Origin of the sequence: Maribacter sp. 4G9 (genome assembly GCF_002742265.1) — a bacterium.
GTDB lineage: Bacteria > Bacteroidota > Bacteroidia > Flavobacteriales > Flavobacteriaceae > Maribacter.
The window spans coordinates 1-115,343 of sequence record NZ_MDGL01000194.1; the positions used below are offsets into that span (position 1 = coordinate 1).

100 protein-coding genes and 1 pseudogene (1 of these 101 running past the window's edge) are annotated in these 115,343 nt (G+C 39.9%); 50 read left to right on the plus strand and 51 right to left on the minus strand.

Annotated elements, in window-relative coordinates:
• The first annotated feature begins 657 nt into the window (after positions 1–657).
• The 5 genes from BFP75_RS20630 to BFP75_RS20650 all read left to right on the plus strand — a co-directional run bounded on the left by BFP75_RS20630 (position 658) and on the right by BFP75_RS20650 (position 6,028).
• Positions 658–1,665, plus strand: coding sequence for a glycosyltransferase family 2 protein (locus tag BFP75_RS20630; RefSeq protein WP_099547212.1), 1,008 nt, complete (start codon positions 658–660; stop codon positions 1,663–1,665).
• 182 nt (positions 1,666–1,847) lie between these two features.
• Positions 1,848–3,767, plus strand: a complete 1,920-nt coding sequence (locus BFP75_RS20635; RefSeq protein WP_099547213.1) for a BatA domain-containing protein — start codon at positions 1,848–1,850, stop codon at positions 3,765–3,767.
• 7 nt (positions 3,768–3,774) lie between these two features.
• Positions 3,775–5,034, plus strand: a complete 1,260-nt coding sequence (locus BFP75_RS20640) for a dihydroorotase (RefSeq protein WP_099547214.1) — start codon at positions 3,775–3,777, stop codon at positions 5,032–5,034.
• A gap of 4 nt (positions 5,035–5,038) precedes the next feature.
• The gene (locus BFP75_RS20645) at positions 5,039–5,365 is read left to right on the plus strand and encodes a hypothetical protein (RefSeq protein WP_099547215.1); all 327 of its coding nucleotides are present in this window, start codon (positions 5,039–5,041) and stop codon (positions 5,363–5,365) included.
• A 3-nt stretch (positions 5,366–5,368) separates the two neighbouring features.
• Positions 5,369–6,028, plus strand: coding sequence for an alpha/beta hydrolase (locus tag BFP75_RS20650; RefSeq protein ID WP_099547216.1), 660 nt, complete (start codon positions 5,369–5,371; stop codon positions 6,026–6,028).
• Here BFP75_RS20650 and BFP75_RS20655 read toward each other — a convergent pair.
• Entirely contained in the window at positions 6,025–6,519 is a 495-nt protein-coding gene (locus BFP75_RS20655) for a hydrolase (protein WP_099547217.1), read from the minus strand. The genes BFP75_RS20650 and BFP75_RS20655 overlap by 4 nt on opposite strands.
• 3 nt (positions 6,520–6,522) lie before the next feature.
• Positions 6,523–7,299 carry an MBL fold metallo-hydrolase gene (locus BFP75_RS20660; protein ID WP_099547218.1) on the minus strand — a complete coding sequence of 259 codons (777 nt, stop codon included), beginning with the start codon at positions 7,297–7,299 and terminating at the stop codon, positions 6,523–6,525.
• 166 nt (positions 7,300–7,465) lie between these two features.
• On the opposite strand from BFP75_RS20660, the gene BFP75_RS20665 reads away from it, so the two are divergent.
• Positions 7,466–8,944, plus strand: a complete 1,479-nt coding sequence (locus tag BFP75_RS20665; RefSeq protein ID WP_099547219.1) for a nicotinate-nucleotide adenylyltransferase — start codon at positions 7,466–7,468, stop codon at positions 8,942–8,944.
• 265 nt (positions 8,945–9,209) lie between these two features.
• Here BFP75_RS20665 and bcp read toward each other — a convergent pair whose 3' ends face one another.
• The gene (gene bcp, locus BFP75_RS20670) at positions 9,210–9,662 is read right to left on the minus strand and encodes a thioredoxin-dependent thiol peroxidase (RefSeq protein ID WP_099547309.1); all 453 of its coding nucleotides are present in this window, start codon (positions 9,660–9,662) and stop codon (positions 9,210–9,212) included.
• 53 nt (positions 9,663–9,715) lie between these two features.
• Between bcp and BFP75_RS20675 the strand changes: the two genes are divergently transcribed.
• Positions 9,716–10,378 carry an endonuclease III domain-containing protein gene (locus BFP75_RS20675; RefSeq protein ID WP_099547220.1) on the plus strand — a complete coding sequence of 221 codons (663 nt, stop codon included), beginning with the start codon at positions 9,716–9,718 and terminating at the stop codon, positions 10,376–10,378.
• A gap of 13 nt (positions 10,379–10,391) precedes the next feature.
• Here BFP75_RS20675 and BFP75_RS22025 read toward each other — a convergent pair whose 3' ends face one another.
• The 4 genes from BFP75_RS22025 to BFP75_RS20685 form a co-directional block, all read right to left on the minus strand.
• Positions 10,392–10,535 carry a hypothetical protein gene (locus tag BFP75_RS22025; protein WP_165776651.1) on the minus strand — a complete coding sequence of 48 codons (144 nt, stop codon included), beginning with the start codon at positions 10,533–10,535 and terminating at the stop codon, positions 10,392–10,394.
• 71 nt (positions 10,536–10,606) lie between these two features.
• Complete coding sequence (locus BFP75_RS20680; RefSeq protein WP_099547310.1) at positions 10,607–11,188, minus strand: RNA polymerase sigma factor; 582 nt, start codon at positions 11,186–11,188, stop codon at positions 10,607–10,609.
• A gap of 324 nt (positions 11,189–11,512) precedes the next feature.
• Positions 11,513–11,656: a hypothetical protein gene (locus BFP75_RS22030; RefSeq protein WP_165776652.1), complete on the minus strand. Its 144-nt coding sequence runs from the start codon at positions 11,654–11,656 to the stop codon at positions 11,513–11,515.
• A 74-nt stretch (positions 11,657–11,730) separates the two neighbouring features.
• Positions 11,731–12,312: a sigma-70 family RNA polymerase sigma factor gene (locus BFP75_RS20685; protein WP_099547221.1), complete on the minus strand. Its 582-nt coding sequence runs from the start codon at positions 12,310–12,312 to the stop codon at positions 11,731–11,733.
• Positions 12,313–12,554: 242 nt separating this feature from the next.
• Here BFP75_RS20685 and uvrA point away from each other — a divergent pair, with 242 nt between their 5' ends.
• The 3 genes from uvrA (at position 12,555) to BFP75_RS20700 (ending at position 17,958) form a co-directional block, all read left to right on the plus strand.
• Positions 12,555–15,335: an excinuclease ABC subunit UvrA gene (uvrA, locus tag BFP75_RS20690; protein ID WP_099547222.1), complete on the plus strand. Its 2,781-nt coding sequence runs from the start codon at positions 12,555–12,557 to the stop codon at positions 15,333–15,335.
• Positions 15,336–15,480: 145 nt separating this feature from the next.
• A complete protein-coding gene (locus tag BFP75_RS20695) occupies positions 15,481–16,680 on the plus strand; it encodes a hypothetical protein (protein ID WP_099547223.1) in 1,200 nt (399 codons plus the stop codon).
• 246 nt (positions 16,681–16,926) lie between these two features.
• Positions 16,927–17,958, plus strand: coding sequence for an AI-2E family transporter (locus BFP75_RS20700; RefSeq protein WP_099547311.1), 1,032 nt, complete (start codon positions 16,927–16,929; stop codon positions 17,956–17,958).
• A gap of 1 nt (position 17,959) precedes the next feature.
• Here the strand turns inward: BFP75_RS20700 and BFP75_RS20705 are convergent, their stop codons facing one another.
• From BFP75_RS20705 to BFP75_RS20720, 4 genes are all read right to left on the minus strand, one after another.
• Positions 17,960–19,417, minus strand: a complete 1,458-nt coding sequence (locus tag BFP75_RS20705) for a polysaccharide biosynthesis C-terminal domain-containing protein (RefSeq protein WP_099547224.1) — start codon at positions 19,415–19,417, stop codon at positions 17,960–17,962.
• A 1-nt stretch (position 19,418) separates the two neighbouring features.
• Positions 19,419–20,690, minus strand: a complete 1,272-nt coding sequence (locus tag BFP75_RS20710; RefSeq protein WP_099547225.1) for a glycosyltransferase family 4 protein — start codon at positions 20,688–20,690, stop codon at positions 19,419–19,421.
• A 125-nt stretch (positions 20,691–20,815) separates the two neighbouring features.
• On the minus strand, positions 20,816–23,275 hold the full coding sequence (locus tag BFP75_RS20715) for a YfhO family protein (RefSeq protein ID WP_099547226.1): 2,460 nt from the start codon (positions 23,273–23,275) through the stop codon (positions 20,816–20,818).
• 28 nt (positions 23,276–23,303) lie between these two features.
• Entirely contained in the window at positions 23,304–23,567 is a 264-nt protein-coding gene (locus BFP75_RS20720) for a DUF4834 family protein (protein ID WP_099547227.1), read from the minus strand.
• A gap of 86 nt (positions 23,568–23,653) precedes the next feature.
• Here BFP75_RS20720 and BFP75_RS20725 point away from each other — a divergent pair, with 86 nt between their 5' ends.
• Both BFP75_RS20725 and BFP75_RS20730 read left to right on the plus strand, forming a co-directional pair.
• The gene (locus BFP75_RS20725; RefSeq protein ID WP_099547228.1) at positions 23,654–24,739 is read left to right on the plus strand and encodes a transporter; all 1,086 of its coding nucleotides are present in this window, start codon (positions 23,654–23,656) and stop codon (positions 24,737–24,739) included.
• A gap of 88 nt (positions 24,740–24,827) precedes the next feature.
• Complete coding sequence (locus BFP75_RS20730) at positions 24,828–25,946, plus strand: GTP cyclohydrolase (protein ID WP_099547229.1); 1,119 nt, start codon at positions 24,828–24,830, stop codon at positions 25,944–25,946.
• 58 nt (positions 25,947–26,004) lie between these two features.
• Here the strand turns inward: BFP75_RS20730 and BFP75_RS20735 are convergent, their stop codons facing one another.
• The 3 genes from BFP75_RS20735 to BFP75_RS20745 all read right to left on the minus strand — a co-directional run bounded on the left by BFP75_RS20735 (position 26,005) and on the right by BFP75_RS20745 (position 30,558).
• Positions 26,005–27,264, minus strand: a complete 1,260-nt coding sequence (locus BFP75_RS20735; protein ID WP_099547312.1) for an aminotransferase class I/II-fold pyridoxal phosphate-dependent enzyme — start codon at positions 27,262–27,264, stop codon at positions 26,005–26,007.
• 117 nt (positions 27,265–27,381) lie between these two features.
• Complete coding sequence (locus BFP75_RS20740) at positions 27,382–28,422, minus strand: PLP-dependent cysteine synthase family protein (RefSeq protein WP_099547230.1); 1,041 nt, start codon at positions 28,420–28,422, stop codon at positions 27,382–27,384.
• 75 nt (positions 28,423–28,497) lie between these two features.
• Positions 28,498–30,558: a S9 family peptidase gene (locus BFP75_RS20745; RefSeq protein ID WP_099547231.1), complete on the minus strand. Its 2,061-nt coding sequence runs from the start codon at positions 30,556–30,558 to the stop codon at positions 28,498–28,500.
• A 141-nt stretch (positions 30,559–30,699) separates the two neighbouring features.
• Here BFP75_RS20745 and BFP75_RS20750 point away from each other — a divergent pair, with 141 nt between their 5' ends.
• Both BFP75_RS20750 and BFP75_RS20755 read left to right on the plus strand, forming a co-directional pair.
• A complete protein-coding gene (locus BFP75_RS20750; protein ID WP_099547232.1) occupies positions 30,700–31,026 on the plus strand; it encodes a YbaB/EbfC family nucleoid-associated protein in 327 nt (108 codons plus the stop codon).
• Positions 31,027–31,175: 149 nt separating this feature from the next.
• Complete coding sequence (locus BFP75_RS20755) at positions 31,176–31,478, plus strand: YegP family protein (protein WP_099547233.1); 303 nt, start codon at positions 31,176–31,178, stop codon at positions 31,476–31,478.
• Positions 31,479–31,498: 20 nt separating this feature from the next.
• Here the strand turns inward: BFP75_RS20755 and BFP75_RS20760 are convergent, their stop codons facing one another.
• Both BFP75_RS20760 and BFP75_RS20765 read right to left on the minus strand, forming a co-directional pair.
• A complete protein-coding gene (locus BFP75_RS20760; RefSeq protein ID WP_099547234.1) occupies positions 31,499–32,521 on the minus strand; it encodes a threonine aldolase family protein in 1,023 nt (340 codons plus the stop codon).
• A 19-nt stretch (positions 32,522–32,540) separates the two neighbouring features.
• On the minus strand, positions 32,541–34,940 hold the full coding sequence (locus tag BFP75_RS20765) for a zinc-dependent metalloprotease (protein WP_099547235.1): 2,400 nt from the start codon (positions 34,938–34,940) through the stop codon (positions 32,541–32,543).
• 198 nt (positions 34,941–35,138) lie between these two features.
• Between BFP75_RS20765 and BFP75_RS20770 the strand changes: the two genes are divergently transcribed.
• The 8 genes from BFP75_RS20770 to fumC all read left to right on the plus strand — a co-directional run bounded on the left by BFP75_RS20770 (position 35,139) and on the right by fumC (position 44,839).
• Entirely contained in the window at positions 35,139–36,602 is a 1,464-nt protein-coding gene (locus BFP75_RS20770) for a circularly permuted type 2 ATP-grasp protein (RefSeq protein WP_099547236.1), read from the plus strand.
• A gap of 7 nt (positions 36,603–36,609) precedes the next feature.
• Positions 36,610–37,557: an alpha-E domain-containing protein gene (locus tag BFP75_RS20775; protein WP_099547237.1), complete on the plus strand. Its 948-nt coding sequence runs from the start codon at positions 36,610–36,612 to the stop codon at positions 37,555–37,557.
• 31 nt (positions 37,558–37,588) lie between these two features.
• Positions 37,589–38,455, plus strand: a complete 867-nt coding sequence (locus BFP75_RS20780; protein WP_099547238.1) for a transglutaminase-like domain-containing protein — start codon at positions 37,589–37,591, stop codon at positions 38,453–38,455.
• Positions 38,456–38,520: 65 nt separating this feature from the next.
• Positions 38,521–39,619, plus strand: a protein-coding gene (prfB, locus tag BFP75_RS20785; protein WP_123803522.1) for a peptide chain release factor 2 whose coding sequence is annotated in 2 segments (ribosomal slippage) — positions 38,521–38,583 and positions 38,585–39,619 — 1,098 coding nt in all. Because the reading frame shifts where the segments join, the coding sequence is not laid out codon by codon here.
• A gap of 18 nt (positions 39,620–39,637) precedes the next feature.
• Positions 39,638–39,982, plus strand: coding sequence for an arsenate reductase (glutaredoxin) (gene arsC / locus BFP75_RS20790; RefSeq protein WP_099547240.1), 345 nt, complete (start codon positions 39,638–39,640; stop codon positions 39,980–39,982).
• 84 nt (positions 39,983–40,066) lie between these two features.
• Entirely contained in the window at positions 40,067–40,567 is a 501-nt protein-coding gene (locus BFP75_RS20795; protein WP_099547241.1) for a hypothetical protein, read from the plus strand.
• A gap of 10 nt (positions 40,568–40,577) precedes the next feature.
• Entirely contained in the window at positions 40,578–43,067 is a 2,490-nt protein-coding gene (locus tag BFP75_RS20800) for a TonB-dependent receptor domain-containing protein (protein WP_099547242.1), read from the plus strand.
• A 374-nt stretch (positions 43,068–43,441) separates the two neighbouring features.
• The gene (gene fumC / locus BFP75_RS20810) at positions 43,442–44,839 is read left to right on the plus strand and encodes a class II fumarate hydratase (protein WP_099547243.1); all 1,398 of its coding nucleotides are present in this window, start codon (positions 43,442–43,444) and stop codon (positions 44,837–44,839) included.
• A 70-nt stretch (positions 44,840–44,909) separates the two neighbouring features.
• Here the strand turns inward: fumC and BFP75_RS20815 are convergent, their stop codons facing one another.
• Complete coding sequence (locus BFP75_RS20815) at positions 44,910–45,797, minus strand: hypothetical protein (protein WP_099547244.1); 888 nt, start codon at positions 45,795–45,797, stop codon at positions 44,910–44,912.
• 168 nt (positions 45,798–45,965) lie between these two features.
• Here BFP75_RS20815 and BFP75_RS20820 point away from each other — a divergent pair, with 168 nt between their 5' ends.
• The 5 genes and pseudogenes from BFP75_RS20820 (at position 45,966) to BFP75_RS20835 (ending at position 50,103) form a co-directional block, all read left to right on the plus strand.
• Entirely contained in the window at positions 45,966–46,424 is a 459-nt protein-coding gene (locus BFP75_RS20820) for a GNAT family N-acetyltransferase (protein ID WP_099547245.1), read from the plus strand.
• Positions 46,425–46,438: 14 nt separating this feature from the next.
• Positions 46,439–47,248, plus strand: coding sequence for an MBL fold metallo-hydrolase (locus BFP75_RS20825; protein ID WP_099547246.1), 810 nt, complete (start codon positions 46,439–46,441; stop codon positions 47,246–47,248).
• Positions 47,249–47,320: 72 nt separating this feature from the next.
• Positions 47,321–47,884: a M16 family metallopeptidase gene (locus tag BFP75_RS22500; RefSeq protein WP_240531860.1), complete on the plus strand. Its 564-nt coding sequence runs from the start codon at positions 47,321–47,323 to the stop codon at positions 47,882–47,884.
• Between the two features lie 36 nt (positions 47,885–47,920).
• Positions 47,921–48,718: a M16 family metallopeptidase gene (locus tag BFP75_RS22505; protein WP_240531861.1), complete on the plus strand. Its 798-nt coding sequence runs from the start codon at positions 47,921–47,923 to the stop codon at positions 48,716–48,718.
• A pseudogene (locus tag BFP75_RS20835) lies at positions 48,718–50,103 on the plus strand (M16 family metallopeptidase). The gene BFP75_RS22505 and the pseudogene BFP75_RS20835 overlap by 1 nt, the downstream one beginning before the upstream one ends.
• Before the next feature lie 125 nt (positions 50,104–50,228).
• On the opposite strand, the gene ettA reads toward BFP75_RS20835, so the two are convergent.
• From ettA to BFP75_RS20855, 3 genes are all read right to left on the minus strand, one after another.
• Positions 50,229–51,920 carry an energy-dependent translational throttle protein EttA gene (gene ettA, locus BFP75_RS20840; RefSeq protein WP_099547247.1) on the minus strand — a complete coding sequence of 564 codons (1,692 nt, stop codon included), beginning with the start codon at positions 51,918–51,920 and terminating at the stop codon, positions 50,229–50,231.
• Between the two features lie 230 nt (positions 51,921–52,150).
• Complete coding sequence (locus BFP75_RS20850) at positions 52,151–52,333, minus strand: CAL67264 family membrane protein (protein ID WP_099547249.1); 183 nt, start codon at positions 52,331–52,333, stop codon at positions 52,151–52,153.
• Positions 52,334–52,405: 72 nt separating this feature from the next.
• The gene (locus BFP75_RS20855; RefSeq protein WP_099547250.1) at positions 52,406–53,380 is read right to left on the minus strand and encodes a Gfo/Idh/MocA family protein; all 975 of its coding nucleotides are present in this window, start codon (positions 53,378–53,380) and stop codon (positions 52,406–52,408) included.
• A gap of 73 nt (positions 53,381–53,453) precedes the next feature.
• Here BFP75_RS20855 and BFP75_RS20860 point away from each other — a divergent pair, with 73 nt between their 5' ends.
• A complete protein-coding gene (locus BFP75_RS20860) occupies positions 53,454–55,082 on the plus strand; it encodes an acyl-CoA carboxylase subunit beta (protein WP_099547313.1) in 1,629 nt (542 codons plus the stop codon).
• Between the two features lie 70 nt (positions 55,083–55,152).
• Here BFP75_RS20860 and BFP75_RS20865 read toward each other — a convergent pair whose 3' ends face one another.
• The 7 genes from BFP75_RS20865 to BFP75_RS20895 form a co-directional block, all read right to left on the minus strand.
• Entirely contained in the window at positions 55,153–56,916 is a 1,764-nt protein-coding gene (locus BFP75_RS20865) for a TonB-dependent receptor plug domain-containing protein (RefSeq protein ID WP_099547251.1), read from the minus strand.
• A gap of 72 nt (positions 56,917–56,988) precedes the next feature.
• Positions 56,989–57,390: a hypothetical protein gene (locus BFP75_RS20870; RefSeq protein WP_099547252.1), complete on the minus strand. Its 402-nt coding sequence runs from the start codon at positions 57,388–57,390 to the stop codon at positions 56,989–56,991.
• A 458-nt stretch (positions 57,391–57,848) separates the two neighbouring features.
• Positions 57,849–59,492, minus strand: coding sequence for a carboxypeptidase-like regulatory domain-containing protein (locus BFP75_RS20875; RefSeq protein WP_099547253.1), 1,644 nt, complete (start codon positions 59,490–59,492; stop codon positions 57,849–57,851).
• A 162-nt stretch (positions 59,493–59,654) separates the two neighbouring features.
• Entirely contained in the window at positions 59,655–61,004 is a 1,350-nt protein-coding gene (locus BFP75_RS20880) for a M24 family metallopeptidase (protein WP_099547254.1), read from the minus strand.
• Positions 61,005–61,014: 10 nt separating this feature from the next.
• A complete protein-coding gene (locus BFP75_RS20885; RefSeq protein ID WP_099547255.1) occupies positions 61,015–62,091 on the minus strand; it encodes an AMP-binding protein in 1,077 nt (358 codons plus the stop codon).
• A gap of 6 nt (positions 62,092–62,097) precedes the next feature.
• A complete protein-coding gene (locus BFP75_RS20890) occupies positions 62,098–63,045 on the minus strand; it encodes a CPBP family intramembrane glutamic endopeptidase (RefSeq protein WP_099547256.1) in 948 nt (315 codons plus the stop codon).
• The gene (locus BFP75_RS20895; protein ID WP_099547257.1) at positions 63,036–64,088 is read right to left on the minus strand and encodes an o-succinylbenzoate synthase; all 1,053 of its coding nucleotides are present in this window, start codon (positions 64,086–64,088) and stop codon (positions 63,036–63,038) included. Before BFP75_RS20895 ends, BFP75_RS20890 begins: the two co-directional genes overlap by 10 nt.
• Positions 64,089–64,186: 98 nt before the next feature.
• On the opposite strand from BFP75_RS20895, the gene BFP75_RS20900 reads away from it, so the two are divergent.
• A complete protein-coding gene (locus tag BFP75_RS20900) occupies positions 64,187–64,981 on the plus strand; it encodes an SDR family oxidoreductase (RefSeq protein WP_099547258.1) in 795 nt (264 codons plus the stop codon).
• 2 nt (positions 64,982–64,983) lie between these two features.
• Here BFP75_RS20900 and BFP75_RS20905 read toward each other — a convergent pair whose 3' ends face one another.
• From BFP75_RS20905 to BFP75_RS20945, 9 genes are all read right to left on the minus strand, one after another.
• Positions 64,984–66,951, minus strand: coding sequence for a sensor histidine kinase (locus BFP75_RS20905; protein WP_099547259.1), 1,968 nt, complete (start codon positions 66,949–66,951; stop codon positions 64,984–64,986).
• A gap of 411 nt (positions 66,952–67,362) precedes the next feature.
• Positions 67,363–68,127, minus strand: coding sequence for a LytR/AlgR family response regulator transcription factor (locus BFP75_RS20910; protein ID WP_099547260.1), 765 nt, complete (start codon positions 68,125–68,127; stop codon positions 67,363–67,365).
• A gap of 34 nt (positions 68,128–68,161) precedes the next feature.
• Positions 68,162–69,070 carry a 1,4-dihydroxy-2-naphthoate octaprenyltransferase gene (gene menA, locus BFP75_RS20915; protein WP_099547261.1) on the minus strand — a complete coding sequence of 303 codons (909 nt, stop codon included), beginning with the start codon at positions 69,068–69,070 and terminating at the stop codon, positions 68,162–68,164.
• Positions 69,070–69,672, minus strand: coding sequence for an SPOR domain-containing protein (locus BFP75_RS20920; protein WP_099547262.1), 603 nt, complete (start codon positions 69,670–69,672; stop codon positions 69,070–69,072). The genes menA and BFP75_RS20920 overlap by 1 nt, the downstream gene beginning before the upstream one ends.
• Before the next feature lie 183 nt (positions 69,673–69,855).
• Complete coding sequence (locus tag BFP75_RS20925; RefSeq protein WP_099547263.1) at positions 69,856–70,689, minus strand: S1 RNA-binding domain-containing protein; 834 nt, start codon at positions 70,687–70,689, stop codon at positions 69,856–69,858.
• Positions 70,690–70,790: 101 nt separating this feature from the next.
• Positions 70,791–71,129, minus strand: a complete 339-nt coding sequence (locus BFP75_RS20930) for a DUF2853 family protein (RefSeq protein WP_099547264.1) — start codon at positions 71,127–71,129, stop codon at positions 70,791–70,793.
• Positions 71,130–71,170: 41 nt separating this feature from the next.
• On the minus strand, positions 71,171–72,919 hold the full coding sequence (menD, locus tag BFP75_RS20935) for a 2-succinyl-5-enolpyruvyl-6-hydroxy-3-cyclohexene-1-carboxylic-acid synthase (protein ID WP_099547265.1): 1,749 nt from the start codon (positions 72,917–72,919) through the stop codon (positions 71,171–71,173).
• Positions 72,920–72,968: 49 nt separating this feature from the next.
• Positions 72,969–74,075 (minus strand): chorismate-binding protein, encoded by a 1,107-nt coding sequence (locus BFP75_RS20940; protein WP_099547266.1) that lies wholly within the window; start codon positions 74,073–74,075, stop codon positions 72,969–72,971.
• A gap of 1 nt (position 74,076) precedes the next feature.
• Positions 74,077–74,499, minus strand: a complete 423-nt coding sequence (locus BFP75_RS20945; protein WP_099547314.1) for a PaaI family thioesterase — start codon at positions 74,497–74,499, stop codon at positions 74,077–74,079.
• 65 nt (positions 74,500–74,564) lie between these two features.
• Here BFP75_RS20945 and BFP75_RS20950 point away from each other — a divergent pair, with 65 nt between their 5' ends.
• Together BFP75_RS20950 and BFP75_RS20955 are read left to right on the plus strand one after the other, a co-directional pair.
• Positions 74,565–75,212, plus strand: coding sequence for an alpha/beta hydrolase (locus BFP75_RS20950; protein WP_099547267.1), 648 nt, complete (start codon positions 74,565–74,567; stop codon positions 75,210–75,212).
• A 1-nt stretch (position 75,213) separates the two neighbouring features.
• Positions 75,214–75,765, plus strand: a complete 552-nt coding sequence (locus BFP75_RS20955) for a GNAT family N-acetyltransferase (protein WP_099547268.1) — start codon at positions 75,214–75,216, stop codon at positions 75,763–75,765.
• Position 75,766: 1 nt separating this feature from the next.
• Here the strand turns inward: BFP75_RS20955 and BFP75_RS20960 are convergent, their stop codons facing one another.
• Both BFP75_RS20960 and dnaK read right to left on the minus strand, forming a co-directional pair.
• Positions 75,767–76,684 (minus strand): hypothetical protein, encoded by a 918-nt coding sequence (locus tag BFP75_RS20960; RefSeq protein ID WP_099547269.1) that lies wholly within the window; start codon positions 76,682–76,684, stop codon positions 75,767–75,769.
• 156 nt (positions 76,685–76,840) lie between these two features.
• On the minus strand, positions 76,841–78,751 hold the full coding sequence (dnaK, locus tag BFP75_RS20965; RefSeq protein WP_099547270.1) for a molecular chaperone DnaK: 1,911 nt from the start codon (positions 78,749–78,751) through the stop codon (positions 76,841–76,843).
• A 200-nt stretch (positions 78,752–78,951) separates the two neighbouring features.
• Between dnaK and BFP75_RS20970 the strand changes: the two genes are divergently transcribed.
• The 3 genes from BFP75_RS20970 to BFP75_RS20980 are packed head-to-tail and all read left to right on the plus strand — an operon-like array spanning position 78,952 to position 82,975.
• Positions 78,952–80,385, plus strand: a complete 1,434-nt coding sequence (locus tag BFP75_RS20970) for an L-serine ammonia-lyase (protein WP_240531862.1) — start codon at positions 78,952–78,954, stop codon at positions 80,383–80,385.
• 20 nt (positions 80,386–80,405) lie between these two features.
• A complete protein-coding gene (locus BFP75_RS20975) occupies positions 80,406–82,325 on the plus strand; it encodes a DUF294 nucleotidyltransferase-like domain-containing protein (protein WP_099547316.1) in 1,920 nt (639 codons plus the stop codon).
• Entirely contained in the window at positions 82,325–82,975 is a 651-nt protein-coding gene (locus tag BFP75_RS20980) for a PolC-type DNA polymerase III (RefSeq protein ID WP_099547271.1), read from the plus strand. Before BFP75_RS20975 ends, BFP75_RS20980 begins: the two co-directional genes overlap by 1 nt.
• Here the strand turns inward: BFP75_RS20980 and BFP75_RS20985 are convergent, their stop codons facing one another.
• Complete coding sequence (locus BFP75_RS20985; RefSeq protein ID WP_099547272.1) at positions 82,976–83,929, minus strand: phosphoribosylaminoimidazolesuccinocarboxamide synthase; 954 nt, start codon at positions 83,927–83,929, stop codon at positions 82,976–82,978.
• A 5-nt stretch (positions 83,930–83,934) separates the two neighbouring features.
• Positions 83,935–84,888, minus strand: coding sequence for a PhoH family protein (locus tag BFP75_RS20990; protein ID WP_099547317.1), 954 nt, complete (start codon positions 84,886–84,888; stop codon positions 83,935–83,937).
• A gap of 129 nt (positions 84,889–85,017) precedes the next feature.
• On the opposite strand from BFP75_RS20990, the gene BFP75_RS20995 reads away from it, so the two are divergent.
• Positions 85,018–85,848, plus strand: coding sequence for an S-adenosyl-l-methionine hydroxide adenosyltransferase family protein (locus tag BFP75_RS20995; RefSeq protein WP_099547273.1), 831 nt, complete (start codon positions 85,018–85,020; stop codon positions 85,846–85,848).
• 305 nt (positions 85,849–86,153) lie between these two features.
• Complete coding sequence (gene dnaN / locus BFP75_RS21000) at positions 86,154–87,272, plus strand: DNA polymerase III subunit beta (RefSeq protein WP_099547318.1); 1,119 nt, start codon at positions 86,154–86,156, stop codon at positions 87,270–87,272.
• A 65-nt stretch (positions 87,273–87,337) separates the two neighbouring features.
• Here the strand turns inward: dnaN and BFP75_RS21005 are convergent, their stop codons facing one another.
• Both BFP75_RS21005 and BFP75_RS21010 read right to left on the minus strand, forming a co-directional pair.
• A complete protein-coding gene (locus tag BFP75_RS21005) occupies positions 87,338–87,703 on the minus strand; it encodes a DUF4870 domain-containing protein (RefSeq protein ID WP_099547274.1) in 366 nt (121 codons plus the stop codon).
• A gap of 72 nt (positions 87,704–87,775) precedes the next feature.
• Positions 87,776–88,186 carry a hypothetical protein gene (locus tag BFP75_RS21010; RefSeq protein WP_123803519.1) on the minus strand — a complete coding sequence of 137 codons (411 nt, stop codon included), beginning with the start codon at positions 88,184–88,186 and terminating at the stop codon, positions 87,776–87,778.
• A 97-nt stretch (positions 88,187–88,283) separates the two neighbouring features.
• Here BFP75_RS21010 and mnmE point away from each other — a divergent pair, with 97 nt between their 5' ends.
• Positions 88,284–89,690: a tRNA uridine-5-carboxymethylaminomethyl(34) synthesis GTPase MnmE gene (gene mnmE / locus BFP75_RS21015; RefSeq protein ID WP_099547276.1), complete on the plus strand. Its 1,407-nt coding sequence runs from the start codon at positions 88,284–88,286 to the stop codon at positions 89,688–89,690.
• A gap of 19 nt (positions 89,691–89,709) precedes the next feature.
• On the opposite strand, the gene BFP75_RS21020 is transcribed toward mnmE, so the two are convergent.
• The 4 genes from BFP75_RS21020 to BFP75_RS21035 all read right to left on the minus strand — a co-directional run bounded on the left by BFP75_RS21020 (position 89,710) and on the right by BFP75_RS21035 (position 92,515).
• On the minus strand, positions 89,710–89,919 hold the full coding sequence (locus BFP75_RS21020; protein ID WP_240531863.1) for a hypothetical protein: 210 nt from the start codon (positions 89,917–89,919) through the stop codon (positions 89,710–89,712).
• A 150-nt stretch (positions 89,920–90,069) separates the two neighbouring features.
• Positions 90,070–90,573: a peptide-methionine (S)-S-oxide reductase MsrA gene (gene msrA, locus BFP75_RS21025; protein WP_099547278.1), complete on the minus strand. Its 504-nt coding sequence runs from the start codon at positions 90,571–90,573 to the stop codon at positions 90,070–90,072.
• 108 nt (positions 90,574–90,681) lie between these two features.
• On the minus strand, positions 90,682–90,933 hold the full coding sequence (locus BFP75_RS21030) for a peptide methionine sulfoxide reductase (RefSeq protein WP_099547279.1): 252 nt from the start codon (positions 90,931–90,933) through the stop codon (positions 90,682–90,684).
• Between the two features lie 10 nt (positions 90,934–90,943).
• Positions 90,944–92,515: a protein adenylyltransferase SelO gene (locus tag BFP75_RS21035; RefSeq protein ID WP_206073588.1), complete on the minus strand. Its 1,572-nt coding sequence runs from the start codon at positions 92,513–92,515 to the stop codon at positions 90,944–90,946.
• 474 nt (positions 92,516–92,989) lie between these two features.
• Here BFP75_RS21035 and BFP75_RS21040 point away from each other — a divergent pair, with 474 nt between their 5' ends.
• Positions 92,990–93,733, plus strand: coding sequence for a tyrosine-protein phosphatase (locus tag BFP75_RS21040; RefSeq protein WP_099547280.1), 744 nt, complete (start codon positions 92,990–92,992; stop codon positions 93,731–93,733).
• 202 nt (positions 93,734–93,935) lie between these two features.
• On the opposite strand, the gene BFP75_RS21045 is transcribed toward BFP75_RS21040, so the two are convergent.
• From BFP75_RS21045 to BFP75_RS21060, 4 genes are read right to left on the minus strand one after another with little or no spacing between them, the layout of a single operon-like run.
• Positions 93,936–96,299, minus strand: coding sequence for a GumC family protein (locus BFP75_RS21045; protein ID WP_099547281.1), 2,364 nt, complete (start codon positions 96,297–96,299; stop codon positions 93,936–93,938).
• A 50-nt stretch (positions 96,300–96,349) separates the two neighbouring features.
• Positions 96,350–97,126 carry a polysaccharide biosynthesis/export family protein gene (locus BFP75_RS21050; RefSeq protein WP_099547282.1) on the minus strand — a complete coding sequence of 259 codons (777 nt, stop codon included), beginning with the start codon at positions 97,124–97,126 and terminating at the stop codon, positions 96,350–96,352.
• A gap of 53 nt (positions 97,127–97,179) precedes the next feature.
• Positions 97,180–99,114, minus strand: coding sequence for a polysaccharide biosynthesis protein (locus BFP75_RS21055; RefSeq protein WP_099547283.1), 1,935 nt, complete (start codon positions 99,112–99,114; stop codon positions 97,180–97,182).
• Complete coding sequence (locus tag BFP75_RS21060) at positions 99,111–100,199, minus strand: DegT/DnrJ/EryC1/StrS family aminotransferase (protein ID WP_099547284.1); 1,089 nt, start codon at positions 100,197–100,199, stop codon at positions 99,111–99,113. Before BFP75_RS21060 ends, BFP75_RS21055 begins: the two co-directional genes overlap by 4 nt.
• A 368-nt stretch (positions 100,200–100,567) precedes the next feature.
• On the opposite strand from BFP75_RS21060, the gene BFP75_RS21065 reads away from it, so the two are divergent.
• From BFP75_RS21065 to BFP75_RS21115, 11 genes are all read left to right on the plus strand, one after another.
• Entirely contained in the window at positions 100,568–101,965 is a 1,398-nt protein-coding gene (locus BFP75_RS21065) for a nucleotide sugar dehydrogenase (protein ID WP_099547285.1), read from the plus strand.
• Positions 101,962–102,981 (plus strand): NAD-dependent epimerase/dehydratase family protein, encoded by a 1,020-nt coding sequence (locus BFP75_RS21070; protein ID WP_099547286.1) that lies wholly within the window; start codon positions 101,962–101,964, stop codon positions 102,979–102,981. Before BFP75_RS21065 ends, BFP75_RS21070 begins: the two co-directional genes overlap by 4 nt.
• 38 nt (positions 102,982–103,019) lie before the next feature.
• A complete protein-coding gene (locus BFP75_RS21075; protein ID WP_099547287.1) occupies positions 103,020–104,294 on the plus strand; it encodes a nucleotide sugar dehydrogenase in 1,275 nt (424 codons plus the stop codon).
• 274 nt (positions 104,295–104,568) lie between these two features.
• A complete protein-coding gene (locus BFP75_RS21080; protein WP_099547288.1) occupies positions 104,569–105,750 on the plus strand; it encodes an acyl-CoA dehydrogenase family protein in 1,182 nt (393 codons plus the stop codon).
• Positions 105,751–105,817: 67 nt separating this feature from the next.
• Positions 105,818–106,879, plus strand: coding sequence for a peptidoglycan bridge formation glycyltransferase FemA/FemB family protein (locus tag BFP75_RS21085; protein ID WP_165776653.1), 1,062 nt, complete (start codon positions 105,818–105,820; stop codon positions 106,877–106,879).
• Between the two features lie 296 nt (positions 106,880–107,175).
• The gene (cysQ, locus tag BFP75_RS21090; RefSeq protein WP_099547290.1) at positions 107,176–107,994 is read left to right on the plus strand and encodes a 3'(2'),5'-bisphosphate nucleotidase CysQ; all 819 of its coding nucleotides are present in this window, start codon (positions 107,176–107,178) and stop codon (positions 107,992–107,994) included.
• A 4-nt stretch (positions 107,995–107,998) separates the two neighbouring features.
• A complete protein-coding gene (locus BFP75_RS21095; protein ID WP_240531864.1) occupies positions 107,999–108,448 on the plus strand; it encodes a DUF2061 domain-containing protein in 450 nt (149 codons plus the stop codon).
• Positions 108,433–109,023 carry an adenylyl-sulfate kinase gene (gene cysC / locus BFP75_RS21100; protein ID WP_099547291.1) on the plus strand — a complete coding sequence of 197 codons (591 nt, stop codon included), beginning with the start codon at positions 108,433–108,435 and terminating at the stop codon, positions 109,021–109,023. The genes BFP75_RS21095 and cysC overlap by 16 nt, the downstream gene beginning before the upstream one ends.
• 1 nt (position 109,024) lies before the next feature.
• A complete protein-coding gene (cysD, locus tag BFP75_RS21105) occupies positions 109,025–109,930 on the plus strand; it encodes a sulfate adenylyltransferase subunit CysD (RefSeq protein ID WP_099547292.1) in 906 nt (301 codons plus the stop codon).
• Positions 109,931–109,940: 10 nt separating this feature from the next.
• A complete protein-coding gene (locus tag BFP75_RS21110) occupies positions 109,941–111,197 on the plus strand; it encodes a sulfate adenylyltransferase subunit 1 (RefSeq protein ID WP_099547321.1) in 1,257 nt (418 codons plus the stop codon).
• 270 nt (positions 111,198–111,467) lie between these two features.
• The gene (locus tag BFP75_RS21115) at positions 111,468–112,376 is read left to right on the plus strand and encodes a sulfotransferase (RefSeq protein WP_099547293.1); all 909 of its coding nucleotides are present in this window, start codon (positions 111,468–111,470) and stop codon (positions 112,374–112,376) included.
• A 304-nt stretch (positions 112,377–112,680) separates the two neighbouring features.
• Here the strand turns inward: BFP75_RS21115 and BFP75_RS21120 are convergent, their stop codons facing one another.
• Positions 112,681–113,832, minus strand: a complete 1,152-nt coding sequence (locus tag BFP75_RS21120; protein ID WP_099547294.1) for a heparin lyase I family protein — start codon at positions 113,830–113,832, stop codon at positions 112,681–112,683.
• A 596-nt stretch (positions 113,833–114,428) separates the two neighbouring features.
• Here BFP75_RS21120 and BFP75_RS21125 point away from each other — a divergent pair.
• Positions 114,429–115,343 carry the 5' portion of a glycosyltransferase family 4 protein gene (locus tag BFP75_RS21125; protein ID WP_165776655.1) on the plus strand. It continues 156 nt past the right edge of the window, so the window shows 915 of its 1,071 coding nt (coding positions 1–915); its start codon is at positions 114,429–114,431; its stop codon lies beyond the right edge, outside the window.

A 115,343-nucleotide genomic window follows, 5' to 3' on the forward strand; every position in this document is an offset into this window, starting at 1 on the left:
GGCCATGGGTACCGTAACGTTAAAGCCACGACTAGGTGAAGGAAGGTATGCGACTATTGATTCTTCTATCATATCTTTGTCAAGAATAAAGTACATAAAGGGTTGTTTTGGTTTGACTTATGTTTCACAACACAAATCTCTGCAACCCTGTCTTTCGATCCAAAAAAAGTTTAAACCACTTCATATTTTATATCTCATTGTACACATTTGGTATTCTAAAAGCGTATAATTGTTAAATTATTGTTAAAAAGGTGTCCCTTTCGGTGTCAGTACAAATTCCTTACCCCTTACACCCCCTAAAAACAGTGGTTTTTTAAATTTAAAGAAGACCCTCTTCCTCCGCAAAAGAAACCCGCAACTTTCGTTGCGGGTTTTGTGTTTTAAGAAGTATCAAAAGTATGCTTTTGAAACCGGACTAAAATACAAAACCCAACAAACGCAGTTTGTGAAGGGTTTTATGATTGCCCGGGACTACCATTTGGGATACACGGAGTGAATCCTATGTCGTTGAAATTCTGCTATCGTAAACGATTACCGACGAACGTTGATTATTGAAGCAAACTTATTTTAAACGCATCTCGACTTCGCTCGATGTGACACATATATTTGATTCTTACTTTTAGACAGCTTTTTTTTAATTTTCCTAACTTACCTCCCATGGTACACCCGTTGGTTAGCATCATCATCCCCTTTAAGAATACGTCCGCCTATCTGGAGGAATGCCTGAATTCCGTTCTGGCCCAAAGCTATTCCCATTGGGAAATAATTGCGGTGGACGATCACTCTACGGATGCAAGCCTTAATTTGGTGCAAGATTTCGCCCAAAGGGATACGAGAATCGACGTATATCCAAATACCGGCAAGGGCGTCATACAGGCCTTACAAACGGCCTATGCCCATTGCCGCGGCTCCTTTGTTACCCGAATGGATTCCGACGATATCATGACCCCGGACCGACTGCAGGTCATGACAAATTTGTTGCTGGAACATGGTGAGGGACATGTTGCCGTAGGACAGGTGAAGTATTTTTCTGACCGAGGCATCAGCGATGGCTATGACCGGTACGAAAAATGGCTGAACGTTTTAACCGAAAAAGGAAGGAATTTTACCGAAATCTACAAGGAATGTGTCATCCCCTCCCCTTGCTGGATGGTCTACCGTACCGATTTTGAGGCCTGTGACGGTTTTAACCCATATCGATATCCAGAGGATTACGACCTTACCTTTCGCTTCTATGAAGCCGGACTCAAAATAATTCCCTGCGATAAAACCTTGCTGTATTGGAGGGACTATGACCACAGAACCTCCCGTACCAGCGAACATTACGCCCAAAACTATTTTTTGGGCATAAAACTTCATTACTTCTTAAAGCTAGATCATGATCCAAACCGACCACTTGTTGTCTGGGGTGCCGGATTCAAGGGGAAAAAAATTGCCCAATCGCTCATGGAAAAGAATGTTGAATTCTCATGGATCTGCGATAATCCCAAAAAAATTGGAAAGGAAATCTATGGCCATACCCTGCTTCCCTTCCAGGAGCTTGACCACATTGAACACCCCCAAAGCATTGTTACCGTTGCCAATGAGGAGGCACAAAAGGAAATCAGGGCATTTTTTAAGCACAGGACGATGCGCAATATGTTAGATTACTTCTTTTTTTGCTGATACAGAGAGATTCCGGGCATTGCTCAATGCATCCGGATTTTGCATTTACAAACCGTACGCCCACCGAAAAATTCCAAGGGAAAATCAATTACACCCCACCCTGATGATTTGAACCTTTACGGGGAACATAAAATGGGGAATATCAAGTCAAAATAAGTATCTTTGACCAATCACTTAAAGGAATGCAGTTTAAATATCCAGAACTTGTTTGGGCCCTTTTGTTACTGGCCATTCCCATAATCATTCACCTTTTTCAGCTTCGCCGTTTTAAGAAAACCCCCTTTACCAATGTAAAATTGCTCAAAAAGGTCGTATCCGAATCCAGAAAGAGCAGTGTTCTGAAAAAGTGGCTTATCCTTCTGACAAGAATGGGCATTTTTACAGGTTTGATCCTAGCTTTTGCCCAGCCCTTTAGTGCCAATGAGAATGCCCTTAAACATCAGGAAACGGTCATTTATCTGGACAATTCCTTTAGCATGCAGGCAAAATTGGATAACGGTACCCTATTGCAAAATATGGTGCAGGAACTTATTAGGACCGTACCCAAAAACAGCCCGTTTAGCCTATTCACCAATGATAAGGTTTTTGAGGACGTTGAAATTGCGGATATACAGAACGAGTTGATCGACCTCTCCCCTAGTATGAACCAATTGTCGCTGGACCAGGTACTTTTAAGAAGCACTTCCATGTACGATACCGATCCGGCCTCCCTAAAAAGAACGGTACTTATTTCGGATTTTCAGGAACGGATGGGACCCTTGCCAAAATTGGATGAAAACCCCAACGTCTATCTAATTCAACAGGTCCCTGAGGATTTGGTGAACGTTTCCATAGATTCCGTTTACATTTCGGATTCGGACACTGAGGTCATTGAACTCACCACCTTACTATCTTCCAACACAAGCCTTGAAACGCACGCTGTTTCCCTTTATAACGGCGATGATCTAATCGCGAAAACATCGGCTGCATTTAACGATTCAAGAAATGCATCTGTGACCTTTTCCGTTCCTGCGAACGAACCTATCGCCGGAAGGATCGTGATTTCGGATACGGGACTCCCCTACGATAACGAATTCTTTTTTAATTTGGAACGTCCAAAAAAAATCAAGGTGCTGGCCATTTCCAATGGGGATATCGACTTTTTAACAAGGATATACAATGCAACCGAATTCGATTTGACTTCCACCCCATTGGGCCAGGTAAACTATGGGGCCATAGAAGATTATGACCTGATAGTTTTAAACGAATTGGAAGAAATACCCACGGGTCTGGAAAATACGCTACGCACGTTCGTTGCCCAAGGCGGAACTTTTGTGGTAATCCCGGCGACTGTTATTGACCTTGCATCCTATAATAGGTTCGCTACCTCTTTTGCCAACACCAACTATGGGGCGTATGTAGTACAGAAAGCGGCCATTTCCACTATTGCTTTTGAGCACCCAATCTTTAGGAATGTCTTCAATAAACGGGTAACCAATTTTCAATATCCAGAGGTCAACAGTTATTTCGGCCTACGTTCAGAGGGGCAAAACGTCCTGACTTTTCAAGACGGGAACCCATTTCTAATAGGCGGTGAGAATTCCTATTTCTTCTCGGCCGCATTGGATGGGGAAAATTCAAATTTCAAGAATTCCCCCCTCATTGTGCCTACCTTTTATAACATGGCCCGCAACAGTCTAAAATTGCCCAAGCTATATCACACCTTGGACAGGTACGAAGAACTGGAAATTCCTGTTTCCTTGCCCAAGGACCATATCCTAAAAATTGCGACCAATGCCTATGAATTCATCCCGCAGCAAATTTCCCTACCCAAAAAAGTTCAATTGACCTTTGATGAAAACCCAACGGAGGATGGTATTTTTCAAATTATGAACGGGGATGAAGTGTTGGGAAAAATCAGTTTTAACTATGATCGCAAGGAGAGTGGGCTTAGGTATCAGGATATTGGCAATATGGAAAGTGACAGGGTTTTTGATTCAATTTTCAAATTTTTCGACGAGGTCCAAAAAACCAACAGCGTCAACGAATTTTGGAAATGGTTTGCTATTTTAGCACTGGTTTTTGTACTAACGGAATCCGCACTTCAAAGGTTCTTAAAATAACTCTTAGATGAACATACTTCTAAAATCAGTAAAGATCATACATGGAAAATCCAAGGAATTCCACCTTAAGAAAAGAGATATTTTAATCAAGAACGGCATCATAGTAATAATTGGGACCGATATTGATGCACCGTCCAAAACAAAAATAATCGACCATAAAAATCTACATGTCTCCCTAGGATGGATAGATACCGGGGCAAGTTTTGGCGAACCGGGGTATGAGGAAAGGGAAACTATTACAAATGGTCTAGATACGGCAGCGAGGAGCGGGTTTACGGATGTAATTTTGAATCCCAACAGTTTTCCCCTCCCCGATAGTAGTTCAGATATTGTTTTCCTGAAAAATGCCGGAAAAGGCCATCTCACCACAATACACCCCTTGGGCAACCTTACGGTAAACGGCAACGGGGAAACCCTGGCGGAACTGTTTGACATGAAAAATGCCGGGGCCGTGGGGTTCTATGACTTCAAACATGCCGTCTCCAACCCCAACCTACTGAAAATCGCCCTGCAATACGCACAAAATTTTAACGGCATGGTGCTATCCTTTCCTATGGACACCCATATAGCCGGTAAGGGAAACGTGAACGAAGGGGCCGTTAGCACCAAACTTGGGTTAAAGGGAATTCCGGCAATGGCCGAAGAGCTTCAGGTTTCCAGGGACCTGTTCATTCTGGAATATACAGGAGGGAAACTGCATATCCCCACCATCAGTACCGCAGACTCCGTAAAACTAATAGCAGCAGCGAAGAAAAAGGGACTCCAGGTTACCTGCAGCGTGGCCGTTCACAACCTATTCCAAACGGACGAAGTGCTGGAGGATTTTGAGAGCAACTACAAGGTCTTGCCTCCTTTACGGACTTCCAAGGATTGCAAAGAACTCATAAAAGCCGTCAAAAATGGCACCATCGATTTTGTGACCGCTGACCATACCCCCCTGAACATTGAGTTGAAAAAGGTGGAATTTGATAATGCCGATTATGGCACCATAGGCCTGGAAAGTAGTTTTGGGGCCTTGAACCAGCTATTTACCTTGGAGGAAACGATTGATATACTCACCCGGGGCAGGGAACTATTCGGGATTGCAATTCCCGAATTTAAAGAAGGTGCCAAAGCAACCTTGACCCTATTCGACCCAGACCCGGAATATACCTTTACCGAAGCCCACATTGCCAGTAGTTCAAAAAACAGTCTATTCTTGGGCCATACACTAAAGGGAACGGTACTAGGAACAATTGCCAACGACCAAATCCACATAAATATCTAGAAGTATGGCAGAAAATGTAGTTGAAGGTAAAAATACGGCCATTATTTCCTATTTGACCCTCATTGGGGCCCTCATAGCCATTACCATGAATATGGAGCCCAAACATGACTTTGCAAGATTTCATATTAGGCAGGCCTTTGGCATCCACCTTTTGTTCCACGCTTTTGCCCTTTTTTCTAGTGTTTGGTACAATCAGTATGGGTTATACGGACTTTACATCTGCTATTTGGCACTTTGGTTTTATGGGTTTCTGGGCGCCCTCAACAATAAAAAGCAAGATGTACCTTTGTTAGGAACCTATTTTCAAAAATGGTTTACCTTTATTCAGTAGCACATGACCACAGCTCCCTTATCTTTAGAACACATCATTAAACCTTCCTCCATAAAACAGGGCAAGGCTCCCGTATTGTTTATGTTACATGGGTACGGAAGCAATGAAGAAGACCTGTTTTCCTTTGCCGAGGAATTGCCCGGCGAGTATTGCATTATTTCCATTAGGGCACCGTATACATTACAACCCTTTGGATACGCCTGGTATGCCATTCATTTTGATAATGAGCAAGGTAAATGGAGCGACGATGCACAAGCCATAGCATCCAGGGATAAAATTGTCGCCTTTATCGAAGAGGCCTGTAATGCCTATCAGCTGGATCAAGAGGATGTTACCTTACTTGGTTTTAGCCAAGGGACCATTCTCAGTTATGCAGTTGCACTCTCCTACCCTGAAAAAATAAAAAGGGTCGTAGCCCTAAGCGGCTATATAAACGAGCGGATTCTTAAAGAAGGTTATGCCGAAAAGGATTTTCAATCGTTAAAAATCTATGCCTCCCACGGGCAGGTAGACCAAGTGATTCCTATAGCTTGGGCCCAAAAGGCTCCTGAACTTCTGAAAGAGCTTGGTATCGCCCATGTATTTGAAGAATTTCCGGTGGGACACGGAGTGGCACCTCAAAATTTTTATTCCCTTAAAAAGTGGTTGGAAGAAAACCGCTAGTTGCTCCTGGTATACAAAAGATGGTCCATTAGGGTGAAATCAACGCCCAAATCATCCTTTAGTTCATACCTGATAAGGATTTCGCCCCAGTATTTTCCATCTGAAAAATCGGCCAAAATCCATTTGTGGTTCAGCACCTTGATCTTATTGATCTTAAAATCGTTCTGCATGCCCTCATAGGGTACCAACGGGTTATCCCCCTTGGACTCATTGGTTTCCAATAATTTATCGGAAATATATCGGGTAGGGTTTTCCAGTTCCAAATGGTCATAGTACGCCAAGGCATCATCGTTATTTTCCAACGAGAAGTACTGCAGCTCCAGAGCTCGCAGTTCCTTTTCCTGCAAGGAATCTTTCAAAGCGTCCACCTTGGTCTCCAAAGTTTGAATCCTATTCGTGTTCACTTTGGACATTTTACTACCACTGACCGCTAGATAAAGGCAAATTAATGCGGCAAAAAGAAATAGGTATAAATAAATATTCTTCTTCATATTTTATATCTCAATAGTAAGATTGTCATAGGCCAAATGTACATTTTCTGGAAGACTCTTTTCAACTTCGGCATGAAAACCCAACAAATGGCTTATATGCGTAAAATATGCCTTCTGTGGCCTCACTTTCTCCACAAAGGCCAGTGCCTCCTCCAAATTAAAATGGGAATGATGGGGTTCTATACGCAAGGCGTTCACGACCAATACCTTGGTGCCGAGAATCTTTTCGAATTCTTCCTTTTCCACTGATTTTACATCGGTCAAATACGTAAAACCACCAATGCGATAGCCAAAAACCTTTAGCCTGTTGTGCATTACCTGAATGGGAGTTACCAACCGGTCGCCCACCTCAAATTCCTCGTCCTTTTGAATATAATTGATTTCCACCGATGGTGCCCCCGGATATCTATCCTTGTCCTGAAATATATAATCGAATCGCTTTTTTAAGGATTTCACGACGCGCTTATGGGCGAAAATGGGAATATCCCCTTGTCTAAAAAAATAAGGCCGAATATCATCGATACCCGCCGTATGGTCCGAATGTTCATGGGTGAAAAGAATCCCGTCCAATCTATTTACTTGATTGACCAACATCTGCTGTCTAAAATCCGGACCACAATCAATCACATAGTTATAGTCACCCCACGAAAGCAAAACCGAAACCCTGAGCCTCTTGTCCCTGGTATCCTTACTCAAACAAACAGGGTGTGCACTACCTATGACAGGAACACCTTGCGAAGTACCCGTTCCAAGAAAAGTAACCTTTAAGCCTTCTTTCATATTCTCCAAATTTAGTCCTTATTTAAGAAAAGAGAGGCCCAAATTGGATTAAGCTTGTGCCAAAATGTATCGCCCATGGGTAATTTAATAATAAGCGGTATTTTTTTGATTGGTTTGGCCATTAGGTTGCCCATTCTTTATAACTTTGTTGAAACAAATTAAAAGAATGGCCTCAGTTTTAAAGAGAGAAAGTGTTTTCGAGAATATACCCTCGATCAAAGCCAAAACTTTAAGAATAAACCTTAATCTGGATATCTACGGAACCTTTGCCGAGATTGGGGCCGGACAGGAAACAGCCCGCCATTTCTTTAGGTCGGGAGGTGCATCGGGTACCATAGCAAAGGCCATGAGTGCCTATGACAAGGACTTTAGTGATGCCATTTATGGCATAGAGGAAGACGGCCGGTATGTGACACAGGCCCGATTGAAGACCATGCTCCAATACGAAATGCAGTTGATGGAGGAAAGGATCAGCCGGGAGAAACACCCCAACAGGGTTTTCTTTTCCTATGCCAACACGGTTGCCACCATTGACTTTTCCAAACGCTATAAAGGCCATGGTTGGGTAGGTATCCGATATCAATTGGATCCAACGCAGAAGGAATACGACGAAATAGTATTGCACGTTCGTTTTAAGCAAAACGAGGCCAGACTTCAACAAGAGACACTTGGTATTTTGGGCGTAAACTTGATTTATGGTGCCTTTTATAAGTACCACAAGCCCAAAAAAATGCTGAAATATCTATACGATCATATAGATAAGGATACCTTGGAAATAGACATGATCAATTTTTCAGGTCCCAATTTCAAGGAAGTGGACAACCGTTTGATGAGCCTTCAATTGATCCGAAACGACATGACCGATGCCGTAATGTTCGGTCCGGACGGAAACAATCTATTACCGGCGGCCGTACTTTACAAAAAAAATATTTTGGCGTTGCGGGGGAGTTTTAGACCCGTTACCAAGGTGAATATGGACATGTTCCAAAAATCCTATGATATTTTTGTACGCGATCCACAGGTAGATCCAGAGAATAGTATCGTAATCTTTGAAATTACCCTTTCAAACTTAAAGGCATCAGGGGAAATTGACGAGGAGGATTTTATGGACCGTGCGGAATTACTATGTTCCCTGGGGCACTGCGTAATGATTTCCAAATTTCAGGAATATTACAAACTGGTGGAATATTTCAACAATTACACCAAAAACAGGATAGGTCTTACCATGGGGGTCAATAACCTAGTAGATATTTTTGATGAAAAATACTATCGCCATTTAAGCGGTGGCATTTTGGAGGCCTTTGGAAAACTGTTCTTCAAGGATTTACAGGTCTATCTCTATCCCATGAAGAACCCGGATACCGGCCAAGTGATGACCAGTAACAACGTGAAGGTACATCCAAGGATGAAGGAGCTCTACAAGTTCTTCAAATACAATGGCAAGGTCATGGACATAATAGACTATGAACCGGATATCATGGATATTTTCTCCAGGGATGTACTGAGAAAAATTATGAACGGGGAAGATGGATGGGAAGAAATGCTTCCAGAAGGTATTGCCGAAATCATCAAGGAAAAAAACCTGTTCAATAAAAAGGAACTTTCCAAACCGGAAGAAATTGAGAAGGAGATAGAAAAAAAGTAGCCCCATAGAAAGGCGGATATTTTAAATAGTTTCGGGGACATGGAAGGACTTGTAATAGTTCCATTTTAATACCTCACAAGTAGCAAATCCCAAAATGATAACTTTGTAAAACGCCTACTTCTTACATCATCCAAGTTTTCAATAAATACCCAAAAAAAGAACCCCGTTTTTAGGAAAAAAGCCTTAAAAACGAGGTACTTATTTTAGAACCGGAATGTTGGCCCCGATTTATTTTGGGTTGGACCTATTTTTGAAAGCCCCAATTCTAATACAATAATTGGGCGGCGTGGTCCTTGGTCTTTACTTTGTCTATGACCTTGGAAACTTTACCTTCCTCATTTATAACAAAGGTCATTCTATGGATTCCATCGTATTCCCTTCCCATGAACTTTTTTGGTCCCCAAACACCAAAAACATTAAGGACGGTATGGTCCTCATCTGCCAGTAAAGGAAATGGAAAGTCATATTTGCTTTTGAAATTCGATTGTTGCTTTTGTGAATCGGCACTCACACCAAGAAGCTCATAGCCAGCATCTTGCAAGGATTTATAGTTATCCCTTAAGTTACAAGCCTCTGCGGTACAACCAGGAGTATTTGCCTTTGGATAGAAAAAAACGATCAATTTCTTTCCACTATAATCGGATAAATTAATAGTATTGCCATCCTGATCTTTGGCTGAAAATTCTGGGACCTTATCCCCTTCCTTTAGTGTTTTCATAGTCAATTTTCTTATTATTTTGTTCACTATTATTTTTATAAAATTAAACAAAAATGACGAAGACAGAAAAGGTATCGTTCACAATTTCCACATTACGGGAACTTTATCCCACCATCCCTATTCCCCTAGAACATAAGGATCCGTACACCCTATTGATTGCTGTGCTGATGTCCGCCCAAAGTACGGATGTGAGGGTCAATCAAATAACCCCCCTACTCTTTGAAAAAGCTGACAATCCCTTTGACATGGTAAAAATGAGCATTGCCGAAATTAGGGAGATCATAAAGCCAGTAGGGTTATCACCCATGAAATCCAAAGGAATTCACGGACTTTCAGAAATTTTAATCAAAAAATATAATGGTGAGGTTCCCCAGGAAATCGAGCTACTGAAAGAACTACCCGCCGTTGGCCACAAGACCGCCAGTGTGGTGGTTTCACAGGCATTTGGGATTCCCGCATTCCCTGTGGATACGCATATCCATAGATTAATGTACCGGTGGGGGTTTTCAAACGGAAAAAACGTGGTTCAAACTGAAAAAGATGCCAAAAGACTATTTCCCAAAGAGTTATGGAACGATTTGCATCTACAGATAATATGGTATGGCAGGGATTATTCGCCTGCCAGAGGTTGGGATTTGGACAAGGACATTATCACCAGGACCATTGGAAGAAAATCGGTCATCGATGAATACCTAAGAAAAAAAAAGACCCGCTAGGCGGGTCAGTATTTTAGTTTAAATAGGTTTCGAACTCCATGTCCTTGTACTTTACATCGTACAGTGCCTTTGAAAAACTTAAGAGAAAGTTGATTGTTTTTGGGCAAACTTTTTTAAACTCAGTTCTTTCCTGATAATTAGAGTAAATTTTTTCCATATTTCCATTGTTGTTACATTAAATTAACGCAACTAAAATGGAAATATTGTTTATCTATTTATTCTGACGTATCAATTCGTTAAAACGATATTGTGTTTTTCAATTATTTTTCTTAGGTTGATAAGCGCATATCGCATTCTTCCAAGGGCGGTATTGATACTTACACCGGTATTTTCAGAAATTTCCTTGAAGCTCATATCCTTATAGATGCGCATGATCAAGACTTCCTTTTGGTCATCGGGCAATTCTTCGATCAATTCCCTTAAATCCGTATCAATCTGATCTTTGATCAATTGTTTTTCGGCATTCAATTTGTCATCACCAATTACAGAAAAAATATTAAAGTCATCGCTCCCCTCGAACATTGGCATCCTTTTGTTCTTCCTAAAGTGGTCAATGATCAGGTTGTGCGCAATTCGCATTACCCATGGCAAAAACTTGCCTTCTTCACTATAGTTACCTTTCTTCAGGGTTTTAATAACCTTAATAAAGGTATCCTGAAAAATATCCTCGGTGACATCCCTATCCAAAACTTTGGAATAGATAAAGCTCGTAATACGTTGATTATGTCTATGGATAAGAATCTCCAATGCTTTCTCATCTCCGCTGATGTAATCTCTTACTAGTTCTGAATCTTCAATCTGTAATTCCATATTAGTTACTTTCATTAGGTGACAGGGTGGGGATCCTGATTTTGGTTATTGATTAATTGTAATTAGTTGTTCAATTCTGATATAAAACTAGATAAATCGCACCCTGTAGGAAAAAGTATGTTGTAAAACCGCCCTTTTATGATGTGAAAGTCTAAAAACCTATTTTCTGTACAATAAATGCACATTTTTTTAGTTCGCCGGTACCTTTAAAAACGGTCTTGAGAAAATGAAGATGGTTCGAACACCAGCGCTCTGGAAGGTTATCGATAAAAAAACCCCGGAGAAAATTTCCCCGGGGTTCTTATTGTATGATAGAAAACACGCTTAGTTCAAGATATTTTCAAATTTGATGCCTTTGGCTTCGGTTATATTGAGAGATTTGGAGTAATCCAATAAAAACTTGATTGTTTCTGGTTTTGCGGATACTACTTTAGAGTTGTTTACTTTAGTTTGGTAAATTTTTTCCATATTACTTCCGTTTTGGTTTCGGTTAAAGAACGCCAACGGAACCAATATAGTAGATCCACTCGACCTGTTACCAATTAATTCGTTAAAACTATACTATTCGCCTCAACAAGCTTTCTTAGGTTTATCAAGGCGTAACGCATTCTTCCTAAAGCCGTATTGATACTTACGCCCGTGTTTTCAGAAATTTCCTTAAAGCTCATATCCTTGTAAAGGCGCATTTCCAAAACCTCTTGCTGGTCTTCTGGAAGTTCCTTTATCATCCTTGCCAAATCCGTATCAATTTGTTCCTTGATCAATTGTTTTTCCGCGTTTAGCTTTTCGTCCCCCATTAAGGAAAAAATACTGAAGGAATCCGTACCGTCGCACATGGGCATTCGATTGCTTTTTCTAAAGTGATCTATAATAAGGTTGTGTGCAATGCGCATCACCCAAGGCAAAAATTTACCTTCTTCATTATAGGCACCTCGTTTGAGTGTACGTATAACCTTCATAAAGGTATCCTGAAAAATGTCTTCTGTCAATTCACGGTCTCCTACCTTGGAGTAGATGAAGCCCGTTAAACGTGCATTGTGACGGTTGATAAGAACCTCAATGGCCCTTTCGTTACCGTTCATGTAGTATTTTACTAGCTGGGAATCTTCAAGTTCCTGTATCATAAGCCTTACTTTTGTGGGTTAAATTGGGGGTCCAAGTACCAAAATGGTCATAGGACATTTAAAACTTTTTTAACTTCAAAAGTAATTTTAGGCTATAGGCTCTTGTTTTTATTGAAGCTCAAAGATATAAAAAAATAAATACTCCAAAAAAAATGTGAAAAAGTACTCGACGAAATGAGATTTGGGGCAAATGGATTTTAACCTAACGGTCAAGTCGTATCTTTGCAACTTTAATAACTCATATGATTACGATATCCCAAGTTGACCCCAAAAAAAACATCATTATCAAGGGCGCAAAGTTGCACAACCTAAAAAATATTGATGTTGTCATTCCTAGAAACAAGTTGGTGGTCATTACGGGACTTTCCGGATCTGGAAAGTCAAGTTTGGCTTTCGATACGCTTTTTGCCGAAGGACAAAGAAGGTATGTAGAAAGTCTTTCTTCCTATGCCAGACAATTCCTTGGAAAATTGGACAAACCAAAAGTCGATTATATAAAAGGTATTGCCCCTGCCATTGCCATTGAGCAAAAAGTAAATTCGACCAATCCAAGATCTACGGTTGGCACTACTACTGAGATCTATGATTATATAAAGCTACTTTACGCCCGCATTGGGAGAACATTCTCTCCCATAACAGGTAATGAGGTAAAAAAAAATACCGTATCCGATGTCATTGAACACGTAAGGCAATTTGATACGGATACCAAATTATTGCTACTCGCCCCCGTTACCATTCGCGATGACCGCGATGCTTTAAAATCGCTTCAGTTATTTTCAAAACAAGGCTATGCTAGGATAAAATACCAGGGGAAAGTTATCAGAATAGACCAGGCCCCAGAAGATATAGGCAAAGAATTTGAACTTGTGGTGGATAGGATTATCACCAAGGACGATGAAGATTTTTACAATCGATTAGCGAATGCCGTGGACAATGCCTTTTTTGAAGGCAAAGGGCAATGTATCATCGAAGAGCTCCCTACATCCAACCAACGAATTTTCAGCAACAGATTTGATTTGGACGGAATGACATTTTTAGAACCTAACGTGCATCTCTTCAGTTTTAACAATCCGTACGGGGCCTGTCCCAAATGTGAAGGATACGGGGATGTAATTGGTATCGACGAGGATCTGGTAATCCCCAACACGACACTATCCATTTTTGAAAATGCCGTTTTTCCATGGAGGGGCGAAAGTATGGGGTGTTACCGCGACCAATTGGTCAATAGTGCCTATAAATTTGATTTTCCCATTCATAAACCCTGGTTTGAACTGTCTGAAGAACAAAAAAAATTGGTCTGGGACGGAAACAAACACTTCATCGGCCTGCATAAATTTTTTGAAACGCTAGAGGAAAAAAGCTATAAAATTCAAAATAGGGTAATGCTTTCCCGTTACAGAGGAAAGACAAAATGTAACATTTGTAATGGAAAAAGACTAAGACCGGAGACGGAATATGTAAAAATTGGCGGGAAATCCATTTCTGATTTAGTGGGTATTCCCATTGAGCGCCTGATTCCTTTTTTCAACGATTTGGAACTGACCAAGCACGATGCAAAAATAGCGGACAGACTTTTAAAGGAAATCAATTCCCGTTTGGGTTTCTTGGACAAAGTGGGGCTCAGTTACCTAACCCTGAACAGAAAGTCCAATACCTTATCCGGAGGAGAAAGCCAGCGAATTAACCTGGCCACCTCTTTGGGGAGTAGCCTGGTAGGTTCCATGTACATTCTGGATGAACCAAGTATAGGACTTCACCCAAAGGATACCGAAAACTTGATCGAAGTATTGCTTTCCCTAAGGGATTTGGGCAATACGGTCATTGTGGTGGAACATGACGAGGATATTATGAAAGCTGCGGACGAGGTTATCGATATTGGTCCGGAAGCCGGTACCCATGGAGGAAATATTGTTGCCCAGGGTACTCTGGAGGAAATCTTGAAATCCTCTTCACTTACAGCAAGCTATCTTAACGGAACCATGAATATTGAGATTCCCAAAGAGCGGCGTACTTCAAAGAATCATATAGAAATAATAGGTTGTAGGGCAAACAACCTCAAAAATATCAATGTTACTTTTCCATTGGATATGCTAACCGTGGTAACGGGCGTATCGGGAAGTGGTAAAAGTACCTTGGTCAAAAAATTGTTATATCCCATAATTCTTAAGGAAACCGGGGGTTATGGGGAAAAAGCAGGGCAGTTTAGTTCGGTCAACGGAAAATACAAGCATATAAAACATGTAGAATTTGTGGATCAAAATCCCATAGGTCGCTCATCCCGTTCCAACCCCGTTACCTATATAAAGGCCTATGACGATATACGGAATCTTTTCGCAAGTCAAAAGTTGAGTAAAATAAGGAATTATCAGGCCAAACACTTTTCATTCAATGTAGACGGAGGTAGGTGTGAGAAATGCAAGGGCGAAGGAGAAATTACGGTAGAAATGCAGTTTATGGCCGATGTGCATCTGGAATGCGATACCTGTGGTGGAAAGCGATTTAAAAAGGATGTATTGGAAGTTGCTTTCAACCATAAGAACATCGATGATATCTTGAACATGACCATTGATGATGCCATATCCTTCTTTGAATCTGGTGAGCAGCTAAAAATTGTAAGTAAATTAAAGCCCTTACAGGATGTTGGATTGGGGTACGTAACGCTAGGGCAGTCTTCCTCTACCTTATCCGGCGGCGAGGCACAGCGCATAAAACTGGCATCCTTCCTGGTAAAAGGAGCTACTAAGGACAAGGCCCTTTTTATATTTGACGAGCCCACAACTGGACTTCATTTTCATGACATCCAAAAATTATTAAAATCCTTTAATGCCTTGATAAAAAAAGGACACTCCATAGTAGTTATTGAGCACAACATTGAGCTCATCAAGTGTGCCGATTATATCATCGATCTGGGACCGGGCGGTGGCGAAAACGGGGGACAATTATTAGCCGAGGGCACCCCTGAGGAAGTGGCAAAAAACAAAAAATCGTACACTGCAAACTACCTAAAAGAAAAATTGGTCTAATTTAAAATTTTATTTTCTTTAGAAATATATTTTATTAAATAATTGTTTTTCAATTACTTAAATATATTATTTCATTTCTGGCACGCTCTTTGTTTTATGTAAGTCGAGTGTAAATAGTTGCACTTGGAATTTAAAACCTTATATCATGAAAAATTTAGTACTCCTTTTTACGGCGATGATTTTAGGCACTACAGGTGTCTTGGCCAACGGTACAGTAGAAGATAAGGTTGCAACGCGCAATGCTTATAGGTACAACAACTCCTTTATTTTTGTTGAGAATGGCATTACGTTTTCAGTATACCCAGATGGGGAGTTCGACTTTTACATTGAGGATTATGTAACTGGAAGAAGAAACGGAATTACCTTCAACTCAGGATATGACTACAGTCCATATGCACAGTATGATGATTACGGCGCGGTGATTCAAGTAGAGAACGTTCCTATTTATTACGACTTCTATGGAAGGGTTACCCAAATAGGTGATGTGGACATCAGATACAGAAACAATAGGGTTCGTAGCGTAGGTGGCATGTATGTGTTCTATAACAATAGAGGTTTCTATGATTACCATACAGGTTTCATAAACATTTATAACAGACATTATGTATATCGCCCATTTCACGGGTTTTTCGTAAGACCCGCCATAGGATTCGCATTGGTTTTCAATAGACCTTACAGAAGGTTTTACACGCCAATAAGGTACACCTATTACACACCTTATAGATTCAATACCCGTAGGGCGTATGTAAACATTGGAAGAGAACATAGATACAATCAAGTGCGACGTGAAAGGGCGAGTATCTATAGAAATGATAATCGGGTAGCCGTAAGGGAGAATTCCTATAGAGGTAACAAAAGTACGGCTTACAGAAACAATGACGGTGTTCGTTCCAACAATAACACGGCGAGAAGAAGTGATGATTTTAAGTCTGGAAGAAGTGTGGCCTCAAGCAACAATGGACGAAAAACGGATAATTCCGTAAGAAGATCGTCAACTGTGAACAGAAGCAGTTCAACAACGGTAAGGCGCGGTAGTGATAATAATACAGTTAGAAGTAACGAAAAAAGAAATGTGGTATCTACAAGGGAGGTAACCAAAACTCCAAGAAGTACTACGGTAAAAAGAAGTACTACTACGTATTCATCACCTACTAACAGAAGTACGGCAAGCCGTAGTAACGATAGTAGGACCGTCACCCAAAGAAGCGTAAAAAGGACCGTTACACCTTCCAACAATAGAAGTACTACGGTCAGTAAATCGACAAGATCGGTCAGTAAAGCTCCATCTAGAGGTACTACCCGAAGCAGTAATACAAGATCCGCTTCTAGAAGGAATTATGAATAATTAAGATAGTTTTTAGGTTGGTTAGTTGTTTAGCCCTGTAGCAGATACGTTTGCTACAGGGCTTTTTTTTGAGGGTCTTATTGTAGGAATTTTAAAAACTCCCTTTTGTTGAATGGAATTGAGCCATCCTTATTTACATAGTGTCCATTAGGATACTTATTGCAATTCGATTACATTTTTATTCGTGTGGATCAATCCATCTGCAGGAAACCTAGTAGATTTCCAAACATCCAATTTACAGGCAAATTGAAAAAAATACATCCAAAATTAATCAAACAATTATTACTATTAATATTGATACTATTTTTTGGCGGATTGATATTCGACTCCATGTTACCCTATATTTCCGGGGTTTTGGGGGCGCTTACGCTATATGTCATCCTTAAAAAATGGATGAAAAAACTACATAAAACAGGGTTGGGAAAAAGGTGGTCCGCGATTACACTAATACTATTGGCTACCATTAGTATATGCATTCCCTTGTCCGGTGCCGTATACATGTTGGGATTCAAGATAGGAAACTTGGCCGATAAGTCAGAACAGGTAATCAGCGCATTCAAGGAACAGGTCTTTGTATTGGAAAAGCATTTGGATTATGACGTTTCCAACGCCATAGACCCCCAACAGGCATCAGGTTGGGTGACCGAAAACCTTTCTGGATTTGCAAGTAGTACCTTGAACGTAGTTATTTCTCTAGGGGTCCTCCTAATAATCCTTTATTACATGTTAATAAGCCCAAAGGAAATGAGGGATTCCTTGATGGAATATATTCCGCTAAGTAACAAAACCCTGGTTACCTTGGGCAATGAAATCGACAAGGTAGTACGCTCCAATGCCATTGCGATACCCCTAGTAGCCCTGGCACAGGGAATCATCGCGCTTATTGGGTTTTATATATTTGATATAGATAACCCTTGGTTTTGGTTCGTGATAGTTACCATTGGTTCCATGATTCCCTTTATTGGAACGTTTATAGGTATATTTCCCGTTTTTGTTTTAAGTCTTGCCAGCGGAAACGATTTTCAGGCATGGGGTATACTCATCTATGGGTTGGTCGTAGTTGGCTCTACGGACAATCTTATTAGACTATTGCTACTTCAAAAACTGGATAGTATTCATCCGTTGATAACATTGATCGGGGTGCTATTGGGTATACCCCTATTTGGATTTGTAGGATTAATATTCGGACCCTTGATCGTAAACCTTTTCTTGATTTTGTTGAAAGTCTATAAAGGACAATACGGCGTACAAAAAGCTGAAAAAGCTCGGCAAATATGAATTATTTTCTGCCTAGGTATTTATCAAGTATTGAATGAATATCCTCTGAAATCCGGAACTTATAAAGTACCATAAAATAAACCACAGTAATTAAAATACTCTTGACCCCAATTTTTACGATGGGGTGAAATGAAAACGGTATTGAAGAAAAGACAATCGCCAAACCTAGTACCAACAAAAAGACTTTTAAGGTCTCCATTGTAAACGGTTGTAGACCAAACTTGGATTTCACGTAATACAACTTTAAGGAATTGTAGATGAAAAATGCCGAAAAGCTGGCTATTGCAGCTCCCTGTAGCCCAAATTTTGGAATCAACCATAGATTGAAACCAACGGCCAATAGGGCCAACATAACGCCAAAGAACAAAACCGATGTGTAGTATTTTGAATTGAACAAAATCGAATTGTTGTTGCCCAATAAGGAGTCATATACCTTTACTAGGCCAATCCAAAACACAATGATATAACCTTCACTATAATCCGATGGTAAAAGTCGATACAAGTCGTGCAAATTAAGCAGTATCAAAACCAATAACAGGGCCGAAACGATAAACAGGGTCAAAGAGCTTTTCCGATACAATCCGCCCAAAGACTTCAAATCATTTTTATTGATATACTCCGCCGTCATGGGATAGGTTATCTGATGCATCGCCCTACTGGGCACGGCAATCACCGTGGCCATAAATCCTGCAACGGCATAAAAGGCAACGTTTTCTATGGGCAAATAATTATTGAGCATCACCTTGTCCACCTCCATAAGTACAATGGCGGTAGAGCCACCCAAGATAATCAAGGCACTATATTGAAGGATTTCCCTCCAATTAGGGGGTAGTACGGTCGTCAATTTTGGAAAACGAAGACGATAGGCATACAGTTTCATGATACCCACCCTAAGGATATAAAAACCCACCAGGGCATTGATGAATTGGGGAACATCCAGAACCTTCAACCACAACAGAATCAATAATATGCTCTGCCCCACCCTACAGAAAATCTCTTTCATGAAATTTCCAAAGACCGATTTCATCCTGATTCTGGCCCAGGCATAGAATACCTCAAAATATGCCATGGAAATCCCGATCAGGAATATTTGCCATAAATAATCCCGTACTATGGGGTTTTCCCTGGAAAGCAACCCCCCAATGGTCTCATTGGCCAAAAAACTGATGAAACCTATGGGTATGATGAACAGCAGCGGTAAAAAGAGCATCATCCCCAAAAAGCGGTCCTGTTCCCGTTCCGTTTTAAAACTGCTATAAAACTTGACCAAACTGTTGGGGACACCAAAGGCTAGAATGGGCATGAGAACACCGGAAACGGATAGAATCAATTGTACCAGCCCATAATGGTCCGGTTGCATAAAATTTGTATAGAGAAATAGCGTATTTAGCGCGCCAATGGCAAAACCAACGTAGGTTACGATGGTATTGTTCAAGGACTGTTTTAGTACGATACCCATCTTATATGTAATCCGCGAATTGCCTTGTTAGTTCCTGCCTACTGTAACGTTCAATGTTGATCGCCGAAACCTTTAAGGAATTATTTTTATAGCGTTGAAACCAGTTCAAAAGTACACTTTTAAGCTCGTATTCATTGGCATAATCAAAAAACTGTCCTGATGCCGTTTCGGAAATCATTTCGGCTACTTCCCAATGGGCCGGACCAATCCCCAGAATAGGTCTTTTGGCCCTCAAATATTCAAAAAACTTACCCGGAATGATTCCAATGGTCTCCTTTGAATCGATTTCCACCAACAATAAAACCTGTGATCTATGTTGAAAGGAAACCGCTTCTTCATGTGGTACGTACCCAAGGATACGTGCATATTCGCGTATCCCGAATTCGGTCAGGGAATCCAAGATATCCTGACCCACGACCCCCACAAAATTAAGCTGTAAGGAGTCTTTAAAGTCGGCATGTTCCTGAACCAATTCGCCCAATACCTTCCATAAATTAAGTGGGTTTCGTTTGGTAAGCATGGAGCCAATATGGGCGATGGTGAACTTTTCATCCAAGGTAACAGGCTTTCTTTCCCCCATTTCAAAACCATTGGTGATTACTTTGATGGGTTTTGAGGTTAGGCTCTGGAATTCTTGTTTTGTGGTCTTGCTCGTGACCACGATTTTATCGGCGGTATTCAATACCTTTTGCTCGAGTTGCTTATGCTTTTTTTTTGCCGATGCCGTTAACTTCAACTTTTTGTGATAGCCAATGGAAGTCCACGGATCCCTAAAATCAGCTATCCACTGAAGGCCCGATCGTTCTTTCAATTTTAGACCGATTAAATGCACGCTATGCGGGGGGCCCGTGGTAATTATGGTTTCTATAGCTTCCTTCTTCAAAAGGGGAGCTAAAAATTCCACCGATGGATTCACCCAAAATTTACGGGCATCGGGGATAAAAAAATTGCCCCGTACCCAAAGCATGATACGTTCCAATACAGACTGATTTTTTTCTGTAATGACGCCAGAACTAATACGTTCGGTCTTCTTCCCCGATACCCATTTTGATAGGCCATAGGGTTCAAAAATTATATGTTCCAGTATCTTTACATCCTTGGATACGTCCTTGAACAAGGAAGCATCCTTTAAAGGATAATGGGGATTTTTTGGAATATACACGATAGGCTCCACACCAAAACCCCTAAAATATTTTACAAATTTCAGCCATCGTTGTACTCCAGGACCCCCTGCCGGAGGCCAGTAATACGTAATGACCAAAACCTTCTTCATCTACTTAATGTTTTTCGTTCAAATGAAAATCTGGGGAATAAATGGTTCTAGCATGGATCGAACGCCGTGCATTCGCGTACTCCTGATAACTATCGGGATAATTATGTTGGTGGGTATGCGAGAACTTAATTTGATGTATGTACATTTTCTTCGGTCCCTGCTTCTTTTTTTGTTCGCCAAAAAGAGTACCCAATGCCTCCCAAAAGTACCAAGCCCAACATAATTGTACTTGCTAAGCTAATCGTGCTTCCCTGCTTAACGACTTCGGGTTCAAACTTGAACTCGACGGTATGGCCTCCTTGGGGCACTCGCATGGCCCTTAACACGTAGTTTACCTTAAAATGATCCGTACGTTCGCCATCCAAATAGGCATTCCAACCATGAGGATAATACATCTCACTGAACACCGCGATACCGGCATTTGGGTTGCTCGATGTATAGGTCAGATGATTGGGTTCATAATCCGTTAATTGAATCGTGGCGGTAGAATCCACTTGATAATCAAATCTATTGATATTGCTAAGTTTTTCCGCATTGAAGACGGCCACATGCTTGGTGTCCAAACTGTCCAAGGCAAGAATTTCCTCATTGGCGGACTTCACAGGCCTCAATTCCTTTACGAACCAAGCGTTTCCGTTGGCATCAGGGTTTTGAATGGGAAAAATAGTTCCGTCCTGATCTTGCCGAATCACATATTTTATGTTCAACATATTGAATACGGAAAGGTTACCCTTGTATATATGGAACTCATAAAGGTCACGCATCCCGGCGGGTTTGGCGGCATGATACCCGGTGATACTTTGATGGAAATAAGCTGTTTTAGCCGAGTCAAAACCATCGGTCTGGTCAAAAACCCTATACACCCCATCGTCTTCCATGATGAGTTTGTCCGCTTCCGAAGCTTGAAAAGGTTCCAGCATTCTTCGCTTCGAAACAAAATTATCGGCATTCACATATCTAAGGTTCACTCCTACCAAATCGAAAACCACAAGGAGCCCAACTCCCAAAATAACCAGGTTTTCCTTGAGTTTACCCTTAAGGTAAAACCAGATCAATCCCACCGTTATCAATACATACAACATGGATCTAATAAGATCGTTCGTATACACGGCCTTACGGTCCAGACGCAACATTTCCGGGAGTTCCTCCAATCCGGTCATTCGCAAACGCTCATCTGAGGGCCCTGTAAAATCAAACATTCCCTTTATCATAAACAATAAAATTCCTAGACCCAACACCACCGCTCCGGCGTATTTTAGGGAATTCAACTTATCCAATGGAGGGACTTTAGGTGAGAATATCTTTTTTAATGCCAAGATGGCCAAGATCGGCGCACACAATTCCAACACGACCTGTATGGAAGAAACCGCCCTGAATTTATCGTACAACGGAAAATAATCGATCATAAAATCCGTGAGACCACTAAAATTCTTTCCCCATGAAAGTAAAAGTGACAACAGTACGCCAAACAGCAACCACCATTTATGTTTGCCCTTTACCAAGAACAATCCCAGTACGAACAAGAAAAATATGATGGCACCAATATAAGCAGGACCGGATGTGCCGGGTTGTTGACCCCAATAAAGCGGAATTCCGCTCACAAAATCCAGGGCACTGGACCGTGGCAAGCCTTTGTCTATTAAGTAGTTGAAGGATTTAGAGTCTTCACCCAGATTTTCTTGGCTAGCCCCGCCAAAAAGTCTGGGAACGAATAAATTTAGGGATTCCGCGATCCCATAACTCCATTGGGTTATATACTCTTTACTTAAGCCGTTAGTACTTTCCTTTGGGGAACCATCTGGGTTGATGGTCAATTCACTTTTGCCGCGGGTACTCCAATCCGCATATTCCTTCGTGGCCAAAAGACTGGTAGCATTCGCCGCAATGCCAAGGGCTACCGCAGCGACCAAAATTCCAACAGAGATAAAATAGTGTTTTATTTCCTTTCGCTTTATGGCATCGACCAAATAAGCTATGCCCAAAACCAACACCAACAGCATAAAGTAATAGGTCATTTGGTAGTGGTTGGCCACTATTTCCAGGGCCATTCCCAATGCCGCCACCAAAAACCCGGATAGATATTTTTTTCTGAACACCAATATAATACCGGCCAAAAGGATGGGCAAGTATGCCAATGCATGGGCCTTTGCGTTATGACCCGCTCCAATGATAATGATTAAATATGTGGAAAAACCAAAGGCCAATGCACCTAAGATCGCGAGTTTATAATCGACCTTTAAACAACAGAGCAGGATATAGAAACCTATAAAGTAAAGAAATAAATAATCCGCGGGCCTAGGCAAAAATCGAATAAGCCTATCCAATTTCTTGACGTAGTTGTGTGGATAATTTGCCCCTAATTGATAGGTGGGCATGCCACCAAAAGCACTATTGGTCCAATAAGGCTCCGTATCATTTCTTTTTCTAAAGTCATTTTGCTCTTTGGCCATGCCCGTATATTGGGCAATATCATTTTGAAAAATAACCTTTCCTTGAAGTACAGGGTGGAAGTAAGCTAGGGCTATTACTGTAAAAAATACGGTTACAAAAAAATGGGTGAAAAAGAATTTTAGACCTTTCTTCATGTTCCGGTGGTTGGTTAAACAAAGATAGCTAGTCTATTTCTTCAAAATCGATATATTCCCCAACTTTTTCGGAATTGTTATTTTTCTTGGTCGATTTCTTATTGATAATAACATCACCTACCTTTTCCTCCTTTTGATTGGAATCCATAGGGAATCCCTCAAACGTCTTTCGAAAATGTGATTCCGTCTTTTTGGCCGCGTAATTCAATATTTGTGGCGCAAACATCCTTACCAAAATTTTTAGCAGGTAGTACACCAAAAGAATTACCAATATTGCCTTTAAAAATGCCATTTATTTGGATTACGATATATCAAAAATACAATTCTCACGTTGTATAACTAGATTCAAAGTATTAAAATAATTATAAAGTCGTTTCCATGGGTAAGCCCTTTATTACCAAAAGAATCCTATTTCAATTTATAATTCTGTTGATCGCACCACTATCGGTCATGTCTCAATATACGGATGTAATCAATTCCAACAGGCCAGGACTCTCCGTTAGTGCCTATGCCGTTGGTAAAAATGTGGTGCAAGTGGAAATGGGTCTTTTTTACGAACAGAGCGACCATACCCTTTTGAATACACAATCCGATCTTTGGGGAACCAACTTTTCGTTACGATACGGGCTTCTTTTTGAACGATTGGAGCTCAATTATGAAGGTACTTTTCAAGATCAGGATATTATCTATGATTTCTTTGACCTAAAGGCCAAAAGGAGGGATTTCTCCAGAAACAGATTGGGATTGAAATATTTACTCTACGACCCTTATAAAAATCCAGAGCGCAATAAACCCAATCTTTATAGTTGGCGCGCCAACCACAAATTTCAATTAAAGAACCTTTTGCCCGCGGTCTCCCTGTATGCCGGTGCCAATTTCGTTTTGGGAGACAATCCATATTATCCGGGTGAACCAACGATTTCACCTAGGGTTATGTTGGCCACTCAAAGTAGGATGACCCCAAGAATGGTAATGATTACAAATACAGCTTATGACAGAATTGGTACGGATGATCCCGAGCTGAGTTACATAATATCCGTTTCCCATGCCTTTAGAAATCCCAAATGGAGTGCTTTTTTAGAGCATCAAGGGATACAAAGCGATAGATATTCCGATTTATTGTTAAGGGGAGGTGTTGCGTACTTGTTGAATGAGCGAATGCAAGTGGACCTTGGACTTGGCGCTAGTTTTAAAAATACACCATCCAGGGTTTTTGTAAGTGCCGGCGGATCCTATAGATTCGATTTTCACAAAGACACCCTTGTTCCCATAGATGATCAAAAAGCAAATGAAAATGGCGGTGCAATTAAGAAAAACTCCATGAATAAAGAGCAGCGTAAAAATAGAAAGACCAAGGGAAGGGGTGCGGAAGATATAGATTTAGGCCCTTCCAAAAAGCAATTGAGAAAACTCAAAAAGGCCCAAAAACAAGGAAATGGGAATTACAGTGAAATAGACTTCTAAGGAAAAATCCTCACGGTTCACTTTTAACTGCTCCCTATTTTTCGGTATTGATTAATATTCCTAATATTGATGGTTCTAAGAAGCATCAATGATCACACTAAAAGAGGTTGCCAATACGAAGGAGCTCAAGCAATTCGTTACCTTTCCTTTTTCACTTTATAAGGATTCGAAATATTGGGTACCCCCCATAATCAAAGACGAACTTGACTCGTTCAACAAGGATATAAATCCGGTGTTTATAGATGCGGATGCCCGTTTTTTTCTGGCCTACAAGGAACAAACCTTGGTGGGCAGGGTGGCCGCAATTATCAACAGATTGGAAATTGGCCAGCAAAACATCAAGAAAATGCGATTTGGCTGGTTCGATTTTATTGATGACCCCAATGTTTCAAAAGTTTTATTGGATAAAGTAGCGGAAATAGGAAGGGAAAATGACCTAGAATTCATGGAAGGCCCAGTAGGCTTTTCCAATCTGGACAAAGTAGGCGTGCTAGTAGATGGTTTTGACCATATAGGCTCCATGGTTACTTGGTATAACCATCCATATTATGAAAAGCACTATACCGATTTTGGATTTGTTAAGGAGAAAGAATACCTGGAAAATAAGTTTCCTGCAAGTAACGCAGACCCTTCCCTTTTTACCAAACTAAACGATATTGTCAAAAGAAGGTATGGCTTAAGGGAAAAGAACTTTACCAATACCAAGGAGGTAATGCCCTATGTGGACGAGATGTTCGACCTTTTTAATGCAACCTATGCCAAACTTTCGTCTTTTGTCCCCATTACCGAAATACAAAAGGCCTATTTCAAAAAAAAATATATCAGCTTTATAAATCCTGAGTATATAAAATTTATCCTGGACAAAAACGACAAACTAATTTCCTTTGCGATCGTAATGCCTTCCTATTCAAAAGCGTTACAAAAGGCAAAAGGCAAATTGTTCCCACTAGGTATTTTTTATCTATTGTCTGCAAAAAGGAATAACAAAGATGCCATCTTTTATTTAATAGGAATCCATCCTGAATTTCAAAACAAAGGCGTTACGGCCATTATATTCAATGAATACTATAAGATATTTAAGAAAAAAGGTGTGCAAATGTGCTATAGGACCCCAGAATTGGAGAATAATCTCGCCATAAAACAAATGTGGAAACATTTCAGCCCAACGGTCTACAAGAGAAGAAGGACTTATAGGAAAAATCTATAAAAAAAGGCTCAAACGATACGTTTGAGCCTTTTTTTATATAGTAAAAGAAAATCCTAAATTATTCTCCCATGGCAGCAGCAACGGCGGCCGATAATCTTTTATAGGTCCCATTTTCCAATCGATCCCTAATAGCCGAAAAAGCGTCCAAAGTCTCGTTAATATCCTCTATGGTATGGGTAGCAGTTGGAATCAATCGCAACAAAATCAAGCCCTTAGGAATAACCGGATATACCACGATAGAACAAAAAATTCCGTAATTCTCCCTCAAATCCTTTACAAGTGCCATGGCTTCAGGAATACTACCGTTTAAGTACACAGGGGTCACACAACTGGTGGTCGTTCCAATATCAAAACCTCTCTCCTTAAGTCCATTTTGAAGTGCATTGACATTTTCCCAAAGCTTTGCTTTAAGTTCAGGCATGGTTCGCAGCATATCCAAACGTTTCAAAGCTCCTTTCACATACACCATGGGGAGTGATTTTGCAAACATCTGGGAACGCAAGTTGTATTTTAAGTAATCTATGATTTCCTGATCGGCCGCTACGAAAGCCCCTATACTGGCCATTGACTTGGCAAACGTGGCCAAATACACATCGATATCATCCTGAATACCCTGTTCTTCACCGGCTCCAGCTCCAGTTTTACCCAGAGTCCCAAAACCATGGGCATCATCTACCAACAACCTAAAATTGAATTTCTTCTTTAATGCAACTATTTCTCTTAAAATACCTTGCTCTCCACGCATACCAAAAACACCTTCGGAAATCACCAAAATACCGCCCCCAGTCTGCTCTGCCAATTTGGTGGCACGCTCAAGGTTCTTTTCCAGACTCTCGGCGTTGTTATGGGTAAACGTAAATCTTTTGCCCATATGCAACCTAACCCCATCAATAATACATGCATGGCAGTCCACATCATATACAATGATATCGTCTTTGGTCACCAATGCATCAACAACGGACATAAATCCTTGGTACCCAAAATTAAGCAGGTAAGAAGCCTCTTTATTGACAAATGCGGCCAACTCCTTTTCCAATTGTTCATGGTAATCTGTATGCCCGCTCATCATTCTTGCTCCCATGGGATATGCAGCTCCGTGTTCGGCCGCAGCTTCACCATCCACCTTTTTTATTTCGGGCAAATTGGCAAGACCTAAATAATCGTTTATACTCCAAGTGATAACATCCTTCCCTTGGAACTTCATCCTATTGGAAATGGGACCTTCCAACTTTGGAAATACAAAATATCCTTCTGCCTGTGAAGCCCATTTTCCCAAAGGGCCTTTATTCTCTATGATTCTTTCAAATAAGTCTCTCATTGCCAAATTTTGATTCTGCCTGCAAAAGTAAAAATTTTTGGACAGCATTCATAAATTATTTATAGACACAAAAAAGCGGGCTTAAAGCCCGCTTCTATATTTTCCTTAAAGGTATTTCTATTTTATAAATTGAATCTCCTGTTTTGCCTCAACGGGATTCGTTTCCAAAAATCCTTGATCGTCCATCCATTGATCACTATATATTTTGCTCATATATCTTGAACCATGGTCTGGGAATATGACTACTACTTTACTATCCTTGTCAAACTTACCCAATTCATCCAACTGTTTCACTGCCTGCATGGCGGCTCCACTGGTGTAGCCTACAAAAATGCCTTCTGTCCTTGAAATTTCCCTTGCAGTATGAGCACTTTCGGCATCGGTTACTTTGATAAACTCATCGATAATTTGAAAGTCGGTCGCAGATGGTATCAAATTTTTACCCAATCCTTCAATTCGGTATGGGTAGATTTCATTGGTATCCAAGTTACCTGTTTCATGATATTTTTTCAATACAGAGCCATAGGCATCCACACCGATAATCTTAATATTCGGATTTTGCTCCTTTAAGAAACGTGCGGTTCCGGATATGGTTCCACCCGTTCCGCTACAAGCCACCAAATGGGTAATCTGCCCAGCGGTCTGCTCCCAAATTTCTGGACCTGTGGACCTGTAATGCGCATCCATATTCAGTTCATTGAAGTACTGATTTATATAGATAGAATTTTTAGTTTCATTATGCAATCGCTTGGCAACCTGATAATAGGATCTTGGGTCATCCGCACTTACATGGGCCGGACATACATAAACCTCAGCACCCATGGAACGAAGCATATCTATTTTATCTGCGGAGGATTTTGAACTGACCGCCAATATGCACTTGTAACCTTTTATGATACTTACCATAGCAATACTAAAACCTGTATTACCTGAGGTAGTTTCAATGATGGTACTGCCTTCCTTTAAGAGACCCTTTTTCTCGGCTTCTTCTATAATGTGTATCGCGATACGGTCTTTGGAGGAATGTCCCGGATTAAATGCCTCTACTTTGGCATAAAAGTCACCTGTAAAGTTTTCGGTAATCTTGTTAAGTTTTACCAGCGGTGTTTTCCCAATTAATTCTAAGATATTGTTGTTAGCCTTTATCTTATTTTCCATAGGGGGGATAAGTTTTGTTTATTTTTAGCAAATCATGGATTTGTTAAAATTTGCTACAAATCTACTATTTTTTTTCTACAGTACTATTTTTCCTTCCAAATCCAACAAAAAAGCATACTCCTTCACGGCTTCCCTTAGTGCCTCAAACCTTCCGGAAGCCCCGCCATGACCTGCTTCCATGTTTATATCAAAGTAAAGTAGTTTGTCATTTTTTTTCAGTTCCCTTAATTTTGCCACCCATTTTGCAGGTTCAAAATATTGAACTTGCGAATCGTGCAATCCCGTCGTAATATATAAATTGGGGTAATCCTGTGCCTTTACATTATCATAGGGAGAATAGGACTTCATGTAATTGTAATATTCCAATTCATTTGGATTGCCCCATTCGTCGTATTCCCCTGTGGTAAGAGGAATGGAATCATCCAGCATTGTGGTCACCACATCCACAAAAGGAACAGAGGCTATGACCCCATTATACAATTCCGGGGCCATATTGATAACGACTCCCATCAAAAGCCCACCTGCGGAACCTCCCATGGCATACAAATGTTCCGCACTGGTCAAATGCTGGTCAATAAGGTATTTGGAACAATCGATAAAGTCCGTGAACGTGTTCATCTTGCTTAAAAGCTTACCATCCTCATACCATTGTCTGCCCAAATATTCACCTCCCCGAATATGGGCAATAGCATAGGCAAACCCTCTATCCAAGAGGCTCAACCGTACCGTTGAAAAATAGGGGTCGATGGTGTACCCATAAGAACCATAGGCATATTGTAACAACGGAGTGTTCTTGGAAAGATTCGTATCCTTGTGATGAACCAAGGAAATGGGAATTTTTGATCCGTCCCTCGCCGGCGCACAAAGGCGCATTTCAACATACTTATCCTTGTCAAAATTGCCCCCCAATACCTCTTGCACCTTCATGACGGTTTCTTCCTTGGTCGCCATATTAAAATCGATCACAGAACTTGGAGTGGTCAATGAATTGTAAGAATATCTGAGAATATGCGTGTCAAAATCCCGATTGTTCCCCACGTGGGCCGTGTAGGTTTCGCTCGAAAAAGGTAGGTAATACGCATCCGAACCATCCCATCTTACAATCTTGATTTGGTTAAGTCCGTTTTCCCGTTCGGAAAGCACGTAGTATTCCTTAAAAATATCCACATCCTCCAACAACACATCCTCCCGGTGGGGAATGAATTCTTCCCAATAGGCGGCATGTGTAAGGTTCTCCCCTACCTTCATCAACTTAAAATTGGTAGCTCCATCCTTATTGGTGAGAATATAAAACGAGTCATCAAAATGGAAAATAGAATACTCCACCCCTCTTTCCCTTGGAGAAAACATTTTAAAGCCCTCTCCTGGGCTTTCAAGAGATAGCATCTGAAACTCGGAGGTCATGGTACTATGGGACCCAATTACAATGTACTTTTTAGACTTGGTCTTGTAGACGAAGGTGCTAAATGTATCGTCCTCCTCATGAAACACCAGGATATCATCCGTCACTGGGGTTCCCAAAATATGTTTATAAATTTTATCGGAACGTAAGGTTACAGGGTCTTTCTTGGTGTAATAAAAGGTTTTATTGTCGTTGGACCAAACACCGCCTCCTGTGGTGTTCTCTATTTTCTCCGGATATATTTCACCCGTCCCCAAGTTTTTAACCTGAAGTGTGTATTGTCTCCTGGAAACCGTATCCACGCCAAATATGGCCAACGAATTATCCGGACTAACGGCAATTCCGCCCAAACTAAAATAATCGGTTCCCTTGGCCATCTCATTTCCATCGAACATAATTTCCTCTTCGGAATCCAAGGTTTCCCTAAAACGAGAATAAATTGGGTACTCGCTTCCTATTTCATACCTAGTTTTGTACCAATAGCCATCCAATTTATAGGGAACCGAAGCGTCATCTTCCTTTATCCTTGATTTCATTTCCTTGAAAAGTTCCTCTTGAAAAGCCTTGGTGTGCTCGGTGCCTTTATCGTAAAAGTCATTTTCACTTTGTAGATAGGCCAGGACCTCTTGATTTTCCCTTTGATTGAGCCAATAGTAATTATCGATTCTAACATCGTTATGGGCAATCAATTCCTTTGGTTCTTTTCTAGCTTTAGGGGCTTTCCATGTTGTCATGCGTTCCACTTTTCCAATTTCAGATGGTCGCAAAAATAAACTTATTCTTTGGAGCAACGAATGATAGTTTTACTGAAATTGTTACAAGCAGGAATGTGAACATTTCATTAACTTTGAAATGTAAACAAAAAACAGTCGGCTATGTTTGGAGATATGATGGGCATGATGGGAAAACTCAAAGAGACCCAGAAAAAAGTGGAAGAAACCAAAAAAAGAATGGACACGGTCCTGATCGATGAAAAATCTGCGGACGGTTCCCTTTCGGTTACCTTAACCGCCAATAGGGAAATCAAAAAAATCGATATTTCCAATGAACTACTATCGGACAAGGAACAGTTGGAAGATTATCTTATCCTAACATTGAACAAGGCCATACAAAGGGCGACCAGCGTACAGGAAACGGAATTGGCAGCCGTTGCCAAGGAAGGAATGCCCAATATTCCCGGTATGGATTCCCTGTTCAAATAATAAAAATGCAGCGCAAGCCCTTGGGGTATCCCAAAGAAATTAAATTTTGATTTTAAAGGAAGCATCGGGGTATTTCCTAACCCGACTATCAAATCAACTATTCCAATAGCATACGTTCAAATTACCTATCTTTAAAGGAAAGAATTGGTATGATCGAGGTAAAAAACAAGGAGGATAAATATTATCAGTTCGTGGTAAAATCGGCCACCGGAAAGATATTGTTGGAAAGTGTGGAATTCGCAGATTCCCAATCCTTGGAGAACGCCCTTAACGAACTCAAGGACACCAATCTTCCCATCAAGCGATTTGAGCGAAAAACAAACTTTGAAGGGAAATTTCTTTTTCACCTTAAAAACGGGCAAGGCACGGTAGTAGGTAACAGTGGTCTTTATAATTCCGAGGCCGGTATGGAAAATGGAATAAAAAACCTGAAGAATATCTTGATCCAGTGAAGGTCACCTAGCGTCCTTAATTATAATCGTTTTAATGTCCCCAAAAAATAAGCGTGCATTTCATCCGTATAGTCCATGTGGGTTACCATACGCAGTTTTCCTTGACCCATGCTAATGATATGGATATCCTTCTCTACCAATCTTGAATTAAAGTCGGCACTGGACATATAGTCCTCGTCTATTTCAAAAATGACGATGTTGGTTTCAATGGGCTCCACTTTTTTTATAAAAGACAAGGTGTTGAGTTCCCTACCAATTTCAGTGGCTTTTGAATGGTCTTCCGCCAATCTTTCAATATGATGGTCCAGGGCATAAATCCCCGCAGCCGCCAAGAACCCAGATTGTCGCATGCCCCCACCCAAAATTTTTCGTATCCTTAATGCATTATGAATGTGCTCCTTACGGCCCAAGAGTATGGAACCTACCGGGCAGCCCAAACCCTTGCTCAAGCAAACACTGATGGTTTCAAAGAGTTTACCGTATTGTTCAGGAGTTTCATTTTTTGTCACCAAGGCATTCCACAATCTAGCGCCGTCCAAATGATAGTGCAGCCCATGCTTTTCACAGACCCCTTTGATCCGTTGCAGCTCCTCAATATCCCAACAGGCCCCTCCCCCTTTGTTCGTGGTATTTTCAATACATACCAAGGAGGTCAAAGGGCTGTGATAAAAATCGGGCGGATTGATAGCCTCCTCCACCTGTTTGGCCGTTACCATACCGCGATGGCCATCCAAAAGCCTGCAGGAAACTCCACTGTTAAAGCTTACGCCACCACCCTCATAGTTGAAAACATGGGCATACTTATCGCATATCAATTGTTCTCCAGGCTGGGTATGCAGTTTAATGGCGGTTTGATTGGTCATCGTCCCGCTTGGAAAAAAAAGTGCTGCCTCCATCCCGAACATCTGTGCAACTTTTTCCTCCAAAGCATTCACTGAGGGGTCATTTTTAAATACGTCGTCACCAACATTGGCGGACATCATCGCATCCAACATTCCTGGGGTGGGTTTTGTGACCGTATCACTTATCAAATTAATTTTCATGAAATGCTAATGCTGATGATTAATGAAAACAATCCATTCCTATGGGCGAACCATCAGGAAGCTTGGGTGCGGGAACCACCTTGAAATTACTGGGATGCTCATAATAATTTGTAATCCTACGGTTTATTTCACCTTTGATCGCCGCATTCTCCATATTTACCGAATTTAAACTTTTAAGTTGCATATTGGCTATCGCATTTACTTGAGGATGGACGGCATCACTGGCCGCCAAGTTCATCAGATGAAAAAGTACCCTAAAATTTATGTTTTGCTGCACTTCATGTAGATAGGAATCTTTTTGATTCTTTCCGAAGGTATTGGAAACCACTTCGGCCATTACCTCTTCCAACCCAATATTGTTGGGGTCTAAAGCTTTTTGTTGTATTAACCTAGAGGCCCTTTCCGGATGCAGTAATAATCCAAGGGTCATATCTGCCGCGGTTTCCGGAGCGGATAGCGCATCAAATGAGACACCAGTCTTTCCGTTAAAGGATTCCCTTGTACTTCCAAAACCTATCGCCCGTGGAGGAAAAAGAGTCAATTTGTCCTTTGGTATTGCAATTTCATCAGCGTCCAAAGTCCTTAAAACTGCCTTTAAAGTTTGCTCCTGAATTTTCTTGTCTATGGGTGCCACGGTTAATTGGCCATCCCCCTTGACCGTATAGTTATAATCCAAACCTCCTATAATCTTTGTAGCTGCCTCGGTTTGATACCGATGGAAAAAGTACAACGGAGCAAAAACGTCCTCCAAAACGGAATTTGCCTCATTGGTACGGATATTATCGATAGAGAAGTTGGATATGGCCGTCTCCCTGATCTTTAACATATCCAGTAATTCATCCCCAATGGATTTTCCATTGTCCCAAAGGTGGGCATATAAGTGGGCGCCGCCCTGTGGTCGTGCATCTTGATCGGATATGTAACGTAAGCCATCTGAAGTGGCCTTTTCCAAAATTTGGTTCAATGCCTTCCTTTCATCGGTACCATCAGGAAAATCGCTGTAGGCATAGGCTACGATCACTTTATCCCATTCCCCTATACCCGTATCATAGGCATTTGAAAAATCGACCTGGCCATTTTTAACGGAAAATTGCGGGTGTGGATAATCCATAACCGAAGCCCTGCCATTGGTGCTGGCTGCAAAGTTGTGTGAAAAGCCCAATGTATGTCCTATTTCATGGGCCGATAATTGACGGATTCTGGCCAAGGCCAAATCCAACATGGGCCGGTAATTGTCATCCCTTTCTTCAAAGGGCTTGTTCATAAGGGCCTGGGCGATCAAGAAATCCTGACGGATACGTAAACTTCCCAAACTCACATGCCCCTTGATGATTTCCCCGGTTCTTGGGTCGGATACACTGGAACCATAGCTCCACCCCCTTGTGGATCGGTGTACCCATTGTATCACATTGTACCGTACATCCAAGGGATCTGCATCGTCCGGCAACATTTTTACCTGAAAGGCATCCTTATAGCCAATGGCCTCAAAGGCCTGGTTCCACCATTTCCCGCCTTCCAAAAGGGCACTTCGCACGGGTTCCGGTGTACCGTTATCCAAATAATAAATGATGGGCTCGACAGCTTCACTAATTTCGGCATCGGGGTTTTTCTTTTTCAATCGGTGTCTGGGTATAAACCTTTTGACCAGGGATTCCTCCACTGGAGTTGCATAATCGTAGTAAGCAAAGGGATAGGCCCCGGACCGTGGGTCGAAATCCCTTTTTTCAAAACCATCGTCCGGAAGTTCCACAAAGGAATGATGTTGGGCCACGGTGATAAGCTCTGGGTTTGGCACCACACTTCGTACATAACTTCCTTTTGGACTTCCCTTAAAAGTCAATGTTACGTCAAATTCTATATTCTTGGGAAAAGCTTTGGTCCTATCCATGGCCATGGCACTCTTTTCCTTGTCCAAACTATAGTTTCCCTGATCGGTTCTTTGCAGTCTTTGAATTACACCATGGGTATCCTGCATTAAAAATCCGGATATATCTATAACATACGTTCCATTTTTTTCCTCTTCTATAGGAAAACCATATAATATGGATTTGGCGAATGCCTGCTCTACGGATTTCTTTTCGAGGGCATTATCCGTCAGGGCCCTAAACTTTAAATTAGGCTGAACCAACATAAGTTTGTTCCCCGCTTTTCTAAAGAAAACTACCTGCTCATTTCCCAATTGACCCCTATCCAAGCCAATATCATTACTTCCTATACCACTGCTCAGGGAAGAAACATAGAGAAATTCCTTTTCCAAATCAGAAACCTCTAGATAGATTTTGTCCGTCTTGGAATCATAGTAAAAATCAAAAAGACCTTCGAACTTTTCATAATTCTTTTTATTCTCTGAAAACTGACCATAAGCTTGTGAGAAACAGCAAAGGAGCAATAATAACCAAAATGGGCTTGAATTTTTCATTTTCTAAATTAGTTTGGAGTTAAAAATAGATAATTTAAAACTAAAATATGAACTGGTAATGGCATAAACGGAGAAACATAGAGTTATCTAAAAAAGACACTGGATTTTTGTTGAAAAGAAAATTATTACACCCAATTAATATTGAAATGCCAAGGGGACTTTCTGTAAAATTTTATACCTTTTAACAAAACATAATGTATGTCTAACATTGAGAATCAAATTTTTTCTTCATATCAGAGAAACCCCGATTTATTTGATGAAATCTACGATAGCAACGGAAACATAAAGGACGTATACCAAAAACTTTTTGATATTTATGGAGGTCATTCCATCCAAGATTATATCAATCTTAATTCCAAGGCGAAAGCCTCCTTTTTCAATCAAGGCATCACCTTTCAAGTATATGGGGAAGATAATGTACAAGAAAAGATTTTTCCCTTTGATTTATTTCCAAGAATCATCGACCAGGATGAATGGGATGTGATCGAAAGGGGGTCCATTCAACGGGCCAAGGCTTTGAACCTATTTTTATGGGATATTTATCACGATAAAAAAATACTTAAGGACAAGGTAGTACCTTTGGAACTGATTACCTCCTCGGCCAACTATTTAGATCAGATGAACGGATTGAATCCGCCTGGCGGCATTTACAATCACATATCTGGAACGGACATTATAAAACACAAGGACGGTCAATACTATGTTTTGGAGGACAATATTAGATGTCCGTCCGGTGTAAGTTATGTAATTTGTAACAGGACGGCTTTAAAAAGGGCCTTATTTGGTGTTTTTAACCATTATCAGACCTATACCGTTACGGATTATGCGGAAAACCTTTTGGAGCAGTTGGAATCTGTTAAACCCAAGGGTGTGGATATTCCAAACTGCGTGGTAATTACACCGGGCATGTATAATTCCGCTTTTTATGAGCATTCCTATTTGGCCAAGACCATGGGCGTTGAACTGGTAGAAGGTAGGGATTTGTTCGTAGAGAACGATTTTGTATATATGAAAACGATAAAAGGACCGGAAAAGGTAGATGTGATCTATCGAAGAATAGACGATGCCTTCTTGGATCCCTTGGAGTTTAGGCCGGATTCCGCTTTGGGTGTTCCCGGATTATTTGCTGCCTACAAAAAAGGCAATGTCACCCTGGCCAATGCCCCTGGTACCGGCGTAGCCGATGACAAGGCCGTTTACACCTATATGCCTGAAATCATAAAATACTATTTAAAAGAAGAACCCATCCTTAATAATGTACACACCTATCATTGCAGTAGACCGGACGAATTGAACTATGTATTGGAAAACATATCGGAATTGGTCGTAAAACCCGTGGACGAAGCGGGCGGTTATGGTATCTCCATAGGAAATCGCCTAACTCCAAAAGAAATTGAGGAAGTACGCAAACAAGTGAAGGAAAATCCCAGAAAATATGTCGCACAGCCCATCATGTCACTATCGGTGCATCCTACCTATATAGATGATACCGAATCCTTTGAACAGCGCCATGTAGATTTAAGAACTTTTACCATATTGGGCAAGGACAAGGAATTTGTATTAAAAGGCGGTTTAACGCGAGTAGCCCTTAAAAAAGGGAATTTAATTGTCAACTCCTCCCAAGGTGGTGGTTCCAAAGATACCTGGGTTCTAAAAAAATAAATTACACATGCTAGCAAGAGTAGCCAACAATCTTTTTTGGATGGGACGATACATAGAGCGTTCTGAACATATTGCACGTTACATGAACGTGAACTATTTTTCTTCTTTGGATGCACCCAACCATATTTCACAGGACAGACAATTTGTACTTAGATCCATGTTATTCATGGTTGGGGAACCCGTAAAAGACTCCCATATTATCCTCAATGAGGAAAATGTCCTGTTTAAGATAGGAGTAGACACCAATTTTGTTACCTCTATTCTGAACAACGTTAGATATGCAAGGGAAAATGCCAATAGTGCCCGGGATTTAATATCTACGGAACTCTATGAATCCATCAATAAATTCTACCACTTTGTGCTCAATTACCCAAAGGAAGTCTTCGTTAAAAGTGGACTCCATGATTTTACAACCAACGTTACGGAAATGAGCGCCATTCTAAGGGGAAAGATAAGGGGAACCCTATTGCACGACTCTGTTTATGCCATAATTATGATGGGCGTAAATATCGAAAGGGCCACACAGATTACTAGAATGATAAACTCCAAATATAATGATGCCATTTTGGCCCAGGGAAGTTATGAGGACGCATTTACAAAAAGTTTTGAGTGGACTACGCTGCTAAAATGTGCGGAATCCTACGATATGATGCGGAGGTATTACAAAAAAACGCCTACCAGCATTTCCACCTTGGAATTTTTGATACTAAACCCCAATTGTCCAAGATCGGTCATGAATTCCTTGAATCAATTTTATGAACATGTAAAAATCCTAAACCCGGAGAGACGCTATAATAAGGAATCCACGGCCTTCCTTATTGGAAGGGTACGGGCCGAGTATGAGTACAAGTATATTGAAGAAATTGAACAGGATATTAAATCCTTTATCGAAAATATCCTTAGCAGTCTTGACAAAATTAGCAATAAGGTAGACGAGGAGTTTTTTAGCTACTAGTGTTTACAAATAAGCTACTTTTACATTCCAGATGCGCAAAGAATATACGGTTACCTACAAATCTGAAAATATCTATGATAATTGGGTCCATGACGCGTATTGGCAATTTTTAATCATTCCCCTTGAAAATAAAACCCAAAAATTAAAGGAATTCGATTTTTCCAATTCCTTACATTGTATCAACCAATTTTCGATTAATGGATTTGGCTTCAATACCATTAAGATACATCCCCAAAATAAGTTCAAGCATATTTGCTTTGAAGCCACGTTTAAAGTACTTAAATCAAAGAAAAACCTACCGGAACAAACTAGTTTTGCCCAGGTTGAATCTTCATGGAAGGAAATTGGTTCGCTTGAATTCAAAATCGATTTTGAGCAGTATTTAAAAGTAACTTCCTTGACCAAGATACCCAAAGAAAAGCAGGGCCTTTTCCAATTTGGAAGCAACAGGGGAATTTTTGAGAACCTAAAAGATTTAAACCATTGGACACATTCCCATATTGCGTATAGGTCTGGGGTAACGGACACAACCTCCACATTGGAGACCATCTTGAAACAGCGAACAGGGGTGTGTCAGGACTTTGCCCATCTATTTTGCGCCATTTGCCGTCAAAATAATATACCGTGTAGATACGTTGCAGGTTATCTTAACCATGAAAGTGGGTATTTGGGAGATTCACAAATGCATGCATGGGTAGAGGCTTATGTACCCAGTTACGGTTGGCTAGGCCTTGATCCTACCAACGATGTACTTGCCAATATGGACCACATTAAAGTCTGCCATGGCAAGGATTATAATGATTGTTCCCCTCTAAAGGGCATCGTTCATTCCTTGGGCAACCATACAACGACACATTCCGTTGTGGTAAAAAATCATCAAAGGCAAATACAGCAATAATCCCAACAAACTAATTCAAAATTGGTCAAAAAGAATAGTACTTTTACCAAAAAATATCACAGATGATAATTACTACGGACCACTATAAAGGTCTTATTGATCGCCTTGGTGCGTTAAGGAGGTATCTTTGACATTGATGCCAAACTTATTGAAATAGAGAACGAGCAGGAAAAGACCTTGGCACCCAATTTTTGGGACAACCCACAGGAAGCTCAGGCTCATATGAAATACATCCAATCCAAAAAGCAATGGGTTGACGACTTCAATGCTGCCAAGACGCTGGTAACCGACTTGGAAGTCCTTATCGAGTTTCTACAGGAAGGTGAAGTTTCCGAAGAAGAAGTAGAAGCCCAATATGAAAGGGCCTTGAATTCCTTAGAAAAAATGGAATTCAAGAATATGCTTTCCGAAGAAGGGGATGAACTGCCTGCCGTTCTTCAGATTACTGCAGGAGCCGGAGGTACGGAGAGTTGCGACTGGGCCTCCATGTTAATGCGGATGTACATGATGTGGGCCGAAAAAAACGGCTATAAAGTAAAAGAGCTTAACTTTCAAGAGGGCGATGTTGCCGGCATAAAAACCGTCACATTAGAGATTGATGGAGAATATGCCTTTGGTTGGTTGAAAGGTGAGAACGGTGTGCATAGATTGGTACGGATTTCCCCTTTTGACAGTAATGCCAAAAGGCATACATCTTTTGTTTCTGTTTATGTATACCCTTTGGTCGACGACAGTATTGAGATAGATGTTAATCCAGCTGATATTACCATTACCACGGCCAGGTCAAGCGGCGCGGGAGGTCAGAACGTGAACAAAGTGGAAACCAAAGTGCAGTTGGTACACCATCCAACGGGTATACAAATATCGTGTTCAGATTCCAGAAGTCAGCATGACAACAGGGCCACTGCTATGAAGATGTTGAAATCGCAACTTTATGAAATAGAGCTGCGTAAAAAAATGGAAGCACGCCAAGAAATAGAGTCCTCCAAAATGAAGATAGAATGGGGTTCCCAAATAAGGAATTATGTCATGCACCCATATAAGCTCGTAAAGGACGTGCGTACGAGTGAGGAAACGGGGAATGTAGATGCGGTCATGGACGGGGAGATAGATGCTTTTTTAAAGGCTTACCTCATGGTGATGGGACAGAAAGAGGAAGAGTAATATAAATATGATTAAACAATGATTAAAATTTACCACAACCCTAGATGTAGAAAATCGAGGGAGGGTCTGGAAATTTTGGAAAAATCTGGCAAGGAGTTTGAAGTACGGAAATATTTGGAAGATGTTCCCACTAAAGATGAGTTACGGGATATACTGAGGTACTTGGGGATATCAGCTGAAAATTTAGTCCGAAAAAATGAGTCGGTCTGGAAGGAAAAGTATAAAAGCCGCAAATTGACCCATGAGGAAATTTTGGATGCCTTGGTCGAAAACCCTAAACTAATTGAGAGACCGATAGTTATAAAAAATCAATTGGCGGTAATAGGTAGACCACCGGAAAACATTAAGAAACTTATTTACTAAAGTTATCCTAATAGAAGGCCCAACCATTAACAAATAATTAACCAAAGCCGCTTAAACCTTAGTCAAATTAAACAATCTAACGTTATGAAAAGTACAATAAAATTGAATTGTTTTAGTGTAACAATAATCGCCTTATTGCTCTTCGTGGGAGCTGAAGCTTATAGCCAATATGGTTACGGGTATGGGGGTTATGGGGGTGCTTATGGCTACGGAAGACAGCGTAGTGCCATACCTCAAGCCCAAGAAGCACCAGAGGAAGTGAAACCTAAAACAGCCGAAGAATTGGTAGATGGTGAGATGCCTTCAATCAAGGAAGCATTGCAACTCAACGATTTTGAAACTGCGATTTTAAGTTCAATATTAAAGAAGTACGTTCAGGAGAGAATAGAGGCTCAAATCTTAAAACTTCCGCCAGAAAAAATGCGCGAGGTATATGATAAGATTACGCTTAGGCAGGATGAGGAGCTAAAGGCTAGCCTCCCTATGGAAAAATACGAGGCGTTTGTGGAACTTCAAAAAAATGGAGTTGAAAAAACTATAAAAAAGAATAAAAAACAAAAAAAGAAACAAAAAAAGAAGAACTAAAACTAGACCTATGAGAAGACTTTTTCCTTTGCTCCTACTATTATTTACTTTACAACCTATTTTAAGTCAAAGACCAGAAGGAGGCCCAGGGAACGGTCAACCTCCTGTAACCATTACAGGAACAGTTTTGGATCAAGAAAACAACCAACCCCTTGAATATGCGACCTTGGTACTGCAAAGTATCGATAATCCAGAAAAGGTAACTGGCGGAATTACAGATATCAAGGGTAAATTTTCCGTTGAGGTAAGCCCTGGAAGATATAACGCCAGAATCGAGTATATTTCCTATAAAACAAAACAATTCCCCAATCAAAACTTCACCCAATCCACTAATTTGGGTACAATAAAACTTGCACTTGATGTTGCACAGTTGAATGAAGTGGACGTTGTTGGCGAACGTACTACCGTAGAAGTACGATTGGATAAAAAAGTCTATAACGTTGGAAAAGATCTAACCAATAGTGGCGCAACAATTAGTGATGCCTTGGATAATATCCCGTCCGTTACGGTGGATGTTGATGGAGCTATAGCGCTGCGAGGCAATGGTAACGTAAGGATTTTGATAAATGGAAGACCATCCGCTCTGGCAGGTTTTGGTTCTACCGATGCCTTGAGACAATTGCCTGCCGATGCCATTGAAAAAGTAGAGGTAATCACGAGTCCATCAGCTAGATACGATGCGGAAGGAACGGCGGGTATTTTGAACATCGTACTAAAGAAAGAAAAAACAAGGGGGTTTAATGGTACAATTAATACCACGGTGGGTTATCCCGGAGCTTTTTCAATTACCCCTAACCTTAACCTTCGTACGGACAACTTTAACATTTTTACTACAATAGGTTACCGATATAGGGAAGGCCCGGGAAATGGATTTTTCGATAATACCTACTTTAACGGGGCATTTGATAGAATCATTGAGGATAGGGATATCAATAGAAACAATAGCGGATTCAATGCCAATTTTGGAATCGAATATTTCCTAACTGAAAGTTCATCACTTACAGCAAGTGCGTTTGGTCGTTTAAACGACGGGGAAGATATAACGGATAACAATACCACGCGTTTTATTTCTACAAATGTTGATAGCAGGACGCTAAGACGTGAAATTGAGATAGAGGATGAAAAAAGTTATCAATTGGCCCTTAATTACAATAATGATTTCAATGATGAAGGTCACAAACTGACGGCAGATTTCCAATATTCCTACGATGAAGAAATAAAACCTATACAAATTGAGGAAAACGAGACTTTTCCAAGTACTACCATATTGGATGCACAAAATATTGACCAGATAGAATTACAGAACGAAGTATTGTTACAGGTGGATTATGTTTTGCCTATGGGAGATGCTCAATTTGAAGCAGGTTATAGGGGTAATTTTGAAGAAAATGATAATGACTTCGCCTTAGAACAAATAAATTTGGCAACGGGACAGTTTGAACCCAATGCAGGACTTACCAATCGTTTTGTCTTTAACCAAAACGTAAATGCCCTTTATACCCAATATGGCAACAAATACGGTAAATTCTCATTTCTTGCCGGTCTTCGATTGGAAAACACCCAATTAAAAGGCGAAGTAACTGGTGTTGATATTCAAACACTACAGGATATCTTGGGTCCGGAAATCGATTTGGATTTCAACAAGAATTATTTGGGTCTCTTCCCTACGTTAAACCTAATTTATGAACTGGCGGAAAACGAAAATATTTCCTTAGGATATAATAGGCGTATCAATAGACCCCGTGGATTCTTTATAAACCCTTTTCCATCCTTTTCAAGTAGAACCAATGTTTTTCAGGGAAATCCAGATTTAGATCCTGCCTTTGCGAATGCATATGACGTGGGTTATCTTAAAAGATGGGAAAAATTGACCCTTACATCCTCCGTATATTATCAAAAAGAAACAAACTCTTTTGAACGTATACAGGAAGAGACAGGGGAATTGACAACTGACGGAATTGCCATCATACGGTCCCTACCCATCAACCTTTCAACAAATGAACGCGTTGGAGCGGAAGTGGGCATACTTTATAATCCGTTCAAATGGTGGAGAATCAATGGTAGCTTCAACTTTTTTCAATTTAATTCAAGTGGCTTTTTTAACGGTGTAGATTTTGGCGCCAAGAACACAAGTTGGTTTTCAAGGTTCAGTTCCAAGGTTACCCTACCAGGAAAAATTGATTGGCAGACCAATGCTTTTTATAGAGGTCCCACCCAAAATGCACAAACGGAAAACAAAGGTATTTTCTCCATAAATCTAGCATTTAGTAAAGATATCCTTAAAGATAATGGTACCATTGCCTTTAATGTTAGCGATTTATTGAACTCAAGAAAGAGATTATCCTTCACACAAACCCCTACGTTTACATCGGATAGTGAATTCCAATGGCGCGTAAGACAGTTCAATCTTTCATTCGTATATCGTATTAACCAAAAGAAACAGCGAGAAAGAAGACAAGAAAGGGACGACTCTGGCGACGATGAAGAGTTTAGTGGTTAGAAAACGGGAAACCAAAACAATAAAAAAGGGAAGCTAAACGCTTCCCTTTTTTATCAATTATATTTTAAGCCTGTCTCGCAGCTCTTTTCTTTTCTCGCCTTTCCTTTAAAAGTTCTCTAATGTTTCCAAACAACCAATAGGGGACAACGAAAGTCAATAAGAAAATCATTAACCAAAAGCCTATTGTAAGAATGGTCAAAAAAGCTAAAAATCCAAGATATTGGTCGAATTCAAACATACTCTACATTTTACTTTCCAAAGATACTTTGAAAATGATACAATTTGCAAGTCAAAATTAAAAAAATATTTAATTAGCATTGAAGTCCAAATAATTGGGCAAACCCCTAAATTTGTTATCCTAAATATTTAACATCATGAGTTACAGAATAGAAAAAGACACCATGGGCGAGGTAAAGGTGCCCAAGGAGAAGTATTGGGGTGCCCAAACGGAACGCTCCAGAAACAATTTTAAAATTGGTCCTTCGGCATCCATGCCGTTAGATATAGTTTATGGATTTGCCTATTTAAAGAAGTCGGCCGCCTATGCAAATTGTGAGCTTGGGGTTCTATCGGAAGAAAAAAGAGACCTTATTTCCCAAGTCTGTGATGAAATTCTGACAGGAAAACATGACAATCAATTTCCTTTGGTCATTTGGCAAACAGGTTCTGGAACCCAAAGTAACATGAATGTTAATGAAGTGATTGCCAACAGGGCCCATGAAATTGCCGGAAAGGTAATTGGCGAAGGAGAAAAAACGATTCAACCGAATGACGATGTGAACAAATCCCAATCTTCGAACGATACGTTTCCAACGGGCATGCATATTGCCGCATATAAAAAAATTGTAGAAACGACCATCCCAGGCGTTAAGCAACTTAGGGATACCTTGGATAAAAAAGCAAAGGCGTTTAAAGATGTGGTTAAAATAGGTAGAACCCATCTGATGGATGCCACTCCCCTGACCCTTGGCCAAGAATTTTCAGGATATGTTTCCCAATTAAATCACGGGATAAAAGCGTTGCAAAATACCTTGGACCATTTGAGTGAATTGGCATTGGGCGGAACTGCTGTGGGAACCGGACTGAACACACCAGAAGGTTATGATGTGCTAGTAGCCAAATACATTGCAGATTTTACCGGATTGCCCTTTAAAACGGCCGAAAACAAATTTGAGGCCCTTGCCGCCCATGATGCTATAGTAGAAAGCCACGGGGCATTGAAACAATTGGCCGTTTCCTTGAATAAAATTGCCAATGACATTCGTATGATGGCCTCGGGGCCACGTTCCGGTATCGGCGAAATCATTATTCCGGCCAATGAGCCAGGAAGTTCGATCATGCCCGGCAAAGTAAACCCTACACAATGTGAGGCCTTGACCATGGTCTGCGCACAAGTGATGGGCAACGATGTTGCCATTACCGTGGGGGGTACCCAAGGACATTATGAATTGAACGTATTCAAACCCATGATGGCGGCGAATATTCTACAGTCGGCCCAACTATTGGGGGATGCATGTGCCAGTTTTGACGAGCACTGTGCCGTTGGTATTGAACCAAACCATGGGGTTATCAAACAACTCTTGAACAACTCCCTAATGTTGGTAACGGCCCTAAACACAAAGATAGGATACTATAAAGCGGCAGAAATTGCGAACACAGCGCATAAAAACGGAACAACACTAAAAGAGGAAGCCGTTAATCTAGGCTACGTAACCGCTGAAGAATATGACGAATGGGTCAAGCCAGAAAATATGGTTGGCAGCTTAAAATAAAAAATGGGGACATAAATAAAAAGGGCGGTCTCAATTGGACCGCCCTTTTTGTGCTTAATGGATAGTGTTCTTATTTCAAAGTGAACTTGGAAGTTCCCAATAATTTAAGTTTGTCATCATATACATTTACCATGTAATTACCATCTTGGAAATCACTTGCTGGTTTGTTGATGTAATCACAAACATCCAAAGCCTTGTTTTCATAATAGAATTCCGTGGCCTTGCTGTAGGTAATAGAAGCACCCTCATCATTGGATTTAGAAAAACTTTCGCCCATTACATTCCCTTGTGGGTCCAATACTTCCAAATAAAACTCCCTGTCACCGGCTTGAGCGATTACGTTGTCAGCTACCGTAAAACAGATTTTAAATTTATCCGTAGCTCTTGCTCTTTGGGTGGAAACCAATTTTCCACTATTACGCTCCCTTACGGCATCAACATTGAATTTAGACAAATTCAAGGCAGAACCTTTTGCAACGGCATCGGCCAATTGAGTGTTTTGAACAACCAATGAATCGTTGAAAACTGTTTGTTTTTCCAACTCAACATACGTGCTGTCCCTTTGCATGGCTATCATGGTGTTGGAACGTGTCAAGGAATCCACTTGTTTCAACAACTGCTCTCTTTCGGCCTTAAGTACATCGACTTGTCTTCTGTATCTTGACAAGGCGGAAATATCGGCCTTCATCGTTTTTACGGAATCGATATATTTTGCAATATTGTCCCTTGCCGATACCAATTCCTCATTGGTAGCATTGCTCTCTAAAATAGCTTTGTCGTATTCAGATTTTAAGCTATTCAAATCTTCAACAACCAATTCCTTTTCTTTTGTAAGAACGGTTTCCGTCTTTTTCTTATCCTGATAAAGACTAACAGTGTAGATAATAGTACCCAATAGCACCACGCCAAGTAACGCTGCTAGGACCTTCAAACCATTGTTATTTTTTGTTTCGGTCATAATGTAATAATTAATTAATCTTGTTGATTTTCAACTAAAGTGTTTGTTTGTATCACTCTATATACGTAGGGAAGTTGTTTTTAGATTTTTTAATGTTAAATAATTTTAAATCCGTTTTCAAAGCCTAACTTGTATTAATAATTTTAAAAGCCGACAAACTTTCCTTACATGCTAAAGATTGTGCCATTTGAAGAAGAATACAAGAATGTATTTAGGGACTTGAACTTACTATGGTTAGAACGCTTTTTTTATGTGGAAGAAAAAGATCATGAACTTCTAAACGATTGCCAGAAACATGTCCTTACCCGCGGGGGGCTCATTTTTATAGGACTATTGAACCAAATACCTGTGGGCTGTTATTCCCTGTTGAAAAAGTCCGATGGAATCTTTGAGTTGGGAAAAATGGCCGTGGATGAAAATTTCCAAGGCTTAAAAATCGGTCAACAAATGCTTGCCCATGCTATTGATTTTGGCAAAAGAAATCAATGGGAAAAAATCGAATTGTACTCAAGCACCAAATTAAATACGGCTTTGCACATTTACAGAAAATTTGGATTTAAGGAAGTTGTTCTAGAAGACAGTGCGCCTTATGCCCGATCTGATATTAAAATGGAATTAATACTCTAAACTATACTTTAAAAATGAGAAATTTACTTTTGATACTTTTTACAACAATACTTTTCTATTCCTGCAAAAACGGAGAGAAAAAGACCAATGACAAGGAAGCCGTTGAAATGGAAACGGCCGAATTCAATGATTTAGGGACCACTACGATTTCCAATTCCATTGAGGTGATTCCCATTGAGCACGCCACAACCGTTTTAAAATGGAACGATGTCACCATTTATATTGACCCTACGGGAGGTGCCAAAGCCTTTGAAGGTCAAAATGAACCGGATTTAATACTTATAACAGATATACACGGAGACCACCTCAATGTGGAAACCCTTCAAGAGCTTACTACCTCCAATATTTCCTTTGTTGTTCCCCAAGCGGTCGCAGATCAACTTCCTGAGGAATTCAATTCGCAAATAGAAGTTTTGAACAACGGGGAAAATATTGAAATCAAGGGCATAAGGATAGAAGCGATTCCTATGTACAACTTACGAGAGGAAGCTAAGGATTTTCATGTAAAGGGAAGAGGAAATGGATACGTGCTTAACTTGGGAGACCAACGGATTTATTTCTCCGGTGACACCGAAGACATTCCAGAAATGCGGAACTTGGAGAACATAGACAAAGCCTTTGTGTGCATGAATCTGCCATATACCATGACCGTTGAAAGTGCGGCATCGGCCGTTTTGGATTTTAAACCCGCCCAAGTGTATCCCTATCACTACAGAGGCAGACCGGATGTTGGTGATGTTTCAAAATTCAAGGAACTGGTCAACGCCGGTAACCCAAAAATTGAGGTAATCCAATTGGATTGGTACCCAAATGAAGAATACTAGAAATTATGTAACATTACCTTTAAAATGTAGTCTTACAGCATAGAAACATTTAATCACTTAAAAAAATACTACATGAAATTAATGTCTTTACTTCCATTATTATTTCTATTCATATTTGGTTGTCAAAACCAAAATGAAAAAAAGAATACCAATTCTAAGGAAGTAGCGCAGTTCAAGGTACCTGTGGAATATTATACCTTGGACAATGGACTCAAGGTAATCCTTTCGCAGGATAAAACTTCCCCAACGGCCATCGTTGCCGTATACTATAATATAGGTTTTAGAATTGAGCCTAAGGATAGAACTGGTTTTGCACACCTTTTTGAACATATGATGTTCCAGGGATCCAAGAACTTGGGCAAGATGGAGTTCATTAAACTCGTACAGGAAAATGGAGGTGTCCTCAATGGTTCAACCAGGTTTGATTTTACGAATTATTTTGAAATTGTACCCTCCCATAAATTAGAAACCATGCTCTGGGCAGAAGCGGACCGTATGCGAGGTTTGGACATCACCCAGGAAAACCTGACCAACCAACAGGGTGTGGTAAAAAACGAGGTGAAGGTGAACGTTCTCAATCAGCCGTATGGCGGATTCCCATGGTTGGACATGCCACAGTATGCGAATACAAATTGATATAACGCCCACAACTTTTATGGTGACCTAGAAGATTTGGATGCGGCAAATCTGGAAGATGTTTCGAGCTTCTTTAAAACCTATTATGCCCCAAATAATGCCGCACTTTCTATTGTAGGGGATTTTGAAATGGAGGAGACCAAGGCGTGGATCCAAAAATATTTTGGAGATATTCCTGCGTCGGATTTACCAGCAAAACCGGACATTTCGGAGCCAAAACAAACCGAGGAAAAAACCTTTGTAAAAGACGACGCACTCGCCAATAAACCGGCCATTGCCCTCGCATATCATATGCCGCAAAGAAATTCCCCAGAATACTTTGCCATGGGCCTTTTGGATCAAATTTTGGTGCAGGGGGACAATAGCCTTTTGGCCCAAAAACTGGAAAAGGAAAAAGGATTTACTTCCAACGTAAGTGGAGGAATCAACTATTTGGGCAATATGTTCAATTACCAAGGCCCCATGCTATGGATGTACGATTTGACCTATGATAACGACACTTCCAAAGAAGATATTCTTACAGCTATTGACGAGGTGATGAACGGCCTAAAGGATTCGATAGACCAAGCTATGATCGATCAGGCTATTATAAAAATCAGGTCACAATTGTACGATGATATCGGCGGAACCTTTGGCTTGGGCAGGGCAGATTTACTATGTGCGTTTGCCCTGTTCGATAACAATCCAGAAAGAATCAATACCCTGGAGGATTCCTTTAAGGAGATAACCCCAAAAGTTGTCAAAAAAACTATCGACACGTACTTAATAAAAACAAACAGAACCGTTTTAACGGTGAATCCACTTTTGGCAGAAAACGATAAAACCCAATCCTAATGAAGCATTCCATTCTATATATCATTGCCCTAGCTTTTTCCATTGGAACAGTTGCCCAAGAAAAAGAAGTGCCTCCTAAAGGAGGAGCACCAAAGAACTTCACCCTGCCAAAGAAGGAAATCGTTTCCTTTGACAATGGATTAGATTTGGTCCTAATTCCTTATGGATCAATTCCAAAAGCGACGATTCGTTTCAGCATAAAGACAGGGAATATCGACGAAAACGAGAACCAAGTCTGGTTAAGCGATCTTCTGGCCGATTTGTTGGAGGAAGGAAGTACTACGAAAACGAGCAAACAAATTGCAGATGAGATGGCCGGTATGGGTGGAAACCTGAACATTGGCGTTGGTCTTCACACCTCCTCCATTAGCAGTTCAGTACTATATGAATTCGCTCCGGAGGCTATTAAGGTAATGGCCGATGTCCTTAAAAACCCAAAATTCCCTGAAAGTGAATTGTCTAGATTGAAGGATAATATGAAGCGGGACCTTTCAGTACAATTATCACGCCCGCAAGCTCAGGCCAGCAGGGATTTTTATGCAACCATTTATCCGGACCATCCCTATGGAAGGGTCTATCCTACGGATGAGATGATAGATTCCTATACCGTTGCCGATATAAAATCCTTTTATGAAAATCACTTTGGTGCTTTAAGAACCACGGTATACATAGCGGGAAATTTTAATGCCGATGAAGTCAAGGCGGCGGTTAAAAGTGCTTTGGGCGATTGGAAAAAAGGTACTGAAGCAACCTATAATGTAGCTGAGCCCGTAACTTCCAATGAAATAAAGATCATCGATAGGCCCGATGCTCCCCAATCTACCATATACTACGGACTCCCCACAGTGGGTCCTGAAGATGAGGATTTTATAGCACTTGATGTTACCAACTCTATTCTTGGTGGTTCCTTTGCATCGCGGATTACCAGTAATATCTGAGAGGACAAAGGGTATACCTATTCACCCTACAGTAGTTTGGATACAAATTACAAAAGCGAGGTTTGGTATGAATCCGCAGATGTTACCACGGAACACACGGGTGCATCCTTGGCCGAAATCCAAAAGGAAATCAATCGCTTACAGGAAGAACCTCCTACCCAAGAGGAATTGGATGGTATCATTAATTATGAATCGGGAATATACGTGCTACAAAACTCAACCCCAAATGGCATCATAGGTCAATTGGTATTTTTGGACACCCACGATTTGGATGAGTCCTTCTTAACCAATAAGGTGCAGAAAATGCATGCCATTACCCCTGAAAAAGTCCAGGAAATGACACGAAAGTATATCAAGCCGGAAAACATGACCTTAATTGTCGTGGGAGATAAGGCCAAGATACAGGACCAAGTCATGGAAACGGTTCAAAAACCTTTGAAACAGTAAAAAGACAATTAAAAAAGGGGCGAAAAATTTCGCCCCTTTTTTAATCACAATGTTTAGTTGAAGTAGTTATTTCCAAATATTGCACAGCCAATTAGGCGGCCCTTCAAATTCCCCTGAGGAGGGTTTTATCGGATCAACTTCTTATACTTGATTCGTTTCGGCATCAAATCGCCTCCTAAGCGTTTCTTTTTGTTTTCCTCGTAATCCGAGAAAGAACCTTCAAAGAAATATACCTGTGAGTTTCCTTCAAAAGCCAAGATGTGTGTACAGATACGGTCCAAGAACCATCTATCGTGTGAAATCACAACGGCACAACCGGCAAAATTCTCCAAACCTTCCTCCAAGGCCCGGAGTGTATTTACATCTAAATCGTTCGTTGGCTCATCCAACAACAACACGTTTCCTTCCTCTTTGAGGGTCATCGCCAAATGGAGTCGGTTTCGTTCCCCACCGGACAACATGCTAACCTTTTTGTTCTGCTCACTTCCGGAAAAGTTGAACCGACTTAAATAGGCCCTCGAATTCACCTGCCTTCCCCCCATCATGATCAATTCCTGCTCGTCACTGAAATTTTGCCAAATGGACTTTTCCGGATCTATATTGGAATGGCTCTGATCCACATAGGCAATCTTTGCCGTGTCGCCTACTACAAATTCCCCCTTATCGGGATTTTCCTCACCCATGATCATCCTAAAGATGGTTGTTTTACCTGCTCCGTTTGGACCAATAATACCAACAATACCCGCTTGTGGCAGCTTAAAGTTTAAATCTTCATACAACAGTTTGTCTCCATATGCTTTGCTTACCCCTTTTGCCTCGATGACATTGGTTCCCAAACGTGGTCCGTTGGGAATATAGATTTCCAGCTTTTCGTCCAATTGCTTTTGGTCCTGGCTCATCAACTTGTCGTAATTATTAAGACGGGCCTTTTGTTTGGTCTGTCTTCCCTTAACGCCTTGTCTCACCCACTCCAACTCTCGTTCCAAGGTCTTTTGACGCTTGGATGCCGTTTTGCTTTCCTGGGCCAGTCGTTTTGATTTTTGATCCAACCATGAAGAATAATTTCCCTTCCAAGGAATACCTTCCCCCCTGTCCAATTCCAAGATCCAACCTGCAACATTGTCCAAGAAATAGCGATCGTGCGTAACCGCTATAACCGTACCCTTGTACTGTGCCAAATGATGTTCCAACCAGTGTACGGATTCCGCATCTAGGTGGTTTGTTGGCTCATCCAGCAAAAGGATTTCAGGCTCCTGCAATAATAAGCGACATAGGGCCACTCTTCGTCTTTCTCCTCCTGATAATACAGAGATCTTTTTATCACCTTCCGGAGTTCTTAAGGCATCCATGGCGATTTCCAGTTTGGTATCCAATTCCCAAGCGTTGGAAGCATCGATTTTATCCTGAAGCGCGGCCTGCTTGTCCATCAACTTCTGCATCTTGTCCGCATCCTCATAAATTTCTGGCAGCCCGAACATATCGTTGATTTTATTATACTCGTCCAGAATCGCCACAGTTTCGGCAACCCCTTCCTTTACAACTTCCAGAACGGTTTTGTTCTCGTCCAATTCAGGTTCCTGTTCCAAATACCCAACATTATATCCCGGGGAAAAAACAACGTCCCCTTGAAAATTCTTGTCCTTGCCCGCTATAATTTTGAGCAAAGTGGATTTTCCAGAACCATTTAGCCCTAAAATACCAATTTTAGCACCATAAAAGAAACTGAGGTAAATATCCTTTAAAACAGGGGTGTTTGCCGTTTTAAATGTTTTGGTAACACCGGACATTGAAAAAATGACCTTCTTATCGTCAGACATAGAAAATAGTAATTAGTAGTTAGTATAAAGTGGTTGTTGGTTGTTGGTTGTTGGTTGTTGGTTGTTGGTTGTTGGTTGTTGGTTGTTGGTTGTTGGTTGTTGGTTGTTGGTTGTTGGTTGTTGGTTGTTGGTTGTTGGTTGTTGGTTGTTAAAGAAAAAAATCAGTTCTACATTTTAGCAAAAAAACTTGAAATTTTTCACTTTGAACTCTTAACTCTTAACTGGTAAAGCTACACCCTGCCTTTTAGCGCATTGAACACCCAGGCTATAGCGAAAAAACCGATACCTACCGAGGCAAATCCCCATCCGGCTACATCGTCATATCGAAATGCTCCCAAGGCAATAAGAATTAACCCAACCAAAATCATTATAAATGTGGCCCAAGCCAAAACAGTGTTCTTATTCATTCCCATCTTTCCTGAAGTTTTAAGCGAACTTCAAATATCGTAATTTTTAAAATGTCCTTACAATTTTACCTCAGGTTATTATTGCTCAAATGGAAATTTTATACCTGTTTTTGATCGGACTGTATCCAATAGATAAATTAAATCCAAACTATTTTGGTGACTCCATAGGTCGCTTTCCAATTTACCCGATTTCAAACAATGATGTACCTCCTCAATTTCATGGGCATATCCCTTTCCTGTTTTGGACAATTCAATAGTTTTTGTTTCCCCTTCCTTGACCAATGTGTAACTTGTGGCCTCATGCCACCTAGGGTTAATAAAGATACTTCCAGCACTTCCTGAAATCTCACTGCGCATATCCGTATTCGATGTAAGTCCGCTGTACAGCAGTGCTTGTGCTTTTGGATAATCAAAGATCATACTGCACTGTTTCTCCACCCCGGTCCGATGGAAATGTACTTTGGCAATCAAATCCGTAGGCATTCCTAAAATCAAATAAGAAAGAAAAATTGGGTAAATCCCAATATCCAAAAGCGATCCCCCTGCAAGTTCCGAATTTAAAATTCGGCCCTCCTCCGCCCTATCCATTGCGTAAAAGGCAAAATCGGAATACAAGTGTCCCACTTCTCCAATTTCACCAGAATCTATGATTTTTTTTACTTCTCTTATTGTCGGGTTGAATCGTGACCAAAGGGCTTCCATCAAAAAAACCTTGTTCCTACTTGCCGCTGCCAGCATGCGTTCCACCTCGCCTTTATTGACACCTAAAGGCTTTTCGCACAATACGTGCTTCCCGGCCTCCAAGGCCATAATCGTCAATTCCGCATGCCGTGTATGTGGAGTGGCAATATACACGACATCTACGGTATCACTCTTGAACAAATCCCCATAACTTCCAAAAGCATGAGGAGCCCCATAAACATCAGCAAATTCCCTGGCCTTATCTATATTCCTAGAACCAACCGCCATTAGTTTTCCACTTGAAACCAATGCTAAATCCTTTGAAAAAGCGTGTGCTATTTTACCAGCTCCTACTATGCCCCATCTAATCATACTTTTATATATTGTTTACAATTTACCCAAATTTAACTCCTTATCTTTAGCATAGGAAATGAAACCGGACAGAATGGACTTAAAATTCAACCAGAACGAAGACAAAAACAAACTACTTTTATCCGAATTACGCAGAAAACTCGCGCATGTACATCTTGGTGGAGGTAAGGAAAAAATTGCCAAACAGCACCATCAGGGAAAATTGACGGCCAGGGAACGTATAGATTATCTTCTGGATCCAAAATCTGAACACATTGAAATAGGAGCTTTTGTGGGCGAGGGAATGTACGAGGAACACGGTGGTTGCCCGTCAGGTGGGGTGGTCGTTAAAATAGGGTATGTCAAAAAAAGGCTTTGTATCGTCGTAGTCAATGACGCCACTGTAAAAGCAGGCGCATGGTTTCCCATAACGGCTAAAAAGAATTTAAGGGCACAGGAGATCGCCATTGAAAATAAACTTCCAATTATCTACTTGGTGGATAGCGCAGGTGTCTATCTACCCATGCAGGATGAAATTTTCCCGGACAAGGAGCATTTTGGCCGAATTTTTAGGAACAATGCCATCATGAGCAGTATGGGCATTACCCAAATCGCCGCCGTCATGGGAAGCTGTGTGGCCGGTGGGGCCTATTTGCCCATCATGAGCGATGAGGCACTGATCGTTGATAAAACCGGAAGTATTTTTTTGGCGGGAAGCTATCTTGTCAAAGCCGCCATTGGGGAAAGTATCGATAATGAAACCTTGGGAGGCGCTACAACGCATTGTGAAATCAGCGGGGTAACCGATTATAAATCGAAGGATGACAAAGATGCTCTTGATACCATCAAGAATATTATGGATAAAATAGGGGAATTTCCAGTTGCCGGATTCAACCGTTCCAAAGCCATAAAACCAAAAGAGAATCCTGAAGATATTTATGGAATACTACCCGGTTCCAGAACCGAGCAATATGATATGATGGAAATCATCAAAAGGATGGTGGACGATTCTGAATTTGAACCTTACAAGGATGGTTACGGACAGACCATTATTACGGGCTATGCCCGAATTGACGGGTGGGCCGTAGGTATTGTTGCCAACCAACGAAAAGTGGTAAAGACCAAAAAAGGTGAAATGCAATTTGGTGGTGTTATTTATTCCGATTCGGCGGATAAGGCCACCCGATTCATTGCCAATTGTAATCAGAAAAAAATCCCTTTGGTCTTCCTACAGGATGTTACAGGATTTATGGTGGGTAGTAAAAGCGAACATGGAGGGATTATTAAAGATGGGGCCAAAATGGTAAATGCCGTTAGTAATTCCGTCGTTCCCAAATTCACGGTGGTTATTGGAAATAGTTACGGTGCCGGTAATTACGCTATGTGCGGCAAGGCCTATGACCCCAGATTGATTGTTGCTTGGCCCAGTGCAGAACTGGCCGTAATGAGTGGTAACTCGGCGGCCAAGGTACTGTTACAAATTGAGACGGCGTCCTTAAAAAAGAAAGGCGAAACCATCACCGATAAAAAGGAGAAAGCGCTCTTTGATAAAATAAAACAGCGATATGACAATCAGGTTTCACCATACTATGCAGCCTCCCGTCTCTGGACGGATGCCGTCATTGACCCAATGGATACAAGAAAATGGATTTCCATGGGTATTGAGGCAGCTAATCATGCGCCCATTGAAAAACCTTTTAATATGGGGGTGTTGCAGGTTTAATCTTCTTTGTTTAGTCAGCTGGATGAATTTTCATCTCATTTCTATCTGTCGTCAGACTTGATTTTATCAGCTAATTGACCTGTAAGGTCTTAAACATACGCTTTTCACCGTTTTTGTTAAAATGCAATAAAATCTCCTCTTTCTGCTGGCTGGGATAACCAAAATCAGTATAGATTGTGCATTTCAAAAGCAGGGGAACCGTTGATTTATCTGAAAGGTCCTCTAAGGATTGTGCGTTAAAAACCCATTTTCCAAGGACATCGCCAGCGAATTCAAATTCCTCTATCCTATAATTATCTTGGATTTCACTTCCTATTCTTTCGCCAAGATCGTTTGTAGTATGGCGCCATTTGAAAAATCTATTCTGAGGATTCACGAATTGAAGCTCGAACTCCGCTCCGGGGCGGTTCCATTCAAAAACCAGTCTCGCTTTGTATTTTATGTTTCCATGGAACTTAGAATCGACATTCGATATGTTCACTTTACCTGCGTGCCTGTATAGCAGGTTTTTTATTTCACGATTCAAGGTTTTTGAAATTCCTGAAGTGCTCAGGGAAGCATTTTTAGTACCTTTTTCCATGGCAATAAGTGCATCCAGTCCTTTTTGCGGACCACCGGATTCAACTAGCGCGAGTGCATTGTTCAAATGTGCGTTGACCTCATTGGGAACATTGGATAATAGCTGCTGGTTTACCTTAATTTCGGAATCATAATCGTTTACAGTGGCCAAAGCCATGGCTACCGTTCGTAACACTTCGATTGAATCTGGGTTCGACTCCAAAAGGTTCGAAATGATTCGGGAAGCAAGCTTTTTGTCCCTGTTCTGAAAGTATGAAAAAGCATCCAGATAGAAAGTGGGGTCTTCAGAATTATAGTTACGAAGTGTCAAGTAGGTATCATAGGCCTCTTCAATTGCAGTAGTAGAAGACAAGGCTTTTAAAATAGGTGAATCGTTTTCCCCGTTCCATTCCTCGCTTTCCTCATAAATATTGTTTTTGAGCCGGGCCCTATCTACTTTTTTATTACCTCCCGTATTTCCCGAAGTTCCTCCACCTGTCTTGGTGGTGATCAAAATCACCCCGTTTGCTCCCTCACTACCCCATTGATTGGTAGCTGCGAGTCCTTTTAGTACCGTTACATTTTTAATATTTCCTGGGTCAATCATACTAAAGTTTTCAATAGTTGATGATGTCGCTCCTGTAGTCATATTGGTTTCCGTACTACTTCTTTTCAATGGAATCCCATCTACGACTATCAAAGCATTTGAATCCATGTTAATGGAATTTCGCCCTCTAATCTCCGTTTTGGCCAAGCCCCCAGGAGCACCCGTATAACCCTGTCTGTCCACATTTACACCAGCTACTTTATTGCGAATAGCGTCGCCACCAGTAGTTTCTATGGCAGAGACATCATCATCGGATATCGTAGCCACTGCATAACCTAGTCTATTCCTATCATAACTTGCATAACCTGTATTGACCAGTTCCAAAGCTTCCTCCTGTCTTTTCTCCACTAAAATCACCTCATCCAATTCGACTATGTTCCCTTCTAAAAGAACAGTGGTATACGATATCCTTTCTACGGGAACCATTTTCATGGTACGGCTTTCTACATTGGTCACCAACAACGTATCGCCCACCTCGGCTTTGATGGAGAATACACCATTGGAATCGGTAAGGAAACTATCCGAAATTCCTTTCACCGCTATTTTGGTCCCAGGTGCAGGTTTGTTGTCAATAAATACCGTTCCTTTCAAAAGTCCTTGAGCCTGATTTTGGGAGGTTTTGGAAATACTGTCACTGTTATTTTTTTGGGATGAATTCGATATATCCATCAAAGTTGCCCGGTTGAGCAATGTAGTACGCTCCAAGAATGTTCTGTTTCCCTCTGGGCTACTGTTTATAACCTAACTATCATTGGGGAGGATCAAATTATCCCGTTCCAATAACTTTATACCATCTGTAAAGACATATACATTGGGATGTTTTATCATTTCCGTGAACTTTCCATAAAAGGTGGCCCCATCATAATCAGTGGCTATCAAATCACTTTTCAATTCATTCCAGTCACCATTGGATATCACATAGTCCTTTTGGGTTATATCAATGTTGAAATAAATAAGTTGTACCTTAACATTTCGATTTTCTTCAAAATAGTCGTCCAGTACCAAAAGGTCCTTTTCCAAATCCCGCTGGGCCATAGAAAGGGAATTGTCCCAACAAATGGTCAAATCACCATTAGTGGAAACTTGGGCGAAGCCTTTTAGGGAAAACAATATTGTTATCAATGCCAAAAGGTGCTTTATCATTATTATCAGTTTAAAATTTATAAATCCTTATGCTTCCCAAAACACTTATTCCATTTTAAAAAGAATATTTGAATCATGCAATATCTCAAACAAGCTGAGTGGATACTTCACCATGCCCTAAAAGTTGAATTTGGACAGCTTGTTCCATTAAAAATAAGGATTTTTTTAAGTTTGAAAATAAACTATTCCTGAGGTCGCATCAAAGCATTAGCAAATTGCTGGTCGCTTACCTCCAGAATCATATTTTTTTATAGCATTCTATGGAAAACAAAATACAAATCAAAAATGGTTTTTCTACTAGTGATCACCTCTTTGAATTGAACTATTAAAATTATCATTCCTCATTATTATGACCTACTAAAACCTCATCTGGATGCAATCCGAGAAGCAATACTCAAGGAGAACAGTTCCTGGTTCACGTCCCTTGTCGACAATTTAAACACCTTTGTTTCCATACGCTAGGAGGCGCTACCGTAATTATGGTATACCGTCGCCTTCATATAGGTAGGAGTCAGGCTCTTGTTGCCCAGATAGTTCAGGTTCACCCTCCAGGTGCCGGGCAACGAATCATCTATCAAATATTCCGTAACTGAGTAGCCTACCTTCTTTTCGTCCCTTATGCGATCGGCATCGTCCTTAAGACTATGTTGCCACTTGAAATATTGGTTCTCAGGGTTCACGAACTGAAGGTCGAACTCCGCTTCGCTATCAGCCCATTCAAAGACCAACCGCGTTCCCTTGAAATCGTCATCCAGGGCATACTTCCTTAAGTTTTTCTTGGACATCAAATCTCCGCCCTTAAGGGCGATGAGGTTGTTGAGCTCCCTGTCCATAAGACCCATAAATTCTCCACGCTCGTCGCTTATGAAGCCATTCTCAAGAAGATATGCATAGCGCGTGTGCAGACCTACCGACTTTTGGTAGTCCCCGACCCGCCTGTAGCTATTAGCAAGATCTAGGTAGGACTGGGCATAATGGGGCCTTAGGATGAAAACCTCCTTGTACAACTCATTGGCCTTCCCATATTCCTCGAAACTATCATAGACATAGGCTAGGGATTTTAGTGCCATGGGATTATCGTTGAAACGACCAAAATTCTCCCGGATTAAGGCTTCCGCAAAGTTTCCGTTACCACGTTCCGTGAAGAATCGGTAACTATCCACCAAAAAATAGTACGACCCGGAATATTTGGACAGGTAGTTCCCAAAAACCGTTTCCGCTGCATCATCCGTCGTACTGGCATGGAGTTCCTTAAGGTATTCCGGTGCGTTTTTCATAAGACTCTGCTGGCTAACCGCTCCGTTGTCATAGAAGTTGTTGCGCAGCCTGGCCTGGTCTACTAGGGTTTTGGGATACTGTGTCCCGGAGACCGTGTTAATGACCACCACCCCGCCTGAGGCAAGTCCGCCATATTTTGTGGCCGTGGCGAAATTGTTGAGGATTGCTAGCCTTTTTATGTTGTTCACGTCCACCCAAATTGGGGTGTTGGTGAAAATTTGCCCATCTATATCATAGATTGCCGCCGCATCAAATGATATAGATCCCACACCCCGAATTATAATGTTCCCTCCATTAAAACAGTCTCCATCTACAAGTACGCTAGGAAATTCATTTCTAACAACATCCAAAATACAGATCCCAATGGGCATGATATCCTCTTCATTAAGCATCATGACACGCCCTGGGGCCCTATCCGCGTCCAGGATTCCATAAGCTGTCTTAATCAAGCGTTTGTTCGTAGCATATTCCTTTTGTAGGTCTTCTTGTGATTTCCGACTGCTTTTTGTGACGGTAACCTCCTCCAACTGTTCTATTTTGGGATACATGGTTATGTTCAGAATTCGCGTTACGTCCTCGACCATAATTTCAACAGGTTCCATGCCCGTGTAAGAAAAAGTTAATGTTTCACCCGAAACCGCCTGTATACTGTACTTACCTTCATTATCCGTGTAAACCGAGTTTTTACTAGCAGATGTGGTTATGGCAACGTTTGCCATTTGAGCGGAATTATCTTTTACAATTCCCTTAATAATTTTAGAATCGACTTGTTGCGTAAAAGACATCAATGGAATAAGGCAGAAAAAAAGAAGCAATTTTTTCATAACGTATTGATTTAGTGAATAAAAGTTACTTAATAAATCAATAAGCCTAGAGAAAAAGTTTAACAATTAACAGTAGTAATCCCAATATTAATAGTATTACTATCAAATCAAACAATATTCTACCTTTTATATATGTTGTCCTTTGAAAACAGTAATGTAGCATCAATTTCCCTGATGCCCTTTCACCCTGGGAATCAATAACAATTCGGTTTGCCTACCATTCACATACCTGAACCCTTTTTCACCATAAAAGCCAGCTTCCTCCAACATGATACGAATATCCCGGTTCCATTCTGGAATCGTAATAGTAGTATTCAATTCAATCGCATATACGGTATTGGGGTTTAAGGCATAATTTTCACCATCGTCCTTCATAACTCCTCCTTGACTATCCCACATTCCTATGGTCGTACCGGCAGAATGTCCGTACATTCCTAAGGGATGGGTATAAATAGAAGGCCTTAATCCGGCCGCCTTTGCTTCGGCAAGCGATTTCGCAAGGATTTCATTTCCGGTTCTCCCGGCAATCATATTTTGGGTCAGGAAATCCTGAACCCTATTGCCATCCTTCAATCCATTGACCAAAAAATCGGGAGCCCGTTTCTCTTCCGGTTTTAGTACATAAGCCAATTCCTGACAATCCGTATTTAACCGTAAATAGGTGATTCCAAAGTCACAGTGTAATAAATCCCCTGGAAGGATGACCATCTCGTCCGGCTTACTTGAAAACGAATAAAATTCAGAATTTTTACCTGTGTTATTGCTCCTTTGCACATCCACCGTAGGATGAAACCATGTTTCCAAACCTAAATCCGTAACCTTTTGGCGCATCCACCAGACAACATCGGAGGTCGTAGTTATGCCCGGAGTGATTACCTTTTCCGAAAAGGCTTCCGCAATGATATCGTGGGTAATATCCACCAACTGATTGTAAATGACCATTTCACGTTCAGTTCTAGTCTCTATCCACCGTACGGCCAATTGTTCCGCGGATACTACTTTTGAATGAAACTTCTTTGGCAAGTTGGCCATAAAGGCATCATAATCGGTTTTATCGAGTCCGTCCGCAATGTTATGGTCCTTAGAATAGTTGAGCCCAATTTGCTTCGGGTTTCTTTCCAATATCAATTCCATCAATCGTTTCCATTGGTCCGGTTGTTTTTCCTTTTCCCAAGCCGATTCAATATTCTTTCCCACATTGTAACGGGCAACTGCCAGTTTTTCTATCGTATTCTTTGCCTTGTCCCTATAAAACAATAAAATGGTTCTTCTTCTGGCATTAAGCCAAGTAGCCGGCAACATGGTACGAAGTACGGGGTCTTCATTATATTCCCTTGAGATGACCACCCACATATCAATGTTGGCATCGTCCATAAGCTTGGGCAAAAGATTATTAAATCGCTCATCCAACAATTCGTCGATTACGGTGGCCCTTTCTTTTTCGGATAAAATGTGTTGTGCATTGATAGTTGTACAAAAAGTCAACACTAGAAGGAACAGAATGCTTCTCATAAAAATTTGATTATTGATTATTAATTGCTTTATGAAGGGTCAATTCTCTTTGAATCTTACCATTCTTGGTTCTTATAAAAGTAGGAAGATACAGGATATCTTTAGGTCGCTCAAAAGGCTCAAGCGAATTAATTTCATGTAGATTGGGTACATGCCATTTGGACAGGGAATTGGATTCTATAATCAAAACCAATTTTTGTCCTAGGCGTTCATCGGGTATTCCCGCAATAATGAACGGATTTTCCAGAAAATCGCTTAATTTCTCTTCTATGGATTCCGGGAACAGCTTTACGCCGCCCGAATTTATGACATTGTCGTGTCTTCCCAGCCAAATAAATGCCGAATCAGACAATAACGTTACCCTATCATTGGTCACTATGCTTTCCGAAGCTATTCCAGGCGCTTTTACCACCAAGCATTCCCTTTCGTCCAATGAAAAATAAACATTTGGCAAAGCCCGAAAAGGTTGATCGGACTCTTCCGTTATTTCCTTGATGGCCACATGGGTAATCGTCTCCGTCATGCCATAGGTCTCAAAACTCTTTGTTCGCTTTTGGGCCAAGATGCTTCCTGTTTCCTTGGATAGTGCTGCACCCCCTATAATCAAGGTATCGATTCGCTCAATGTCGTCTAACGAGGCTTGGACCTGCATGGGTACCATTGCACAGAAACGGAACGTTTTGGGTGTATGGATTTGTTCCAAGGGTGTGGTACTTGGTTGGGCTATATACATATCCAACCCCAATACAAACGCACGGACTAGCATCATTTTACCGGCAATATAATCACAGGGTAAGCATAGTAAACACGTTTCACCAGGTTTCAAATTGAAATAGACGCCCGTAGCCAAAGCACTATTTCGCATATGTTTCTTTAAAAGGGGGATTTTTTTTGGATTTCCCGTAGAACCTGAAGTCTGTACCTTGATTTGGTCATCTGGCGATAACCAATCCAATATAAACCGACCGATACTTTCCTTAAAAGGTACCCCTTCCTTCAAAAAACTTTGGGCAAGATCCGATAGTCCATCTTTTGAAACAAGCTTTCCGTTGATTTTAAAATTAGGATGTACCATGATATCTGGCATGGGGAATTAGCTATTTTCTTGGGACAGAAATTCCTCCTTGGTCAAAACCCTACCTGTCAATCGTTCCTTCCAATTGGTCCATTTGTATTTTTTTGAGAAAAACCAGAGCAACAATGGAAATACTACCAATACAGGGACCAATACATCCCATCCCAATACCGGATCAGAAATATCCCGATAGACGGAATCTGTCTGAAAGGCCGTCCAATCCGCCGTTACCAATAAAGCTGCGGTAAGGTTATTGGCAGCATGAAAACCCAAGGCCAATTCCAAACCTTCGTCCATAAGAGTAAGAATACCAAGGAAAAAACCTGTGCCTATGTAGAAAACTAGAATACCATATCCAAGTTTTTCGACCTCTGGATTCAAAATATGCAACATACCAAAAAGCAGGGAGGTAAAAACAAGGGGAAACCATCTATTCTTTGTCAGTATACCAAGCCCTTGCATCATATAGCCCCTCATAAAATATTCTTCCATACTGGTTTGTATCGGAATGAAAATAATTGAAATGACAGTCAATATTAAAAACGGAACCAAATTGAAATTTAAGGCATAGTCCTCCGGTGCCAACAAAATGTCCAGAAATAACAAGACCATGGATATGAAGGCCCAAAGACCAAAAGAGTAAAGAATTCGGTTCCAATCAATTTTTCTTCGCGAAGTTGTTAACGTCCGGACCGATTGTTTATGAACGAACGTGACATACAAAAGCAGACAAGCCAAACCTATAGCAAAAGTGAGCAACATGAGGAAAAGAAAGGTATTGGAGCCCAAGGCTTCGGACATACTTCCTATATCACCCGTCGCTAAGGTACCTGTGGCACCGGACATGATTAAGGCTATTATCAAAGGTATCCCCCCAAAAAACTGCCATGCCCCAAAGACAACGAACACCCCAAGAATGAACCTCCAACTATCACTTAACCCTTTATATGCTTGTTCTATATACATAAACTTTCTATTAAATTATTTTCCCAACTATGTTGCCTGTTATAATATAACCCACCCTTTTTTACCTCTAAAGGACTTTCAAAATTATTGGTGAACAACGCTCCTGTTCCCAATCCTTGTGGCATGTTATTCTGCAAAGTGGACGTCCATTGGGCAATGGCGTTCAAACCAATATTGCTTTCCAAGGCACTGGTTATCCACCATCCGATACCACTTTTTTCGGCCAAATCGATCCATTCCTTACTTCCCTCAAATCCACCTACTAAACTAGGTTTTAAAATGATGTATTGGGGGGCAATAACGCGCAAGAGTTCCCTTTTTTTTGATTTATGGATCACTCCTATCAATTCCTCGTCCAAGGCAATGGGCAAGGGTGTTTTTTCACATAAATCCTTCATAGCTTGCCAATTACCCTGTTTAATAGGTTGTTCTATGGAATGCAGCTGAAATTGTGCGAGTTCTACCATTTGTTGGAGAGCCTGATTCGGTGTAAATGCCCCATTGGCATCGACCCTAAGTTCTATTTGATCTGAGGAAAAGTCCTTGCGTATCAACTCCAACAAACGTAATTCCTCATTAAAATCTATGGCCCCGATCTTCATTTTAATACAAGAAAAACCTTGTTCCAATTTTTCGGCGATTTGGTCTTTAATGTATTCCGCGTCGCCCATCCAAATAAGGCCATTGATCGGAATTGGTTTGTTTTCAAGAAGAAAGGAGGTTTGAAAAAGTTCGAACGGGTTTTCATTTTCCAATGATATATACGCTTGCTCCAATCCAAATTGGATGCTGGGGTAATTCATCAATTCTCTCAACAGAACGGATTTGCCCCTCTGGATATTATCCTCGACCCATCTGCATTTTTCCTCATAATGCGGTACATCATCATAACTAAGCCCCCTAAAAAGTCCGCACTCCCCTATTCCCAGCTTTCCCTCATTTTCCAAAATAACGAACCAGGTCTCCTTGATCCTCAAAACACCTCGTGAAGTGCCACTAGGTCTTTTAAAATTTAGAATATACTTTTTGAAACTTGCTTTCATCTTAATCCCTGGATCGTTTTGTTCAACACAAAATCCTTTTCCAGATTTAAGTTGAATCCTTCAAATTTAGTTATATTTTGACATTCAATAAAGTCACTATGGACAACATAAAAGATAAGGTCATTTGGGTTACCGGGGCTTCCTCGGGAATTGGGGAAGCACTTTCCTACAAACTAAATGGGCTTGGGGCCAAACTTATACTATCAGCCCGTAGGGAAACCGAATTGGAACGGGTCAAAAATAATTGTTCGTTTCCCAATAAGGTGGCCGTTCTTCCTTTGGATCTTGCCAACTTTACCGAGTTGGAAGACATGCCCAAAAAGGCACTTTCCCTTTACGGTAATATCGATATTCTCGTCAATAATGGCGGAGTTAGTCAACGTTCTTTAATAAAGGACACCTCCTTTAAAGTATATCAAGAATTAATAAACATTAATTATCTGGGCACCATACAGTTGACCAAATGTATGCTCCCATATTTCATCGATGCCAAATCCGGACATTTTGTTACCGTAACCAGTTTAATGGGAAAATTTTCCTCACCCTACCGATCGGGTTATTGCGGGGCGAAACATGCCCTGCACGGATTTTTTGATTCATTGCGGATGGAGCATGAAAAGGATCGTATCTATGTGACAATGGTCTGCCCGGGATTTGTTCAGACCAACGTTTCCAAAAACGCCCTGATAGGAGACGGAAGTAGTTCCAATACCGATGATACGGCCACAAAAAATGGTATTGCCCCAGAAGACTGTGCCCAACAAATAATTGAAGGCATAAAAAGAAAAAAATTCGAGGTCTATATTGGAGGAAAGGAAAAATACGGGGTTTACTTAAAACGTTTTTTTCCTAAACTATTACATAAATTGGTTTTGAGAAGTAACGTTAGATGAACTTATTTGAAATGGAACCAAAATCGCACCCCTTCCGCGGTTCTATCTATATTGAGTGTAGTTTGTAATTGATTTGCCAAGCGATTCATCAAGCGTATGCCCATAGAAGAATTCGCCCGTTCATCAGAATCCTCTGGAAGCCCCACCCCATTGTCCGTATATTCAAAAAACCCTTCTTGTCCCTGGGTTTTTCTAAGGTGTATGTAGATCTTGCCATTCTCCTCATCATGGGGAAAGGCATATTTAAAGGAATTGGATACCAATTCGTTCAAAATAAGTCCAAAGGGAATCGCGCGGTCAATGTCCAGCTCAACACCTTCGGCATCTATGGTAATGTTAATGTTATGACCTCCCTTTTTATAGACCGATTGTACGCTATTGATCAAACTTTCAATATAGCCCTGCATTTCTATTACGGACAAGTCCTCATTCTGATATAGTTTTTGATGGATCAAAGCCATGGCCTTCACCCTGCTCTTTCCTTCTTCCAAAGCCATAATGGCCGCCTTGCTTTTGGTATTCTTCGTTTGAAGGCTCAAAAGACTGGATACCATCTGAAGATTGTTCTTAACCCTATGATGGATCTCCTTTAATAGGGAATCCTTTTCAATCAAGGAATTTTCTATAAAATGCTTTTGTTCCGCAATCAGTCTTTGGTTTTTGATACTTTTCAAATACGCATATACCAGACCAGAGAAACCAAGTAGTGTAAAAATCAAAGAAATAAAGACCAGGTTTATGCGCTCATCCTTTTCTAAAATTTCATTTCTAGATTTTTCCAAGTCCGCCTTCTGGGCCTCCATCATTTTTCTGGAATTCTCCAGATCCTGTTTGAGTACGGATTCCAACTGCTGACTCTTTATGTTGGTGTCATTGTCCTCTAAGGAGTCCCTAATTCTATTATTTTGTTTAAGGTACTCATTGGCACTTTTAAAGTCGCCGGTTCTATCGTAATAGGAAGCGTACAATCTGTTCCTTTTAAGGATGTTCTTAATCTTTACAGGGGCTAGGTCATTACTTAAATAATCCGTAGCCTTTTCATAATTGTTTAGCTGCAGGTAGCACTCCGCTATCTCCAAGGTGTTTTCCACCAATTCTGGAGAAACTTTTCCAGTATTGTACTTTTTCATCAATTCAATACTTTCTTCCAAAAAAGGTATTGCTTTTTGATATTCCTTTAATTGCACATGGCACTTACCAATATTTCCAAGAATTACACCTTTTAAATGATTGCCTTCGTTTATTTGATTTGCGGTCTTGGAATTTAGTATATCACTAAAATAGACATCAATAAGCGCGTTGGCCTTTTTAAAATAACTCAATGCCGTGGGTGTGGATTTATCCAACCTAAGGTAGTTTCCAATATTATTGTTGTAAACGGCTTGGGCATAAAAATCACCATCCTCAATATTTTTCTTTTCCTCGGTCATATAGTCTTCCATAGCCTTCCTATGCTGACCTAGATTGGAATAAATATCATAAAAGGATACGTTTTCAGCTAAACCCAGTTCTCTTTTATACCTACGGATTTCTATCTGCTTGTCGAATAACTCTAACTTGGAATAGTCATCGTCCATGATATTGAGAATCAAAGACTTCATTTCCAAAGGAAATTCCTCCATATCACCATAAAGGTCTTTGGCTATTGCCAAACTCTTCTCATAATCCCCTAAATCATAATAGATTTGCGATTGGATCAAACGATATTCGGATACCGAGGTACTATCGCTTGCTTTTTGCGAGCTGTTTAAATATACGTTAACGGTGTCCAACCAATCATACGCGGAATTTTGATTGTACCTGTTTGAGGTATCGAAGAAAAAGTCGACACGACTTTCGGAATCAGACAGTTCTTTAAACTGTTGGAAATAATTTTCGCTTTGTGATGGTACATCTTGTGCTTTAACTTCCGAAGAAGCTAACAAAAAACAAAAAAAACCAATAAATAGTACCAAAAAGCCTTTTTTCATATCATGCTCAAAACAAGGTCACGGACATAATTTAGTATCTTGGATCAACAATACTAACAAATCGACTGTAAAAATTGTATTATCCCAAGTCAACTATGCCATTACTCCAACAATTCAAGTATTTAAAATGGATATTCACGATATTTAGGTTCCGCTAAGGATAGATTCAAAATATCCCAAAAGCTTACCTTCATCAAATTCAATTCATATCACTTGTACCAATGATATTGAACAATATCCTGTTTTACAAAAATATTATTTAGAGAGCCAGCTTTGGACTTAATGTTGTATAAAGCCAATTTTTTGTTGTGAAGTAACCATTAATCGAAAAACACGTCATTTCAACTGGTTTTTAAAACACTTTATCGATAAAATTACAAGAGGGTGCTACTAGAATCTTCTCCAAACAGTTTAAGAATTCATTGCGGAAATAATAAATTCCTTGAAATCCTTTGAGATGGGTATAAGGGTGTTATTTATCAAAATATCCTTTGAGTTAATTGCGTCGATATGATCGACATTAACTATATAGGATTTATGTGCCCTATAAAACTTATTTGGGGGCAATTTTTCCAGATAATCCTTTAAAGGAGAACGCACCAAAAATTTCTTGTCTGCCGTATTTACCTCTAAATAGACATTGTCAGCCTTGATAAATTGGATATCACCAAATTGTATTCTATAATAAAGATGTTGTTTTTTGACGAAAATGGAATCCTTCAGGATTGAATTGCTCATGGGAACATCTTCATTTGACTCTACCGAATTTGAAGCTGTCTTTCCAGAAGCCTGTTTTCCATAAATAAAATTGGACAAAGCGATTTCTATGGAAGTATAGAGGTCTTGTTGCTCGAAAGGTTTTACCAGATACCCATTAGGTTTTACCGTTTTTGCATTTTCAACTGTGGCTCTGTCTGAATTCGATGTCACGAAAATAAACGGGATATCATAATTTTCCCTTATATGTTTCCCTAAATCGATTCCTGTTTTATCCGAGGCTAGGATGATATCGATAAGGACAAGGTCTACTTGTTGGGTTTTTAACACCTCAACCGCTTGTTCATAAACGATAACATTGTCTACAATTTCATAACCAATTTCCTCCAACATGGACTGCATATCATCTGCAATGATTACGTTGTCCTCTACGATAAGTATTTTAATAGGTTGTTCCAAAATTGTGCGTGGTTTAGTGGGTTAACGTCCAAAACTACAAAAAATTGTAATAACTAAAATAAAAGAGCACGGCCATTAAAAAAGTACTCAATGCCAGAATCTTGAGCTCAGGGTCCAACAAAGCAGGATCGGTAACATTTTGAACCTTTCTAATATGCAAGAAAATTGGAATAAATGCAAGCAAACTAAAATAGCCCCACCAACTCTTTGCCGTGAGATTTAAAAAAATAAGAAGGGATAAAAAAGCGACCGATAGCAGTACAAGATGGTATATTTTCCCGCGAGCAAATCCCATTTTGACAATCAAGGTATTCTTACCGGATTCCTTATCGGACCGATGGTCCCTCAAATTATTCAAGTTGAGCACACCAACACTTAAAAGCCCCATGGTAATTGCCGGCAATGCAGCAAGAACAGGAATGGTTTTTATGAACAGGAACATACTACCTAATACACCTACCAATCCAAAAAAGACAAATACAAATAAATCCCCCAATCCATTATAACCATAGGCATTTTTACCAATGGTATAGTTAATGGCTGCCCAAATACTCAATACCGCCAAAAACATGAAAAGCAGGGTCCATAATAATTCTTCAATGCCAAATGAAACATACAAAAGGACCAAAACCAGTAGAAAATCAACGACAATGGATACGATTATCCCTTTCTTCAAGGCACTTTTGCTTAAGAGTCCACTTTGTAGGGCGCGTTTAGGGCCAATTCTATTTTGGTTATCGGTTCCCTTTATTCCGTCACCATAATCATTGGCGAAATTTGAGGTGACCTGAAATCCAATTGTAGTAAAAATGGCCAGCCAAAAAATAACAGGTTGAAAACTACCATAAAAGGAAGACAACCCAGCACCAACCAGTATTCCGGAGACGGAAAGTGGAAGGGTCCTTAACCTTGCGGCGTTTATCCACGCCCTTAACTGGTTCACTAATAAGGATCTTCTATTTGAACTCTTTTACCTTCTTTGTAGGAAGCCACAAAGGCATCCTCAAAACCAAGAGCTACCAATTGTTGCCTAAAGGACCTGGCCTCTTCCAAGGTTTCAAAAGTACCTAGGGAGTAGGAGTAAAACGGATTCGTTTTTACGAACAAGGTGTTGGTCAACGCCTCGGAAGCGAGTGTTACGTTATTATCAACAAAAGACTTGACCTGGACGGAATATATTTTTTCCTTTTCAAGGAATTGTTTTGCCAGGTAAAATTCCTTTACCAAGCTTAGTTCGTCGTTTTGCGCCTTTAAATTATCGATCCTGGATTTTATGGCATCCAAGCTATCTATGGATACAAGAAGGTTGTTGTTCTGTTTGTCCAGTGAATTGGACGTATTCAAACCGGCTGTAAAAGATGTAAGTGCCAAGCCACCAATTAAGAAAAAAGCCGTAATCCCAGCAAAAATGTTCCGCTGTATCTTACTTCTTTTTAGCTCCTTATTTTTAAATTTTATCTGGTCTAGAAGCCGTTCATTGATTATTTGAGCCTTGTCAATGTCTTTATGCAACTCTAAAAGATCGCTTTCTTCGATAAAGGGCATATGCTAACTATTTAGAACTTAAAACTACTTTAAATGTAAGTAAAAAAAGAGTTGGAATTACACTTCTTACCACTACCATGACAAAAATAGGGCTAAAGGAATACTAGACAAAATATAATGATATTTAATTCAGATTAAAAAATTGAGCACCAAGCGTTTAATACATTAAATATTCTCCTTTTACTAGGTAGACAAACGGATGCCATTATTTTCCAAATCAACCTTTCGCTCTTTATATAAAGTACCTAGTCCTTTTTTAAAGGTTTTTTTGCTCATCTGCAGCATATCCCTAATTTCTTCGGGATCCGACTTGTCATGCAAAGGCAAAAAACCTCCATTCTCCTTTAGGACATTGTATATTTTAGTAGCAGCAGGTTCCAGGACTTTACTACCAAGGGGTTGCAGTGAGATATCTATTTTATTATCGTTTCTAATTCTTTTTACACAACCTGGAAGGACATCTCCAATATTGACCGTCTTAAAAACTTCGTTGAAATAGACCAACCCTTTATGTCTTTCGTTAACGATTACTTCCCAACCCAAATCCGTTTGTCTAGTAACTACCAAATCCACTTCTTCCCACTCCTTAAGGTCCAGGTTCTCATTACTTAAAAATTTATCCAATTTATTGGAGGCGACCAATCTTCCGCTTTTTTCGTCAAGGTAACAGTGAACCACATACCACTGACCCTGTTTCATTTTACTTCGTTGCTCCCTAAAAGGGACCAATAAATGTTTTTCAAGACCCCAATCCAAAAAAGCGCCAAATTCATTTACTTCGGCAACCTGCAATAACCGGAACTCCCCTAACATGATATCCGGCTCCAAGGTTGTAGCCACTGGTCTTTCATCATAGTCCAAATAACAGAATACCTCAATATTTTGTCCTATCTCATAGGATGCAGGCACGTATTTATTGGGCAATAGAATATCGTTACCATCCTCATCGCCTAGAAATAAACCAACACTGGTATCCCTTAGGATTTTCAAATCATTTTTTCTTCCAATCTCTATCATAGTACAAAATTACGTGAATTAGGGAAGTAATTTGGGATACTATACAAAATAAAAAAAGGCCGTTTCATGGAAACGACCTCTTATTCAATTAAGAAAATATTCTAATATACGGAAGCCTTATTAAAATGTTTGCAAAGCATATAATAAACCACAGCCCTATGTTTATTTCTGTTGGCTGATCCATATTTGTCCATTACGGATTTAATAGCATCCATTAATTGTGGACCGTCACTAAGACCTAATTTTTTAATCAGATAATTGTTCTTTACCGTCTCAAGCTCCTTTTCATCACCTCCAGACACTTTGGAGGCGTCAAGGTTGTAAATCGATGGCCCCAAGCCAATGGTTACTTTGGTAAGCAAATCCATGTCAGCAGTTTCACCGAATTTATCCTTGATGTCTGCTGCGTATTTTTCAATAAGCTCGTCTCTTTTACTCATAATTTTTTAGTGTCTTAATTAGTTAATAGTTAATATTTTCCCTAAGATATAAAATGAAAGTAATCTGTCAAAATTTTATTATTGAGAAGCCTAGGGGTTTGCACCTCCAAAAGTCTTGGAAAGTCAGCAGGTTTGTAAAAATCCTTAACTACCTTTTGTAGGCTTTTCCCGTCTTTTGCGGTACTGTAATCTATATGGAACATTTTGCATAGATCGGAGGCATTAAGTTCATGCGATGTCTCAAAAAAACGTTCGTACATTTCAGAATCCTTTCTACCAGGTAAAATTCTAAAAATCCCCCCTCCTCCATTGTTTATTAGTATAATCCTGAAATCGCTCCTCATATAATTGTTCCACAACGCGTTACTATCGTAGAAAAAACTAAGGTCCCCAGTAATTAATACTGTTGGGGATTCATTATGGATTGAAGCTCCCAATGCAGTTGAGGTACTACCATCTATGCCACTAGTCCCCCTATTGCAAAATACTTTCAACGAGGAATCCAATTCAAACAATTGGGTATACCGTATTGTAGAACTGTTTGCCAAATGCAATTGATAATTCTTTGGAACCGACTCCAATATCTTGTCAAAAACATAAAAATCCGAGTACGGAATTTGTTCTAAATAGTCTTCCCTTAAATTCCTGTATTTCTGCCTGACCGTATTCCATTTTTGAAAATAATTGGAAGAACCGTACTTTGAAGATGAATACATTGTTTCGAAAAATGCGTTAGGCGAGACCTTAAAATGTTTGCTTAGACAAAAAAAAGTGTCATTAGCATGAGTTGGTCCTACATGCCAGTGGTGGTCAGGAGCATATTCCCTCAGAAACGCCTTGATTTTTTTTGAAACTACATGTCCGCCTATGGTAATCAAAAGTTCAGGTCTTAAATCTTTAAAAAGGGATTCCCTTTCATTACTCGTCTCAATAGGTGCCAATATAGAATCGATACTATTAAAAAAATGTTCATGATGGAGGTTCGAGGTGGTTTCCGTAAAAACTAATACGGAGGAGTCGTTCCCTATGTCGTCCAAGATATCCTGAGCTATGGAATCTGGATAGTTGACGCCTACCAAAATGATTTTTCTTTCGGCTTTGTTCCATATTTCTACAAAATCCACAAGACTGCCACCTACGATTTCCTGCCCAGGTCGAACAGCCTCCGGAAGCTCCAATTCCATTTCCTCAACACTGTACAATGGTTCCTCAAAAGGAACATTGATATGCACCGGTAGGTTGTTTTGAATTGCAATGGACAAAGCCTTGTTCAATTCGTCCTGATTAAAAGCGTGCACGATTCCCTGCCCTTCTTCCAAATCCACTGACTCAACCCAAGTAGGACGATACCTTCTGATCTTTTCCGTTGAATGGCTTAGGTCTTGCCTTAAATTGGCGGAATACCCTATATGCCGATGGTATACATAATCCTGACGGATGGTTTGTCCGTCGCCAATATCAATTTTATAGGAAGGCCTGTCCGCCGAAATGACCACCAACGGTATCTCACTGTAATAGGCCTCCGCAATTGCAGGATAATAATTCAACAGGGCACTCCCCGATGTACATACCAAAACTACCGGCCGCCTCAAATTTTGAGCCATCCCCAACGCAAAAAACGCGGCACAGCGCTCATCCACAATACTATAACAGTTAAAAAAGGAGTCATTTGTAAAAGACAGGGTCAAAGGGGCATTTCTTGAGCCGGGGGATATGACAATGTTATTTATACCATTGGCTTTACAATGCCCTATTATGGATTGGGCTACGGGTATATTGGAGTACTTCATCGACCACAAAAATAAGACCTCTTAACGTCAAAAACCAATTGCTTTACACTTAATCCAAGAGTACCCTTAAAATGGTTTGGCTTTTGTTTTCAGTTTCCTCCCATTCTTTCCAAGGGTCAGAATCTGAGGTAATTCCACCGCCCACAAATAACGTTGCCCTATTTCCATTCAATTTCATACATCGCAAATTGACATAAAGCGCTGTTGCATCCATGACGGACCTATAGGCTTTTTGTTCCGTATTCCTGCTATTGGAACTTCGATCTACTTCATTCTTCAGGTTTAGTTCCCCTAAATAACCCGTGTAAAACATTCGGTCATATCCTTCATTTTCCAAAATGAATTTTTTGGCCCTTTCCTTAGGTATACCGCAGACCGCAGGTGTGGGATGCAGGGATTCAATCAATGTGCCCAATTTTTCCTTTCTAAACCGACCTGAAACCTTGGTTCGCAAATGCCATAAGTGTCCAGCCCTAACGGTCTCCAAGTTCCCAATCTTTAGGTCTGTCACGCCATCCTTTAAAGACTGTTCTATATAATCCGTAACCACTTGTTGTTCATGGTATTCCTTCTCGCCCCAAACCGGTATCGTATTGTCCCCAGTAACAAGTTGGGTTCCAGCAAGTGACATCGTTATAAAGACATCACCCCTTACTTTCAACAATATTTCTGGGGTGGCACCTAGCCAGGTACCTACCTCTGGATGATGCCATAGATAACAAAAGGCATTCCCGTAGGTATGGATCAATCTTTGAAAAATGGCAAAAATAGAAATTGAAACAGAAACGTCCTTTGTTCTAGATAGCACGACCTTTTCCAGTTGGCCTGATCTAATGGAATCGATTGCCTTTGAAACAATACTTTCAAAAGGCTTGGAATCAATATGCTCCAATCTTTCAAGGTTTTTTTTTAGGGACGGCTTTTCTGATTGTATTGCTTCTGTGAAAACCTCATCGGGCAGTATGAGCACAGGTTTATTAGCCGTGTCAAAAGGAGCAAACACAAAACCACTTTCGGAAAAATCAATAACCGAATGAAGGGTTCCACTCAATTGAAAAATACCCTTGACATACGATTCCTTGGGTTTTTTGTAGAGCACAAATGGAAGCCCTTGCATCATTCGACTTTGGGCTTTTTCAAATAAGGAATTAGCCATATTATTTTTTAGGTAAGGCGATCGTAGTCAATTTACACACGGATATTAGTTGGTCATCCTCGTTTGTAATCCTGATATCCCAAACCTGTGTGGTCCTCCCTTTATGTATAAATGAGGCCTTAGCAAATACAAATCCGTCCTTAACACTTTTAACGTGATTTGCAGAAATTTCGATTCCCCTTACAAAATACTCCGCTGCATTCAAAAAAATATAGGAAGCCATACTACCAACACTCTCAGCCAGCGCTACCGTAGCACCTCCATGGAGTACACCATCTGGCTGATGCACACTGGGTGTAACCGGCATTTTGGCCACTAGAAAATCCTCCCCCATATCCACGTATGTGATACCCAGTGTTTCCATAAGGGTATTTTTAGAGGAGTTATTGCAGACCTCAAGTATCTTATCTTTGTGTTCGCCCATGCTGTTTTTTTTATGTAAAATTAAGGAATAGAAAACCAAGAGGCAGAAACAAAGACGATTGATTTATGCAAACCGAAATAAAACAAGTCCGGTACCAACATGCCAATACCTATGAAACCTTAAATGAACTTGGCGCAAAGACCAAGAATGTTTGGTTGGTTTTTCACGGTATAGGATTTTTAAGCAAATACTTTCTTAGGTATTTTGATGCGTTGAAGGAGGATGAGAACTATGTCATCGCGCCGCAGGCGCCTTCCAAATATTATCTAGATGGAAAATACAGGCATGTGGGAGCCAGTTGGTTGACCAGAGTGGACAGGGAACAGGAAACAGAAAATGTGCTTAACTATATAGAAAAAGTGATTGAAAACGAACGAATACCTTCGCGATGTAATCTAATCGTGTTTGGATTTTCACAAGGGGTTTCAATTGCTACAAGGCTCATTGCAAAGACAGGATTGCCATGTGAAAAGCTAGTTTTATATGCAGGAGGACTGCCCAATGAATTGACAGCAAATGACTTTACAAGTCTTTTGGAAAACAAAACCAAGATATACTCTATTGTAGGTACTGAAGATGAATATATCAATACCGAAAGACTTGAGGAAGAAACCAAAAGATTAAATGCCCTGTTTCATGGTACAGCTGAACAAATTACATTTGACGGTGGGCACGAACTAAAAAAAGAAATTATTAATTCCCTAGCTGATTGATATGGAAATTATTCTTGAAAACGAAAGAGTAAAGTTATCGCCCCTGAATTTGGAAAATTATCAGTACTTGATTCCAGTGGCTTCCGAAAAAAAATTGGTCCAGTATTCCCCATCGGATATTGAAACCCCACAAGCACTAAAAAAGTATGTAAGCGCTGCTTTGGAACAAGAAAAACAAAAATTGGCCATCCCCTTCCTTATATATGATAAGCAAATAGAAAAATATGCCGGGAGTACCCGATATATGAATATTGCCTGGACGAATAAAGTGCTTCATATAGGTTCCACCTGGATTGGTAAAGAGTTTCAGGGAACCGGCCTTAATACACAAATGAAAAAGTTAATGTTGGACTATGCCTTTACCGATTTGGATTTTGAGAAAGTGGAATTTAGGGTGGATGAACGAAATAGTAGGTCCAGAAAGGCAGTCGAAAAACTGGGGTGTACTTTGGAAGGTATTCTACGAAAAGATGTATATCTGCTGGATGGATTTAAACGAAATACCTGTTGTTATGGCCTGTTACGGAATGAATGGATGGTAGATTACAATTGAATCAGTTCTTTTCCTTATGTCCGTAATAAGTTATTTTTCGTGTGATATATGAATTTTCAGGGGTTATGATCTGCTTGACCCAATTGCCGCCTTCTTCCTGATCGTATTGATAGATGTATTGCTTTTTGTCCAAAATGGTTTCGCCCCTTTTAATTTCCTCAACCAGCATGCCGTTTTCGTCATAATCAAAAGTAGTCCTCACAGTAGGTACAAATTTTTTGTCCTCAATATCAAATTCAAACTCCTGCAGTGCCAGTAGCTTTTCGTCCGGGCCAAATACTTCCTCATAGGCCTTATTGGCTTCCCCTTTAAGATATTCCTTGGTAAGTACGATTTTCTGATTCTCCCCATTTTTTTTCTGGAAGGACGTTCTAATAGATTTCAAAGGCACCCCGTTCAATAAATAGGTGACGGTATATTCCCCTTTAAATTTCTTGTATTCCACCAGAGTTTCATCGGTTCCTTCGTTGTTGGTCCTGACTATTTTTGTCAATTCACCTTTATCGTCATAGAAATACACGTATTGATCCAAAAATTCCTTGTCATAGGAAATGATTTTTTCCGTAATCTTTCTGTTCTCAGTGGTATCCAACTCATAAAAATGGGCGATAGAAGTTCTGGGGTCGAACTTATTTTCCCTATAGGTCTCGGACCTCTTTTCAACCAAAAGGGTATCCTGATACTTATAATACACTACGTCGTAATCGGACTCGTTGTATCGGGTTACGGACTTGGTTAGAAATCCCCTTCTGTTAAAATCATATTCCTCCTTGCCATATTTAGTGCTTACAAGCGAAGTTTTTACACTATCCTTCAAATCAAAATCGGCCAGACTAAAGATTTGAATTTCCTGACCAATACCTTGAAATGGTGAAATCAGGTAAACCAATAAAAACAAGATGGAGTAACTTTTTGGCATATCACAAAATTAACTGAATTACCAACGCCACCAAATTACATTCCAAAAATAAAAAGGAGCGATTTTCATCGCTCCTTTCATTTGCTTATGGATACGTATTGATATCCTCTTATTTCAATAGCTCGAAGTCTACCTTTCGGCTTCGCTCAGGACAGGCTACTTGACTTCTTCGAAGTCTACGTCCTCTACGTTGTCACCTTCGGTTGCATTACCACTGTCCGCTGTAGGTTCCCCTTGCGTTGGAGCACCACCCTGTTGTGCGTCTGCCTGTGCCTTGTACATTTCCTCCGAAGCTACTTTCCAAGCTTCGTTGATTTTGTCAAGCGCTGGCGTGATTAAAGCTACATCTTTGGATTCAAAAGCGGCTTTTAACTCCGTTAGCGCATCCTCAATAGGCTTTTTCTTGTCTTCGGACAATTTATCGCCAAATTCCGAAAGTTGCTTTTCGGTCTGGAAGATCATACCATCAGCTTCGTTCAATTTATCCGCCTTTTCCTTCGCCTTTTTATCGCTTTCGGCATTGGCCTCGGCTTCTGCCTTCATTTTTTTGATTTCTTCCTCGGTCAATCCGGAAGAAGCCTCTATTCGAATGTCCTGGGATTTTCCGGTGGCCTTGTCGGTTGCGGAAACTTTGATGATACCGTTGGCATCAATATCAAAGGTTACTTCAATTTGTGGTGTTCCCCTTGGTGCCGGTGGAATGCCGTCCAAATGGAACTTACCAATTGTTTTGTTATCGGCGGCCATAGGTCGCTCTCCTTGAAGTACATGGATTTCCACGGAGGGCTGATTGTCAGCGGCCGTAGAGAATACCTGGGATTTTTTTGTTGGTATCGTAGTGTTCGCCTCGATCAACTTGGTCATAACACTACCCATGGTCTCAATCCCAAGAGATAAAGGAGTTACATCCAATAACAGTACATCTTTTACATCTCCTGTCAATACACCACCTTGAATCGCGGCGCCAATGGCCACAACCTCATCGGGGTTTACACCCTTTGAAGGTTTCTTGCCAAAGAATTTCTCAACGGCTTCCTGTACCGCTGGTATCCTTGTGGAACCACCAACCAATATAATTTCGTCAATATCACTTTTGGATAGTCCCGCAGCTTTCAAGGCACTTTCGCAAGGCTCAATGGTTCTTTTGACCAAATCAGCAATCAATTGCTCAAATTTTGAACGTGACAACGTACGTACCAAGTGCTTTGGTCCTGTTGCGGTTGCCGTTACGTAAGGCAAGTTGATTTCGGTCTGTGCAGAAGAGGACAATTCAATTTTCGCTTTCTCCGCGGCCTCGCGCAGTCGTTGCAAAGCCATGGAGTCGTCACGAAGATCCAAACCTTCCTCCGCCTTGAATTCCTCTGCCAACCAATCTATGATTTTTTGATCTACATCATCCCCACCTAGGTGTGTATCACCATCCGTAGCCAATACTTCAAAAACACCATCGCCCAATTCCAGGATGGATACGTCATGCGTACCACCACCAAAGTCAAATACGACAATTTTTTGGTCGGTGTCCTTCTTATCCAAACCATAGGCCAAAGAGGCGGCCGTAGGTTCGTTGATAATGCGCTCAACGGTAAGTCCGGCTATTTCACCAGCTTCTTTGGTAGCCTGTCTTTGGGAATCGTTAAAGTAGGCCGGGACGGTAATCACGGCACGGGTAACATCCTGTCCCAAATAATCCTCAGCGGTCTTCTTCATTTTTTGAAGAATCATGGCAGATAGTTCCTGTGGCGTATAAAGACGACCATCAATATCCACTCTTGGGGTATCGTTATCTCCTTTGGTGACCTTATAAGGTACTCTTTTCGCCTCTTTTTCCGACTCGGAAAATTTATTCCCCATAAATCGTTTTATGGAGTAAATAGTTTTATTTGGATTGGTAACCGCTTGTCTTTTCGCAGGGTCCCCAACCTTAATCTCACCGCCATCCACAAAAGCAATAACGGACGGTGTTGTTCTTTTACCTTCTGCGTTTGGAATTACTACTGGCTCATTACCTTCCATCACGGAGACACAGGAGTTGGTAGTACCCAAATCTATTCCAATAATCTTACTCATTTTATATGTTTTAAAATTTAAGTGCTTAATTTTTCAGTCATCTTCTAAATGACAAACAATATGCCAAGGGGGAAAAACTGACAGGATGTCATTTAATCCTGATTTTAAATAATCTGGGCCGATTTGCCGAAATCAAAAAAAGAAATCATAAACTACCTTAATCTAACTTTGTACTTTAGTGTTGGACTAGATTAAAGAATATGCGGCAAAGAGAAAGCATTAGCATTTTTGATATGCTTAAAATAGGTATTGGCCCTTCCAGCTCCCATACTTTGGGACCATGGCGGGCCGCGGAAAGATGGATAAAGGAACTTAGGGAAGAAGACAGGTTTGATAAGGTCGCCTCCATCTGCGTGCAGGTTTACGGATCCCTTTCGCTTACCGGCAAAGGACATGCTACGGACTATGCCATCATTTTAGGATTGTTGGGCAAAGACCCGGAAACGATTCCCATTGAAGACATTCATGCATTGGTCCAAGATGTCAAAAACTCACATAAACTGAATTTTGGCGCTATCCATACCCTAGGTTTCGACCCTGAAAAAGATATTATTTTCCATAAAAAGTTCCTGCCATTCCATGCCAATGGATTAAAGTTTCAGGCCAAACTGCTCGATGGAAAAAAAACCTCAAAAACATATTATTCCATTGGGGGAGGATTCGTAGTGGTCGAAGAGCGCAAAAACGCCAAGAAAAAGGATGAGGCCTTTAACACATTTCCGTACCCTGTTGAAAATGGCCAGGAACTGCTTGACCTATGTCAAAAAGAATCCAAAACCATTTCTGAAATAGTCTTGGAAAATGAACGATCGTTAAGGTCCAACGAAGAGATCGACCTTCAAATACATAGGATTTGGAACACAATGTTGGAATGTATGTATATAGGATGTCATACCCAAGGAAAACTACCCGGTGGACTTAACGTAAAAAGGAGGGCGTTCGAACTTCATGAAAACCTTAAGGGCGCCCTGCCCTACTCCAACCCGGAGGAATGGCTGCAGACAATCCGCCAAACAGAGGTCAAATTCAGACAGATATTACAATGGGTCAGTTGTTTTGCCCTTAGCGTAAATGAAGTGAACGCTTCCTTGGGAAGGGTTGTCACGGCCCCTACCAATGGCAGTGCGGGCGTGATACCTGCAGTTCTCATGTATTATTTGGTCATTGAGAACCATGGAGGTAATTTTGAACACATAAAACAATTTTTACTCGTTGCCGGGGAAATTGGAAGCATCTTTAAAAAAGGTGCGACCATTTCCGCTGCCATGGGCGGTTGCCAGGCCGAAATTGGGGTGTCCTCCGCTATGGCGGCAGGTGCCCTGACAGAACTTTTGGGAGGAACACCAGAACAAGTCCTTATGGCCGCGGAAATTGCCATGGAACACCATTTGGGCCTTACCTGCGATCCTATAGGCGGATTGGTACAGATTCCATGTATAGAACGCAATTCCATGGGAGCGATAAAGGCCATCCATGCAGCCGAATTGGCATTGGGATCCGATCCTGCCGAAGCCAAGGTTCCCTTGGACAAAGTGGTCCAGACGATGTGGGAAACCGCCAAGGATATGAGTTCCAAGTACAAGGAAACCTCTGAGGGAGGATTGGCCGTTGGGGTATTTCTAAGCGATTGCTAATCCGTAAAAAACAGGATGAAATGAAGAATTTAATTTCAGAACGTGTTGCGGATTTTTTAAAGAACTATCCACCTTTCAACATCATGGATAAAAAACTTTTGGAAGATCTATCCCAGCAGGTGACCATTATCTATAAAGAAAAGGGAAGTCCCGTTTTTTCCTTTGGGGAAGAAGCCCATCCAAGTTTCTATGTGGTGCACAAAGGGGCTATCGAACTCAATAATCCAATTTTGAAGTCGGTTACGGATTATTGCGACGAGGGCGATATTTTCGGGCTAAGACCATTGATCGCAAAGGAGGACTATAAGCTGGAGGCCAGAGCCTATGAGGAATCCATTCTATATGCAATTCCCATTGCGGTTTTCAGGCCCATTTCAGAATCCAATCAACGTGTTTCCAACTTTTTGACGGAAAGTTTCGCATCCAACACACGTAACCCGTACAACCAAACAAGGAAATTGGAAAGATCAGGTATTTCCACAACTTTGAATGCGCAAGGTAATTTGGTCATCGATGATTTTCAGCCCATCCGATATTCTAAAAAATTAGTTTCCTGCGGACCAAAAACCACCATCCAAAAAGCGGCGGCGATAATGACAAAACATCGTATAGGTTCGGTTCTAATCTGTAAAAATGAACTGCCTATAGGCATTGTCACGGACAAGGATTTAAGGAATAAAGTGGTGACCGGGGATTTTCCCATTACCTCAAGTGTCAGGAATATCATGTCCTCCCCCGTTATTACGTATCCCGAAAAAATTACCATCGCCCAGGCGCAAATGGCCATGATGAAAAATGACATCAGCCATTTAATTCTGACCAAAGACGGTACCACAAATAGTGGTCCGGTAGGGATAATATCCAAAAACGATATCATGGTATCCCTTGGGGACAATCCCTCCGTAATCGTAAAAGCCATCAAAAGAGCCAAAAAAATAAAACAGGTCAAGGAGCTTCGTAAAAGCATCATGATGCTTTTAAACGGATATCTGGAACAAAACCTGCCCATGGCCTTGACTTCCAAGATAATTTCCGAGCTGAACGATACCTGTATCAAACAAGTTATAGCAATTTCTTTGGAGCGCATGAAGGTTCCACCACCGGTAAACTTTGCATGGCTGGCCTTGGGAAGCCAAGGAAGGGGTGAACAATTACTCCATACGGATCAGGACAATGCCCTTGTATTCGAGGATGTAGCGGAAGATCAGCTGCCCGCGACAACTGAATACTTTTTGGAACTTTCCAGCATGGTGACCAAGGGCCTAAATAAAATTGGGTATGAATATTGTCCTGCGGACATGATGGCTTCGAACCCCAAATGGTGTCTGAGCCTACAGGAATGGAAAAACAAAATTTCCTACTGGATCATTAATCCAGGCCCCAACGAGGTTTTGATGTCCTCCATTTTTTTTGACTATAGTTTGGCCTATGGCCATCCAGATTTAATGAACGAACTGTCCGATTTTATTTTCTCCAGTGTAAAAAAATACCCGATTTTCTTGGTTCATATCGCCAACGGTGCCTTGCAAAGTCCTTCCCCTTCTGGTTTCTTTCGCTCGTTTTTAGTGGAACAGGATGGACAGCATAAGGATTTTTTCGACTTAAAGAACAGGGCATTGAGACCCCTAATAGATGCCGCCCGGGTACTCGTGCTTTCACACTCTATAAAGGGAATAAGCAATACTTGGGAACGTTATGAAAAATTGGCAGAATTGGAACCAAACAACCAGGAATTGTATTTGGCCTGTTCGTACGCCACCAAGGCCTTACTGAAATTTAAGACGAAACAAGGTTTGCTGCACCATGATTCCGGACGATACATCGAGTTGGAATCCTTGACCAAGGAGGAAAAAATGAAATTAAAAAGAACCTTTAAGGCCATTAAGGAAATTCAGGACCTGATTTCCATTCGGTTTAAGGTTTCCAATATTTTAGGCTGATGGGTATCTTTAATCGTTCCGCGAAATATCCCGACTATTGGAAAGAATATGTCGCACTTTTTAGACAATCCTTGCCCACGGAATTTGACCAACTCACTTTTGTGGTTCTGGATACGGAGACCACTGGTTTCGATAGAACAAACGATCGTATCCTTTCCATTGGCGCCCTAAAATTAAAGGGCAATCGTATCCAAGTGGATGATATGCTGGAAATGTACATTACTCAAGAGGCCTTTAATAAGGAAAGTGTGCCCATTCATGGCATATTAAGGAATAGCAAGCAAGATTGCATTTCTGAGGAGGAAGCAATACCAAGGTTTCTAAAATATGTTGAAAATCATATTATAGTGGCCCATCATGCGGGCTTTGATATGGGAATGATCAACAATGCCCTGAAAAGAATTGGATTGCCCAAACTAAAAAACATTTGTTTGGATACAGGGGTTTTGTTTAAAAAAACGCTAATCAAATCCTATCTGGTCCAGCCCAAAGACCACTATTCCCTGGATGATTTAGCCGAAAAATTTTCGATTTCCAAAAAAGATAGACACACGGCTTTGGGGGATGCCTACATTACAGGAATCGCCTTTCTAAAAATTTTGTCTAAACTCAAGGAGAAAAGAGCCTTGTCCTTAAAAAACCTGAAATGATCAGCCCTTCCTTAAGTAGTCCAAAATATTCTTTTCGATCCGTTCATGGATGTTTAAGGTATCAGCCTTTTGAAAGGTTTCACCAGTGATATTTTCATAAAGCTCTATGTATCTTTCGGAAACGGATGTAATGTAAGCGTCAGACATTTCCGGTACTTTTTGACCTTCCAATCCCTGAAAACCATTGGAAATAAGCCATTGTCGCACAAACTCCTTTGACAATTGCTTTTGCGGTTCGTTCATATCCTGTCTTTCCTGATACCCGTCCAAATAAAAATAACGGGAAGAATCGGGCGTATGGATTTCATCAATAAGAACTATCTTCCCATCCTTTGTTTTCCCAAATTCGTATTTGGTATCCACCAATATAAGACCTCGGCCCGCCGCTATTTCCGTACCGCGTTCAAACAAGGCTTGGGTATATTTTTCAAGTACCTCATAATCGGCCTTGGAAACGATGCCTCTTTTTAATATATCATCCTTGGAGATATCCTCGTCATGATCCCCCATTTCCGCTTTGGTAGCTGGAGTTATGATAGGTGATGGAAATTTATCGTTCTCCTTCAACCCTTCTGGCATGGATACCCCGCATAGGGTCCTTTTTCCGGACTTGTATTCCCTGGCCGCGTGCCCGGAGAGATATCCGCGGATAACCATTTCTACCTTAAAAGGTTCGCAGGCATGGCCTATGGCTACATTTGGATCTGGGGTCGCTGTTAGCCAATTGGGTACGATATCAGCCGTAGAAGCCATCATTTTAGTGGCTATTTGATTTAAGATCTGACCTTTATAGGGTATACCTTTGGGCATTACGACATCAAAAGCTGAAAGTCGATCTGTGGCAATCATGACCAGGCGGTCATCCTCAAGGGCATAGACCTCCCTAACCTTCCCTTTGTAAACACTTTTTTGTCCGGGAAACTTAAAATTGGTATCAAAAATGGTGTTGGCCATGTCCTCTAGTTTTGGTGTTCGATAGTTTTATAGGCTTCTATGACTTTCTTCACCAGTTTGTGGCGAATGACGTCCTTATCGTCCAGATAAATAATTTCGATGCCTTCCACATTTTGTAAGATCAGCAAAGCCTCCTTGAGTCCGGAAATCGTCCTCCTTGGCAAGTCGATTTGACCGGGATCCCCGGTCAATAAAAACTTCGCGTTTCTGCCCATACGCGTGAGGAACATTTTCATTTGGGCATGGGTGGTATTTTGGGCCTCATCCAGAATAACAAAAGCATCGTCCAAGGTCCTTCCCCGCATAAATGCCATTGGGGCTATCTGTATAGTACCGTTCTCAATGTAATGGGCCAGCTTTTCCGCAGGGATCATATCCCTAAGGGCATCGTATAGTGGCTGCATGTAGGGATCTAGTTTTTCCTTTAGGTCACCAGGTAAAAATCCAAGATTTTCACCCGCTTCCACGGCAGGTCTTGTTAAAATGATACGCCTTACTTGCTTTTCCTTTAAGGCTTTCACAGCTAGGGCCACCCCCGTATATGTTTTACCCGTACCAGCAGGACCAATGGCGAACACCATATCGTTTTTCCTGGCGGCATCTACCAAACGGCGTTGATTGACGGTCTGGGCCTTTATCAATCTGCCACTGACCCCGTGCACCAAGGTTTCCCCACTATTTTCAGGGCCGTGGTAGTCTTTGGAATCCGTACTGGTAAGTACCCTTTCGATGCTATTTTCGTCCAGCTTATTGTACTTTATGAAATGCTCCGTAAGCATATCAAAGCGTTTGTCAAATTCCTCCAGTTGGTCCTCTTCCCCGTAGGCCTTTATTTTATTGCCCCTGGCTACAATTTTTATTTTTGGAAAATACTTTTTTAAGAGTTCTATATTTTCATTTTGTTGTCCAAAAAATTCTCTTGGACTTACCTCGGTGAGTTCTAATATGATTTCGTTCAAACAGTGGGATTTTGAAGATTTTAATTGGACCAAGTTTAATTTCGCCTGGCTGTTTTTTTGTTTAATTTTGTATATCAAATTTAAGTAAAAATTAAGTTTGACTAACCAAAAACATATCAACATTGCTGCATGGCAATTATCACCCTTACTACTGATTTTGGATTGAAAGACCACTTTGTTGGGGTGTTAAAAGGTTCTATTTACAGTGAATTGCCAGATGCAAAAATTGTTGATATTTCCCATAATGTGACCCCGTTCAACATTCAGGAGTGCGCCTACATACTCAAGAACTCCTACAATAGCTTTCCAAAAGGCTCCATACATATTGTGGGAATAGACTCAGAGGCCACCCAAGAAAATCAACATATTGTTGTTTTGATAAATGGCCATTACTTTATCAGTGCCAATACCGGGGTTATAGGACTGATCACATCCGAAATCAAACCGGATAAGATCGTTGAGATAAAAATCCCGGATCCCATGCATGGGTCGTTTCCCGTATTGAGCGTTTTCGTACAAGTAGCTTGCCATATCGCCAGGGGGGGCACATTGGAGGTTGTAGGCAAACCTTTCGAAGATCTAAAGGACCTTAGGGAATTTATGCCACGCATCGTTGATGAAGGGAAAAAGATAATTGGGAGCGTCATTTATATTGACAACTATGGGAATGTGGTGACCAATATTCAAAAACATCTCTTTGAGGCCTACAGAAAAGGACGCGATTTTGAGCTTTTGGTGCGCAACCACAAAATAAAAAAGATACATAAAGGGTATACAGATATCATTGATTTCTCCGTGGAAAAAAGTAGACGAAAAGGCGACGGCGACCTGTTGGCCCTTTTCAATTCCTCCGAATATATAGAATTGGCCATCTACAGAAGTAACCTTAAAACCGTTGGGGGCGCCGTTACTCTTTTGGGGCTTGACTACAGGGATACCGTTATTATTGATTTCCTCTAAAATAATTCTATCACAAAAAAGTGGAATCCTGATATTCCACAAGTTCTTCCTTTAATAGGTCTGAAAAATTTTCGAAATACCTTTATAGTTAATAACTCCGTAATCATTTTTGCCCCATATACAATGTCAGCCCCTATAAAACGGATAATTAAAGTTCAATTGAACCTTGTCTGACTGTTGATAAGTTTGTTTCCGAAAAATAACCTTTTAAAATATCTTTGTTTGATGGCAAAAGCCTCAAACCAGCTGGATTTTACGGAAGGTTTAAAGGGCTTTTCAGATTGAAACAAAACATAGAACGACCAATGAAATTTATTGTCTCCAGTACGTATTTATTAAAACAGCTTCAAATATTGGGCGGTGTTATTAACAATAGCAACACCCTTCCTATTTTGGATAATTTCCTGTTCGATTTGAATAAAGACAAACTTACGGTGTCCGCCTCAGACTTGGAGACTACCATGAGCTCTGTTTTGAATGTGGATTCTGACAACGAGGGTACCATTGCCGTTCCCGCTAGATTGTTATTGGATACCTTGAAGACGTTTCCGGAACAGCCTTTGACTTTTATTGTGGCCGATAACAATACTGTAGAAATTAGCTCAAACCATGGTAAATATGCCTTGGCCTATGCCGATGGGGCCGAGTTCCCAAAAGCTGTGGAACTTTCAAGTCCCAGCGCAACAACTTTACTGGGCGATATTCTGGCAACGGCCATCAATAAAACCATATTTGCCGCAGGAAACGATGATTTGCGTCCGGTAATGAGCGGGGTATTTTTTCAGTTTTCTCCAGATAATTTGACTTTTGTCGCTACCGATGCCCACAAATTGGTAAAGTATCAAAGGGAAGATGTTTCGGCCTCGGAAGTTGCTGAATTCATTATGCCCAAAAAACCCCTGACACTTTTAAAGGGAATTTTGGCAGGTAGCGAGTCAGACGTATTGATCGAATATAATGACAGTAATGCAAAATTCACTTTTGACGATACGGAGCTCATTTGCCGATTGATTGATGGAAAATACCCCAATTACGAGGCGGTAATCCCAAAGGAAAATCCAAACAAATTGACCATTGCAAGGAACCAGTTTTTAAGCTCGGTGAAAAGGGTCTCGATATTTTCCAATAAAACAACATATCAAATTAGGCTGAAGATTGCCGGGGCGGAATTGAACATTTCCGCGGAGGACCTGGATTATTCCAACAAGGCTGAGGAACGATTGACATGTTCCTATCAGGGAGATGATATGCAGATCGGCTTCAACTCCAGATTCCTTGTTGAAATGTTGAACAACTTGGGATCTGACGAGGTCTCTCTTGAGATGAGCCTACCAAATCGCGCTGGGATTCTAACGCCCATAGACGGTTTGGACGAAGGTGAAAATGTGACCATGTTGGTAATGCCCGTCATGCTGAACAATTAACTCGACACACAAAAAATAGAAAAAGGGGAGCCAAATTGGCTCCCCTTTTTCTATTTTAAATCCTTTTACGATATAAACCGAATCGTCCCAAAATGGCTTGGCCCTTCGCCATTGGAAGCCTTGACCGCATTTACTAGCGGCATTACAAAAGAAAGGATTCCAGCAAAAACCAACAGTAAGATGCCGGCCCCTAAAAGTAAAATAGCTGGTATTCCAATGATGACATAAAGTATCAGGCTGAGCTGCAGATTGATAATGGCCTTACCATGTTCGTTCATTCCAATGACGGAATCCTTTGTGCTTAACCACAATACCAAAGGAACAATGAGTCCGCCAAAACCTGTGATATAATCCAGATACTGACTAAGATGTGCGACCACCAAAAGGTTTCTATCCTCCCTTAAAGCTATATTTTGATTTACTACTTCCATTTTTTGATTGATTTTATGATGAATAAGTACCTATAAGACGCTAAAAAAGTGGATTTGTTACAAACCATGTCCCTATTTCTTCCGTTCCAACTTTTCCAATTTTTTGCCCTCCTTCAGGAGATTCGTATTCAACTTTTCTATTTTCTTGTTCAGTTTTTCGATATCATTTGGGGAGAGCTTCCCTTTTTGGATGTCCTTTTCCATTTTTCCCTGAATGGAAGTTAACTGCCTTTCCATTTTTGCAATACTCTTTTCCGTGGATGCTATTTTTTTCTTTAGCTTTTCCGCTTCTTCCGCCTCCTTTTCAAGACGTGCTTCCTTTTTCTCCTTTTTTTCCCTTTTATCGACCTCTCGCTTAACTTCCTTTAATTCCTTTTCCCGCTCCTTTTCCAAAACGGTTTCGGTAGATGTTGTTACTTCTTGGGCGGATAGGGAAAAACAGGATACCAAGAGTAATAAAAGATATGTAAAACTAAATTTCATTTTTGTAGTCATTTATTGCTTTGTATGGAATTTAAAAATAAATAACGTCATTTGAAAATAAGCGGATGACTACTTTTGAAATGATTATTTTTGCAGCATGAATAGAGACGAGACCATTGTGGCACTGGCAACCGCTTCTGGGGCGGGAGCGATTGCTATTATAAGGGTTTCAGGAATCGATGCCATAGCCATCACCTCCAAACTTTTTAAATCCATACACGGGAAAAATCTGGAGGTCCAAAAAACCCATACCGTTCATTTGGGCCAAATAGTGGACGGCGATAAAATCCTAGATGAAGTCTTGGTCACTATTTTCAAGGGCCCACACTCATACACAGGTGAAAACGTTGCGGAAATATCGTGTCATGGGTCCCCGTACATACAGCAGGAAATCATACAACTTTTTTTAAGGAATGGCTGCCGAATGGCCAAAGCCGGAGAGTTTACACTACAGGCTTTTTTAAATGGCAAAATGGATTTGAGCCAAGCGGAGGCCGTAGCCGATTTGATCGCTTCGGACAATGAGGCCAATCATCAAATCGCCATGCAACAAATGCGGGGCGGGTTCAGTAACGAAATTCAGAAGTTGAGGGAACAACTGTTGAACTTTGCTTCCTTGATAGAACTGGAGCTGGACTTTGCAGAAGAGGATGTAGAATTCGCCGATCGCACCCAATTTAAATCCTTGGTCAGTCGGATTCAAGAAGTATTGAAGAGGCTTATCAATTCTTTTGCAGTGGGCAATGTCATCAAAAATGGTATTCCCGTGGCGATTGTTGGCGAACCCAATGTGGGCAAATCCACACTTTTGAACGCACTTTTAAACGAAGATCGTGCAATTGTATCGGAAATAGCAGGTACTACGAGGGACAGCATTGAAGACGAAATTACCATTGGGGGTATTGGTTTTCGGTTTATAGATACGGCCGGTATCAGGGAAACCGATGATATCGTGGAAAGCATCGGCATAAAAAAGACATTTGAAAAAATTGAACAATCACAGGTCGTTATTCTACTGGCGGACGGAAGTACTTTAAATTCTGGTACTTCCTTAGATGAAAAACTCAAACAAATACAGACCGAGGCAGAAAAAATCAGGAGCAAACATCCGGAGAAACCTTTTTTGCTGTTGATCAATAAATCGGACCTCCTTAGGGACGAAGCAAAAGAATGGATACAGGAAACCTTGGGGGATGCCCATTTCATTTCGGCGAAAACTGGAAAAGGTATTGAAGAAATACAAAATCAACTATTGAAATTTGTAAATACGGGAGCCCTAAGAAACAACGAGACCATTGTAACCAACAGTCGCCATTATGATTCCCTTTTAAGAGCTTTGGATTCCATTGAAAAAGTCCAAATGGGCCTATCGGAAGAACTTACCAGTGACCTTATGGCCATAGACGTAAAGGAAACCCTATACCACTTAGGGGAAATAACCGGGGAAGTTACCAATGATGAGCTTTTGGGAAATATTTTTGCGAATTTTTGCATCGGTAAATAAAGGCAAAAACCGGCTTGCACTAATTGTCGATATCAATAAAGCTATTGACCGAGGTATACAGTTTGAATGTGTCGAACAACTTGTTCTGAAATTTTCTGGCAATATCAGGGTCGTTGAAAATCCAGGCTTCTGCTATGGAAGGTGAAAGCACCAATTCGCCTAGAAGATACTCCACGAAATAGGAGCCTGATTCAGTAAGCAGCACAAAGTTAGGTCCGGTACATTTCACAATTAGGTGATGTCGAATACTTTGAAAGTAAAAATAATCACTTTCCCGTAATTATCCACATAATAGAATTAGAATTTCCGATGACTCAACCACTACGCTAATAAAAAGGACCCTTTCAACCGATTTTCATTGAATCCGCTCCTATTGTCGCTATCTCAAAAACGACTCGCTATCGTCGAACCTAACAAAATGGCAGGTATAACCATTGGGGTTTTTCACTAAGTAATCTTGATGATAGTCTTCGGCAGGCCAAAAGGTGGTCCATGGTTCCAAGGTAGTTACCACTTTGGATGGCCATTTCCCCGATTGGTTCACCACCTGGATAACTTCCTCAGCTTCTACCCTTTCCTCCTCGTTTTGATAGAAAATAGCCGACCGGTAACTGGAACCCCTATCGTTCCCTTGGCGGTCTACGGAGGTGGGGTCATGCATCCGAAAGAAAAAATCCAACAACTCCTTAAACGAAGTTTTTTGTGGATCGTAGGTAATCTCTATACCCTCCGCATGTCCCGGATGATTATGATAGGTCGGGTTTTCGTTCTCACCACCTTGATAGCCCACCTCGGTATCCACTACCCCGGGTCGCCGTCTGAAAATGTCCTCCATGCCCCAAAAACATCCTCCCGCTATATATGCTTTTTTATACTCCTTCATAGACTTTTTAATAGCTATTGTAAATAGATATTTACAAAGATACGGCCCATCTGTAAATTTTAGTCTTCCAATTATTTTTGGTCAAATTGAAAACGTGTAGCCACTTCCCTATCCTTTTGGGTCCATGGGCTTTACCATATTAATAAAATCCACGACCTTTGCTGCGGACATTTCACAAGGTTTCAATAACTCCTTTTCTTTTGTCATATAGTAATTGAGACTTATATAATCGCTTCCTCCCAATTCCTCGGCAAATAATTTAAAGGATTTTCCCTGATTGAAGGTACTCTTACTTATACCATATTTTTTGCCTTTATACATTCCTTCGGAATAGCCCTCCGGAAATTTTTGAAAATTCATATCATGTATTTTAGGAACTGCATGAGAGCATGGAACAACCGGCCTTGTGTCGGGCCCAATCAGGTCTTTTGGCGAACCATTTTTCCCTTTCAGGTTGCTCATCATAGGGCTTTTTGAGCAATTGAAACAACTCGTCAACCAAGGTATAATCCCCCGTATCCGCTGCATCGATGGCCATTTGGGCCATATAGTTACGCAACACATATTTCGGGTTCACCTTATTCATTCCACCCTTTCTTTGGACATCGGTCAATGCTTCTTGCTGCAGCCGGTTGCTATAGTTCAAGAACCATTGTTCCCATTGTTCCTGTACCTTGCCCTGGATTTCATCGGGAAAATAAAAGGCTTCCTGTACAACTTCGATTCCGGGGATACTTCCATCCTTTTTATAGTTCGCCAAATACCTGAAAAAAATGGTCATATCGGTTTCAGAAACCTGTAAAACGGCCTCCAAATCGGTAATTAAACCAAAATCCTCCTGCTGCTGGGTTTTAAGGCCTAATTTTTTCAGCATCATGGCTTGGTAGGCTTTTGGATACGCCTCCTTATATTCCATTAAAATTTTCTCCAAAGGTTCTGCCTCGTCGATTAGGGGATACAGCGCATTTGCCAATTGCAAAAGGTTCCACAATACGATCTGAGGTTGTGCGCCAAAGCGGTATCGCTTATGGGTACGGTCTGTGGTATTGGGCGTCCACCCGTGGTCATACCCCTCCAACCATCCGTATGGACCGTAGTCGATGGTAAGTCCTAGGATGGACATATTATCAGTGTTCATAACCCCATGCACAAAACCTACGCGTTGCCAATGGACCACCATGGCGAGACTTCGGTGCGCCACTTCTTGAAAGAATCTGAGATAGGTTTCCTTTGAAGGAGCACCCAAGTGCGGAAAATGATGTTCAATGGTAAAATCTACCAGTTTTTTGAGAGTTTTAACATCACCTCTAGCTGTAAATATTTCGAAATTCCCAAACCGGATAAACGATTCCGCTACACGACAAACTATGGCACCTTTCTCGTTTTCAGGGTTGCCATCGTAAAGCATATCCCTCAGGACCATGTCTCCACTCAGCATGAGGGACAAGGCCCTAGTGGTGGGAATCCCCAAATGGTGCATGGCCTCGCTACAGAGATATTCCCTAATGGAGGACCTAAGTACGGCCAGGCCATCGGCCGATCTAGAGTATGGAGTTTCCCCCGCGCCCTTCAGTTGTAAGGTCCAGTTCTTTTGGAGATGTTCAACTTCGCAGAGATTGATGGCCCTTCCATCGCCTAACTGGCCGGCCCAATTGCCAAATTGATGCCCCCCATAGCACATGGCATAGGGTTGCGTGCTTGTAAGTATTTCAGCTCCTGAAAATACATTTAGAAATTTTTCCAAGGTTGCAATGGTGGTATCCAATCCCAGGATAGTAAGCATTTCCGGACTAACATGTACCAAAGAAGGGTTACTGGGCACCTTTGGCTTTACAAATGAAAAACAAGCTTCCGTAACCTGACGCCGCGCAGTATCCGTTCTAGTATCGGCAGGAAGTTCCTTATTGAACCTATCGATAATTTTCAGTTTTATATCCATCATAGTTACCTCAGTTCCTTGATACACCAAAAATACCAAGGTTGGCTAATATATCCGAAAAGTATTCCTGTTTTGATTAATACCGATAAAATAAATTATAGTAACAGATTTTGGTTTTTGAATTCCATCGAAAAATACGATGCGTTTATAAATGAGCCGATTAAAAATGGTGGCAGCATATATCCATGACTCAAAAGTCCAGCTAATGATTTAACAACAAATGGTACGCTTTCCCAATGTAATATTTTAAATTGAAACGATACTTAAAGCAATACTTCTTTATAGAATATACCTTTACCCTATAAAATAAGGAATTGGAATTACTATGGTTTGAATACAATTTTAAAATTCTTGGGGATTCTTTGTACTTACCCATAGAAATGAAATATCTTCACATCATCAAAAGAATCAGCCCGCTATTTTTAAAAAATACATATTTCGGTATTTTCGAACTAAAAAAATCCCTTAACCAATCAGATGTTCAGTTTTTTTACAAAGAAGCACTTTTTGATAGACCGTTTGGAAGGATTCGTGGATATTCACAATCACATTCTGCCAGGTATTGACGACGGCGCAAAAACGGTCGAGGATTCACTGGCCCTTATTACCGGTTTCAAAGAATTTGGTGTGACGGATTTTATCTGTACGCCCCATATCATGGAAAACTACTATCCCAATACGCCGGACACCATCAAGAATTCCTTGGCCCAGTTGCAGCAGGGTCTAAAAGCGAACGATTTAAACCACGTTCGTGTAGAAGCTGCTGCGGAACATATGATCGATTCGGGCTTTGAAGGGAAATTGGAAGAAAACCGCTTCATGCCACTTGCAGAAAGCTATGTCCTCATAGAAATGTCCTATTTGCAACCTTCCTTGAATCTATTCGATATGGTGGAAAAAATCTCCGAAAAGAGCCTCTACCCTATTTTGGCCCATCCGGAACGCTATAATTTCCTTCACGGAAAGCTAAAGTCCTTTGAAGAGTTCAAAAAGAAGGGTATGCTACTGCAATTGAATATCTTGTCGGTATCTGGGTATTACGGCAAAGAGGTCCAAAAAACGGCCTTGTCCCTATTGAACAACAACCTCTTGGATTTTATTGCGACGGACATCCATAACCTCAAACAATTAAGTGCCTTAAAGGAAATGGAGCTAAAGCAGTCCGTCATAGATTCATTGCTTCCTATCATCGAAAGGACAACCTACAATTTTAGAAGTTAATAGGTACGCTAGGACATTTTAGGTGAAAGGGAAATATCCTTCGAGATTTTAATATTCCAAGTTTCAAGTTTCAAGTTTCAAGTTTCAATAAAAAAAGAACCCCGTTTTTAGGTCTTGACCTAAAAACGGGGTTCTTTTTTTAAATTAATGGGTGTGGACACCCTTGATTGCAGGGGCAAGATTTATTTCTGAATTCCCCTACTTAAAATTTCCACCACTTCTTAGTGGTTTTGCTATAGCCATAGCCATATTTTCCGCCATATCCCAAGTTGTCCAAACTAACATCGTTTACGACAAAAGATAGGTTTTTCAGTTTTCCTTCCTCAAGCAATTGAAGTGGAAATTCAACCGCCTTTGTTTCGGTAACCCCAGCTCGTGTAACATACACAAGATGGTCTGCATACGGAGTAATCAAAAGTGTATCGCTCACAACCATCAGCGGTGCGGTGTCTACAATGACATAATCGTACATACCTGACACATAATCAAAAAGTTCCTCTACCCTCGGGCTCATTAATAATTCAGCGGGGTTGGGAGGTATTTTACCGGAATAAATGACATCTATAGTATTGTGGTGTACCAACATTGGATTGATAATATCCTTTACCTCAATTTTATCATTGAAAATAAACTCGGTGAGACCTGCATCCTTGTTCTTGCCTGCACCGCTTTTCATTTTATCAACGGAATCTCCGGTAAAAAAAGAATAGAACTTAGGGTTTCGTATGTCCGCGCCAATTAACAATACCTTTTTATGGGTGCTAGCCAAAATCATCGCCAAATTGGTAGAAATAAATGTTTTTCCTTCCCCGGGTACACTCGAAGTAATAAAAACCTTATTGTTTTTACCTTGTATTCCTTCTTTTTTGGATTTTATAAGATAATCTAAATTGGTTCTAAAAATTCGAAGCGACTCCGCCAGTACGGAGCGATCATCCTTTGTGATTAATTTGGCGTCTCTTTTTCCTAGTTTTGGTAATTCCCCCAATACCGGTACATCTTTGGTAATATCCTCAAGACTATGCTTATTATGTATTTTATTATCCAAAAGATCCTTGGCATAAATTAAGCCAAAGGGAACTAGAAGACCTAAAATTATGGATGCTAGATAGGTAATGATTTTCTTGGGTTTAACAGGCTCCAATTGTTGTAAATGGGCTTGATCGATGACTTTAGATTTTGGAGAACTAGATGCAAGTGAAATCTGTGACTCTTCTCTTTTCTGTAACAAATAAAGAAATAAGGATTCTGTTGTTTGTTGCTGTCTTTCAATATCCCGTAATTGTCTAGAAGTACTAGGGGCGGCATATATTTTAGAGTTAATACGGGACAATTGTCCCGACAAGTTATTAACCTGTAAACCAAGGTTTCTTTCAACACCTGACAAACTAGATTGTATTGTTTCCTTAAGACCAGAGAGTTGTTCATCCAAATTAACTATAATGGGATTCTGTGCATCAGCACTTTTAAGTAATCGCTTACGTTCTAACGCCAACTCATTATATTTTGCTGTAGCACTTGCAATACTCTGATCACTAAGTCCTACATTAGCAGGAAGGACTTCAAATCCACTTTCATCAGATAAGTATTCTCGCATACCACTAGCAATATTTAACTGAGTTTTTGCATTATCCAATTCTTGACGATTAGCAGCACTCATATTCAAAGCAATATTGGATTCATTGGCTAAATCGGTGATACCCTTTTCTGTTTTAAATTCTTGGGCATCCTGATCTACGGAACTCAGTTCGGACGAAATATCCAAAATCCGCTCATTTATAAAATTGGAGGTTCTATCGGCAATAATTTTCTTATCTTCAATTGCATTCATATTGTAGACAGAAACCAATTCATTGAGAATGTCAATTGCCTTCCTAGGAATTGGGTCTGTCAATGATATAGTTATAAGATTAGACAAATCTCCAGCGGGCTGGATAATTGTTTTTGATTGATATGATTCCGCAACTTTAAAAACTGGAATAAAATCAATTGAAATTTTTTTATCCAAATAGCCAGAGAGTATTTGTTCATTTGGTGTGACTATTAAGTCACCATATGGTGTATTAATATTTTCTCCATAAGTGAAATTTTGAATAGGTTCGTCTTCAGAAAGTGTAAAACCAAAGTTAGTTTTGTCAATTGGTTCAATAAAAAAAGTAAACTCTTCCTGATTTATTAAGGAATCGTTTTGAGTGAAATTTAAATTAAAAGGCCTCACTTTATAGATTTCCGAACTTTTCAGATTACCAACAACTTTGAACTTAACATTTAATTTTAAGATTTTTACTACCTCAATAAAATTAGATCGAGAATTAAGTATTTCAATTTCATCTTCAACTCTATTTTTTCCTCCCTTACCTAATATTTGAAGGTCATTAAATGCTGCTAGTTCGGAAGAGGCATTCTGCTCTTCTATAATATGAATTTTGGCTTGAGCTTGATATTCTTCTGTTGCATATCTAAGATATAGTATTGCAAAAAAAATGCTCATAACCACACCGAGTAGAAACCACTTCCATCTCTTGGTATAAACTTTTAATAAATCTCCAAAATTATCTTCATTCATAAATTAAGATATTGAATTAAATTGAAAATTGACTTATGCAAACTTTATTGCTATAATCTAGTAATAAGTAAAATTGTAGAAGTAATAAGAGTAGTACCGATGGATACCCAAATTGATGCCCTATTGTCCAAAGCAGAAGAAGTTACTGCTGATTTATTAGGCTCTACATAAATAACATCATTCTGAGTTAAATAATAAACTGGGGAATCTAAAGCGTCCTTTTTAGTTAAATCTATCCTATGGTATATTTTAGTTCCATTAAAATCACGAATGACTAATACATTATCCCGTTTACCCTTAATCGTTAAATCTTTGGCCAAACCTAGAGCTTCCAGAATTGTTATTTGTTCCCCAACAACAGGATAAGTACCTGGTGAATTTACTTGCCCTAAAACCGTTACTGTAAAATTCTTAAGTCGTATATTAATTATTGGATCTTTCAAATATGGAGTTAATCTATCCTTTAGCAATTTCTTTGTCTCTTGAGGAGTCAAGCCTACCACCTTAACACTACCAATTACTGGGAAATCTATTTCGCCGCTTTTATTCACTATATAATCTATCTTTTGAGGATTTATTCCGTTTTCCCTCGTACCGCTAAATAAATTAAATGGCATACTTGCATCCATATCCAATGTTGAAACATGTATTTCTATAAGATCATCCACTTTAAAAGTCTGCAAATGAGAATTCTCACTTACCTTAGTTTCATAGTCCCCAATACCTTGAAAATATACTACGTCCTTCTTAGAAGCACAGGAAATAAAAAAAACAAACAACAAGAAAATTAACAACCTGTAAAATATTGAATTTTGTTTGAGTATCATATTTTTGGAAATAATTTTGAAAGATAATTAACTTTTTAGAATAGGAATAGGAATTAGAATTTAACAACTTTTAATTGACGAGAAGTTATTTCATCATTTTTTTCTTTTGAATCTAGATCACATAATTTTGAATTTTGAGAGATATATTCAGGTACAATTTCTTTCATCAATTTCACGGTATTGCCGTTGAAAAACATATTCGTAATACAAAGTTCATCGATTTTAGAACGCACTCTTCGGTAATCAATTTCCCTAACCTTACTTATCTTTATTTTATCGTGATAGGTAGGCAACGTATTCTCACCATTGGCCAAAAGCTCTTCATACAATTTTTCACCAGGTCTTAACCCCGTGATTTTAATATCTATATCCTCTGGATAACGCAATCCGGATAATTTAATCATGTTCTTTGCCAAATCATAAATTTTTACGGACTCACCCATATCAAAGATAAATATTTCCCCGCCTTCGCCCATGGCCCCAGCTTCTAAAACCAATTGAGAAGCTTCCGGTATGGTCATAAAATAGCGTGTGATATCCTTATGTGTAAGGGTTAATGGCCCTCCTTTTTCAATCTGTTTTCTAAAGAGGGGTATAACCGATCCATTAGATCCCAAAACATTCCCAAAACGTGTGGTAATGAATTTGGTTGTGCCCTCCTGTTGCATACAACTTATGTACATTTCTGCAATACGCTTGCTTGCCCCCATTACATTGGTTGGGTTGACGGCTTTATCCGTCGAAACGAAGACAAATTTTTCAACGCCATGGATCAAGGATAAATCTACAATAGTCTTAGTTCCTGCAATATTAATCTTTATAGCTTCATAAGCGTTGTATTCCATTAATGGAACATGTTTATAGGCGGCAGCATGAAAGACCAAGTTTGGTTTATACTCCTCGAACAATTGGTTCATCCTGTTCTTGTCCCTAATATCACCTACAATGGGTATAAAATTATGAAATCCGTTCTGCTTCAATTCTTGTTGCAAATCGTAGAGTGCGGATTCAGCTTGGTCTACTACAAGGAGTGAATTGTAGCCATAATTACAGATTTGACGCACAATTTCGCTACCAATGGAACCGGCTCCCCCGGTTACGAGGATAGTTTTATTCAAAAGGGCAACCTCTATCTTACTATTTTTTATTTGAATTGGAGCACGATCTAGCAAATCTTCAATTTGAACCTGTTTTATCTGTGATACTTTTAGCTCACCATTGATCCAATCCTCTATAGGGGGAACAATCTTTACGACTATCGGGTAATCAACAAGACCCTCTACGGTTTTTCTTAATTTTAGGGAATCAATATTCTGTATGGAAAAAATAATTTCGGAAATATTATTTTTCGCAATAAAATCTTCGGTCAGGGTTCTTCGAGCATAAACGGGGACTCCGTTAATTTTTTTTCCAATTTTCTTTACATCCCTGTCAATATACCCAACGACCCTGTATTCGCTTTGCGCATGACTTGTAATGGCACCATGGGTTAAAACACCGGAATCGCCAGCACCATAAATCAAAACATTCTTTATTGCCTTATTGCCCTGATGCATTCCATTATAGATGGACTTAAAAACAAAACGGGATGCAGTAAGACCTATAAAGGTTATAAGACTGTTGATGATTATTATTGAAAGTGGTATGGTAAACAAATCCAAAACCCCGTATAACCTATTGCTGAGCACTATGAAAATAACCAATATGCTTGATAGGCAAACGGCGTTAAATATGTTATATACATCACGCACCCCAGTGTGTCTTACAACTCCTTTAAAAGAACCCACCATCAAAAAGGAAACAAGGGAAGTTAGCAGTACCAATGGCAATTGGAACAAAAGATTGGAAACTTCAAAATCCAGGGTTAGGTTAAACCGAATAAGATAGGACAATACAAACGCAAACGCAACCGTAAAAAGATCTATGGCCAAGACCAACCACTTGGAAGCGTATCGTTCGGCATTATAGGTAATGTACTTTTGAATCATGATAAAACATTTTTAATGGTAGCGACAACCCGCTCCAAATCTTTTTGTTCCAAATTGGACCCACTAGGTAAACATAATCCCCTGTTAAACAAGTCCTCGGAAGTACCATCCAAAAATTGCTCACATGTGCTAAATATGGGCTGTAAATGAAGGGGTTTCCATAAGGGTCTGGATTCAATATTTTCTTCCAATAATGCGTTTCTCAACATTTCCCGCATATCATAACTGGAAGTTAATATACAACTTAACCATCTATTGGAAAAATAATCCTTTGGTTCGAACAAAAAATGGATATCTAAACAGCCTTCTAAGGCCTGAACGTAGAAATCATGATTTTTCCTTCGCGCTTTCACCCTGTCACCAAGAACTTCCATTTGCCCTCTTCCAATTCCTGCGAGCACGTTACTCATTCTGTAATTGTAACCCACATGGCTATGTTGGTAGTGCGGGGCATCGTCCCTGGCCTGGGTCGCCAAAAATATGGCTTTGTCCCTTATTTCTTTATCTTTGGATACGAGTGCTCCCCCACCGGAAGTTGTTATTATCTTATTGCCATTAAAGGAAAGTATACCAATATTACCAAAGGTACCACAGGAAATCCCTTTATAGGAACTCCCAAGAGCCTCTGCACTATCCTCCAAAATAGGTATCTGAAACTCATCGGCAATTGCCCTAACCGCCTCTATTTTATAGGGCATACCGTATAAGTGAACGGCTATGATGGCTTTGGGCTTTTTATAATTTTTAATACGATTTTCAATAGCTTTTCGCAATAATTCAGGGTGAATGTTCCAAGTGTCCGTTTCGCTATCTACAAAAATAGGTTTTGCACCGAGGTACATTATAGGATTGGCAGAGGCCGAAAAGGTAAAACTCTGACATATTACTTCATCCCCAACACCTACTCCCAAAAGCTTCAGTCCCAGATGAATGGCTCCAGTTCCAGAACTTAAGGCTGCGGCATATACCCCCTGGCCCAATTCAACCTCAATGGCTTTTTCAAAAGCGTTAACATTGGGGCCCAAAGGAGCGACCCAATTAGTATCAAAAGCCTCATGTATATAGTTTAACTCATTACCGCCCATGTGCGGGGAGGAAAGCCAAATCTTTGTAGGTACTTCTGTAGTTTTCAAAATGGTTGTTTAATTTAGGGATATAAATATAGGATCAAAATTAACCATATTAAGTGCTCAATCCATAGAATTAAGACTAATATTCGTCTAAGACCTGAAAATGATCGGTTAAAGATAACCATGATTTCATTTTACCGAAGCAAAAAGGGTTTTAATCTTTAATAATAAAACATGCTTTCCATTCACTGTTTAATTGATCATCTTTGCACTTTTAATTCTAATTACAGATAATATTTAAGAAACCAAAAAATCTTGGTATTAATCAGGATGATTAAAGGTGAATCACATCAAACTAAGTTAAAACAAATAAATAGTAACAGATGAAAAAGATTACCAAAATATGTTGTATAGGCGCGGGCTATGTTGGAGGTCCCACCATGTCCGTTATTGCCAATAAATGCCCTCATATCGTGGTCACTGTGGTAGATATCAACGAAGATCGAATTGCTCAATGGAATACCCCAAACTTGGACAATTTGCCCATTTATGAACCCGGTTTAAAGGAAATAGTACGGGAGAGCAGGGGAAAGAACCTCTTTTTTTCCACCGAGGTTGACAAGGCCATTGACGAGGCCCAAATGATATTTATCTCGGTAAATACCCCTACAAAAACCTACGGAAAAGGAAAAGGGCAGGCGGCAGACTTAAAATTTGTGGAACTCTGTGCTCGCAATATTGCCAAGGTGGCGAAGGAGGACAAGATTGTGGTTGAAAAATCTACCTTACCGGTACGCACGGCCGAGGCCATTAAAAATATACTGGACCATACCGGCAACGGTGTTGCTTTTGAAATTTTGTCCAATCCCGAATTCTTGGCCGAGGGAACCGCAATTGATGACCTATTAAATGCCGATAGGGTTTTAATAGGCGGTGATGACACCCCTACTGGAAAAGCTGCCAAAAACGCCCTGAGTAAAATTTATGAAAACTGGCTGCCTAAAGAACGTATTTTACAAACCAATGTATGGTCCTCGGAGCTTTCCAAATTGGTCGCGAATGCCTTTTTGGCCCAACGGGTTTCTTCCATTAACTCCATTTCCGCTCTTTGCGAAAAAACGGATGCCAATATTGCTGAAATTTCCAGGGCAATTGGTTTCGATAGTAGAATTGGGCCTAAGTTTTTGAATGCCTCCGTAGGTTTTGGAGGGTCTTGTTTTCAAAAGGACATCTTAAACTTGGTTTATATCGCACGAAGTTTTGGATTAAAGGAAGTGGCCGACTATTGGGAGCACGTTGTTATGATGAACGACTTCCAAAAACGGCGATTCGCCAATCACATTATTCAAACCTTGTACAACACGGTTTCCGGCAAAAAAATTGTATTATATGGTTGGGCCTTTAAAAAGGATACTAACGATACGCGTGAATCGGCAGCTATCCATGTAGCCGATGCTTTAATGGAAGAACGTGCGGAACTTGTCATCTATGACCCCAAAGTTAGTGAGGATAGAATTTATGCCGATTTGGATTATTTAGAAACCCGTTCTCCAGCAGAAAATAGGGCCCTCTTAAAAGTTGTTTCCGACCCTACAGAAGCTAGTAGGGAAGCCCATGCCATTGCAGTTGTAACAGAATGGGATGAATTTAAGTCTTATGATTGGACTAAAATTTATGAACTTATGTTAAAGCCTGCCTTTGTATTTGACGGTAGGCGTATTTTGGACACCCAAAAAATGAGGCAAATTGGATTCAACTATTATAAAATTGGAGAAGCATGAAAATTTTAGTAACCGGAGCGTCGGGATTCATTGGTTTTCACCTAGTTAAGTCCCTTTTGGATAGTGGATATATTGTAGTTGGTTTGGACAATATCAACGACTACTATGATGTTCATCTAAAATATGCACGAATGGCTGAGTTGGGTGTTGACCAAAGCAAAGCCGAACCATGGGGCGTAATTTCCCAAAGCAGTACTTTTTCCAATTTTTCATTTATTCGTATGAGTTTGGAAAATCGTATAGAGCTTCCAAAATTGTTCAAGAAGGAAAAGTTTGATGTGGTTTGTAACTTAGCCGCGCAAGCCGGTGTGCGCTACAGCTTGGAAAACCCCGAAGCCTATATGGATAGCAATATGGTGGGTTTCTTGAATATTTTAGAATGCTGTCGCCACTATGCTATAAAACATTTAATTTATGCGAGTAGCTCAAGTGTATATGGTCTGAACAAAAAAGTTCCTTTTGAAACTGATGATCGTGTTGATTATCCGATAAGTCTTTATGCTGCCACCAAAAAAAGCAATGAACTTTTCGCCTATACCTATAGCCACTTATTTGCCATTCCTACAACGGGGCTTCGTTTCTTTACTGTATATGGGCCTTGGGGGCGCCCTGATATGGCCTACTACACCTTTACAAAATCTATTTTGGAGGGCAGGCCCATTCCCATTTTTAATAATGGCGATTTATCACGGGACTTTACCTATATTGACGATATTGTAAGAGGTTTGAACTTAATTGTCCAGGAAGGCTTTAAACCGAGCAAAGAACTTAAAACCAATGCCGCAATCTACAATATTGGAAGGGGAAAGCCTGTAAACCTTATGGATTTCGTCAACACAATCGGACAACATCTAAACAAGAAGGCTAGAATCAATATGTTGCCCATGCAAGACGGGGATGTATATACAACTTGGGCCAATACGGAAGCACTTCAAAAGAACTACGGTTACACCCCTAAAATTGATTTGAATATTGGGGTTAAAAAATTTATTGATTGGTATACTGCATACCACTAAGTTATTCTATCATTGCAAACCAAACAACATTGGAGCTTATGAAAATTGGTATTATAGGATTGGGCTATGTTGGCCTACCCTTAGGGGCATTGTTCGCCAGAAAATACTCCGTAGTGGGTTTTGATATCAATCCTAAACGTGTAGAAGAAATCAATGCTGGAAAGGACACTACACTTGAACTAACGGATATGGATTTGGAAAGTGTACTGACCTCAAAGAACAAGTCTAAAGTTATAGGTCTTATATGTACCACGGAAATAAAAGATCTAGAGGATTGCACGGTGTATATAGTTACCGTCCCAACACCGGTAGATGATACCAAACGTCCTGTGTTTACCCCTCTAATCAAGGCCAGTGAAACCGTTGGAAAAGTATTGAAAAAAGGGGATGTTGTAATTTATGAATCTACAGTATACCCAGGAGCCACAGAGGAAATATGCATTCCGGAACTGGAGAAATCCAGCGGCCTTGTTTTCAATAGCGATTTTTTTGCGGGATATTCTCCTGAACGTATTAATCCAGGGGACAAACATCATACAGTAGAAAAAATTCTAAAAGTTACATCGGGTTCCACCCCAGAAATTGCGCGAAAAGTAGATGATTTGTACGCTTCGGTCATATCGGCAGGTACGCATTTGGCACCAACCATAAAGGTAGCTGAAGCTTCCAAGGTCATTGAAAACACCCAAAGGGATATTAATATCGCCTTTATGAATGAACTGGCCAAAATTTTCTACTTGTTGGGAATTGATACGAATGATGTTCTCGCTGCAGCCGGTACCAAATGGAATTTCCTGCCATTTAAGCCGGGATTGGTCGGTGGCCACTGTATTGGTGTGGATCCTTATTATTTGGCCCAGAAAGCCCAAGAAAATGGCTACAACCCAGATTTAATTTTAGCCGGTAGACGTATTAATGATGGTATGGGAGAATACGTTAGCTCTCAAATTATTAAGCTGATGTTAAAGCACGACCTACAAGTGAAAGATGCTAAAGTATTGATTATGGGGATAACTTTTAAGGAAGACTGTCCGGACATTAGAAACACAAAAGTAGTGGATATGATCAAGCATTTAAACGAATACAGGGTAGAGACTACTATTTATGATCCATGGGCTAATCCAGAGGAAGTATACAATGAATACGGACTAAACACCACACAAGTCGTACCAGAAGAAACATTTGATCTTTTAATTCTGGCGGTTGCACACAAAGAATTTCTCGAAAGCGACCTCTCCCCTTTTAAACATGAAAAAACACTGGTATACGATATTAAGGGTAAATTGAAGGATGGTTATACCGCAAGGCTTTAAAAGCTTTTACTTTAGAGCCTAGAGTTATGACTTAGGGTTGAAAATGCAACGAACCGATATATAGAGTTAAAAAAATTAGGTATCCACTATTCTCCTTCACATCATTTTATCAAGTTTTTCTGACATTTAAACCAATATTAACTGCCGTAGACCGTTATGGTTGTTATCTTTAACAAGTGAAATGCGGGAAATCGGTAAGAAAAAAATATTGCTTTTATAACTTTAATTCGTATTTCTAAAGGTATTCGCATTAATAAAAAATTATATTTCAAAAATGAACAACACTTCCACCTTACCTAGAACCTCAACCAAACCCTTAGCAGCCGCAGAAAAGGTATATCCAATTGCCCTAGAGCTTAGGGAAGAAACCGAAAAATCCAGAAAGCTTGCTAGTCCTATTGTTGAAAAACTGGCCGAACAGGGTCTTTTTAGAATGGCCCTTCCCAAATTCTTGGGAGGTATCGAAGACAATCCTGTAGAAACATTAAATGTATATGAGCTCTTAAGCAGTGCTGAAGCATCGGTGGCTTGGATCACTTGGAACAACCATTTGGCCTGTACTTTTGGTAGATATTTGAATAAGGAGGACATGAAAGCCGTATATGGCAATCCTATGCATGTCTATGCCAATTCTACCAGACCGGAAGGATTTGCCAAGAAAGTGGCAGGGGGCTATATGGTTTCTGGACGTTGGACTTTGGTATCCGGATGCGAATTAGCAGATTGGTTTGTTTTGCGTTGTTTGGTTACCTCAGATGAAAATCCGGTAACCCTAGGTCCCGGTGCGGTCTTAAAACTCGTTTTTCTACCTAAAAAACAGGTAAAGATTATTGACACATGGAGTGTAGGTGGATTGAGGGGAACCGGTAGTCATGATATTGAAGTGGAAGAAACCTTTGTACCGGAAAATTTAGCCGTTGGTTTTGAAGATGATGTACCTTTAAAAACGCCCTACAGTAGATTACCTATTGGATGTATCAATGCTTCCGGGAACGCCGCTATGTCCTTAGGCCTATTACGCGGTGCACTGGACGAACTTACCCAAATGTGCCTTGAACGTGTAACTCCTGGCAAAAACCCAGATTTGAGGGATAGACCAACGGTTCAGGCCGCATTGGCAAAGGGAAATACTATTTTAAAGGCTCATAGGATAGAACTCCACCGTGCAGTAGACGCGCTTTGGCAGGCATCTGTAAATGGCGAGTCTTTTTCCGATGAACTTTTAGCTGATATCTGGTCGGCATCTTGTGAAGCGGCCTCCGCTTCAAGGGCCATGATTACTGAACTATTTGCCGTTGCCGGAACATCATCCCTCTATACTAAATATAGAATAGAGCGAATCCATAGGGATATCCATGCCGTACTACAACACGGCATTGTGCAACCGCATTGGATGAACCAAGCCGGTATGGCCTATGCAGGACTTAAACCCACTGCGGCAATGTTTGGTATCTAAATAAATGCTATTAAACCCTATTTGGCAGCTAGTTTTTAAAAAAGATATCAAAATTTTAAAAATCGATATGATTGAAATACTAAAGGATAAAATAGATTGGGTAGGTGCTTTGAACACCATTAATCATACGGATTTTTATTTTTCCTACGATTACCATCATTTTTCTAAAAACCAAGGAGAGGAACCCATACTTATTAAATATTCTACAAAGGAGGGTGTATTGCTCTTACCCTTACTTTTAAGAAAAATAGAAGGGACAGTGTTTAAAGATGCGATATCTGTTTATGGGTATGCGGGTGTTTTGACTAACATACCTCTCGAAAACTTTGATCGGGACATGTTTCAGAAAACACTTCACAATTTTTTTAAGGACAACCAGATTATTTCTGTTTTCTCGAGGTTACATCCCTTTATGGAATATCAAGATGAAATATTGGAAGGCTTGGGGAGTATATCCGACCAGGGCATGGTTGTTTATTTGGAATTATCCTTACCCATAGATGTGCAGCGGGCTGGTTTTAATCGCCGGTTGAAAACCTATTTAAATAAAGCTCGTAAAGTATGTACGGTATCCATGGGTACCACTGAGGAAGAATTGGATGCCTTTATCCATCTTTATCACGAAAACATGAAACGGGTTGAGGCAACAGAGAGTTATTACTTTGATAAGCCCTATTTTGATGCCCTAATGGCCAGTAAAGACTACGAACCTTGCTTAATGGTGTGCAGGGACAATGAGACCCAACAAATAATTGCTGGGGCAATTTTTGTCAAAAAGGATAATATGGTACAATATCATTTATCTGGACTTCATGAGGATTTTTTTGAGCTTAACCCTATTAAACTGATAATCGATGAAATGCGACTTATGGTCTCCGAAGAAGGGTATGAGTTCATGAACCTTGGTGGCGGACGGGGTGGCAGCAATGAGGACTCCTTGTTTCGTTTTAAAAGTGGGTTTTCCAAAGCATTTAAGAAATTTAAACTTTGGAAATATATTGTCGATGAAGAAGCTTACCAGATATTAATTGAAGAGCATTTTTCAAAGTATGATGATATTAATCTGAATGAAATTTCCTATTTTCCGGCATATAGAGCCGATGTTACAGAATTTTCTGAAGCCAAATAACCTGAAAATTGCATCATTTTAATGATTCAATTTCAATTGAGAATTAGTTTGGCACATCATAAATTTTTCTATAATCTACTATAGAGAACAAAATAACAATTTATTCAAGTTTAATTTTACAATAGTCATAAATGATGAAGATTTTAAACAATTTGTTTAGTACAAGATTTTTTGAGTAAATAATAAATCCATTTTTTAGCAATTTCTTTCTACAAATCGAGTTAAAAGCATAGTACATCGTTAAAAACAAATATTAATTGCAAACCCATAAGTTATTTTATAATCTTTGTATAGATATGGAAAAAATCACGGAATCATTAACCGATAATCTTAAAACGGCTATAAACGCAGCAGTATCAGGTGGAATAGAAATCATGGAAATTTATAAAAAACCAAATTTCTCTTCTGAGTTAAAGCAAAATAATTCTCCTTTAACGGAGGCCGATTTAGCAGCCAATAGGATAATCAACGAGTATTTGGAAAGGACAAATATCCCAATTATCAGCGAAGAAAATAAAAATTTGGACTTTAGCGAACGAAAAAACTGGGATACGTGCTGGATTGTAGACCCTTTAGACGGTACAAAAGAATTTATAAAAAGAAATGGTGAGTTTACTGTGAACATTGCGCTATGTCATTTTGGAAAACCTATTCTTGGTGTTATCTATGTTCCTGTTTCAAGAGAGTTATACTACGCCAACGTGAACGAAGGTGCTGCTTTCAAATCTATTTTAAATGAAAGTCATATGTTTTCAAAAGAACTTTATCGGGATGAAGACAGGATTTTCAGCAATAAATTGGATGAGGAAGTTGTTAGGGTCGTAGGTAGTCGATCCCACATGAACCAAGATACCCAAGAATTCATTTCAAAATTAAAAAATGATGTGAAAAATGTGGAAATTGTCTCAAAGGGAAGTTCCTTAAAATTTTGTCTAGTTGCTGAAGGAAAAGCTGATGTCTATCCAAGATTTGCCCCAACAATGGAGTGGGATACTGCGGCTGGGCATGCAATTTGCAATGCAACAGGGTTAAAAGTTATTTCACAGGAAACCAATGAAGAGTTACCTTATAACAAGGAAAACCTGTTAAACCCCTACTTTTTGGTAACCAAATAATTCCATGGGAAAAATTTCGCGATTTATGGGGAAAATATCCCATAAAAGACATATTGCAAAAACTATAACATGGCGTTTGGTCGGGTCATTAGACACCATAATATTATCCTGGATAATTACTGGCAATCCTACAACGGGAGTAAAGATTGGATTATCGGAAGTTTTCACAAAGATGATTCTTTATTATTTACACGAACGTGCGTGGGTAAAAGTAAAGATTCCAGAAAGCAGAAAAAGACATTTATTTAAAACAGTATCTTGGCGATTAATCGGTACTGTAGATACAATTATTGTCTCATGGATAATTTCAGGTGACCCAATGACAGGATTACAGATTGGAGGCTTTGAAATAATAACCAAGATGATATTATATTACTTTCATGAAAGAGCGTGGTACCGTATAAATTTCGGTTTGGATAAAATTATAAGGTCAAAGACATGGAAAAAAATTTAGTAACACAATCTTATAAAATCGGCATATCCGAAAGAAGATCCAAAAAAGGGCATAATTCATTTTTAATATTTTTTACCGGCTTATCTGGATCAGGTAAATCCACTTTGGCAAATGCGCTAGAACAAAAATTATTTGATTTAAATATTAACACCTATGTTCTAGATGGGGATAATGTCCGACAAGGTATAAACAGTAATCTTACTTTTGAACCCAAAGATCGATCCGAAAACCTAAGAAGAATTGGAGAAGTATCCAAGCTTTTTATTGATGCAGGCTTAGTAACTATTGCTGCGTTTATAGCACCCTACAGGAAGGACAGGGAGTTTATAAAAAAAACCGTTGGCGCAAATAATTATGTAGAGGTTTTTGTGAATGCAAGTTTGGAGGTATGTGAAAAAAGAGATGTTAAGGGGCTTTATAAAAAAGCAAGAAATGGGGAAATAAAAAATATGACTGGAATATCCTCACCATATGAAAAACCTTTAAACCCTAATATCGAAGTCTCGCATGAAAATACTGTAGAGGAATGCGTAAATATCATTTTTAATGAAATTAAAAACCAATTAAAACTCTAATATGAGTAAATATTATTTAAATTATTTAGATGAACTTGAGGCAGAGGCTATTTATGTGCTTCGTGAAGTATGGGCCCAGTTTCAAAATCCTGTAATTCTTTTTTCAGGAGGTAAAGATTCTATCCTTGTAACACATTTGGCTAAAAAAGCATTTTATCCCGCCAAGATTCCCTTTCCATTAATGCATGTAGATACGGGTCACAATTTCCCCGAAACCATAAAATTCAGGGATGACACTTTAAAAGAGCTTGGAGTAAACCTTATTGTCGGTTCAGTTCAAGAATCTATTGACCAAGGAAGGGTAGCGGAAGAAAAAGGAAAAAATGCTACGCGAAATGCACTACAAATAACCACCTTGTTGGATGCTATTGAAACCAATAAGGTAGACTGTGCTATTGGTGGTGGACGAAGGGATGAAGAAAAGGCACGGGCCAAAGAACGGTTCTTTTCCCACCGTGATGATTTCGGGCAATGGGATCCAAAAAATCAAAGGCCTGAGCTTTGGAATCTTTTTAATGGCAAACATTTTGAAGGAGAGCACTTTAGGGCATTTCCTATAAGTAATTGGACTGAAATGGACGTCTGGAATTACATCTGCAGAGAAAATATTGCCATTCCTTCTTTATATTTTGCCCATGAACGCGAGGTTGTCTGGAGAAGTGACTCTTGGATTCCAAACTCGGAATTTCTAAAATTAGAAGAAGGAGAGAAAATAGTTACTAAAAAAATCAGGTTCAGGACTTTAGGAGATATTACTATAACCGGAGGCATTGAATCTGATGCAGATACTCTTGAAAAGATTGCCGAGGAAGTGTCGGGCATGAGACAAACCGAGAGAGGAAACAGAACAGACGATAAACGATCTGAAAGCGCCATGGAAGATAGAAAAAGACAAGGGTATTTTTAAAATGAAAAAAATGGAACTAAACAACAACCAATTATTACGATTTACGACTGCCGGTAGTGTGGACGATGGGAAAAGTACCCTTATAGGCAGGTTGCTCTATGATTCAAAATCTATTTTTGAAGATCAATTACAGGCCATTGAAAATACCAGTCAAAAGAAGGGACATGAAGGTGTCGATTTAGCTTTGTTCACTGATGGGCTTAAAGATGAACGCGAACAGGGAATAACCATTGATGTAGCCTATAGATACTTTACAACACCTAAACGTAAATTTATAATTGCTGATACACCAGGCCATATCCAGTATACTAGAAATATGGTTACTGGTGCATCCACTGCCAATGCTGCGATAATATTGGTTGATGCTAGGCACGGGGTTATCGAGCAAACTAAAAGACACTCTTTTATTGCTTCACTCCTACAAATTCCACATTTAGTTGTTTGTATCAACAAAATGGATTTGGTTGATTTCCAAGAAAAGGTTTATGATAACATCGTAGCCCAATATCAGGACTTTGCCTCAAAATTACTTGTACAAGATGTCCGTTTTATTCCTATGAGTGCTCTACTTGGAGACAATGTTGTAAATAAGTCGGAAAATATGACATGGTACCATGGAGCACCTTTACTACATACCTTAGAAACCATTCATATAAGTAGTGATTTTAATAGCGTAGATGCTCGTTTCCCTGTACAGACCGTGTTACGACCCCAAAGAGAGGGTTTTATTGATTACCGCGGTTATGCCGGCCGCATATCCAGTGGTATCTTTAGACCTGGAGATGAGGTCACCGTTATGCCATCTGGTTTTACCTCAAAAGTTAAAACCGTAGAAGGTCCAAAGGGAGAATTAACCGAAGCGTATGCACCTATGTCTATTTCCATGACCCTTGAAGATGATATTGATATTAGTAGAGGTGATATGATTGTGCGTTCAAATAACAAACCAGAACCTGCACAAGACCTGGAAGTTATGCTTTGCTGGATGAACAATTCCTCCGCACGCCCAAGAGCAAAATATCTAGTAAGGCACACTACAAACGAGCAGACTGCGATGATAAAGGAAATAATGTACAAAATAGATATAGAGACTTTAGGGCGTAACTTTGATGATAAGGAGATTCGAATGAATGACATTCTCAAAGTAAAAATAAGGACTACAAAACCATTAATGATTGACTCCTATAGGGAAAATAGGGCCACAGGTAGTTTAATTTTGATTGATGAAACAACGAATGAAACAGTTGCAGCAGGGATGATAATTTAATTGATAATTGATTTTTTGAGTAAACTTTATTTCAGAAAAAAGATTAGGATATTCTGATAGGTAAGTCCTTAAAATAAAATTAAAAAATTCATCTTAAGATATGGAAAAATAATTTGATATCAACAAAATTGGTTAATCCCTGAATTTTAGAAATTAAACTCTTTTAATACTGGGTTTTCATAAATCCCTTTTTCATCTAATATTATTTATACTTTTTCATAAATACTAATTCTTAAATTTTAATTAGTAAACAACAATTTCTCTTTCATAATGAAATATATATACATAACAGGGCGTGGTCGCAGTGGCAGTACAGTGATTGATGCCATGTTGGGTAACTCCAAATCCATTGAAAGTGTGGGCGAATTAGTCTCCGGAATGGGAAGAATTAATGCAATGTGCAGTTGTGGAAAAATGATGAAGGATTGTAATTATTGGATAGAAATTCGAAATGATTTCGAATCAAAATTTTCTAAAAACTGGGATGAATTTTCTAGGGATACTGTAAAATCCGGACATATCAAATACTTTCTATCCACATTATTTAGCAATTCCACATTTTATAAGGTCTTGGCAAAAGACACCCAATTATTTACCAAAATATTATTACAAGGGGTAGGTAAAAAAGCTCTTCTAGATTCGTCAAAAAATCCTAATAGGGCATTATTCTTAGCCAAATTTTATTCAGACTCTAAAATTATACATTTGGTAAAACACCCTGATGGTGTAGCTGCAAGCAAATATAAATTTATCGGAAGAGGTAAGGGTTACAAATTTTTAAGAAGAACTTATCTTAATCCCAAACTTGCGCCATTATATATGACCGTAGAGGCTATTTCTTGGATGGTAGGAAACTCCATGATAGGGCTTATAAAATGGATTAAGCCGGATAAGGTTATGATTGTAAAATATGAAGATTTTGGGTCAAGACCTGAATTTATATTCAAGAAGCTTTCGAGGTTCTTAGATATAGACCTCACTGAAATTCAGAATGCCGTAACCAATGGTCATCCTTTGACTTTTGGCCACACAATTGGTGGTAACGGTGTTAGAAACGAAGAAACATTTGTTTTCAACACAACCAAAGGGAAAAAAAGACCAATGCCAGCTTTTTATAAGTTGTTAATTAGAATATTTTGTTGGCCTCTTATGCTTCTTTATGGGTATAAAATTATTTGATTTTATCGAATTTTTTTCAGCTTAGACTGGATTTCCACTAAGCAATATAAAAAATATTTATACTTACTACTTCTAATAGCTTATTTTTTGAGTAGAGAAATGACCTGACACTAAAGAAGCCTTTGTTATTTAACAATTTTTGAATATTATTTTTTGAATTAATTATTGCACATACTCAATATAAGTATAACGCTGTAGCCTATAATCGATAAGGAGGTAATTTATATTTGATAATTTGACAAATTTGGTCCTAAATCAAAATGTAATTTTAATGAAATGTTTAAGAACTTAAGTCACTTTAACTTTAGTCCCTACCAGGAACAACATCCTCATAAGTTCCTGGACCTTTCCAAACCCTATATTCATCAAAATAAACATTCCCTTTTGGAGTATTTTTAGAGGACCAATAAACTCCTATTGTGTGCTTAATCTCACCTGTGTATGGAATACCACTTACATTGGCATAACGATAAGTTGTAGTACCAGTCTTATCAACAATTTTTTCACCGTTAACCCATATTTCCAAAAATCCATCCGTAGGGTCTAACTCCCAATGTATAACAATATCAATCCATTCATCCAACTTATAATTAAAATAAGTATTTTCAGTACCTGTACTCGCACCACTACTTTGTATTTCATCGACCATCTTTTTATCAGTTGAAGTAGCAAAATACATTTTACCTTGAGGTCCTTGTCTTAAAGTCACAGGGTTGACACCTCCATAATCAGGAGAACCTTCCGGGCGCATATTTCTAAACTGTGCATAAACCCTAGAATTTTCGGCAGCCTCCTTAACCTTAATGGAAAAGCCGATCCAATGTTCGTCCCAGCTTGATACTCTATTTCTGTGAAGCTCATTTCTGGTAATATTGTCATTATAATCACCTAGCCATACTGCGCGTTTACCTTTTCTAGCATCATTTGTTACTCTAGGCTCACCTCTATTGGATTCATATTCCCATTTGTTATCACCTGAACCGGTTAAATTCCATTGGTCCGTTTCAAAATCTGAATACCAAATCAGTTTGCCCTTATTTGTAATAGTCACACTTCCAGTTTCCGTACTAACAGATGAGTCATCATTAACAGCTTCAGTAGTATAACTAAAAGTATCCGAAAACTCTTCTGCTTCTGTAACCTCAACCCTTGGCACATAAGTCAAGGTATTATTTTCATTTATAGTCACATTACCATTTTCGGGAGTAGAAGTTTCGGAAATTACAACATTTCCCAATTCATTGAACCGGTCATTATTTAAAACGTCCAATACTATGCTATTGGAACTTTTAAGAAAAAATTCGTCATTAACTACATATTTTTGAATATCAATACTTTGATCTCTGTTAATGACATAGTCAGATAGTAAGTCCGCATCCTTACTACAGGACTGAAAAAAAAGAATAAGACATAAAAGACAAGCCATGCGTGTTGGATTTAGTAGGTTTCGCATCATGGTAAAGTTAATTAAACAAGATTTAGGAATTTAAAAAATTGGGTTTTTTTTATTTAACGCTGAAATTTTACAATAACGATGTAAATGTGTGTTTTTTCGATGAACTGCAGTTATTGATCCTCAATATTACGAGTATAGATTACTTTTTGGATTAAAAAAAAATCTGTTTTCGATAAAAAGCATTTTTTTTTAACATTTCATTATATTTTGCCTTTTTTAATAAACTTTCTACCTATGCAATAAATTAAAAAGGATTAAAAATTGCCAACTTAATTTTGGCTTCTAGGTTTTGGATTGTCAAAGCAATAAATATGCTCTATCGGTAACCAGAAAGCTGATTGTTTTAAAATAGAATTTGACAAATCATATTTAAGGTGGAGTTTTAACAACATTTATTGAAACTATTCGTTCATTAATGGCGTACTAAAAGCCGTGATTACTAAATTTGATGCCACGAATTATTCTAAATAACTGTACCTCGTTAAGAGTACTTGGTAATTTTTTCGTCTCTTTTATAAACACTAGTTTAAATGAATCTTCTACATATTAATGCATACTATATAGATAATCATCTTTATTCCCAGTTGTACAAAACCTTGGACTCAGAACTTCAGCAAAAAGTTTACATTCCTATCAAAAAAGACAGAGTAGCCGAAAATGTAGTAGAGTTAAAACAGGGTGAACTTATATTTGAACAGGTAATCAAACCTGTTCATAAGTACAATTATTTCAAAAAAATTAAAGAAATAACCTCTTCGCTTATCGAAAAGAACGTGCATGAAAACATTGATTTTATTCATGCGCACAATCTATTTACTGATGGTGTAATTGCCTATAACTTAAAAAAGAAATTTGGAATCAAATACATAGTTGCGATAAGAACCACTGATATAGAATTACAATATAAATATATGTATCATAGAAGGGCTAGGGTTAAGAAGGTACTTGAAGATGCAGAACAAATTATTTTTATTTCCCCTAATTACAGAGATAAATTCTTAACTATGTTAAGTGAATCCTTTATTGCAAGAATAAAAAATAAGATAAAAATTGTTCCAAATGGAATAGACGATTTCTGGCTTAACAATCAAAAAAAACCAACTGCTAAATCTCTAGAAAAGAAAGTTCACCTATTATACGTAGGACAAATCATGCAAAGGAAAAATGTTTTTCCTTTAATGGAAGCAATAAATTTATTGAACACAAAAAAAGGGGAAGAAAAATATGATTTAACAATAATAGGTGGGGCAAACACTTACGAAAAAGAGTTTTACAATTCATTTCTTAGCACTATAAAACAATTTAATTGGGTCAAGTACAAGGGTGTAATAAAAGACAAGAAAATGCTACTTCAAGAATATAGAAACTGCGATATTTTCGCCATGCCAGCCAAAGGTGAACTATTTGGGCTTGTATACATTGAAGCTTTGTCCCAAGGAAAGCCCGTTATATATGCAAAGGGTGAGGGGATTAATGGATTTTTGGAAGGGAAACAAGTGGGAAAATCGGTT

Bases quoted from the DNA above. Each gene is read 5' to 3' on its own strand.
- BFP75_RS20890 (WP_099547256.1), bottom strand. From the start codon at position 63,045: ATGTATATAGAACAAGCATATAAAGGGTTAAGTGATAGTTGGAGGTTC.
- BFP75_RS20820 (WP_099547245.1), top strand. From the start codon at position 45,966: ATGCTAAAGATTGTGCCATTTGAAGAAGAATACAAGAATGTATTTAGG.
- BFP75_RS21010 (WP_123803519.1), bottom strand. From the start codon at position 88,186: ATGAAATTTAGTTTTACATATCTTTTATTACTCTTGGTATCCTGTTTT.
- BFP75_RS22500 (WP_240531860.1), top strand. From the start codon at position 47,321: ATGAAATTAATGTCTTTACTTCCATTATTATTTCTATTCATATTTGGT.
- BFP75_RS20895 (WP_099547257.1), bottom strand. From the start codon at position 64,088: ATGAAAGCAAGTTTCAAAAAGTATATTCTAAATTTTAAAAGACCTAGT.
- BFP75_RS20630 (WP_099547212.1), top strand. From the start codon at position 658: ATGGTACACCCGTTGGTTAGCATCATCATCCCCTTTAAGAATACGTCC.
- mnmE (WP_099547276.1), top strand. From the start codon at position 88,284: ATGAATAGAGACGAGACCATTGTGGCACTGGCAACCGCTTCTGGGGCG.
- BFP75_RS20980 (WP_099547271.1), top strand. From the start codon at position 82,325: ATGGGTATCTTTAATCGTTCCGCGAAATATCCCGACTATTGGAAAGAA.
- BFP75_RS20640 (WP_099547214.1), top strand. From the start codon at position 3,775: ATGAACATACTTCTAAAATCAGTAAAGATCATACATGGAAAATCCAAG.
- BFP75_RS22025 (WP_165776651.1), bottom strand. From the start codon at position 10,535: ATGGAAAAAATTTACTCTAATTATCAGGAAAGAACTGAGTTTAAAAAA.
- BFP75_RS20740 (WP_099547230.1), bottom strand. From the start codon at position 28,422: ATGGAAAATAAGATAAAGGCTAACAACAATATCTTAGAATTAATTGGG.
- BFP75_RS21080 (WP_099547288.1), top strand. From the start codon at position 104,569: ATGAACAACACTTCCACCTTACCTAGAACCTCAACCAAACCCTTAGCA.
- BFP75_RS20795 (WP_099547241.1), top strand. From the start codon at position 40,067: ATGAAAAGTACAATAAAATTGAATTGTTTTAGTGTAACAATAATCGCC.
- BFP75_RS20655 (WP_099547217.1), bottom strand. From the start codon at position 6,519: ATGAAGAAGAATATTTATTTATACCTATTTCTTTTTGCCGCATTAATT.
- BFP75_RS20970 (WP_240531862.1), top strand. From the start codon at position 78,952: ATGCGGCAAAGAGAAAGCATTAGCATTTTTGATATGCTTAAAATAGGT.
- BFP75_RS21055 (WP_099547283.1), bottom strand. From the start codon at position 99,114: ATGATTCAAAAGTACATTACCTATAATGCCGAACGATACGCTTCCAAG.
- BFP75_RS20695 (WP_099547223.1), top strand. From the start codon at position 15,481: ATGAAAAATTTAGTACTCCTTTTTACGGCGATGATTTTAGGCACTACA.
- BFP75_RS21115 (WP_099547293.1), top strand. From the start codon at position 111,468: ATGAAATATATATACATAACAGGGCGTGGTCGCAGTGGCAGTACAGTG.
- BFP75_RS21060 (WP_099547284.1), bottom strand. From the start codon at position 100,199: ATGGGCGGTAATGAGTTAAACTATATACATGAGGCTTTTGATACTAAT.
- BFP75_RS20710 (WP_099547225.1), bottom strand. From the start codon at position 20,690: ATGAAGAAGGTTTTGGTCATTACGTATTACTGGCCTCCGGCAGGGGGT.
- BFP75_RS20720 (WP_099547227.1), bottom strand. From the start codon at position 23,567: ATGGCATTTTTAAAGGCAATATTGGTAATTCTTTTGGTGTACTACCTG.
- BFP75_RS21050 (WP_099547282.1), bottom strand. From the start codon at position 97,126: ATGATACTCAAACAAAATTCAATATTTTACAGGTTGTTAATTTTCTTG.
- BFP75_RS21095 (WP_240531864.1), top strand. From the start codon at position 107,999: ATGGGAAAAATTTCGCGATTTATGGGGAAAATATCCCATAAAAGACAT.
- BFP75_RS21070 (WP_099547286.1), top strand. From the start codon at position 101,962: ATGAAAATTTTAGTAACCGGAGCGTCGGGATTCATTGGTTTTCACCTA.
- BFP75_RS21110 (WP_099547321.1), top strand. From the start codon at position 109,941: ATGGAACTAAACAACAACCAATTATTACGATTTACGACTGCCGGTAGT.
- BFP75_RS20920 (WP_099547262.1), bottom strand. From the start codon at position 69,672: ATGCCCTTTATCGAAGAAAGCGATCTTTTAGAGTTGCATAAAGACATT.
- ettA (WP_099547247.1), bottom strand. From the start codon at position 51,920: ATGTCTGACGATAAGAAGGTCATTTTTTCAATGTCCGGTGTTACCAAA.
- BFP75_RS20760 (WP_099547234.1), bottom strand. From the start codon at position 32,521: ATGAAAATTAATTTGATAAGTGATACGGTCACAAAACCCACCCCAGGA.
- BFP75_RS20975 (WP_099547316.1), top strand. From the start codon at position 80,406: ATGAAGAATTTAATTTCAGAACGTGTTGCGGATTTTTTAAAGAACTAT.
- BFP75_RS20730 (WP_099547229.1), top strand. From the start codon at position 24,828: ATGATCACACTAAAAGAGGTTGCCAATACGAAGGAGCTCAAGCAATTC.
- BFP75_RS20985 (WP_099547272.1), bottom strand. From the start codon at position 83,929: ATGGCCAACACCATTTTTGATACCAATTTTAAGTTTCCCGGACAAAAA.
- BFP75_RS20800 (WP_099547242.1), top strand. From the start codon at position 40,578: ATGAGAAGACTTTTTCCTTTGCTCCTACTATTATTTACTTTACAACCT.
- BFP75_RS20905 (WP_099547259.1), bottom strand. From the start codon at position 66,951: ATGAAAAAAGGCTTTTTGGTACTATTTATTGGTTTTTTTTGTTTTTTG.
- BFP75_RS20875 (WP_099547253.1), bottom strand. From the start codon at position 59,492: ATGAAAAAATTGCTTCTTTTTTTCTGCCTTATTCCATTGATGTCTTTT.
- BFP75_RS20635 (WP_099547213.1), top strand. From the start codon at position 1,848: ATGCAGTTTAAATATCCAGAACTTGTTTGGGCCCTTTTGTTACTGGCC.
- BFP75_RS20870 (WP_099547252.1), bottom strand. From the start codon at position 57,390: ATGATAAAGCACCTTTTGGCATTGATAACAATATTGTTTTCCCTAAAA.
- BFP75_RS20685 (WP_099547221.1), bottom strand. From the start codon at position 12,312: ATGATACAGGAACTTGAAGATTCCCAGCTAGTAAAATACTACATGAAC.
- BFP75_RS21040 (WP_099547280.1), top strand. From the start codon at position 92,990: ATGTTCAGTTTTTTTACAAAGAAGCACTTTTTGATAGACCGTTTGGAA.
- BFP75_RS20770 (WP_099547236.1), top strand. From the start codon at position 35,139: ATGTCTAACATTGAGAATCAAATTTTTTCTTCATATCAGAGAAACCCC.
- uvrA (WP_099547222.1), top strand. From the start codon at position 12,555: ATGATTACGATATCCCAAGTTGACCCCAAAAAAAACATCATTATCAAG.
- BFP75_RS20780 (WP_099547238.1), top strand. From the start codon at position 37,589: ATGCGCAAAGAATATACGGTTACCTACAAATCTGAAAATATCTATGAT.
- BFP75_RS20850 (WP_099547249.1), bottom strand. From the start codon at position 52,333: ATGGGAATGAATAAGAACACTGTTTTGGCTTGGGCCACATTTATAATG.
- BFP75_RS20825 (WP_099547246.1), top strand. From the start codon at position 46,439: ATGAGAAATTTACTTTTGATACTTTTTACAACAATACTTTTCTATTCC.
- BFP75_RS20725 (WP_099547228.1), top strand. From the start codon at position 23,654: ATGGGTAAGCCCTTTATTACCAAAAGAATCCTATTTCAATTTATAATT.
- BFP75_RS20930 (WP_099547264.1), bottom strand. From the start codon at position 71,129: ATGAGTAAAAGAGACGAGCTTATTGAAAAATACGCAGCAGACATCAAG.
- dnaN (WP_099547318.1), top strand. From the start codon at position 86,154: ATGAAATTTATTGTCTCCAGTACGTATTTATTAAAACAGCTTCAAATA.
- BFP75_RS20925 (WP_099547263.1), bottom strand. From the start codon at position 70,689: ATGATAGAGATTGGAAGAAAAAATGATTTGAAAATCCTAAGGGATACC.
- BFP75_RS20660 (WP_099547218.1), bottom strand. From the start codon at position 7,299: ATGAAAGAAGGCTTAAAGGTTACTTTTCTTGGAACGGGTACTTCGCAA.
- BFP75_RS21065 (WP_099547285.1), top strand. From the start codon at position 100,568: ATGAAAAAGATTACCAAAATATGTTGTATAGGCGCGGGCTATGTTGGA.
- BFP75_RS20665 (WP_099547219.1), top strand. From the start codon at position 7,466: ATGGCCTCAGTTTTAAAGAGAGAAAGTGTTTTCGAGAATATACCCTCG.
- BFP75_RS21075 (WP_099547287.1), top strand. From the start codon at position 103,020: ATGAAAATTGGTATTATAGGATTGGGCTATGTTGGCCTACCCTTAGGG.
- dnaK (WP_099547270.1), bottom strand. From the start codon at position 78,751: ATGAGTAAGATTATTGGAATAGATTTGGGTACTACCAACTCCTGTGTC.
- BFP75_RS21005 (WP_099547274.1), bottom strand. From the start codon at position 87,703: ATGGAAGTAGTAAATCAAAATATAGCTTTAAGGGAGGATAGAAACCTT.
- BFP75_RS20955 (WP_099547268.1), top strand. From the start codon at position 75,214: ATGGAAATTATTCTTGAAAACGAAAGAGTAAAGTTATCGCCCCTGAAT.
- BFP75_RS21045 (WP_099547281.1), bottom strand. From the start codon at position 96,299: ATGAATGAAGATAATTTTGGAGATTTATTAAAAGTTTATACCAAGAGA.
- BFP75_RS21030 (WP_099547279.1), bottom strand. From the start codon at position 90,933: ATGAATTTTCAAAAATTTCCGGAGGGCTATTCCGAAGGAATGTATAAA.
- BFP75_RS20815 (WP_099547244.1), bottom strand. From the start codon at position 45,797: ATGACCGAAACAAAAAATAACAATGGTTTGAAGGTCCTAGCAGCGTTA.
- cysD (WP_099547292.1), top strand. From the start codon at position 109,025: ATGAGTAAATATTATTTAAATTATTTAGATGAACTTGAGGCAGAGGCT.
- BFP75_RS20705 (WP_099547224.1), bottom strand. From the start codon at position 19,417: ATGGGTATCGTACTAAAACAGTCCTTGAACAATACCATCGTAACCTAC.
- BFP75_RS21120 (WP_099547294.1), bottom strand. From the start codon at position 113,832: ATGATGCGAAACCTACTAAATCCAACACGCATGGCTTGTCTTTTATGT.
- BFP75_RS20940 (WP_099547266.1), bottom strand. From the start codon at position 74,075: ATGGCTAATTCCTTATTTGAAAAAGCCCAAAGTCGAATGATGCAAGGG.
- BFP75_RS20680 (WP_099547310.1), bottom strand. From the start codon at position 11,188: ATGGAATTACAGATTGAAGATTCAGAACTAGTAAGAGATTACATCAGC.
- BFP75_RS20765 (WP_099547235.1), bottom strand. From the start codon at position 34,940: ATGAAAAATTCAAGCCCATTTTGGTTATTATTGCTCCTTTGCTGTTTC.
- BFP75_RS20715 (WP_099547226.1), bottom strand. From the start codon at position 23,275: ATGAAGAAAGGTCTAAAATTCTTTTTCACCCATTTTTTTGTAACCGTA.
- BFP75_RS20735 (WP_099547312.1), bottom strand. From the start codon at position 27,264: ATGAGAGACTTATTTGAAAGAATCATAGAGAATAAAGGCCCTTTGGGA.
- BFP75_RS20900 (WP_099547258.1), top strand. From the start codon at position 64,187: ATGGACAACATAAAAGATAAGGTCATTTGGGTTACCGGGGCTTCCTCG.
- BFP75_RS20855 (WP_099547250.1), bottom strand. From the start codon at position 53,380: ATGATTAGATGGGGCATAGTAGGAGCTGGTAAAATAGCACACGCTTTT.
- BFP75_RS20745 (WP_099547231.1), bottom strand. From the start codon at position 30,558: ATGACAACATGGAAAGCCCCTAAAGCTAGAAAAGAACCAAAGGAATTG.
- bcp (WP_099547309.1), bottom strand. From the start codon at position 9,662: ATGAAAACACTAAAGGAAGGGGATAAGGTCCCAGAATTTTCAGCCAAA.
- cysC (WP_099547291.1), top strand. From the start codon at position 108,433: ATGGAAAAAAATTTAGTAACACAATCTTATAAAATCGGCATATCCGAA.
- BFP75_RS20675 (WP_099547220.1), top strand. From the start codon at position 9,716: ATGACGAAGACAGAAAAGGTATCGTTCACAATTTCCACATTACGGGAA.
- BFP75_RS20750 (WP_099547232.1), top strand. From the start codon at position 30,700: ATGTTTGGAGATATGATGGGCATGATGGGAAAACTCAAAGAGACCCAG.
- BFP75_RS20950 (WP_099547267.1), top strand. From the start codon at position 74,565: ATGCAAACCGAAATAAAACAAGTCCGGTACCAACATGCCAATACCTAT.
- BFP75_RS20960 (WP_099547269.1), bottom strand. From the start codon at position 76,684: ATGCCAAAAAGTTACTCCATCTTGTTTTTATTGGTTTACCTGATTTCA.
- arsC (WP_099547240.1), top strand. From the start codon at position 39,638: ATGATTAAAATTTACCACAACCCTAGATGTAGAAAATCGAGGGAGGGT.
- msrA (WP_099547278.1), bottom strand. From the start codon at position 90,573: ATGAAGGAGTATAAAAAAGCATATATAGCGGGAGGATGTTTTTGGGGC.
- BFP75_RS20995 (WP_099547273.1), top strand. From the start codon at position 85,018: ATGGCAATTATCACCCTTACTACTGATTTTGGATTGAAAGACCACTTT.
- BFP75_RS20650 (WP_099547216.1), top strand. From the start codon at position 5,369: ATGACCACAGCTCCCTTATCTTTAGAACACATCATTAAACCTTCCTCC.
- BFP75_RS20885 (WP_099547255.1), bottom strand. From the start codon at position 62,091: ATGCCAGATATCATGGTACATCCTAATTTTAAAATCAACGGAAAGCTT.
- BFP75_RS21035 (WP_206073588.1), bottom strand. From the start codon at position 92,515: ATGATGGATATAAAACTGAAAATTATCGATAGGTTCAATAAGGAACTT.
- BFP75_RS20880 (WP_099547254.1), bottom strand. From the start codon at position 61,004: ATGAGAAGCATTCTGTTCCTTCTAGTGTTGACTTTTTGTACAACTATC.
- BFP75_RS20865 (WP_099547251.1), bottom strand. From the start codon at position 56,916: ATGGATATATCGAATTCATCCCAAAAAAATAACAGTGACAGTATTTCC.
- BFP75_RS22030 (WP_165776652.1), bottom strand. From the start codon at position 11,656: ATGGAAAAAATTTACCAAACTAAAGTAAACAACTCTAAAGTAGTATCC.
- fumC (WP_099547243.1), top strand. From the start codon at position 43,442: ATGAGTTACAGAATAGAAAAAGACACCATGGGCGAGGTAAAGGTGCCC.
- BFP75_RS20775 (WP_099547237.1), top strand. From the start codon at position 36,610: ATGCTAGCAAGAGTAGCCAACAATCTTTTTTGGATGGGACGATACATA.
- cysQ (WP_099547290.1), top strand. From the start codon at position 107,176: ATGGAAAAAATCACGGAATCATTAACCGATAATCTTAAAACGGCTATA.
- BFP75_RS20945 (WP_099547314.1), bottom strand. From the start codon at position 74,499: ATGGGCGAACACAAAGATAAGATACTTGAGGTCTGCAATAACTCCTCT.
- menD (WP_099547265.1), bottom strand. From the start codon at position 72,919: ATGAAGTACTCCAATATACCCGTAGCCCAATCCATAATAGGGCATTGT.
- BFP75_RS20755 (WP_099547233.1), top strand. From the start codon at position 31,176: ATGATCGAGGTAAAAAACAAGGAGGATAAATATTATCAGTTCGTGGTA.
- BFP75_RS20645 (WP_099547215.1), top strand. From the start codon at position 5,039: ATGGCAGAAAATGTAGTTGAAGGTAAAAATACGGCCATTATTTCCTAT.
- BFP75_RS21085 (WP_165776653.1), top strand. From the start codon at position 105,818: ATGATTGAAATACTAAAGGATAAAATAGATTGGGTAGGTGCTTTGAAC.
- BFP75_RS20860 (WP_099547313.1), top strand. From the start codon at position 53,454: ATGGACTTAAAATTCAACCAGAACGAAGACAAAAACAAACTACTTTTA.